General features: G+C 63.4%; 92 protein-coding genes (2 of these 92 running past the window's edge). 52 read left to right on the top strand and 40 right to left on the bottom strand.

Annotated features, from left to right (window positions below):
- From AWB74_RS06230 to AWB74_RS06200, 7 genes are all read left to right on the top strand, one after another.
- A protein-coding gene (locus AWB74_RS06230) for an RNA polymerase factor sigma-70 (protein ID WP_061145881.1) crosses the window boundary here: on the top strand, nt 1–532 show its 3' portion. It extends 146 nt beyond the left edge of the window; only the last 532 of its 678 coding nucleotides appear in the window; the start codon falls outside the window, past its left edge; it ends in the stop codon at nt 530–532.
- Between the two features lie 59 nt (nt 533–591).
- Complete coding sequence (locus AWB74_RS06225) at nt 592–837, top strand: MbtH family protein (protein WP_061145880.1); 246 nt, start codon at nt 592–594, stop codon at nt 835–837.
- 25 nt (nt 838–862) lie between these two features.
- Nucleotides 863–1,867 (top strand): TauD/TfdA family dioxygenase, encoded by a 1,005-nt coding sequence (locus tag AWB74_RS06220; RefSeq protein ID WP_061145879.1) that lies wholly within the window; start codon nt 863–865, stop codon nt 1,865–1,867.
- Nucleotides 1,864–2,679 (top strand): ABC transporter ATP-binding protein, encoded by an 816-nt coding sequence (locus AWB74_RS06215; protein ID WP_061145878.1) that lies wholly within the window; start codon nt 1,864–1,866, stop codon nt 2,677–2,679. Before AWB74_RS06220 ends, AWB74_RS06215 begins: the two co-directional genes overlap by 4 nt.
- 94 nt (nt 2,680–2,773) lie before the next feature.
- Nucleotides 2,774–4,684, top strand: a complete 1,911-nt coding sequence (gene fhuB, locus AWB74_RS06210) for a Fe(3+)-hydroxamate ABC transporter permease FhuB (protein ID WP_061145877.1) — start codon at nt 2,774–2,776, stop codon at nt 4,682–4,684.
- Nucleotides 4,681–5,439, top strand: a complete 759-nt coding sequence (gene fhuF, locus AWB74_RS06205; protein WP_061145876.1) for a siderophore-iron reductase FhuF — start codon at nt 4,681–4,683, stop codon at nt 5,437–5,439. The genes fhuB and fhuF overlap by 4 nt, the downstream gene beginning before the upstream one ends.
- Nucleotides 5,367–6,413 carry an ABC transporter substrate-binding protein gene (locus AWB74_RS06200; RefSeq protein ID WP_235024495.1) on the top strand — a complete coding sequence of 349 codons (1,047 nt, stop codon included), beginning with the start codon at nt 5,367–5,369 and terminating at the stop codon, nt 6,411–6,413. Before fhuF ends, AWB74_RS06200 begins: the two co-directional genes overlap by 73 nt.
- 9 nt (nt 6,414–6,422) lie before the next feature.
- On the opposite strand, the gene yiaA is transcribed toward AWB74_RS06200, so the two are convergent.
- Complete coding sequence (gene yiaA, locus AWB74_RS06195) at nt 6,423–6,851, bottom strand: inner membrane protein YiaA (RefSeq protein ID WP_061145875.1); 429 nt, start codon at nt 6,849–6,851, stop codon at nt 6,423–6,425.
- Nucleotides 6,852–6,944: 93 nt separating this feature from the next.
- A complete protein-coding gene (locus tag AWB74_RS06190) occupies nt 6,945–8,690 on the bottom strand; it encodes a cyclic peptide export ABC transporter (protein ID WP_061145874.1) in 1,746 nt (581 codons plus the stop codon).
- 219 nt (nt 8,691–8,909) lie between these two features.
- Between AWB74_RS06190 and AWB74_RS06185 the strand changes: the two genes are divergently transcribed.
- From AWB74_RS06185 to AWB74_RS06130, 11 genes are all read left to right on the top strand, one after another.
- Nucleotides 8,910–18,416 carry a non-ribosomal peptide synthetase gene (locus AWB74_RS06185; protein ID WP_061145924.1) on the top strand — a complete coding sequence of 3,169 codons (9,507 nt, stop codon included), beginning with the start codon at nt 8,910–8,912 and terminating at the stop codon, nt 18,414–18,416.
- The gene (locus tag AWB74_RS06180; RefSeq protein ID WP_061145873.1) at nt 18,413–23,368 is read left to right on the top strand and encodes a non-ribosomal peptide synthetase; all 4,956 of its coding nucleotides are present in this window, start codon (nt 18,413–18,415) and stop codon (nt 23,366–23,368) included. The genes AWB74_RS06185 and AWB74_RS06180 overlap by 4 nt, the downstream gene beginning before the upstream one ends.
- Nucleotides 23,369–23,388: 20 nt before the next feature.
- Entirely contained in the window at nt 23,389–24,750 is a 1,362-nt protein-coding gene (locus AWB74_RS06175) for a lysine N(6)-hydroxylase/L-ornithine N(5)-oxygenase family protein (RefSeq protein ID WP_061145872.1), read from the top strand.
- Nucleotides 24,751–24,798: 48 nt separating this feature from the next.
- Nucleotides 24,799–26,985: a TonB-dependent siderophore receptor gene (locus AWB74_RS06170; RefSeq protein WP_061145871.1), complete on the top strand. Its 2,187-nt coding sequence runs from the start codon at nt 24,799–24,801 to the stop codon at nt 26,983–26,985.
- Between the two features lie 19 nt (nt 26,986–27,004).
- The gene (locus AWB74_RS06165) at nt 27,005–27,841 is read left to right on the top strand and encodes a N(5)-hydroxyornithine transformylase PvdF (protein WP_061145870.1); all 837 of its coding nucleotides are present in this window, start codon (nt 27,005–27,007) and stop codon (nt 27,839–27,841) included.
- Nucleotides 27,842–28,569: 728 nt separating this feature from the next.
- Complete coding sequence (locus AWB74_RS06155; RefSeq protein ID WP_061145869.1) at nt 28,570–29,466, top strand: GNAT family N-acetyltransferase; 897 nt, start codon at nt 28,570–28,572, stop codon at nt 29,464–29,466.
- A 158-nt stretch (nt 29,467–29,624) separates the two neighbouring features.
- The gene (locus tag AWB74_RS06150) at nt 29,625–30,764 is read left to right on the top strand and encodes an iron-containing alcohol dehydrogenase (RefSeq protein ID WP_061145868.1); all 1,140 of its coding nucleotides are present in this window, start codon (nt 29,625–29,627) and stop codon (nt 30,762–30,764) included.
- Nucleotides 30,765–30,878: 114 nt separating this feature from the next.
- Nucleotides 30,879–31,085 (top strand): hypothetical protein, encoded by a 207-nt coding sequence (locus AWB74_RS06145; protein WP_061145867.1) that lies wholly within the window; start codon nt 30,879–30,881, stop codon nt 31,083–31,085.
- Between the two features lie 131 nt (nt 31,086–31,216).
- Nucleotides 31,217–32,128: an urea transporter gene (locus AWB74_RS06140; RefSeq protein ID WP_061145866.1), complete on the top strand. Its 912-nt coding sequence runs from the start codon at nt 31,217–31,219 to the stop codon at nt 32,126–32,128.
- On the top strand, nt 32,106–32,882 hold the full coding sequence (locus AWB74_RS06135) for a class II aldolase/adducin family protein (RefSeq protein ID WP_061145865.1): 777 nt from the start codon (nt 32,106–32,108) through the stop codon (nt 32,880–32,882). Before AWB74_RS06140 ends, AWB74_RS06135 begins: the two co-directional genes overlap by 23 nt.
- A gap of 31 nt (nt 32,883–32,913) precedes the next feature.
- Nucleotides 32,914–33,099 (top strand): 4-oxalocrotonate tautomerase, encoded by a 186-nt coding sequence (locus tag AWB74_RS06130; RefSeq protein ID WP_041733945.1) that lies wholly within the window; start codon nt 32,914–32,916, stop codon nt 33,097–33,099.
- A gap of 19 nt (nt 33,100–33,118) precedes the next feature.
- Here the strand turns inward: AWB74_RS06130 and AWB74_RS06125 are convergent, their stop codons facing one another.
- From AWB74_RS06125 to AWB74_RS06090, 8 genes are all read right to left on the bottom strand, one after another.
- A complete protein-coding gene (locus AWB74_RS06125) occupies nt 33,119–35,296 on the bottom strand; it encodes a malate synthase G (protein WP_061145864.1) in 2,178 nt (725 codons plus the stop codon).
- A gap of 164 nt (nt 35,297–35,460) precedes the next feature.
- Nucleotides 35,461–35,826 (bottom strand): HepT-like ribonuclease domain-containing protein, encoded by a 366-nt coding sequence (locus tag AWB74_RS06120; RefSeq protein WP_061145863.1) that lies wholly within the window; start codon nt 35,824–35,826, stop codon nt 35,461–35,463.
- Nucleotides 35,823–36,113: a nucleotidyltransferase family protein gene (locus AWB74_RS06115; protein WP_061145862.1), complete on the bottom strand. Its 291-nt coding sequence runs from the start codon at nt 36,111–36,113 to the stop codon at nt 35,823–35,825. The genes AWB74_RS06120 and AWB74_RS06115 overlap by 4 nt, the downstream gene beginning before the upstream one ends.
- Before the next feature lie 102 nt (nt 36,114–36,215).
- Entirely contained in the window at nt 36,216–36,929 is a 714-nt protein-coding gene (locus AWB74_RS06110; RefSeq protein WP_061145861.1) for a UPF0149 family protein, read from the bottom strand.
- A 122-nt stretch (nt 36,930–37,051) separates the two neighbouring features.
- Nucleotides 37,052–39,280 (bottom strand): xanthine dehydrogenase family protein molybdopterin-binding subunit, encoded by a 2,229-nt coding sequence (locus AWB74_RS06105; RefSeq protein WP_061145860.1) that lies wholly within the window; start codon nt 39,278–39,280, stop codon nt 37,052–37,054.
- A gap of 21 nt (nt 39,281–39,301) precedes the next feature.
- Nucleotides 39,302–40,306, bottom strand: coding sequence for an FAD binding domain-containing protein (locus AWB74_RS06100; RefSeq protein ID WP_061145859.1), 1,005 nt, complete (start codon nt 40,304–40,306; stop codon nt 39,302–39,304).
- 11 nt (nt 40,307–40,317) lie between these two features.
- A complete protein-coding gene (locus AWB74_RS06095) occupies nt 40,318–40,881 on the bottom strand; it encodes a (2Fe-2S)-binding protein (protein WP_061145858.1) in 564 nt (187 codons plus the stop codon).
- A 528-nt stretch (nt 40,882–41,409) separates the two neighbouring features.
- Nucleotides 41,410–42,726: an MFS transporter gene (locus tag AWB74_RS06090; RefSeq protein ID WP_061145857.1), complete on the bottom strand. Its 1,317-nt coding sequence runs from the start codon at nt 42,724–42,726 to the stop codon at nt 41,410–41,412.
- A gap of 181 nt (nt 42,727–42,907) precedes the next feature.
- Between AWB74_RS06090 and AWB74_RS06085 the strand changes: the two genes are divergently transcribed.
- A complete protein-coding gene (locus tag AWB74_RS06085) occupies nt 42,908–43,804 on the top strand; it encodes a LysR substrate-binding domain-containing protein (protein WP_061145856.1) in 897 nt (298 codons plus the stop codon).
- A 56-nt stretch (nt 43,805–43,860) separates the two neighbouring features.
- On the opposite strand, the gene AWB74_RS45535 is transcribed toward AWB74_RS06085, so the two are convergent.
- Both AWB74_RS45535 and AWB74_RS06080 read right to left on the bottom strand, forming a co-directional pair.
- Nucleotides 43,861–44,463, bottom strand: a complete 603-nt coding sequence (locus tag AWB74_RS45535; RefSeq protein WP_143749147.1) for a hypothetical protein — start codon at nt 44,461–44,463, stop codon at nt 43,861–43,863.
- A 2-nt stretch (nt 44,464–44,465) separates the two neighbouring features.
- On the bottom strand, nt 44,466–45,476 hold the full coding sequence (locus AWB74_RS06080; protein ID WP_235024494.1) for a DUF2515 family protein: 1,011 nt from the start codon (nt 45,474–45,476) through the stop codon (nt 44,466–44,468).
- Between the two features lie 300 nt (nt 45,477–45,776).
- Between AWB74_RS06080 and AWB74_RS06075 the strand changes: the two genes are divergently transcribed.
- Together AWB74_RS06075 and AWB74_RS06070 are read left to right on the top strand one after the other, a co-directional pair.
- Nucleotides 45,777–46,970, top strand: coding sequence for a M20 aminoacylase family protein (locus AWB74_RS06075; protein ID WP_061145855.1), 1,194 nt, complete (start codon nt 45,777–45,779; stop codon nt 46,968–46,970).
- Between the two features lie 9 nt (nt 46,971–46,979).
- Entirely contained in the window at nt 46,980–48,044 is a 1,065-nt protein-coding gene (locus AWB74_RS06070; RefSeq protein ID WP_061145854.1) for a M14 family metallopeptidase, read from the top strand.
- Here the strand turns inward: AWB74_RS06070 and AWB74_RS06065 are convergent.
- Nucleotides 48,041–48,913, bottom strand: coding sequence for an endonuclease/exonuclease/phosphatase family protein (locus tag AWB74_RS06065; protein WP_061145853.1), 873 nt, complete (start codon nt 48,911–48,913; stop codon nt 48,041–48,043). The two genes, AWB74_RS06070 and AWB74_RS06065, sit on opposite strands and share 4 nt — an antisense overlap.
- Nucleotides 48,914–49,341: 428 nt before the next feature.
- Between AWB74_RS06065 and AWB74_RS06060 the strand changes: the two genes are divergently transcribed.
- The gene (locus AWB74_RS06060; protein ID WP_061145852.1) at nt 49,342–49,848 is read left to right on the top strand and encodes a DUF4019 domain-containing protein; all 507 of its coding nucleotides are present in this window, start codon (nt 49,342–49,344) and stop codon (nt 49,846–49,848) included.
- An 18-nt stretch (nt 49,849–49,866) separates the two neighbouring features.
- On the opposite strand, the gene AWB74_RS06055 is transcribed toward AWB74_RS06060, so the two are convergent.
- The 3 genes from AWB74_RS06055 to AWB74_RS06045 form a co-directional block, all read right to left on the bottom strand.
- On the bottom strand, nt 49,867–50,172 hold the full coding sequence (locus AWB74_RS06055; RefSeq protein ID WP_061145851.1) for a high-potential iron-sulfur protein: 306 nt from the start codon (nt 50,170–50,172) through the stop codon (nt 49,867–49,869).
- Between the two features lie 534 nt (nt 50,173–50,706).
- A complete protein-coding gene (locus AWB74_RS06050; RefSeq protein WP_061145850.1) occupies nt 50,707–50,835 on the bottom strand; it encodes an MFS transporter small subunit in 129 nt (42 codons plus the stop codon).
- Between the two features lie 16 nt (nt 50,836–50,851).
- Nucleotides 50,852–52,249, bottom strand: a complete 1,398-nt coding sequence (locus AWB74_RS06045) for an L-lactate MFS transporter (RefSeq protein WP_061145849.1) — start codon at nt 52,247–52,249, stop codon at nt 50,852–50,854.
- A 538-nt stretch (nt 52,250–52,787) separates the two neighbouring features.
- Here AWB74_RS06045 and adh point away from each other — a divergent pair.
- Nucleotides 52,788–54,308: an aldehyde dehydrogenase gene (adh, locus tag AWB74_RS06040; RefSeq protein WP_061145848.1), complete on the top strand. Its 1,521-nt coding sequence runs from the start codon at nt 52,788–52,790 to the stop codon at nt 54,306–54,308.
- A gap of 59 nt (nt 54,309–54,367) precedes the next feature.
- Nucleotides 54,368–54,760 (top strand): DUF779 domain-containing protein, encoded by a 393-nt coding sequence (locus tag AWB74_RS06035; protein WP_061145847.1) that lies wholly within the window; start codon nt 54,368–54,370, stop codon nt 54,758–54,760.
- A 19-nt stretch (nt 54,761–54,779) separates the two neighbouring features.
- Here AWB74_RS06035 and AWB74_RS06030 read toward each other — a convergent pair whose 3' ends face one another.
- Nucleotides 54,780–55,556 (bottom strand): NAD(P)H-dependent oxidoreductase, encoded by a 777-nt coding sequence (locus AWB74_RS06030; RefSeq protein WP_061145846.1) that lies wholly within the window; start codon nt 55,554–55,556, stop codon nt 54,780–54,782.
- A gap of 91 nt (nt 55,557–55,647) precedes the next feature.
- Between AWB74_RS06030 and AWB74_RS06025 the strand changes: the two genes are divergently transcribed.
- Entirely contained in the window at nt 55,648–56,553 is a 906-nt protein-coding gene (locus AWB74_RS06025) for a LysR family transcriptional regulator (protein WP_061145845.1), read from the top strand.
- A 4-nt stretch (nt 56,554–56,557) separates the two neighbouring features.
- Here the strand turns inward: AWB74_RS06025 and AWB74_RS06020 are convergent, their stop codons facing one another.
- From AWB74_RS06020 to AWB74_RS06000, 5 genes are all read right to left on the bottom strand, one after another.
- Nucleotides 56,558–57,337 (bottom strand): enoyl-CoA hydratase, encoded by a 780-nt coding sequence (locus tag AWB74_RS06020; RefSeq protein ID WP_061145844.1) that lies wholly within the window; start codon nt 57,335–57,337, stop codon nt 56,558–56,560.
- A 13-nt stretch (nt 57,338–57,350) separates the two neighbouring features.
- The gene (locus AWB74_RS06015; protein ID WP_061145922.1) at nt 57,351–58,994 is read right to left on the bottom strand and encodes an acyl-CoA synthetase; all 1,644 of its coding nucleotides are present in this window, start codon (nt 58,992–58,994) and stop codon (nt 57,351–57,353) included.
- Nucleotides 58,995–59,114: 120 nt separating this feature from the next.
- Nucleotides 59,115–59,750 (bottom strand): glutathione S-transferase family protein, encoded by a 636-nt coding sequence (locus tag AWB74_RS06010; protein ID WP_061145843.1) that lies wholly within the window; start codon nt 59,748–59,750, stop codon nt 59,115–59,117.
- Between the two features lie 15 nt (nt 59,751–59,765).
- Nucleotides 59,766–60,392, bottom strand: a complete 627-nt coding sequence (locus tag AWB74_RS06005; RefSeq protein ID WP_061145842.1) for a glutathione S-transferase family protein — start codon at nt 60,390–60,392, stop codon at nt 59,766–59,768.
- An 89-nt stretch (nt 60,393–60,481) separates the two neighbouring features.
- Entirely contained in the window at nt 60,482–61,438 is a 957-nt protein-coding gene (locus AWB74_RS06000) for a GlxA family transcriptional regulator (RefSeq protein WP_061145841.1), read from the bottom strand.
- Nucleotides 61,439–61,579: 141 nt separating this feature from the next.
- Here AWB74_RS06000 and AWB74_RS05995 point away from each other — a divergent pair, with 141 nt between their 5' ends.
- Nucleotides 61,580–62,566 (top strand): nitrilase-related carbon-nitrogen hydrolase, encoded by a 987-nt coding sequence (locus AWB74_RS05995; protein WP_061145840.1) that lies wholly within the window; start codon nt 61,580–61,582, stop codon nt 62,564–62,566.
- Between the two features lie 54 nt (nt 62,567–62,620).
- On the top strand, nt 62,621–63,163 hold the full coding sequence (locus AWB74_RS05990) for a carbonic anhydrase (RefSeq protein ID WP_061145839.1): 543 nt from the start codon (nt 62,621–62,623) through the stop codon (nt 63,161–63,163).
- A 21-nt stretch (nt 63,164–63,184) separates the two neighbouring features.
- Here the strand turns inward: AWB74_RS05990 and AWB74_RS05985 are convergent, their stop codons facing one another.
- Genes AWB74_RS05985 through AWB74_RS05965 form a run of 5 tightly spaced genes read right to left on the bottom strand, consistent with a single transcriptional unit; the run spans nt 63,185 to nt 69,020 of the window.
- Nucleotides 63,185–63,892: a hypothetical protein gene (locus AWB74_RS05985; RefSeq protein WP_061145838.1), complete on the bottom strand. Its 708-nt coding sequence runs from the start codon at nt 63,890–63,892 to the stop codon at nt 63,185–63,187.
- 51 nt (nt 63,893–63,943) lie between these two features.
- Nucleotides 63,944–65,254, bottom strand: a complete 1,311-nt coding sequence (locus tag AWB74_RS05980) for an MFS transporter (protein ID WP_061145837.1) — start codon at nt 65,252–65,254, stop codon at nt 63,944–63,946.
- A complete protein-coding gene (locus AWB74_RS05975; protein ID WP_061145836.1) occupies nt 65,251–65,784 on the bottom strand; it encodes a GAF domain-containing protein in 534 nt (177 codons plus the stop codon). The genes AWB74_RS05980 and AWB74_RS05975 overlap by 4 nt, the downstream gene beginning before the upstream one ends.
- 14 nt (nt 65,785–65,798) lie before the next feature.
- On the bottom strand, nt 65,799–67,208 hold the full coding sequence (locus AWB74_RS05970) for an MFS transporter (RefSeq protein ID WP_061145835.1): 1,410 nt from the start codon (nt 67,206–67,208) through the stop codon (nt 65,799–65,801).
- Nucleotides 67,209–67,235: 27 nt separating this feature from the next.
- A complete protein-coding gene (locus AWB74_RS05965; RefSeq protein ID WP_061145834.1) occupies nt 67,236–69,020 on the bottom strand; it encodes a gamma-glutamyltransferase family protein in 1,785 nt (594 codons plus the stop codon).
- Nucleotides 69,021–69,178: 158 nt separating this feature from the next.
- Here AWB74_RS05965 and AWB74_RS05960 point away from each other — a divergent pair, with 158 nt between their 5' ends.
- From AWB74_RS05960 to AWB74_RS05935, 7 genes are all read left to right on the top strand, one after another.
- Nucleotides 69,179–69,835: a FadR/GntR family transcriptional regulator gene (locus tag AWB74_RS05960; RefSeq protein WP_061145833.1), complete on the top strand. Its 657-nt coding sequence runs from the start codon at nt 69,179–69,181 to the stop codon at nt 69,833–69,835.
- A gap of 64 nt (nt 69,836–69,899) precedes the next feature.
- Entirely contained in the window at nt 69,900–70,064 is a 165-nt protein-coding gene (locus tag AWB74_RS46850; RefSeq protein WP_200821928.1) for a hypothetical protein, read from the top strand.
- A gap of 279 nt (nt 70,065–70,343) precedes the next feature.
- A complete protein-coding gene (locus AWB74_RS05955) occupies nt 70,344–71,609 on the top strand; it encodes an ABC transporter substrate-binding protein (RefSeq protein ID WP_061145921.1) in 1,266 nt (421 codons plus the stop codon).
- Nucleotides 71,610–71,682: 73 nt separating this feature from the next.
- Nucleotides 71,683–72,558: a branched-chain amino acid ABC transporter permease gene (locus AWB74_RS05950; protein WP_061145832.1), complete on the top strand. Its 876-nt coding sequence runs from the start codon at nt 71,683–71,685 to the stop codon at nt 72,556–72,558.
- Between the two features lie 2 nt (nt 72,559–72,560).
- Nucleotides 72,561–73,487, top strand: a complete 927-nt coding sequence (locus AWB74_RS05945; RefSeq protein WP_061145831.1) for a branched-chain amino acid ABC transporter permease — start codon at nt 72,561–72,563, stop codon at nt 73,485–73,487.
- Nucleotides 73,484–74,989, top strand: coding sequence for an ATP-binding cassette domain-containing protein (locus AWB74_RS05940; RefSeq protein ID WP_061145830.1), 1,506 nt, complete (start codon nt 73,484–73,486; stop codon nt 74,987–74,989). The genes AWB74_RS05945 and AWB74_RS05940 overlap by 4 nt, the downstream gene beginning before the upstream one ends.
- A 217-nt stretch (nt 74,990–75,206) precedes the next feature.
- Nucleotides 75,207–76,343, top strand: coding sequence for a porin (locus AWB74_RS05935; RefSeq protein WP_061145829.1), 1,137 nt, complete (start codon nt 75,207–75,209; stop codon nt 76,341–76,343).
- 7 nt (nt 76,344–76,350) lie between these two features.
- Here AWB74_RS05935 and AWB74_RS05930 read toward each other — a convergent pair whose 3' ends face one another.
- Together AWB74_RS05930 and AWB74_RS05925 are read right to left on the bottom strand one after the other, a co-directional pair.
- Complete coding sequence (locus AWB74_RS05930; protein WP_061145920.1) at nt 76,351–77,373, bottom strand: aldose epimerase family protein; 1,023 nt, start codon at nt 77,371–77,373, stop codon at nt 76,351–76,353.
- Nucleotides 77,374–77,396: 23 nt separating this feature from the next.
- Nucleotides 77,397–78,071 carry an HAD family hydrolase gene (locus AWB74_RS05925; RefSeq protein ID WP_061123059.1) on the bottom strand — a complete coding sequence of 225 codons (675 nt, stop codon included), beginning with the start codon at nt 78,069–78,071 and terminating at the stop codon, nt 77,397–77,399.
- Nucleotides 78,072–78,237: 166 nt separating this feature from the next.
- Between AWB74_RS05925 and AWB74_RS05920 the strand changes: the two genes are divergently transcribed.
- Nucleotides 78,238–79,377, top strand: a complete 1,140-nt coding sequence (locus tag AWB74_RS05920; RefSeq protein WP_061145919.1) for a 3-deoxy-7-phosphoheptulonate synthase — start codon at nt 78,238–78,240, stop codon at nt 79,375–79,377.
- Nucleotides 79,378–79,996: 619 nt separating this feature from the next.
- Here the strand turns inward: AWB74_RS05920 and AWB74_RS05910 are convergent.
- A complete protein-coding gene (locus AWB74_RS05910) occupies nt 79,997–84,856 on the bottom strand; it encodes a response regulator (protein ID WP_061145828.1) in 4,860 nt (1,619 codons plus the stop codon).
- A 379-nt stretch (nt 84,857–85,235) separates the two neighbouring features.
- Between AWB74_RS05910 and AWB74_RS05905 the strand changes: the two genes are divergently transcribed.
- Both AWB74_RS05905 and AWB74_RS05900 read left to right on the top strand, forming a co-directional pair.
- Entirely contained in the window at nt 85,236–85,490 is a 255-nt protein-coding gene (locus tag AWB74_RS05905) for a DUF6723 family protein (protein ID WP_087038863.1), read from the top strand.
- A 215-nt stretch (nt 85,491–85,705) separates the two neighbouring features.
- Entirely contained in the window at nt 85,706–87,109 is a 1,404-nt protein-coding gene (locus AWB74_RS05900; RefSeq protein ID WP_061145826.1) for an MFS transporter, read from the top strand.
- Between the two features lie 450 nt (nt 87,110–87,559).
- Here AWB74_RS05900 and AWB74_RS05895 read toward each other — a convergent pair whose 3' ends face one another.
- The 3 genes from AWB74_RS05895 to AWB74_RS05885 form a co-directional block, all read right to left on the bottom strand.
- Entirely contained in the window at nt 87,560–87,880 is a 321-nt protein-coding gene (locus AWB74_RS05895) for a hypothetical protein (protein ID WP_235024493.1), read from the bottom strand.
- A gap of 306 nt (nt 87,881–88,186) precedes the next feature.
- Nucleotides 88,187–88,507 (bottom strand): hypothetical protein, encoded by a 321-nt coding sequence (locus AWB74_RS05890; protein WP_235024492.1) that lies wholly within the window; start codon nt 88,505–88,507, stop codon nt 88,187–88,189.
- A gap of 120 nt (nt 88,508–88,627) precedes the next feature.
- Complete coding sequence (locus AWB74_RS05885) at nt 88,628–88,849, bottom strand: hypothetical protein (RefSeq protein ID WP_061145825.1); 222 nt, start codon at nt 88,847–88,849, stop codon at nt 88,628–88,630.
- A gap of 109 nt (nt 88,850–88,958) precedes the next feature.
- On the opposite strand from AWB74_RS05885, the gene AWB74_RS05880 reads away from it, so the two are divergent.
- On the top strand, nt 88,959–90,170 hold the full coding sequence (locus AWB74_RS05880) for a putative DNA modification/repair radical SAM protein (protein ID WP_061145824.1): 1,212 nt from the start codon (nt 88,959–88,961) through the stop codon (nt 90,168–90,170).
- Entirely contained in the window at nt 90,170–91,585 is a 1,416-nt protein-coding gene (locus AWB74_RS05875; RefSeq protein WP_061145823.1) for a UdgX family uracil-DNA binding protein, read from the top strand. The genes AWB74_RS05880 and AWB74_RS05875 overlap by 1 nt, the downstream gene beginning before the upstream one ends.
- 8 nt (nt 91,586–91,593) lie before the next feature.
- Here AWB74_RS05875 and AWB74_RS05870 read toward each other — a convergent pair whose 3' ends face one another.
- Entirely contained in the window at nt 91,594–92,382 is a 789-nt protein-coding gene (locus AWB74_RS05870) for an SDR family NAD(P)-dependent oxidoreductase (RefSeq protein WP_061145822.1), read from the bottom strand.
- A 309-nt stretch (nt 92,383–92,691) separates the two neighbouring features.
- Between AWB74_RS05870 and AWB74_RS05865 the strand changes: the two genes are divergently transcribed.
- From AWB74_RS05865 to AWB74_RS05855, 3 genes are all read left to right on the top strand, one after another.
- Nucleotides 92,692–93,498: a DUF4410 domain-containing protein gene (locus AWB74_RS05865; protein WP_061145821.1), complete on the top strand. Its 807-nt coding sequence runs from the start codon at nt 92,692–92,694 to the stop codon at nt 93,496–93,498.
- A 78-nt stretch (nt 93,499–93,576) separates the two neighbouring features.
- On the top strand, nt 93,577–94,848 hold the full coding sequence (cls, locus tag AWB74_RS05860; protein WP_061145820.1) for a cardiolipin synthase: 1,272 nt from the start codon (nt 93,577–93,579) through the stop codon (nt 94,846–94,848).
- A 106-nt stretch (nt 94,849–94,954) separates the two neighbouring features.
- Nucleotides 94,955–97,024: a putative bifunctional diguanylate cyclase/phosphodiesterase gene (locus AWB74_RS05855; RefSeq protein ID WP_061145819.1), complete on the top strand. Its 2,070-nt coding sequence runs from the start codon at nt 94,955–94,957 to the stop codon at nt 97,022–97,024.
- Between the two features lie 713 nt (nt 97,025–97,737).
- Here AWB74_RS05855 and AWB74_RS05850 read toward each other — a convergent pair.
- Entirely contained in the window at nt 97,738–99,276 is a 1,539-nt protein-coding gene (locus AWB74_RS05850; RefSeq protein ID WP_061145818.1) for a DHA2 family efflux MFS transporter permease subunit, read from the bottom strand.
- A 144-nt stretch (nt 99,277–99,420) separates the two neighbouring features.
- On the opposite strand from AWB74_RS05850, the gene AWB74_RS05845 reads away from it, so the two are divergent.
- From AWB74_RS05845 to AWB74_RS05835, 3 genes are all read left to right on the top strand, one after another.
- On the top strand, nt 99,421–99,864 hold the full coding sequence (locus AWB74_RS05845) for a MarR family winged helix-turn-helix transcriptional regulator (RefSeq protein ID WP_061122936.1): 444 nt from the start codon (nt 99,421–99,423) through the stop codon (nt 99,862–99,864).
- Nucleotides 99,865–99,995: 131 nt separating this feature from the next.
- On the top strand, nt 99,996–100,301 hold the full coding sequence (locus AWB74_RS05840) for a DUF4148 domain-containing protein (protein WP_061145817.1): 306 nt from the start codon (nt 99,996–99,998) through the stop codon (nt 100,299–100,301).
- 254 nt (nt 100,302–100,555) lie between these two features.
- Nucleotides 100,556–102,463 carry a M60 family metallopeptidase gene (locus tag AWB74_RS05835; RefSeq protein ID WP_061145816.1) on the top strand — a complete coding sequence of 636 codons (1,908 nt, stop codon included), beginning with the start codon at nt 100,556–100,558 and terminating at the stop codon, nt 102,461–102,463.
- 123 nt (nt 102,464–102,586) lie between these two features.
- Here AWB74_RS05835 and AWB74_RS05830 read toward each other — a convergent pair whose 3' ends face one another.
- Together AWB74_RS05830 and AWB74_RS05825 are read right to left on the bottom strand one after the other, a co-directional pair.
- Entirely contained in the window at nt 102,587–103,471 is an 885-nt protein-coding gene (locus AWB74_RS05830) for an EAL domain-containing protein (RefSeq protein WP_061145815.1), read from the bottom strand.
- A gap of 319 nt (nt 103,472–103,790) precedes the next feature.
- Nucleotides 103,791–104,912, bottom strand: coding sequence for an ABC transporter ATP-binding protein (locus AWB74_RS05825; protein WP_061145814.1), 1,122 nt, complete (start codon nt 104,910–104,912; stop codon nt 103,791–103,793).
- A 174-nt stretch (nt 104,913–105,086) separates the two neighbouring features.
- On the opposite strand from AWB74_RS05825, the gene AWB74_RS05820 reads away from it, so the two are divergent.
- Genes AWB74_RS05820 through AWB74_RS05790 form a run of 7 tightly spaced genes read left to right on the top strand, consistent with a single transcriptional unit; the run spans nt 105,087 to nt 112,227 of the window.
- On the top strand, nt 105,087–106,457 hold the full coding sequence (locus AWB74_RS05820; protein WP_061145916.1) for an ABC transporter substrate-binding protein: 1,371 nt from the start codon (nt 105,087–105,089) through the stop codon (nt 106,455–106,457).
- Between the two features lie 34 nt (nt 106,458–106,491).
- Nucleotides 106,492–107,421 (top strand): carbohydrate ABC transporter permease, encoded by a 930-nt coding sequence (locus AWB74_RS05815; RefSeq protein WP_235024491.1) that lies wholly within the window; start codon nt 106,492–106,494, stop codon nt 107,419–107,421.
- 11 nt (nt 107,422–107,432) lie between these two features.
- Nucleotides 107,433–108,284, top strand: a complete 852-nt coding sequence (locus AWB74_RS05810) for a carbohydrate ABC transporter permease (RefSeq protein WP_061145915.1) — start codon at nt 107,433–107,435, stop codon at nt 108,282–108,284.
- Between the two features lie 32 nt (nt 108,285–108,316).
- Nucleotides 108,317–109,297 carry a sugar-binding transcriptional regulator gene (locus AWB74_RS05805; protein ID WP_061145812.1) on the top strand — a complete coding sequence of 327 codons (981 nt, stop codon included), beginning with the start codon at nt 108,317–108,319 and terminating at the stop codon, nt 109,295–109,297.
- A gap of 7 nt (nt 109,298–109,304) precedes the next feature.
- Nucleotides 109,305–110,051, top strand: coding sequence for an SDR family oxidoreductase (locus AWB74_RS05800; RefSeq protein ID WP_061145914.1), 747 nt, complete (start codon nt 109,305–109,307; stop codon nt 110,049–110,051).
- 31 nt (nt 110,052–110,082) lie between these two features.
- Nucleotides 110,083–111,120, top strand: a complete 1,038-nt coding sequence (locus AWB74_RS05795) for an NAD(P)-dependent alcohol dehydrogenase (protein WP_061145811.1) — start codon at nt 110,083–110,085, stop codon at nt 111,118–111,120.
- Between the two features lie 33 nt (nt 111,121–111,153).
- The gene (locus tag AWB74_RS05790) at nt 111,154–112,227 is read left to right on the top strand and encodes an alcohol dehydrogenase catalytic domain-containing protein (protein WP_200821927.1); all 1,074 of its coding nucleotides are present in this window, start codon (nt 111,154–111,156) and stop codon (nt 112,225–112,227) included.
- Between the two features lie 16 nt (nt 112,228–112,243).
- Here the strand turns inward: AWB74_RS05790 and AWB74_RS05785 are convergent, their stop codons facing one another.
- The 3 genes in view from AWB74_RS05785 to AWB74_RS05775 are tightly spaced (at most 55 nt apart) and all read right to left on the bottom strand, a layout consistent with a single transcriptional unit that may run on beyond the window.
- A complete protein-coding gene (locus AWB74_RS05785; protein ID WP_061145809.1) occupies nt 112,244–113,323 on the bottom strand; it encodes an ABC transporter substrate-binding protein in 1,080 nt (359 codons plus the stop codon).
- Between the two features lie 55 nt (nt 113,324–113,378).
- On the bottom strand, nt 113,379–114,401 hold the full coding sequence (locus AWB74_RS05780) for an aldo/keto reductase (RefSeq protein ID WP_061145808.1): 1,023 nt from the start codon (nt 114,399–114,401) through the stop codon (nt 113,379–113,381).
- Between the two features lie 21 nt (nt 114,402–114,422).
- Nucleotides 114,423–115,343, bottom strand: partial view of a Rieske 2Fe-2S domain-containing protein gene (locus AWB74_RS05775; protein WP_061145807.1) — the 3' portion only. 423 nt of this gene lie beyond the right edge of the window; 921 of the gene's 1,344 nt are visible here — the last part of the coding sequence; its start codon lies off the right edge, out of view — the gene reads right to left on this strand; it ends in the stop codon at nt 114,423–114,425.

Below are 115,343 nucleotides of genomic sequence, written 5' to 3'. Positions count from 1 at the left end.
CGATCTCGCCATCGCCAACCGGCAGATGCTGGTGAACATGGCGCGCGGCGTCGTCGGTTGCGCGAGCCGCGCCGAGGACGTGGTGCACGACGTGTTCGTGAATCTCATCGACCTGCCGCAGCAGGATGCGGTGCGTCAGCCGATGGGCTACATCGCGCGCATGGTGCGCAATGCGTCGATCGATGCGTGCAGACGCCAAAGCCTCGAGAACATCTATCGCGCGGACGAGGAAGACGGTCTCGACGTGCCCTCGCAGGAACTCACGCCCGAGGCGCGCGTGCAGGCACGCGACACGTTGCGCCGCGTCTGCGATGCACTCGCGCAGTTGCCCGACCGCAGCCGCACTGCGTTCGAAATGGTGCGTTTGCGCGAGGAGACGCTGCAAAGCACGGCGCGCGCGTTAAACGTTTCACAGACGCTGGTTCACTTCATGGTGCGCGACGCGCAGCAGCATTGCGCCGATTGCCTCGACGCGTGCGAGCGCAATGCCGAATGCCCCGCGTTCGTCGGCGGGCGCGCGCGTCGGCGGTAAAAAAGCGCGCCGCCCGCACGTCTACCGGATATAGGCCCATCTGAGAGAGAGATATCACCATGACGCAACAGCAGAACCACGCAGCGGACGATCTCGTCTACACGGTCGTCGTCAACGACGAAGAGCAGTACTCCATCTGGCCGACTTTCCGCGAAGTGCCGGCAGGCTGGCGCGAAGCCGGCATGCGCGGCGCGAAAGCGGATTGCCTCGCGTATATCGAAAACACGTGGACCGACATGCGTCCCGCGAGCCTGCGCCGTCACATGGATGCGCTGAGCGCGCAGGCGAAATCGCGCCTGAACTGATTCACGCGCTTTCAGGGGACATCGCATGACCGAACCATCCGTCACCGCAGCCGCGCCCGAACTTGCCGATCTGCGCATCGAGCCGGGCTTGCCGGTCGTCGTCTCGCCGCGCGCGGGCGCCGACATCACGCTCGCCGACGCCGCGCCGCTCCTACACACGATCGTCGCCGGATCGCTCGAACGCGCGGGCGGCGTGCGCTTCACCGGCTTTCGCGTCGACTCGATCGAGGCGTTCCAGCGCTTCGCCGCGTCGTTCGGCGATCCGCTGATCGGCTACGAATTCGCATCGACGCCGCGCAGCCAGGTCGAAGGCGCGGTGTACACGTCGACGGAATATCCGCCGCATCGCTCGATCCCGCTGCACAACGAGCAGTCGTACACGCGCGAATGGCCGATGCGCATCTGGTTTCACTGCGCGCTCGCGGCGCGCTCGGGCGGCGCGACGCCGATCGCCGACAGCCGCGCGGTGTATCGCGCGCTCGATCCGGCGCTCGTCGAACGTTTCGCGAAGCGCGAGTTGCTGTACGTGCGCAATTTCGGCCAGGGACTCGATCTGCCGTGGCAAAACGCATTCGGCACGGACGACCCGCGCGAGGTGGAGCGCATCTGCGCGGCGCGCGGCATCGCTTGCGCATGGCGCGACAGCGAAGACGGCGAACTGCTGCTGCGCACCGAAGAACGCTGTCAGGCGGTCGCGCGTCATCCGCGCACGGGCGACAGGGTGTGGTTCAACCAGGCGAATCTCTTCCACCTGTCGACGCTCGACGAGGACATGCAGGACGCGCTCATCGATGCGGTCGGCATCGACCACGTGCCGCGCAATGTCTTTTACGGCGACGGCGCACCGCTCGAAGCCGATGCGCTCGCCGAGATCCGCGCGGTGCTCGATGCGCAGCGCATCACGTTTCCGTGGCTCACCGGCGACGTGCTGATGCTCGACAACATGCTGACCGCGCACGCGCGCGATCCGTTCGACGGTCCGCGCAAGGTCGTCGTCGCGATGGCGCAGAGCTACCGCGAGGCGCGATGACATTGCGCACGGCGCTTCGCGCGCGTTCATTGACGGTGGCGTATCGCGACGACACCGTTCTGGAAAATCTCGACATCGATATCGCAGCCGGACGCATCACCGCGTTATGCGGGCCGAACGGCTGCGGCAAGAGCACGCTGTTGCGCGCGCTCGCCGGCTTGCAGCCCGCGCGCGCGGGCGACGTGCAGGTGAACGGCAAGCCGCTCGTATCGATGCGCCGCCGCGCGCTCGCCCGCACGCTCACGATGCTCGCGCAGTTCAACCAGATTCCCGCGGGTCTGACGGTGCGCGAGCTCGTCGCATACGGCCGCTATGCGCACGGCGGCTGGATGCGCGGCCTTTCACGCGCGGATCATGCTGCCATCGATGCGGCACTTGCCGCGAGCGGTCTCGTCGACGACGCCGCGCGCGATGTCGCCGCGCTCTCGGGCGGTGAGCGTCAGCGCGCGTGGATCGCGATGGCGCTCGCGCAGGAAGCGCCCATCGTCCTGCTCGACGAACCGACGACCTATCTCGACATCCATCATCAGCTCGACATCCTGCACGAGTTGCGGCGCTTGAACCGCGAGCGCGGGCTCACGATCGTGTGGGTGCTGCACGACCTGAATCAGGCGGCGGCGTTCTCCGACGAGATCGTGCTGATGCGCGCGGGACGCATCGTCGCGCAAGGGACGCCCGAGGCGATGATCGATCCGCGCCATTTGCAGGAGACCTTCGGCGTGCGCATGCTGCGCGTTGCGCATCCGCAGACCGGCGCGCCGATGTGCGTGCCCGCCTATGAAGGCGTCCAGGAAGCGACGAGAGCCGCATGACGACGCTTGCCACCCGACGCCGCCTGCGCCGCGCGGCTTCCTTTTGGGAGCGCGTGTCCTTCCTCTTCGAACTAATTGCGGGGCGTGGCCGGACATGACGACGCTCGTTTCGCATCATCGCGTGACGGCGCCGGATCGCGTCGGCGTGATCGCGGTCGCATTGATCGCGTTGATCGTCGTGTTGGCCGCGCTGCGTCTCGGCCCCGATGTGCGCGCGTGGCTCGATGCGCCATCGGGCAGCGATGCCGCGCAGCTCGCGCACGTCTTCCTCTTCGATCTGAACGCGCCGCGCGTGCTGGCGGCGCTCGTCGCGGGCGGCTGTCTCGCGATCGCGGGCGCGCTCTTTCAGGCGTTGACGCGCAATCCGCTCGCCGCGCCCGATCTGCTCGGCATCGTGTGCATGCTGCTCTTTTCCGCGATCACGACGCTGCTGCTGGCGTTTTTCGAGCAGACGGTCGTCGGGGCGTCGCTGTGGGCGAGCGGCAGCCTGTATCAGCCGGGCGCGTCGGGGTTGATGACCGCGCTCGGCTGGCTCGCGTTGCCGCTCGTGGCGTTGCCGTTCGTGATGCGTCCGCTCGATCCGCTCGCACTCGGCGACGATGCCGCCGCTTCCGCCGGCGTGAACGTCGATGCGACGCGTCTTTTCGCGATGACCGTCGCGGTCGGCTTCGCGAGCGTCGCGGTGGCGATCGCCGGGCCGCTGTCGTATGTCGGGCTCATCGCGCCGAATCTGCTGCGGCATATGCGCGGCGCGAAGGCGTCGAAGCTGGCCGCGCTCGTGCCGCTCTCGGCGCTCGCGGGCGGCGCGCTCGTGCTCGCCACCGACAGCGCCGTGCTCGCGCTCGATCTCGATTCGACCTTGTCGACGGGCGTGGCGATCGCGTTCGTCGGCACGCCGCTGATGCTCGCGATGATCCGCAGCGGCGCGGCCTGGTCCGGCGCATTGCACGCGGGGCAAACGCGTGAATCCGTGAAGCGCGGCATGCGTGCGGTGCGCGCGTTGTCTGCGTTGCCGTGGCCGATGCTCGCGGCGCTTTTGCTCGCGACCGGATGCGCGGTGCTCGTGCTCGGCGCATCCATCGGTCCGACGATGCTCGGCCCCGCGCGCTGGATCGATGCGCTCACGCATCGCGACGACATCGCCCGCATGCTGCTCGAACTGCGCGTGCCGCGTCTGCTGTGCGCGCTGCTCGCGGGCGCGATGCTGGCGGCGAGCGGCGTGCTGATGCAAAGCGTCGTGCGCAATCCGCTCGCGGGCCCGGAAGTGCTCGGCGTCACACAAGGCGCGGGATTCGCGACGCTCGCTGCGCTCATGATCTGGCCGCTCGCCGGTCATCTTTTTCTTGCGGCGGCAGCGCTCGTCGGCGGTGGCGCGACGCTCGTCATGACCTTGCTGTTCAATCGACGGCATCAGTACGCGCCGCTCGCGGTGGCGTTGACGGGCATCGTCATCGGCACGCTGTGCACGACGCTCGCGCAATGGCTCATCACGCAGCAAAGCGTGCAGCCGGCGCGCTTCGTGGTGTGGCTCGTCGGCGGCACGTATGGGCGGAGCTGGGGCGAAGTCGCGACGATTCTGCCGTGGTGCGTGCTCGCGCTGCCGGTACTGGCGCTGCTCGCGCGGCCGTTGGATCTGCTCGCGCTCGGTGATGAGCAGGCGTCCGCACTCGGTCTGCCGATCGCGCTGTTGCGACCGCTCGTGCTGACCGTGGCGACCCTGGCCGCGTGCGCGGCGGTGGCGGCGGTGGGGCCGGTCGGCTTCATCGGTTTGATGGCGCCGCATCTCGCGTCGATGCTCGGCGCGCGTACGCACGGCACGAGGCTCTGGCTTGCGGCTTTGCTGGGCGCGCTGGTGCTCGCCGCCGCCGATCTCGCCGCGCGCACCTTGCTCGCGCCGCGCGAGATTCCGGCGGGCGTGCTGACGGCGCTGATCGGTGCGCCGTACATGCTTGCGCTGCTCGTCATCGAAACGCGCCGCGACAAGGGACGAGGCCGCGCGCGATGAGTCCGCAAGCGCGCAGCTTCGCCGAGTTCGCGCCGCTTGAGTTGGCGCCGTATCTGCAAAACGTGTGGCTCGGCACGCCGGACGATGACGCGGCGCGCATTCCTTTGACATCGCTTTCCGATCACCGGGACGCGATGCTCGCCGCGATGACCGCGCTCTACGGCGGCGACGCCGAGCTTCACGCGCGCGCGTTGCTCTCGCAGTGGAGCAAGTACTACTTCGGTCTCGCGGCGCCTGCGGGCGTCGCGGCGGCGCGCTTGCTCGGGCGTCCGCTGGATATGTCGGCGGAACGTACTTTCGTCGTGTTGAAGCAGGGCATGCCAGCCGCGCTTCACTTCGATGCCGATGCTCTGCAAGCCGTCGATGCCGATCCCGCGCGCCGCTACGCGAGCCTCGTCGCGCATCTGGATAGCGTCATCGGCATGATGGCCGGCATGGCGAAGATCGCGCCGCGCGTGCTGTGGAGCAACGCGGGCAATCTGCTCGACTACCTGCTCGCCAATTGCCCGTCGATTTTCGACGATGCCGATATCGACGCCGCTTGGCTCTTCCGTTCCGGCGATGCGAATCCGCTGCGCACGCCGCTGCGCGATGCGACGCCGCGTTCGCCGCTCTTACCCAACCCGTTTCGCGCGCGCCGCGTGTGCTGCGTGCGCTATGAGATTCCCGGAGAGACGCAACTGTGCGCAAGCTGCCCGCTGCTTTTGACGATGCGCGACGACGAGCTCGCGTTGCAGGACGCCGTCGGGCGATAGCGCTTGCCGCGTGCCTGTGCATCGCGCTGGCGGGCGGCAATGCGTTCGCGAGCGATGACAACGCCTGCGCGCCGCTCGCCGGCAATCCGACCGTCTCGCAGTTCAGCAAGACGATGCCGGCGCAACCGAAGCGCATCGTCGTGCTGGAGTTCATGTTCGCGGAAGATGTTGCCGCGCTCGATCTGACGCCTGTCGGCGTGGTCGATCCCGAGTACTACGACGGCTGGATTGGCTACGACAGCGCGCGCTTCAAGGGCGTGCCGACTGTCGGCACGCGTCAGGAGCCGAGCCTGGAGGCGATTGCATCGACGCGGCCAGATCTGATCATCGGCGTGGGCTATCGGCATGCGCCGATCTTCGCGGCGCTCGATCGCATTGCGCCGACGGTGCTGTTTCAGTTCAGCCCCGACGTCGAACACGGCAACGGCGATGGCGCGCGCACGCAGCTCGACTGGACGCGCAGCATCTTTCATACGATCGCCTGCATGACGGGGCGTGAGCAGCAGGCGCGCGACGCCGACGCGAAACTCGATGCGGGCCTCGCCCGCGATGCCGCGCGATTGAAAGAAGCCGGTTTGTCGGGCACGCGCTTCGCGCTTCTGCAGGACCTCGGCTTGCCCGATCGCTACTGGGCTTATACGGGCAACAGCACGGCGGCGGGCGTGGCGCGCGCGCTCGGCGTGAAGCTGTGGCCGGAAAAGCCGACGCGCGAGGGAACGGTGTATCTGACCTCGGCGGATTTTTTGAAGCGGCAGGATATGGCGGTGCTGTTCGTGACGACATCGAATGCGGCGACGTCCGTCGATGCGACGCTGGATTCGCCCGTCTGGCGCTTCGTACCCGCGAAGAGGGAAAAGCGCGTGACCTTGGTCGAGCCGAATATCTGGGGATTCGGCGGGCCGATGTCGGCGTTGAAGCTGGGGGATGTGATTACGGAGAAGTTGTTGGGGTTGCCGCGAACTGCTCCGCAATAGCGACTGGGTTTAGTTGGCGTCGATTTCCTCGAAGCGACGCGGCGCGACCTGAACGTCGCGCGTATTCTTCTGGACCGCGATCGCGCCGAAGAGCGCCAATGCGAATGACATCGCGTAGAAGCCTTTCTCGCTGAGCGCGAGCGTCGCGTTCATCAGGCCGACTGTCAGAAGCAGGATGGCGAGCAAGATCGAAATCCAGCTCAGGCCGAAATAGATCGTTGTCACCGGAATGCCTTCCACACGATCGCGGACGCTCTTCTGCAGCGAGACCGCCGCATAGAGGCCATAGGCGAGCACGGTGAAGTAGTAGCCCTTTTCGTTGAGCTGCATGCCGGCGTTCCAGAGACCCACGAGATAGGCGCAGAATCCGATGAGCAATGCGCCCCACGATGCGGACACGAACGCGAAAGAAGGCTGATGGGAGGTCTTGCTAGCCATTTTGTTTTCCTTATCGATTGAGATATTGAAGCGTTGCCTCGCTCGCCACAGCAAGGCGCTTCGCACTCTACCAAGGAAAAATTTTGGGATACATTACCCCACCGTCCCATTCCCCCGTCCCGCCTCCACCGCCGCAGCCCTCACCCCACCGCCACGCGTCTCATTCACCACCATCCCGTTCTCGAGCTTCAGCACCCGATCCGCGATCGAAAAATACCGGTCATCGTGCGTAACGACGATCACCGTCTTCCCCCGCGCCCGCAACTCCGGCAGCAACTGCTCATAAAACACCGCCTTGAACGCCGGGTCTTGATCCGCGGCCCATTCATCGAAGAGATAAAGCGGCCTGTCCTCCAGATACGCGACCACGAGCGCAAGCCGCTTGCGCTGCCCGGTAGAAAGCGAACGAGTCGAGAACGCGCCATCGATCACCTTGACCTTGTGATCCAGCGCGAGCTTTGCGACGAGCGCATTCGCGCGCGCATCCGCCGCCGCGCGCGATTCATCGTTCGGATCGACGATGCCGAGCAACGCATCGAACAGATGGAAGTCGTTGAACACCGCCGTGAAGCGCTCGCGATACGCCGCGCGCGCGTGCTCTTCCACAGGCTTGCCATCGACTTCGATCACGCCCGACTCCGGCTCGTAAAGCCCCGTGAGCACTTTCGCGAGCGTGGTCTTGCCGCTGCCATTCCCGCCGACGATGAACACCAGCTCGCCCGGCCTGAACGTCAGATCGACGGGACCGATGCGGAACATGCGCTCATCGCGCTCATGAAAATACGAATGCGTGACGCCGCGCATCGCGAGCGTTTCGAAGGCTGCATCGTTCGTCGATGATCCGCGCGACGCATGCACGCGCACGCTGCCGAATTCCGCCATCACGTTCTCGATGCGCCCGAGCGATACACGCGCCGCGTTCAGCGTCGGAATGTTGTTGAGCAGGCCATCGAGCGGCACGAGCATGAAGAGAAACACGACAACATAGCCCGCGGTCGCGGCTGCATCGGCACGCACGCCGAGCGATGGCCAGAACGCCGCCGCGCCGAGAAAGCCATAGAACAGAAAGATGATCCAGCCGACACCGACCGCATACGCACTGAAAGCGCGCCGCCGATGATCGCGCACTTCGCCGATCGCCGCGCCCAGTTGCCCTTCGACGAACTGCTGCGAGCGCGCGCGATGCAGCTTCAGTTCCTTCGCGCCCGCGAACAGCGCGCCGAGATAGCCGAACAGCTTGTCCTGCGACTGCCCCGCGGCTTCGAGCGACGCAATCGCGCGCTTGTCGCCGAGGTGATAGCCGAGCGAGCCCGTGACGATCGCCGCGAGCGCGAGCAGACACACCGGCCACGACAGCCACGCGAGATAGCCGAGGCAGCCGAACACGATCGATCCGTGCATGACGATGTTCGGCAGCGCGAAGAAGAGCATCGATACGTTTGTGGCGTCGTCGGTCAAAACAGACTGCACGGGCGCCGCGCCGATGCGCTCGACATCGCGCAACTCGGCCGCCGCCACGCGCCGCGCAACGTGCTCGCGCAACTGCGCCATCGTGTCCTGCGAGAGCCGCGCGAACAGCACGCCCGAGATCACGCGCGTGATCAACGCGACGACCGCGCACAACGCGAAGCGCCATGCGAGCGCGCCATCGGCGGATGTCGACGTTGAAAGCGCGCGATTGAGCGTCGCGACGAGCATCACGCTCGCGACGCCGTTCAGCACGCATGCGACGAGCGCGACCCCGAATGCGCCGCGCGAGCGCTTGAGCAGCGCGAGGATCAGGCGCGCAGCGGGCTTTTGCGTCGCGGAAGAACTTAAAGGCTCGTTGATGGCAGTCATTGGCAAGGCATCGCTGAAGTAAGGAGGGCGGCGCTATTCGCGCCTCTACATAGAGACGTTTCGGCGCGGCAAATCTTTAGCGCGCCCAGCGCATTAAAAGAGCGCGGTAAAAATTCTTTCGCGCGATTCGTCATCCCGAGTGAAGCCGCATTTTGAGCGGCGCCCCGTTCATGCCGCAGCAATTGCCGATGCGGCCAGAACCCGAAGGAATTCATGCCGATGACGAGTTTCCCGACAGCGCTTCATCTTCGTATTCAAGCGCTCGCACGCGTTCAACCCGATGCGCCCGCGCTCGCGTTCGACGCACATGACGACGCGCGTATTTCGCGCGGCGAACTCGACGCCCGCGCGTCCCGGCTCGCGGCGCGCCTGCGTGCTTCGGGCGTAAGCGCTGAAGTGCGCGTGGGCGTGTGCGTCGAGCGATCGTGCGAGTTGTTCGTCGCGCTGCTTGCCGTGCTGAAGGCGGGCGGCGTGTTCGTGCCGCTCGATCCGCATCATCCCGCCGCGCGCCTCGACTGGATCGCGAGGGATGCGGGTCTCATCCACGGTATCGTCGATGCAACCGCCGACGATGCGATGCGCGCGCGTTTCGCACAATGCTTCGACGTGCAGCACGACAACGACGATGCGCCCGCACTCGATGACGCCACGCCCGTGCATCCGCGCGCGGCCGCATACATGATCTACACGTCGGGATCGACGGGCACGCCCAAGGCCGTCGTCGTCGAGCACGGTCCGCTCGCCGCGCATTGCGATGCGCTCGTGCAGGCACTCGGCATCGGTGAAGGCGATAGTCTTCTGCACTTCGCATCGGTCAATTTCGATGCCGCGCACGAATCCTGGCTCGCGCCGCTCGCGGTGGGCGCGCGCATCGTCATCACCGCGCCGCCGCCGTTCGCGCCCGAAGCGGCGCATGCGCTGATCGAATGCGAGCGCGTGAACGTGGCCGCGTTTCCGCCTGCTTATCTGCGCGAGTTCGCGGCTGTCGCGGAGCGCAAGGGCGTGCCCGCATCGCTGCGCGTGCTCGCGTTCGGCGGCGAGGCGCTCTCGCGCGAAGCGTTCGCACGCGTGCGTCGCGTGTTCATGTCGCAGCGTCTCATCAATGGCTACGGTCCGACTGAAGCCGTCATCTCGCCGATGCTGTGGCCGGTAGAGCCGCATGTCACGCCCGATCTCGCCGATGCCGATGCATACGCGTCGCTGCCCATCGGACGCGTGATCGGTCCGCGTGTCGCGCGTATCGACGAAGGCGAATTGTTGCTCGGAGGCGCGTGCATCGCGCGTGGTTATCACGGACGCGCGGCATTGACCGCCGAACGATTCGTGCCCGATCCATCGGGCGAGCCGGGCGCGCGCATCTATCGCACAGGCGATCTCGCGCGTGAACGTGCCGATGGCGCATACGACTATCTCGGCCGCATCGACGATCAGGTGCAGATTCGCGGCGTGCGCGTAGAGCCCGCGGAAATCGCGGCGTGCCTGCGTGCGCATCGATCGATTCGCGATGCAGCCGTGCTCGCCGATTCGACGGATGGCCGCACGCAACTAACCGCCTGTCTCGTGACCGCCCACGAGAACACGAACGATGCCGCGCTGAAAACTTATCTCGCGGAGCATTTGCCGGCAGCGTGGCAGCCGCATCGTTACGTGCGCCTCGCGCGGCTGCCCTATACGTTGAACGGCAAGCTCGACCGCGATGCGCTGAAAGCGCAAGTAGCTGTCGCATCGGCACAGCGCAACGCGGATTTCATCGAGCCCGCGACCGATACCGAGCGCCGTCTCGCGCAGACCTGGCAGCGCATTCTCGACGATGCTGCACCTGTTGGCCGCGCCGACCGCTTCTTCGCGCGCGGTGGCGATTCGCTCGCGGCGATGCAGTTGCAGGCGGCCATTCGCATCGACTGGCGTGTGAATCTGCGTCTCGATGCGATCTTCGACGATCCATCGCTGGAAGCATTGGCGACGCTGATCGATGCGAGCGATAAGGAAGCAAGCGGCATGTCGATCGTGAGACGCACGGCGTCGACGAACGCGTCCTTCATCGACAGACCCGCATCGTTCGCGCAGCAACGGTTCTGGGTGCTCGCGCAGACGCGCGATGCGGGCTCGGCGTATCACATCGCCGGTCATTGGAATATCACCGGCAAGCTCGACGCAGATGCAATGCAACGCGCGCTCGATCACGTGATCGAGCGTCACGAGGCGTGGCGCACGACGCTCGTCGAGAACGACGATGGCATCGTCATGCAGCGCATTCACGCGTCCTTGCCGGTGACGATCGAGCGTGCGCGTCCCGATGCATCGGCCGAGGCACACGCAAGCGCTGCGTTCGATCTGTCGAACGGTCCGCTATTGCGTGCCGCGCTCATATCGTTCGATGATCAATCGCATCGCCTGATGCTGACGGCGCATCACGCGATCACCGATGGCTACAGCTCGCGCATCGTCTTCGATGAACTCGCGCATGCGTATTCGGCTTATGCGCAAGGCGATGAACCGTCGTTGCCCGCGTTGCCGGTCCAGTATGCGGATTACGCGCAGTGGCAGCGCGATCTCATCGCGGGTGAAGAGGGCGAACGTCAACTCGGCTATTGGCGTGAAGCGCTCGATGCCGCGCCCGAAGCGCTCGCGCTTCCTTGCGACCGCGCGCGTCCTGCCGTGCGCGATCATCGCGGTGGACGCGTATCGCTGCGGCTCTCCGCCGATACATCGAATGCGCTGCGCGAACTCGCGCGTAATACGCACGCGTCCGCGTTCGTCGTGCTGCTCGCTGCGTTCGATGCGTGGCTTCATCGGCTCACCGGCGCAAACGATTTCGTTGTAGCCGCGCCGGCGGCGCATCGGCAGCGGCCCGAAACGGAGCGGCTCATCGGCTTGTGCCTGAACACGCTGGCGTTGCGCGCGCGAGTCGATTCGCGTCGATCGTTTTCCACGTTGATCGATGATGTGCGCAGTCATGCGCTCGACGCATTCGCGCATCAGGACGTGCCTTTCGATCGCGTGCTCGATGCAGTGAAACCGCCCGTCGCGCGCGGCGAAGAATGGCTGCGCGTGAAGTTCGCCCAACAGTTCGATGCCGAACTGAAGGCGACTTTGCCGGGGGCTTCAGCGATTGCGTCGCCCGGTCCCGATCTCGCCGCGCGCTTCGATTTCGCGCTCGATTTCACGGACGATGCGCGCGGCATCGAACTGGTCGCGGCCTATGCGCGCGATTGCATCGACGAAGCCACCGCACATGCCTGGCTCGCGAGCTTCGCGACGCTCGTCGCGGACGCGGTGCGCGATCCTTCACGTGCGATCGCATCGCTCGATTGCACGACGCAAAGTGCATCGAGACAAGGCCGCGCGCTCGCCTTCGATGCTCACGACATCCTAGCGCTGATCGCGCATCATGCCAGCGCGACGCCGCATCGCATCGCGCTTGCGGACGCGCACACGCACATCACGTTCGCCGAACTCGACGATGCGTCGAACCGCATCGCGCTCGCGTTGCGTCAGAAGGGCGCGCAGGCCGAGCATGCGGTCGCGGTATGTATCGAACGCTCGGCGCGTTTCGTCGTCGCATTGATCGGCGCGATGAAGTCGGGCGCGTATGCGGTGCCGCTCGATCCCGCGATGCCTCAAGCACGACTCGACGCGGCAATCAAAGCATGCAGCGCGCGTCTCGCACTCATCGCGACGAAGGACGACAACGCGCCTCGCGCACTCGCCCAGGCGCAACTGCTCGATGCCGATACGCTCGCGCACGATGCATCGCTCGCGAACGCCGCCATGCAGCGCGTGCAGCCCGCGCCGGAACAGACCGCTTATGTCATCTTCACGTCGGGTTCGACCGGCACGCCGAAGGGCGTCGCCGTGCCGCATCGCGCGCTCGCCGACTACGTGCAAGGCATGCTCGATGAACTCGCATTCGCACCCGGCGCATCGATGGCGATGGTGTCGACCGTCGCCGCCGATCTCGGTCACACGACGCTCTTCGGCGCGCTGTGCTCGGGCCGCACGCTGCATTTGTTGCCCGCCCGATGCGCGTTCGATCCGGACCGCTTCGCCGCTGAAATGCGTGCGCGCGAAGTGGGCGTATTGAAGATCGTGCCGAGTCATCTGCATGCGTTGCTCGAAGCGCAGCATCCCGCCGACGTGTTGCCTGCGCATGCGCTCGTGACGGGCGGCGAATCGTTGCCGTGGGCGCTCGTCGATCGCGTGAAGGCGTTGAAACCCGCGTGCCGTGTCATCAATCACTATGGGCCGACGGAAGCGACGGTCGGCGCGATCGCGTGCGAGGCATCCGCGTTCGCCAACGATGAACGCAATGCACGCGGCGCACCGCTCGGACTTCCGTTGCCGAACGCTCAGGCTTACGTGTTCGATGCATTCGGCGCATGCGTGCCGCCGGGCGGCATCGGCGAGCTGCATCTCGGCGGGCCGGGCGTTGCGCGCGGTTATCTCGGACGCGCGGACGCGACGGCGGAACGTTTCGTGCCGCATCCGTTCGCACATGGCGAGCGGCTTTATCGCACGGGAGATCGTGTGCGTCTGCTGGCCAATGGACGTATCGCGTTTCTCGGTCGTCTCGACGATCAGGTGAAGATTCGCGGCTATCGCGTCGAGCCGGGCGAAGTAAGCGCTGCGCTGCGTGCGATGGAAGGCGTCGCGCAAGCCGAGACATTGGCTGTCGATCGTGACGGCCGGTTGCAACTCGCGACCTTCGTGACTGGCTCTGTCAAAGACGAAATCCTGCTGCGCGATGCGCTCGCAGCGCGCTTGCCCGACTACATGGTGCCTGCGTCGATCGTCGTGCTCGATGCGTTTCCCGTGACGGCGAACGGCAAAATCGATCGCGCCGCGTTGCGCGACATCGCGATGAAGCCGGCCGAATCGAGTGCGACGAGCGATGCACCCCGAGGCGAGACCGAAGAAGCGATCGCATCCGTATGGAAGGACGTGTTGAAGGCGAAGTACGTCGGCCGCGACGATAACTTCTTCGAACTCGGCGGCGATTCGATTCTCGTGCTGCAAGTGATCGCGCGTCTGCGAAAACGCGGTCTGCGCGCGACGCCGAAGCAGATTTTCGACAACGCGACGGTCGCGCAACTCGCGCTCGTCGCGAAGGCAATCGATGCGAAAGCGCCGGTCATCGCCACGAAGCAGGCTGACGAAGCCGCGACGCTCACGCCCGCGCAATTGCGCTTCTTCGCGCTCGATATTCCCGAGCGTGGCCACTGGAACCAGTCGATCGAATTCGACGTGGACGCATCGTTCGATCTCGACGCCTTCGCGCGTGCGTTCGATGCGTTGCTCACGCATCACGAGATCTTCCGTCAACGCTTCGAGAGCGGGCGCATGGCGTTGGCATCGAAGGCATTCGAAGCGCTGCCGCTCGCCGTCGTCGCCGCCAGCGACGATGGCGATGCGCTCGCGCAGTTCGACGCGATCCAGCGCACGCTCGACATTGCACGCGGGCCGCTCGCCTGCGCGCTCGCCGCATCGCTGCCGGACGGGCGCACGAAGCTCTATCTCGCGATTCATCACCTGATCGTCGATGGCGTCTCGTGGCGCATTCTCCTCGACGATCTGCAGAACGCGTATCGCGCGGCGCAAACGCGCGGCATCGCGAGTCTGACGCGCACCGGCGCGACCGCCGCGCAATGGGCCGCGCGACTTGCGAAGGCCGCACGCGATCCGCAATCGCCGTTCGCCGGTGAAGCGAAGTACTGGACGTCGACGGTTTCATCGGCCGATGACTTGCGTCTCGATCATCCGCAAGCGAAAGCAACGAACGCCGATGCTGCCGTCATCGAACAGACGATCGATACTGCGCTCACGCGCGCGGCGCTCGCCGAAGCGAACATCGCTTATCGCACGCAGACGGTGGAAGTGCTGATCGCGGCGCTTGCGCATGCGATCGGCGAGACATGCCGAATCGAGCTGGAAGGACATGGCCGTGAACCGCTCTTCGACGATATCGATGTGAGCCGCACGCTCGGCTGGCTCACGAGCCACTATCCGGTGCGCGTGCGTGCCGAAGCGTCGCCCATCGAAACGCTCGCCGCGACGAAAGACACGTTGCGCGCCGTGCCGAACAAAGGTCTGGGCTTCGGCGTGCTGCGTCATTACGGCGACGAAGCAACACGCGCCGCGCTCGAAGCGTTGCCGCGTCCGCGCGTGACCTTCAACTACCTTGGTCAGTTCGATTCGCACGATACGCGCGATGCCGCCTTTACGCCGCGTTTCGGCGGCGCGGGCTGCGAGCGCGATCCTGCGGGACCGCTGGGCAACGCGCTCGCGATTCACGCCTATGTCGACGACAACGGCGAACGCACGCTCAAGCTGCACTGGGTCTACGGCTCGACGCAATTCGAGCGCGCGACCATCGAAGCGCTTGCACAGCGCTTCGAAAATGCGCTCGCCGCTATCGTCGCTGCATGCGCCGAACGTGTCGCGCAAAAGGGTCCGGGCGCAACGCCGGGAGATTTCCCGCTCGCGCGCGACGGCGGCCTGACGCAAGCGGCGCTCGATCGCGTGACGGTCGATCTGCGCAGCGTCGTCGATATCTATCCGCTTTCGCCGATGCAACAGGGCATCCTGTTCCATTCGCTCTTTGCGCCCGAGCAATCGACGTATGTGAACCAGCTCGCGGCGACGCTCATCGCGTCTGATGTGGAACGCTTGCGTGCGGCATTCGAAGCAGCCGTGCCGCGTCACGATATCTTGCGCACGAGCTTCACGCCCGACGAAGCCACGCCGATGCAGATCGTGCATCGCCAGGCGCGCATGCCGTTCGATGTGCTCGACTGGCGCGATCGTCGCGATGCGCTTGCGTCGTTCGAAACGTGGCTCGCGGAAGACCGCGCGCGCGGCTTCGATCTCGCAGCGCCGCCGCTGATGCGTGTCACGCTGATTCGCCTGACCGACGATGAATGGCGCATCGTGTGGACGCGTCATCATCTGCTGCTCGATGGCTGGAGCACCGCGCACATGTTTGCGGACGTGCTGCGCGATTACATCGAACCGCCGCGCACGCAGCCGTTCGCCGCGCCTGCGATGAAAGCGCGTTATCGCGACTTCATCGCATGGCTCGCCGAACGCGACGCGCAAGCAGACGAAGCGTTCTGGCTCGACCGTCTCGCACACATCGACGAACCCACGCGCATCGCGCAACGCGATGCAAGCAGTCAGCCGTCGCTCGGCAATCATCGCGCATGGCGTGGCACATTCGATGCCGCGACGGCTGCGCGCTTCACCGACACCGCGCGCCGTCTTCGCGTGACGCTCAACACGCTCGTTCAAGGCGCGTGGGCGCTCGCATTGCAGCGCATGACGCATCGCACGAGCGTCGCGTTCGGCGCGACGGTCGCAGGCCGCCCCGACGCCCTGACCGATATCGACGGCGTGCTCGGTCTCTTCATCAACACGGTGCCGGTCATTGCTGCGCCGTTGCCGCATCGCGCGGCGTCCGACTGGCTGCGCGAACTGCAGGCCGATAATGCCGCAGCCAACGAACACGCGCATACGCCGCTCGCGGAGATTCAGCGCTGGGCGGGACAGGGCGGCGCATTGTTCGATACGCTCGTCGTGTTCGAAAACTATCCCGTCGATGAAGCGTGGGCCGGCCGCGACGCGCGCGCGCTGAAGATGCGCGAGTTGCGCAATATCGAGGCGACGGACTTCGCGTTGACGCTTGTGGTGGAGGCGGGCGAATCGATCGTCATCGATTATGGATATGACGCCGCGCGTCTCGATGAGTCACGTGTGATCGCATTGCATCGCGCATTGTCTGCGTGTCTCGATGCTCTCGCCGCGAACGCGGACGCGCCGCTCGGCACCATCTCCATCGCCGATGAACACGCGCATTTCAACGCGACGGCGCACGCGTGGAGCGATGTGCAGAGCGCGCCGCTGCATCGGCAATTCGAGCGCATGGCGAAGCACGCGCCGAATGCCATCGCGCTCGAAATGACCGCGAGCGATGGCGCATTGCATCGCATGACATATGCGGAGTTGAACGCGAGTGCGGATCGCGTCGCGGCGGCGCTCGTCGCGTCGGGCGTCGCGCTGGACACGGCGGTCGCATTGTGCGTCGAGCGTTCGTTCGACATGGTCATCGCGCTGATCGGTGTGCTGAAGGCGGGCGCGGCGTATCTGCCTGTCGACCCGGATTATCCGGCGGAGCGGATCGCCTATTTGCTCGACGATGCGAAGCCCACCGTCGTGCTGACGCAAGCGCATCTGCGCGAGCGTGTCGAAGCGGCCGCATCGCGCGCGCGCGTGTTCGATATCGGCACGCTCATGCAGAACGATGCGTCGCTCGAATCTCCGATCGAAGTCACTGATTCGCATCTCGCGTATCTCATCTATACGTCCGGCTCGACTGGAAAGCCCAAGGGCGCGGGCAACGCGCACGGCGCGCTCGCGAACCGCATCGCGTGGATGCAGGACGCTTACCGGCTCACGCATGACGATGTCGTGCTTCACAAGACGCCGTTCGGCTTCGATGTTTCCGTGTGGGAATTCGTGTGGCCGCTCGCGACGGGCGCAAAGCTCGCCATCGCTGCGCCGGGCGATCATCGCGATCCGGCGCGCCTCGTCGGTGCAATCGAAGCGCATCGCGTGAGCACGCTGCATTTCGTGCCGTCGATGCTCGCGGCGTTCGTCGCGCATATCGATGAGTTCGAGGAGACGAAGCGCTGTGCGAGCATCGAGCGGATCATCGCGAGTGGCGAGGCGCTTGCGCCGGAACTCGTCGCGCGCGTCGCGAAGCTCTTGCCGGACGCGCGTCTCTACAACCTATATGGCCCGACCGAAGCGGCCATCGACGTATCGCACTGGACGTGCGGCGCGAACGATATCGAAGCGGGTTCAGTGCCCATCGGTCATCCGATCGCGAACCTGCAACTGCATGTGCTCGATGCAGCGATGCATCCGGTTCCTGTCGGCGCAATCGGCGAGCTGTATCTCGGCGGAGAGGGTCTCGCGCGCGGCTATCTCGGACGCGCGGCGCTGACCGCCGAGCGCTTCGTGCCCGATCCGATCGTCGCGGGCGCGCGGCTGTATCGCACGGGCGATCTCGCACGCCGGCGCGATGACGGCGCGCTCGACTATCTCGGCCGCATCGATACGCAAGTGAAGCTGCGCGGACAGCGCATCGAGCCGGGCGAAATCGAAGCGCTCCTGCGCGCGGAGCAGAACGTGCGCGATGCCGTCGTGATCGTGCGCGACGAGCAGTTGATCGGCTACATCGCATGCGCCGCGCCCGAATCGTTCGATGAAGCCGCCGTGCTGAATTCGCTGCGTTCGCAACTGCCTTCGTACATGCTGCCCGCGCACGTGATCGCACTCGATGCGCTGCCCGTCACGCCGAACGGCAAATGCGACCGCAACGCGTTGCCCGCACCGGCGCGCACGCAGCGAATCGTCGAAGTGCCGCGAACGGAGACCGAACGCGAGCTCGCCGCGATCTGGCAGCGCGTGCTGCATATCGAAGGCATTGGCCGCGATGACGATTTCTTCGCGCTTGGCGGTCATTCGCTGCTCGCGACGCAGGCGAACGCGCAAGCCAACCTGCACTGGTCGCTGACGCTGCCGCTGCGCACGCTCTTCGATGAACGCACGCTCGCGCGTTGTGCCGCGGTCATCGATGCCGCGCTGACGCAGCGCAATGCGGCAGGCGGCGCGCATGACGCGGCGAGCGCCATCGACGCCCTGCTCGATGAACTGGAGACGCAATGAGCACCACTCAACCCGACTTGCTTTCGCTCGCGACGCGCTTTGCGCAGTTGCCCGATGCGCAGCGCAAGGTATTCGTCGCGCGGCTCGCCGAAGCCGGCATCGACTTTCGCATGCTGCCGATCCCGCCGCGCGCACGAGGCGACGCATGCGAGACGAGCGTGCCTGCATCGTTCGCGCAGACGCGCCTGTGGCTGCATGCGCGCATGATCGACGAACCCGCCGCGTATCACATCACGGAGCGGCTGCGGCTCGACGGCGCGCTCGACGCGAACGCGCTGCGTCTTTCATGCGATGCGTTGATCGCGCGTCATGAAGCGTTGCGCACGACGTTCGCGGAAAGCGCGGACGGCGTGCTGCAAACCGTGCATGCACCGATGCGCTGTCCGTGGCAATCGGTCGATCTCACGCATATGCCTTTAGCGGAACGCGAGACGCGTGCCGCCGCGCTCGCACTCGCCGATGAATCGCGTCCGTTCGATCTCGCGCATGCGCCGCTCGTGCGCGCCCATCTCATCAAGCTCGACGCGAGTACGCACTGGCTTTCGCTGACGACGCATCACATCGTCTCCGATGGCTGGTCCGCCGATATCGCGCTGGCGGAACTCGCATCGTTCTATCGTGCGTATGCGAAAGGCGAGGCGGTGTCCGTCGCGCCGTTGCCGATCCAGTACGCGGATTACGCGCTGTGGCAGCGCCGCTGGCTCGATGCGGGCGAGCGCGAACGTCAGCTCGATTTCTGGCGTGCACGGCTCGATCCGTCGCGCGATGTGCTGACGTTGCCTGGCGCAGCAGCGCGTCCCGGCGAACGCAGCGCACGCGGCGCGCGTCACGTCTTCACGCTCGATGGACAACTCGCCGCGCGCCTGCGCACGTTCGCCAACGCACGCCGTGCAACGCCATTCGCCGTGCTGCTCGCGGCGCTCGATGCGCTCTTTGCGCGTGCATCGGGCGAAGCGCATATCCAGATCGGCGTGCCCGCCGCGAATCGCGAGCGCGCGGAGACGGCGGGGCTCATCGGCTTTTTCGTCAACACGCTGACGCTCGCCGCGCGCGTCGACGCAACGCAGCCGTTCACCACACTCGTCGATTCGGCGCAACGCGCGCTCGTCGATGCGCAGTCGCATCAGGACGTGCCCTTCGAACAAGTGGTGGAAGCGCTCGGCGTGGTGCGCAGCGCGAGTCATCATCCGTTGTTTCAGGTAATGGCCGCATACGGCGCGCGCCGTGCATTGCCATCTTTCGCCGATGTGCGCGTGACCGAACTGCCTTCCGGCACGCCCTTCGCCAAGTTCGATCTGACCGCGAACTTCGAAGAACGCGCGGACGGAACGCTCGCCGCCGCGTTCATCTATGCGCTCGATCTCTTCGAAGCCGATGCGATCGAACGGCTCGCGCGCCGCTTCGTCGAACTGTTGCGCAATGCGCTCGATGCGCCGGATACCTTCATCGGCGATCTGCAATGGCTACCGCACGATGAGCGCATGCAGCTCGACGCGTGGAATCGCAACGCGCCGGTCCATGCGCCGGCGTTCGTCTCGGTGCAGGAGCGCATCGCGCGTCATGCGCAAGCGAATCCCGGCGCGCGCGGAATTGCGGATATGGAGCGCGCATTCACGCGCAGTGAAGTCGATGCGCGTGCGACGCGCATCGCGCAACGTCTCATCGATGCCGGCGTGCGCGCGGAAATGCGTGTGGGCGTCGCGCTTGGTCGCTCCGTCGATCTGCTCGTCGGACTGATCGGCGCGCTGAAGTCGGGCGGTGCATTCGTGCCGCTCGATCCGAGTCATCCGCGGGAACGTCTCGCGCAGATTCTCGATGACGCGCAGATTGGGCACATCGTGACGGACCGCGCGAGCCTCGACGCGCTGCCGCTGCCCGCGAATGCGCGCATTCTTCTGCTCGACGATGATGCGATTTATACGGATGACGAAACATCGCGCATCGCATTGCCTGAAGTCGCGGCCGGACAGGCGGCCTATGCGATCTATACATCGGGCTCGACCGGCAAGCCGAAAGGCGTGATCGTCGATCACGGTTCGTTCGCGCGGCATTGCGTGGCCATTGCCGAGCGCTATGGCGCAACCGGGAACGACACGTTCATGCTGTTCCAGTCCGTCAACTTCGACGGCGCGCACGAAGGCTGGTTCTCGCAATACATCTCCGGCGCGGCAGTCGCCATCACGGCTGACACGCTCTGGCCGCCCGCGCTCACGTGCAGGCTGATGAACAAGGAAGGCGTGACGATGACGTACGTACCGCCCGGCTGCGCGACGCAGCTCGCGGAATGGGCGCTCGTGCACGGTGCGCCGCCCACGTTGAAGTCCATCACGGTCGGCGGCGAAGCGACTTCGCGCGAAGCCTTCGCGCTGATGCGCCGCGCGTTTCCGAACGCGCGCATCGTCAATGGCTATGGTCCGACCGAGACCGTCATCACGCCGATGCTGTGGATGTTCAATCCCGGCGACGATCCCGCGAAGCTCGCCGATTGCGCGTATCTGCCGATCGGCACGCTGGTCGGTGCGCGTAGCGCGCATGTCCTCGACGAGCGATTGAATCGGCTGCCCGTCGGCGTGATCGGCGAGTTGTATCTCGGTGGCGAAGGCGTGGGCGTCGCGCGCGGTTATCTCGACCGGCCCGCGCTGACCGCCGAGCGCTTCGTGCCCGATCCATACGGCGAACCGGGCGCGCGGCTGTATCGGACGGGCGATCTCGTACGTCGCCGTGCCGATGGCGTGTTCGACTTCATCGGCCGTGTCGATCATCAGGTGAAGCTGCGCGGCTTGCGTATCGAGCTCGGCGAGATCGAAGCGCAACTCGCCGCGCACGACGATGTGCGCGAAGCATGCGCCGTCGTGCGGGGCAAGGGCGCGCAGGCGGCGCTCGTGGCTTATGTCGAACTGAAAGCCGATGCACGCGAACGCGCCGCGCTCGGCCGCGCCGCGGATGCCTCCGAACTCGACGCGCACTTGCGCCGCACGCTGCCGGACTACATGGTGCCCGCGCATATCGTCGTACTCGATGCGCTGCCGCGCAATGCGAACAGCAAGGTCGATCGCGCGGTGCTGCCGGAGCCGCCGAAGAAGGAGCGGATCTACGAAGTGCCGGCGGCAGGCACCGAAGGCGCGCTCGCGAAGATATGGCGCGAGGTGCTGAACGTCGAGCGCGTCGGCCGTGCGGATCATTTCTTCGAACTCGGCGGACATTCGCTTGCGGCGGTGCGTGTCGTGACGCGCATCGCGGAGACGCTCGCACGCGATGTGCCGGTGCGCGCGTTGTTCGAGACGCCGGTGCTGTCGCAATACGCAAAGCGTGTGTTGCAGGCGAGCGCTTGCGAAGCCACATCGGAGGCGACTCAAAGTGCATTCGCGCCCGATGAAAACAGTGTGTGGCCGTTGTCTGCCGCGCAACTCGGTCTCTGGTTCCTGTGGCGCGCGCAACCGCGCAGCGCCGCGTACAACATTCCCGTCGCGGTGCGTTTGCGCGGTCCGCTCGATGCCGATGCGATGCGTGAAGCGCTCGCGCAAGCCGCCGCGCGTCATCCCGCGTTACGCACGCATCTGATCGAGCGCGAAGGCATGTTGCCCGGTCAGCGCATTTCGCCGATGTGGCGCTTCGATTTATCCGTGATCGATCTGGCGGGCCGTATCGACGAAGCGAAGCGCATCACCGATGATGACGCGCTCACGCCGTTCGATCTCGCCGCCGCGAAGCATCTGTGGCGCGCACGTCTGTTGCGTATCGCCGATGATGATCACGTGTTGTCGCTCGTCGTGCATCACATCGTGTCCGATGGAACGTCGATCGATCTGTGGCTCGACGATATCCGCGCCACTTATGTCGCGTTGCAAAAGGGCGCGTCGGTGTCGGAGCGGTCGTCGCATGCGCTGGTGCTGCCGTCATCGACGACGGGCGCACGCCTCGCGTTCTGGCGCGATGCGCTTCAGGATGTCCCCGCGATCGCATTGCCCGCGCCCGTCACGGGCCGCGTCGACGATCCGCAATGGCACGCGAGCCGCATCGCGTTCGCGCTCGACGATGCGCTCGTCGAACGTGCCCGCGCGCTCGCGATGGAATGCCACGCCACGTTGCCGATGCTGCTGCACGCGGCTTTGAACGCAGCGCTGCATCGATTGACGGGCGTTTGCGATCAGCCTGTCGGCGTGCTTGCATCGACACGTGAATCGACGGGCGATGCCGCGCGCGACGCGCTCGGGCTTTTCATCAATGCGGTCGTCGTGCGCACGCGCATGTCCGGCGACGACACGCCCGCGACCCTGCTTGCCACCGTGCGCGATGCCGCGCTCGCCGCGTATGCACACGCCGACGTGCCCTTCGCCGATGTCGTCGCTGCGTTGAATGTGCAGCGTCCCGGCGCCGGCAATCCGTTGTTTCAGGTGATGTTCAACTACCTTCGCCCCGCTGCGATGGCCTCGCGCGACTGGGCCGGCCTGAGTATCGAAGGCTTCGATGGCGTACGTCATCGCGTGGTGTTCGATCTGGAACTGGACGTCACCGAATATCCGGACGGTCGCGTGAGCTGCGCGTTTTCGTACGCGAGCGAACGTGTCGATGGCGCGTTTGTCGATGCGCTCGCCAAGCGTTATCTCGCGACGGTCGAGCAATTCGCGCACGCGCCGCACGACGCATTCGGCGCATGCGAATCGACGGTCGATTGCGTTGCAGGCGTCACCGCATCGAAGCCAGCGAGCGAGGAGACCGACGAGGCACGCGCGCTCGCGGCGGTCTGGAGCGCGGTCTTCGACGGCCAGGCCATCGCGCCGCACGATGATCTGTTCGAAGCCGGCGCGACTTCGTTCGCCGTCGTGCGTTTCGTCGATGCGGCGCGCAAGGCCGGTTTCGACATCGCGATTCAGGACGTATTCGCCACGCCGCATTGCGCGGGCCTCGCTGCGACGCTCGCGCGCCGCGTGTCGCTAAGCATCGACCAATGACATACGAGAGACACAGTGAAATGAAGAAAGAAACCGTATTCGATCTGATCGGCGTCGGCTTTGGGCCGTCGAATCTGTCGCTGGCCGTGCGGCTTGCCGAAGAGAGCGGCGCGGCGCACATGAAGCATTGCTATATCGAACGGCAGCCCGCATTCGGATGGCATCGCGACATGCTGCTCGACGATTGCCGCATGCAGATTTCCTTTCTGAAGGATCTCGTCACGCAGCGCGATCCGACGAGCCGCTTCACGTTCATCAACTATCTGTTCGAGCGCGGGCGTCTCAACGAGTTTGTGAACCTGAAGAACTTCTATCCGACGCGCGTCGAGTTTCACGACTATCTGAGTTGGGTCGCGCAGGCATTCGATGATCGCGTGCATTACGGGCAGAGTGTCACCGCGATCGAGCCCGTGATCGATTCGAATGGCGATGTGAACGCGCTGCGCGTCGTCTCGCAGGACGAAGTTGGCCGTGAATGGCGCCGCGTGACTACGGCGCTTTCGGTCGGCGTCGGCGGCACGGCGCGCGTGCCGGAACCGTTCGCGTCGCTCGGCCCGCATAACGTGATTCATTCGTCGGCGTATCTGAGTTCGATCGAGCGTGTCGCAGGCGACGACCACAACGGCAAGAAGCGCATTGCCGTGATCGGCGCGGGACAGAGCGCAGCGGAAGTGTTCACCGATATCACGCGCCGCTTTCCGCACGTCGACGCGACACTCGTGATGCGTGCAAGCGCGCTCAAACCCGCGGATGACACGCCTTTCGTCAACGAGATCTTCAGTCCCGAGTTCACGGACGTCGTGTTTGCGCAATCGGAAGATGGACGCCGCGCGCTGATCGAGCGCTTCCGCGACACGAACTATGCGGTCGTCGATCGTCCGTTGATCGAGCAGATCTACGAAATGCTCTATCTACAGAAGGTCGCCGATGAATCGCGGCATCGGCTGATGGCGAATACGGTCATCGAGAACACGGCGCGCCGCGCGAATGGCGAGATCGAGCTGACGATGCGCGACGTCCTCACCGGCCACGCGCACGCCGAACGTTTCGATGCGCTCGTGCTCGCGACGGGTTATCGGCGCGACACGCATCTCGCGTTGCTCGACGGTCTCGCGCCGCATCTCGGCGATGCGCTCGGAGAGCAGAACGTCGGCCGCGATTATCGGCTCGTCACGCCATCGACGTTCAAGGCGCGCATCTATCTGCAAGGCTGCTGCGAAGACAGTCACGGCCTGTCGGACACGTTGTTGTCTGTGCTCGCGGTGCGCTCGGACGAGATCGCCGCATCGCTCGCCGATGCGGGGCAAAAGAATGCCGAGCAGCAAGCGGCGGATACGAAGAAAACCGGGGTGAGCGGCGGCCGCGTGGCCGTGGCTCTTTGACAAATTGCGGCTAACCATAAAGCCGCATTGCGATTGGAGAGAAGAAGAATGACGTGGGGAAGAGGGCCGCGCCGCGCGATAGCCGCGGCCGTGAGCGCGACGTTTTATCTGGCGGCGGCCGATCACGCACTGGCGCAGGAGCAGGCAGCACAATCGCAGGATGCATCGCAGGCGAGCACCTTGCCCGCGGTTCGCGTGAATGCATCGACCGACAACGACGATACGGTCGGTCTCGTCGCGCGCAAGAGCCGCACCGGCACGAAGACCGATACGCCCATCGACGAAATTCCGCAGACGATCAACGTCGTCACGGCAGCGCAAATCGAGGAAACGGGCGCGACGAGCATCAACGAAGCATTGCGCTATGTGCCGGGCTTTTCGTCGTATGGCGCCGATGTGCGTTCCGACTGGTATTCGGCTTTGCGCGGCTTCACGCCTAGCGTTTTCGTCGATGGCTTGCAGGTGCCCAATACGCTGAATCTGTCGAGCTGGCGTGTCGATCCGTACATGATCGACAGCATCACGATCCTGCGCGGACCGACATCGGTGCTGTACGGGCAGGGCGATCCTGGTGCGATCGTCGATGTGCAGAGCAAGCTCGCCGATGGCGGGCGCTATCGCGAAGCGGGCGTGCAGATCGGCAACTATGCGCGCAAGGAGGTGATGTTCGATATCGGCGACAAGATCGACAAGGACGGGACGCTGTCGTATCGCGTGCTGGCGGTGGGACGCGACGGCAATTCGCTGACCGGCCCGCATGCGGAGCAGCGCTTCGCGGTTTCGCCTTCGGTGCGCTGGCAGCCGAGCGCGAATACGTCGCTGACCATTGCGGCAAGTTATCTGCAGGACTGGGGCGATGCATCGAATAACTTTCTGCCCGCGCAAGGCACGGTGCTGCCCAATCCGAACGGCAAGATATCGGAGAACCTTTATACGGGCGATCCGACGTACTCGTACTATCGCAAGAAAGAATGGTCGATCGGCTATCAGTTCGAGCACAAGTTCAACGACATCTGGACGTTCCGGCAGAACACGCGCTGGATGCATCTGTCGCTCGATAACGGCGCGGTGTGGGGCGGGGGACTCGATCCGAGCGATCCGACCGAGCAGACGCTCGCGCGCTATGCGGGCCTCTTCCAGCCCAACTACAGCCGCTTCGACATCGACAATCAGGCGCAGGCGCGCTTCGGCACGGGGCCGCTCGAACATACCGTGCTGCTCGGCTTCGAGTACAACCGTCAGAACTCGACCGATAGCGAATGGCTCGCGCTCGGTCCGAGCCTGAACATGTACAACCCGGTTTATACGCCGGTATCGACGGCAATCTTCAGCGGACCCGATTCCTTCGGCCAGACGAACACGCGCACGACGCTGGATAGCTTCGGTCTCTATGCGCAGGATCAGGTGAAGTGGAACCGCTGGATGCTGACCATCGGCGGCCGTGAGGACTGGAGCCATACGAAGCAGGATGACATCGTCGGCGGCACGCAACTGAAGCAGGACGACAGCGCGTTCACGGGCCGCGTCGGTCTGACGTATCTCGGCGATTACGGCTTGTCCCCGTATATCAGCTATTCGACATCGTTCAATCCGATCATCGGCGTAAAGATGGCCGATGGTGGCTTGCCTGCGCCCACGAGGGGACGGCAGATCGAAGCGGGCTTGCGCTGGCAGCCGCCGGGCAAGAACCTGATGCTCGGCGCGGCGGTGTATCAGATCAACCAGACGAACGTGCTCACGCCGGACCCGACTGACCCGACCGGCACGTTCTCCGTGCAGACGGGTGAAGTGCGCTCGCGCGGCATCGAGCTGTCGGCGGTGGGCAACGTGACGCGCAACTTGTCGGTCATTGCGGCGTATGTCTATCAGGATGTGAAGAACATCCAGGCGAACGACGTCACGCTCGACAAGTGGCCGGTGTCGATTCCGCTGCCTCGTCAGATGGCGTCGCTGTGGGCGGACTGGACGTGGCATTCGGGACCGCTCGATGGCCTCGGCTTCGGCGCGGGCATTCGCTATCAAAGCGGTCTTGCGGGCGCGGCGGATAACTCGCTGTATATCCCGAGCTACACGGTCTACGACGCGGCGATTCATTACGACATGCCGCATTGGCGGTTCGCGGTGAATGCGTCGAATATTTTCGATCGCACGTTCGTGAGTGGATGCCAGTCGGATTCGGCCTGTTTCTATGGCAATCCGCGCACGGTGATCGCGAGCGCCCGTTATAACTGGTGATTCTTTCGAGCAGGATTCGATGACGAAGATAAAGCTGGTCTACATCATGTCCTTGCGCAACGCGGCGGCGGATCGCGCGGGACAGCATATCGAGTACAAAGGCGAGACGCGATACATGAAGTCGCCGCTGGAGTATCTGGTGGAGCAACTCAATGCTTCACCTTTGGGTGATCTGTATTCGCTGGAAGGCGTGATCCATGACGATGACGAAGGTTCGTCGCGAGATCGTGAAAAGCTCGGCGGTTATGGCTTTGGCTATGCGCCGGGTGGGCGATGGATTCATCCGCCGGAACTCGCGGTGCAAGGCGTGCCGGTGACGAGCCTGTTTCATGCGATTCCTTCTTCTTATCGGCGGTTGCCGATGGATGCGGTCGCTGAACGTTCAGCGCAGAAGAGTGCGTTCGAGCGTCGCGTGCTCGACAAGCTTCATGCCCTCGATGCGGATTTCGTCGTGCTCGATGGATTGCTCGTGATTCTCGATGAGCTCGTTCGGCCGGGGGCGGAGTTTTGTCGACGGATAGCGAATATTCATCCGGGGGTGACGCGGCTGGGCTCGCCGTTTGAGAGACGTGGAGCGTATGCGACGCTCGATGCGCTCTATGGCGCGCGCGGGCAGCGCGTGGTCGACTGGGACACGATGCGGGTTCAACCTGCGCAGGTGATCGATCGGACCGGGGCTTCGTTTCACTACGTCGATAACGGGATCGATTCGGGTGAAGTGATTTTCGATGTGCTCGGGACGAGTATTGATCCTGGTGATTCCATTCTGGAATTGCGGTGGAATAACTTTCAGCGGAGCTTGTTTCCTGCGTTGGAAGGGGGGCTTTTGGCTATGGCCGAGAGTCATGTGGTTTGATTTTTTGCTTTCGCTTGCGTTTTTGCCGGATCCCGCATTCGTGTCGGTTTATTAGCTTCGCCCCTATGCGGGGCGGCAGTCACTTTCTTTGCTGCTGCAAAGAAAGTAACCAAAGAAAGCAGCTTCTCCCAGCCTAAGCACTTCATACCGGCCGCGGCACAGGCGATTGGCTGAATGGAACCCGGAGTAGCGAGTGATCCCGTAGGTCTTATCGGGCGTGGACCGCGCACGGTCTGACAAGCCATAACATTGATGGGCGCTGGTTCAGCACGAAAGAGTTCCGGCACAGCGCTACGCGCTGCCGCCGGGTCAGCAAGGGAAACCAATGGTAGACCGGCGTTTGCAGCGAGATGGAAACGTTAGAAAGGAAGCGTGCGCAAACCCGATTGACCGGTCGGCCGCGAAGCGGGCTGGAGCTTGCAAGGGCTGCGCCAGAAAGTCATGCGGTGCGACGAGACGGACCGTGCGCGATCCAAGCCCGGTTAGGTCTTTGAGGGCACTCGCTACTCTGCGGGCCATTCAGCCAATCGCCTGTGCCGCGGCCGGTGTGAAGTGCTTAGGCTGGGAAAAGCTGCTTTCTTTGGTGACTTTCTTTGCAGCAGCAAAGAAAGTTACCCCCGCCCCGGGGAGGGGCAATGCAAATAGACCGACACGAAATCAGGATTCCAAAGAAGCCTAGGCCAACAACAACCTTCCCGCGCGAACAAGCGCCCAACAGGAACCAAACCATGAACATACGTTTCGACCCATCGATAGCCTTGGACCCGGAAGCAATACGTAAAGCCTTCTGCGAGATCTACTGCAACGATCCCGAGCGCCGCACGGCAACTCTGACGCTCCCGTACACAAAAGAAGCCGAACCCTTCATAACACAAGCGCAAAGCGAAAAAATCATCGACAAGGCGGAACGTGACGCCAATCACATCCTGCTGACCACATCGCGACAAACCTTCTGGCAGAGCGCAAAACCGTGGCTAAGAGCGCCCGCATCGAGCGAAACGCTTCTGCGCTATACAGAAAGCAACGGCATCACCCACCCCGTGAGGCCGAATAACACCGAAGGCACCATCTACGAACGCCACTTTCCGCAGATCGACATGACGTTCAGCCTGCGCACCGCCGACCCCGACGCCGACTCGGAAGTCTTCAGCGCATGGATGAACCTCGATCGCGTCGCGCACTTCTGGGACCAGCGCGGCACGCGCGCCGAACACGCAGCGTATCTCAAAGAACGCCGCGACGACCCGCACATGCATCCGATGATCGGCTACTTCGACGACCATCCCTTCGGATACTTCGAGTTCTATTGGGCGAAGGAAGACCGTCTGGGCCCGTTCTACGACGCCGGTGACTTCGACCGCGGCCTGCATCTGCTCATCGGCGATGCGCAGTTTCAAAGCGCGGGCAAGCTCAAGGCATGGTGGAGCGGTGTGCTGCACTACATGTTCATCGACGATCCGCGCACGGAACGGCTCGTCGGCGAACCGCGCGTCGATCACGTAAGGCATATCGCGTACATGCATCGCATGGGCTTTTACACGCTGAAAGAGTTCGACTTCCCCCACAAGCGCGCCGCACTCACCGTGATCGAACGCAAGAAGTTCTTCGACGACTTTCGCTTCTGACGCCGCACTGTCAAGAGGTCTGGGATGAGTAAAAGTCATCACGGTATCGAAACTAGTCAATATCGCGCCGGGGCATCGGCTTTTATACTGACAGGCGCCGTGCCGCTTGCAAGCGGGCTTTGCAAAGCGGCATCGACCATAACTTCCAGTCAGTCACCATGCCCCTCATCAATTACATCACGCAGATTCAGTTCGATTTCGGCGCGGTGCGCCTGCTTGCAAGCGAGTGCGAACGACTCGGCATCAAGCGCCCGCTGGTCGTGACCGATGCCGGCATTCGCGCGGCCGGCCTGCTCGACAAGGTGCTCGACGCGCTGAACTCGTCATCGCCCGTGCCGGTGTTCGACGGCACGCCGCCGAACCCGAACGAAGCGGCCGTGCGCGAAGCCGTCGCGATGTTCAAGGAGAATCAGTGCGATGGCGTCATCGCGGCGGGCGGCGGCTCATCGATCGATCTCGCAAAAGGCGTGGCGGTCTGCGCGACGCACGATGGCCCGCTGCAAAGCTTCGCGGTGATCGAAGGCGGCCTCGCGCGCATCACGGCGAAAACCGCGCCGGTCATCGCCATTCCGACGACCGCGGGCACGGGCAGCGAAGTAGGCCGCGGCGCAATCCTCATTCTCGACGATGGCCGCAAGGTCGGCGTGATCTCGCCGCATGTCGTGCCGAAAGTCGCGATCTGCGACCCGGAACTCACGCTCGGCCTGCCGCCGATGCTCACCGCCGCGACCGGCATGGACGCGATCGCGCATTGCCTCGAAACCTTCATGGCGCCCGCGTTCAACGCGCCCGCCGACGGCATCGCGCTCGACGGCCTGTGGCGCGCATGGCGGCACATCGAACGCGCGACGCGCGACGGCTCGGACCGCATTGCGCGCTGGAACATGATGAGCGCATCGATGCAAGGCGCGCTCGCGTTCCAGAAAGGCCTCGGCTGCGTGCACAGCCTCAGTCACTCGCTCGGCGGCATCAATCCGAAGCTGCATCACGGCACGCTCAACGCGATCTTTCTGCCCGCGGTGATCGCGTTCAACAGCAGCGCGCCGTCGATGCAGGAAGAGGACAAGCTGGATCGCATCGCCCAAGCGATGGGCCTGAAATCCGGCGGCGAAGTCGGCGAAGCGGTGCGCGCCATGACCGCGACGCTCGGCCTGCCGCGCGGCCTCGGGGAACTGGGCGTCACGCGCGAACTGTTTCCGCGCATCGTCGCGGGCGCGCTGAAGGACCACAGTCATAAGACGAATCCACGCGAGGCATCGAGCGCGGATTACGAAGCGATCCTCGAAGCATCGATGTAATCACGCACTGCGGCGCAGCGCGCGTTGGCGCGGGCGATTTGCGGCATTGCAACAAAACCCTTAGGGGAAAACCCTTAAGTCTGTTACAATGCCGCAAAGATTGAGGAACAGATCATGCGCCGCCATTTCCAAGTGCTCGAAAAAGTTGCTTTCGCCCTGCTCGCGCTGTCCGCCGTCATGGACGCGAGCTACATCACATGGGAAAAGCACCCTAATTTCCGCGAAAACGTTACGGAAATGGTGAAGTTGAGCTCGGAGTTGTCGCTGGCTAATCCGGGTGTCGGCGAGCCTACGCCGCTGGTTCCGATGGCGTTCAACTAAGGCTTTACGCTTCTGGCGCGACGTTCGCCGCGCCTTTCGCTTCAAATCACATACAGGTTATTCGGCCCGCCGTCGCACGGCGCGCGCCGGCTGCTTTATGCTGGCGGCTTCGCACGCCATCGCCCGCCAGCATGTCCTCCGCTCTCCATTCGACCGCCGCTTTCGGCGGCCAGCTCCGCAGCTTCGCCCGCGCGATCGGGCAAATCGTGCTTCAGCGCCATGCCGCGACCGGCGCGCTGCTGTTTCTCGCCGTCCTGTGCGCGAGCCCGCGCCTCGCTTGCGGGCTTCTGATCGGCACGCTGACGGGCAATGTCATCAGCGTGATCATCGAAGAGCGCGACGCGCCTGCCTTCCGCGACGATCTCTACGGCTTCAACGGCGCGCTCGCCGCGCTGGCCGCGTTCACGTTCATCGGCGATGCGTCTCAGGCTGCGGCCGTCGCGATCGTCGCGGCGATGTTCGCCACTTTTCTCGCCGCCAGGCTCACGCGCGTGCTATCGCGCTACCGGTTGCCGATCTTCTCCAGCCCGGCGATCATCGTGACCTGGTGCTGGCTGCCGCTCTTCGCGGATCGCGGCGACACGGGCGCGATCCCGCAAGTCGCCGCCGGCTTCATTCCGATGCTGGAAGCCGCGTTCGCGGGTCTCGCGCCGATCACGTTCGCGACCGGCGCGCTCGCCGGCGCATTGATCGCAGCGGGGCTGTTCGCGTCGCGGCCTTCGCAGGCTGCGTGGGCGCTCGCGGGCAGCGCGCTCGGCGCCACTTTGCACGCGCTGGGCGGCGCGAGCGATGCGGTCGTGCTGTCGGGCGCATGCGGCTTCAACGCGGCGCTGGCGGCGCTCGCGGCCGCGCCGCTCGGCAAGCGTTATGCGTTCGTCGCGATCGTCGCCGCGGTGCTGATCGAACGTTTGATCGATTGCGCCGGCATCGCCGCGCTGACCGCGCCGTTCGTGCTGGCGTCGTGGGCCGTGATCGTGCTCGCGCGGCGCTTGTCGGGAACATCGAAACAAGGAGAGTCGCATGTCGTTCACCCACACGCCTGAGCGCAGGATCGCGGAAAGCGGGCCGCGCTCGGACGCCGAACAAGCCGCGCGCATCGATCTCGCCGGCGCGTATCGGCTCGTCGCGCTCAACGGCTGGGACGATGTCGTCTATACGCACATTTCCGCGAGCGTGCCGGGCGAGCCGGGGCGCTTTCTCATCAATCCGTTCGGCCTTTCGTTCGATGAAGTCACGGCGGGCAATCTCGTGAAGATCGATATCGACGGCAACGTGATCGGCGAAAGCGCGCATCCGGTGAACGCGACGGGCTTCGCGCTGCACGGCGCGGTGCATGCCGCGCGCGACGATGCGGTGTGTGTGATGCATCTGCATGTGCGCGAGGCCATCGCGGTGTCGACGCAGCCGCATGGCCTGTTGCCCGCGTCGCAGCACGCGATGCGCTTTCATGGCCATCTCGCGTATCACGATTACGAAGGCCTGGCGTTTTCGCCGGCGGAAGGCGAGCGGCTGGTGAAAAGCCTCGGCGCGCATCGCGCGATGCTGCTGCGCAATCACGGGCCGCTCACGCTCGGGCGCACCGTCGCCGAGGCTTATGTGCTGATGGATATGCTCGTCAAGGCATGCGATATTCAGCTTCGCGCGCTCGCGGGCGTGGGGAAGATGATCGTGCCGACGCCCGAAGTCGTCACGCGCACCGCGGCGCAATTGCACGACGATGACGCCATCGAAGGCGCGCTCGAATGGCCGGCGCTATTGCGCAAGCTCGACCGCATCGATGCGTCTTATCGTGACTGAACTGAATTCAACTCGACGGGAAATCGACACCATGCCGACATTCAACATTCAGCTATTCGAAGGCCGCACGCAGGAAGAGAAGCGCAAGTTCGTCGAGGCGATCACGCGCACGACATGCGAGACGCTCGGCTGCGAGCCGGGTTCGGTCGATATCATCCTGACCGATGTGAAGCGCGAGAACTGGGCGACGGCGGGCAAGCTCTGGTCGGAGCAGTGACCCGCCGCCGCTCGACGGCTTACATCGATTGCTTGACCGCCAAACGGAACTTGTGCAGCAGCGGTTCCGTATAGCCGCTCGGCTGCGTGCGGCCTTCGAACACGAGCGCGCACGCGGCCTTGAACGCGAACGAGCTGTCGAATGAAGGCGCCATCGGGCAATAGGTCGGATCGGCTTCGTTCTGCTTGTCGACCACGGCGGCCATGCGTTCGAGCGTCGCGCGAACCTGTTCTTCCGTGACGATGCCATGCCGCAGCCAGTTCGCGATGTGCTGGCTCGAAATGCGCAGCGTCGCGCGGTCTTCCATCAGGCCGACATCGTGTATGTCCGGCACCTTTGAGCAGCCGACGCCCTGATCGACCCAGCGCACGACATAACCGAGAATGCCCTGCGCGTTGTTCTCGATTTCATTCTTGATGTCCTCTTCCGACCACGACGGCTTATCGACGACGGGAATCGTCAGCAAGCCATCGAGCAGCTCGTTTCTCTGGCCGTCGTAGTCGATGCTTTCGAGTTCCTGCTGAACCTGTTGCACATCGACCATGTGATAGTGCAGCGCGTGCAGCGTAGCCGCCGTGGGCGAGGGCACCCATGCAGTGTTCGCGCCCGCCCGCGGATGCCCGATCTTCTGTTCGAGCATTGCGTGCATGAGATCGGGCATCGCCCACATGCCCTTGCCGATCTGCGCGCGCCCGCGCAGGCCCGTGTTCAGGCCGACGAGCACGTTGCTGCGCTCGTACGCGCTGATCCACTTCGATGACTTCATGTCACCCTTGCGCATCATCGGGCCGGCTTCCATCGACGAATGCATCTCGTCGCCGGTGCGATCCAGAAAGCCCGTGTTGATGAACGCGACGCGCGCGCCCGCCGCCGCGATGCACGCCTTCAGGTTCACGCTGGTGCGGCGCTCCTCGTCCATGATGCCCATCTTGATCGTGTGACGCGGCAGGCCGAGCAGATCTTCGACGCGCGAGAACAGCTCGTCCGCGAACGCGACTTCGGCGGGGCCGTGCATCTTCGGCTTCACGATATAGATGGAACCCGTGCGCGAGTTCATCTTGTTCTTGAGATCGTGCATCGCGCCGAGCGTGGTCATCACGCCGTCGAGGATGCCTTCCGGAATCTCGTTGCCGTCGCGGTCGAGCACGGCGGGATTCGTCATCAGATGGCCGACGTTGCGAACGAACAAGAGCGAACGTCCGTGCAGCTTGATCGTGCCGCCGTTGGGCGCGGTGTATTCGCGGTCCGGGTTCATGCTGCGCGTGAAGCTCTTGCCGTTCTTCGTCACCTGCTCGGCGAGATGGCCTTGCATGAGGCCGAGCCAGTTGCGATAGAGCTGCGTCTTGTCGGCGGCATCGACGGCCGCGACCGAGTCTTCACAGTCGATGATCGTGCTCACCGCCGCTTCCATCAGCACGTCCTTGACGTGCGCGGCATCCGTTTTGCCGATGGAGTGATTCGCGTCGATCTGAATCTCGAAGTGCAGGTCGTTGTGCTTGAGCAGAATCGCGGACGGCTCTTTTGCATCGCCCTGAAAGCCCGCGAACTGTTCGCCGTTCGCGAGGCCGCCCCTGGCGCCATCCTTCAGCGTGACGACGAGCTTGCCTTGCTCGACGCCGTACTTCGTCGCATCGGCGTGCGAGCCGTGGGCGAGGGGCGCGTGGTCGTCGAGGAAGGCGCGCGCGTAGGCGATTACTTTCGCGCCGCGCTTCGGATTGAATTGCGCGGTGCGCTCGGCGCCGTCGGATTCGTCGATGGCGTCGGTGCCGTACAGCGCGTCGTAGAGGCTGCCCCAGCGCGCGTTGGCGGCGTTGAGCGCATAGCGGAGATTCGAGAGCGGCACGACGAGTTGCGGGCCGGCCTGCTCGGCGATTTCGCGATCGACATTGGCGGTGCTCGCCTGCACATGCGCGGGCGCGGACACGATATAGCCGATGTCTTCGAGAAACTTGCGATAGGCGCGCAGATCGCGCACGGGGCCGGGATTGCTGCGATGCCAGTTGTCGAGCTCGGTCTGGAGGCGGTCGCGCTCGGCGAGCAGCGCGCGGTTCTTCGGGGCGAGATCGTGCACGATGGCATCGAAACCTTTCCAGAACGATGCGCTGTCGACGCCCGTGCCGGGGATGGCTTCTTCATCGACGAACCTTGCGAGGCTGGCGTCGACCTGCAGGCCGTGTTGTTTGATCATGTCGTTCATGGGCACTCCGGCTGATTGCTGCTACACAGGGGTTTTGGGATGGGCTGGTCCCTATGTTAGCGCGTCTTGGGGGAGGATCGAAGCGCGGGGGAGCTGCAAGCGGTGTGCCTGAGCAGGGATGTGCGAGACGTGCGCGATCGGGCGTGGCGGCGGGTTACGCGTGGTCAAGCGTTCGCTAGCGATGCTATCAACGCTTGAATCTGTCTTTTGAACGCTGGCAAGCTCTTGATGATGGTTTTCCAGACGATTTCCGGCTCTACCTGGTGATATCCGTGAGCAAGTACGTTCCGCATTTCGTACGCGGAAGAGAAATCGACGTCCGGATGCGCTGCTGCAAACGCAGGATAGTATTTGCCGATGTTCCGGCTTGCTTCTCCGACAATTTCGAAGTTGCGGATCACTGCGTCCTGCACGAGTTCATTAGCCAGAAAGGCCGTCTGATCCATCTCGGCGGTATAACGCTCTATTCGTTCGATCGCTGTACAGATGTGACCCAGGTATTCAACCAGAAGCAACGCGTCGCGACTCATACAGGTAGCGCACTTCCAAGAATGGCATCGCGCTTGCGATCAGGAATCGCACCCGAAGTCAGCACGTCCACCGGAACACCGAGCAAGGCTCGCAGTTTCCTTCGGATGGCGCCGAGATCAAAGAGCGTTGTATCTGGCGTTGGGTCGATGAGCAGGTCGAGATCGCTTTCGTCAGTATCCTCTCCGCGTGCCACGGAACCGAAGACACGCGCATTCGACGCGTGATGCGCTTCGATGATGAGACGAATTTCCTCACGATGAGCTTCTAGTGCGATGGAAGGCTTCATGGCTTTTACGTATATGGGCGTTACGGTAACGCACGACCGAGCGCAGGGGTGTGAGCGCAGTCTAGCATAGCGATTTCGCCCTCATCCGCCCGCCCCCGCCGCTCAATGCACCGTAGAAGTACCCGCCCCGCAGCAATGCTTGTACTTGCGCCCGCTGCCGCACGGACACGGTTCGTTTCTGCCGACCTTATTGCTCGTCAACGGCATCGCTGCTTGCGCATCGCGCCGCGCATTCTCCTGGCGCCGCTCGTCGAAATAGCGATAGATATGGTTCAGGCCCGCGATCATCACCTTTATCACGTCGTCGCGGTTTTTCAGCGCACTGGAATCGATGCGCAGTTCCGGATCCGGATCGTTCTCGTGATAGAGCATCAGAATCGGAGCCAGCGATCCCGCGTGATTCTCGTCGTTGAACAAGCCCAGCCAGCTGTCACGGCGCATGTCTACGCCGGCCATGAAGCCCTTTGCCCATTCGTTGGCATGAGCGATGCCATCTTCATCGTCCAGCGCGAGCACCGGCAGATAAACAGTCTCTTCGGTCAGTGTGAGTTCGAGCGTGTCCGCGATGGTGTTCCAGTGACGAATCAGCAGGAACAGCGTATGCCGGGCGTCGTCGTCATTCGCGCGCGCATAGTCTTTGCCCAGCACCGCGAGCAGCCATTCCTCCGGCTGGACCAGTTCAGGGCCGCATATCAACGCCGCGAAAAAACCATCGACCATTTCGACGGTCATCGCGCCTTCGCCGAAGGAATCGAGCAACTCTTCCAGGCGGTCGAGTTCGCGTTCGGTCAGCGGTTTCGCATTGGAGTCTTTCAATTCGTTTTCCGATGAATGAGCGGCTCGACGATTCGCCGCATGTCTCCATTATACGAATGCGAACAAGCCCGGCTTTCGCGCCGACGTTCGACACGAAAGACCGGGCTTCGTATCGCACACACCTACGTCTTCAGCAAATCCTCGATCATCACCGGCAGCTTCCTCACGCGCACGCCCGTCGCGTGATACACCGCGCCCGTGATCGCCGCCGCGATCCCCGCCAGCCCGATCTCCGCGATCCCGCGCGCGCCGAGCTCGTTGAAGACCGTATCGGGGTAATCGAGGAACGTGACGTCCATCTTCGGCGTATCCGCATTCGTCGCGACGACGTAATCGGCGAGACTGCTGTTGACCGGCGCGCCGCTTCGTTCGTCGTAGACAGTGTGCTCGAAGAGCGCCATGCCGACGCCCATCACGACCGCGCCTTCTATCTGATTGCGGCCCGCACGCGGATTCAGGATCTTGCCCGCATCGATCACGGTCACGACGCGGCTCACGCGCAGACGCGCCGTCGCGGGTTCCCACGTCACTTCGGCGAAATGCGCGCCGTACGAGTGGATCGACCACTTCTTCTTCAGCGGATCGTCGAAGCCGCCTTTCGCGCTGCCGCTGCCCGACGCCGCATGCAGCTTCGCCGCTTCGAGAATGCGCGCAAACGGCACGCCGCTCTCCGGCCGCTCGTTCTTGCGATGCACATGCCCGCCGCTCATCGCGAGCTCTTCGGCTTTGACGCCGGCGAAAGGCAGTTCTTCGATCTTCGATGCACGCGCGAGCAGCGTCTTGATGGCCCCGCGCACCGCATCCGATACCGCCGGAATCACCGATGCCGTCGCCGCCGATCCGCCCGATACCGGACCGAGCGGCAACGCGGTATCGCCGAGGCCGACTTCGATCCTGTCGAGCGGAATGCCCGTATGCTCCGCGACGATCTGCGCGAGGATCGTGTACGTGCCCGTGCCGATATCCTGCGTGCCGCACGCGACGCGCGCCGTGCCGTCCGCGCGCAGATCGACGGTCGCGTCCGCCGAGAAGCGCAGGCCCGGCCAACTGCATGCGCCGACGCCCCAGCCGAGCGTCAGGCCATCGCGCTTCATCGAGCCGACTTCCGGCGTGCGCCTGCTCCAGCCGAATTTCTCCGCGCCGGTCTTCAGGCATTCGACGAAATGCCGCGACGAAAACGGCAGGCCGCTGCTTTCATCGACTTTCGGCTCATTGCGCAAACGCAGCTCGACAGGATCGATCTTCAGCGCGATAGCCAGCTCATCCATCGCCGATTCCAGCGCGTACAAACCGGGCACGGCGCCGGGTCCGCGCATCGACGTGGGCGAGCCGACATTGCGCTTGACCGTGCCGCCCGTCACGCGAAGATTGGGCGTGCTGTACATCGAAGGCGTCGCTTCGCCGCAATCTTCCGCGTAGTCGTCGGCGATGGCCTCGTGATTCACGAAGTCATGCCGCAGCGACACGAGCTTGCCGTCCTGCGTCGCCGCGAGCCGCACGCGCTGCTGCGTCGTCGGACGATGCCCGACGTTCTGGAACATCATCTTGCGCGACAGCACGAGCTTGACGGGCCGTTCGAGCTGCCGCGTCGCGGCGGCGGCGAGCAGCGAATGCGGCCACATCCATAGCTTGCCGCCGAAGCCCGAGCCGAGATAACGCGAGATCACGCGCACTTTCTCTTTCGGCAGGCCCATCATCTGCATCAGCGTGCCCTGATGATTCGCGACGGCCTGACTGGTTTCATAGAACGTGTAGCTCTCGCCGTTCCAGTGCGCGATGGTCGCGTGCAATTCGATCGGGTTATGCGTCTCGACGGGCGTCACATACCTCTCGTCGATCTTCACAGGTGCATCGTCGAAGGCCTTGTCGGGATCGCCGCGTTCGCTGTGCGTATCGAGCTTTTTGTCGATATCGAACGTCGCACTCACGTCATGCGGCGTCTTGTCGTAACCGACCTTGATCGCGGCGGCCGCGGCGCTCGCCTGCTCGAACGTATCCGCGACGACGAGCGCGACGTATTGCCCGTAATAGCGAATGATGTCGTCTTCGAAGGGCGGGCGGTTTTCATCGACGAAACCGGTGTCGATGGAATTGCCCGAGATGCGATAGAAGCGGCCGATATTGCCGCGATGCAGAATCAGCTTCACGCCGGGCATGGCTTGCGCGGCGGCGAATTCGAGCGACGTGATCTTGCCGCTCGCGATGGTGCTGCCGACCGGCACGGCAACCAGCATGCCGGGCAAGTCGACGTCAGATGTGTAAGTCGCGCGGCCGCAGACCTTCAGCGGTCCGTCGATGCGCGACTGGGGCCGTCCGATGAAGGACTGCGTGATGTCAGGCGCGGTGGACATGTCGGGTTCCTCGGTCGAAAGTCAGGACGTTTGCGTGGCCATCTTCAGCGCATGCACGATGCAGCGCGTCGATAGCTCGACCTTGAAGCCGTTCTCGCTTTGCGGCTTCGCATCGGCGAGGGCGGCATCGGCGGCGCGTCTGAACGTGGCCTCGTCGGGCGCCGCGTCCTGTAGCTCCTTTTCCGCTTCGCGCGATCGCCACGGCTTCGTGCCGACGCCGCCGAGCGCCACGCGCGCATGTGCGATGCGTCCATCCTTCACGCCGATCACCACGCCCGCCGACGCCAGCGCGAACTCATACGACGCGCGATCGCGCAGCTTCAGATAGAACGAGCGCGCGCCTTCGACCGGAGGCGGCAACGTGACGTGCGTGACGAGATCGCCGGCATCGAGCACGTTTTCGCGATCGGGCGTCGTGCCTGGCAGCAGGAAGAATTCGTCGATCGGAATCGCGCGCTTGCCGCCCGTGCCTTCGACATGAACCGTCGCTTCGAGCGCCTGTAACGCGACGCACATATCCGACGGATTGCTCGCGATGCACGATTCGCTCGTGCCGAGAATCGCCATCATGCGATTGACGCCCTGAATCGCCGAGCAGCCGCTGCCTGGCTCGCGCTTGTTGCACGGCGAGGTCGTATCACGGAAATACACGCATCGCGTGCGCTGCAGGATATTGCCGCCGGTCGTCGCCATATTGCGCAACTGCACGGACGCGCCGGCGAGCACCGCTTGCGACAGCACCGCATACCGCTCGCGGATCAGCGGATGATGCGCGACGTCCGAGTTGCGCGAGGTCGCGCCGATGCGCAACCCGCCGTCCGGCGTCGCCTCGATCTTGTCGAGCGGCAGACGGCTGATATCTACTACGCGCATCGGCCGTTCGACGTTGAGCTTCATCAGGTCGAGCAGCGTCGTGCCGCCCGCGAGAAAGCGCACTTCCGCGCCTTGCTGCGCGGTATGCGCGAGCGCGCCGGCGTTGATCGCGTCGCGCATGTCGCGCGCGCGGGAGAGCTGAAACATGTCCATGTCGCTCTCCTTTATTTGGCCGACGGCTTGCTGCCGCGCACCGACTGAATCGCTTCGACGATGTTCTGATACGCGCCGCAGCGGCACAGGTTGCCGCTCATCGCTTCGCGCACGTCTTCATCGCTCGGGCCGATGGGCTCGTCGAGCAGCGCCACCGCCGACATCAACTGGCCGGCCGTGCAGTAGCCGCACTGATAGCCGTCGCATTCGACGAACGCGGCCTGCAGCGGATGCAGCGCTTCGACTTCGCCGATGCCTTCGATCGTTGTGATGGTGTCGCCATCGCATGCGGCGGCGAAGCACAGGCACGAGTTCACGCGGCGGCCGTTCACATGAACGGTGCATGCGCCGCATTGGCCATGATCGCAGCCTTTTTTCGTGCCGGTCAGATGAAGATGCTCGCGCAATGCATCTAAAAGCGTCGTGCGCGGATCGAGCGAGAGCTTATGGCTCTCGCCGTTGACGGTCATCGTGAAGGCGATATTCGCGCCGTCGATCTTGGCCGGCGGGGGCGCGAGCTTGTTCGGTGTATCGGTGTGCGTTGTTTTGGCTTGGGGGACGGGACGTTGTGGCATCGAGCAATCTCCTGGAATTGCGCAGCAATCTGCTGCACAGGTGCGGCAAAGGCGGCAGGACGTGAGAGAGGCGAAGATGCGGTGGCGTGTCGGCGCCGAAAAGCGCGGGGGAAGAGCGGCGAAAAAGAGTCTGCGTGCAGGCGCAGGACCTTCACGAGCCGACGACGCGGCAAAAGACGACACTCAGCCAGTATAGGCAGGAAAGCTCACGCGGGCCATGAGGCACCGCGTTCGCATGAAGCATGCCCGCGCCGGGCGAGAAGCGTCAGTGCGTGAGCACGGCGCGCGCGAGCAGCGACAGGAGAAACACACCGACTGTCGTGAACAGGACGAGCACCACGAGGATCAGGATCAGACGAAGGCTCAGTTGCATCGCGTCGGTCCAAAAAAAATGGCCGCTTGCGCGGCCGGAAGGAGGGTGGGTCGGTCAGACTTCAGGTTAAGCGCGCTTTCTTAAATCAGACTTAAGCGCGCCGTTCTTCCGTGCGGGCCGGCTCATTGTCCTTCCTTTGCGGACACCATGCAGCATCAGCGCAAAGCTTCGCTGTAACGGTCGCGCAGCGGGAAGATCGTCAGGAGCGCGACCGCGCTGCCGAAGATCACGTAGTAGCAGATCGAAAGCGGATCGCCGGTGGTCATCGTGAGCCATGACACGATGGCGGGCGCGAAGCCGCCGAAGATCATCACCGCGACGTTGTAGCTCACGGAAATGCCCGTCGAGCGCACGCTCGAAGGCAGCAGCTCCGAGATGAACGCGGGATAGCAGCCCTGAAAGATGCCGAGGTAGGTCATCAGTAGCGCCTGGCAGACGATCAGCATCGGCAGACTGGGATGCGCCGTGAGCACCGCGAAGATCGGATATGCGGTGACGAGCGAAAGTGCGAGCGCGGTGGCCATCAGCTTTTTGCGGCCGATGCGATCGGACAGGCGGCCGAAGAACGGGCAGCAGACGAGATAGATGAGCGCGCCGATCGTCGAGCTGATGAGACCGTCGGTGAGCGCCATGTGCAGCACGCGCGTCGCGTGCGTCGGCAGATACAGCAGGAAGATGTACGTGCCGATGGTGCCGAACACCGTGAGGCCGAAGCCCGCGAGAACGGACGTCCAGTGCTTCGTGGCGGTATCGCGGATCGGGCGCGCGCTCAGTTCGTTTTTCTGGGCCTTCTCGACGAACACGGGCGATTCATCGAGCTTCGAGCGCAGATACAAACCCACCGGCACGATCAGCAAACCGACCACGAACGGAATGCGCCAGCCCCAGCTATTGAGATGCTCGGGGCTGAGCGTGCGCGTGAGCACCGCGCCGAAGAACGAGCCCGCGAGGCTCGCGGCGGCCTGCGCGACCATCTGGAAGCTGCCGAAATAGCCGCGCTTGTCGGCAGGCGCGTATTCGACGAGAAACGCCGTCGCGCAGCCGACTTCACCGCCCGCGGAGAAGCCCTGGATCAGCCGGCCGAGCAGCATCAGCAAGGGCGCGGCGATGCCGATTGCGGCGTACGTCGGCGCGAACGCGATGATCGCGATGCCCACGGCCATCAGCGAAATCGTGAGCGTGAGCGCCGATTTGCGTCCGACGCGATCCGCGACCGCACCCAGCACGATGCCGCCGAGCGGCCGCGTGAGAAAGCCGACGCCGAACGTCGCCCAGGTCGCGAGCAATGAAATCGTGGGGCTGGTGGCGGGAAAGTAGAGCTTCGAGATGATGACGGCGAAGAAGCCATAGACCATGAAGTCGAACCATTCGAGCGCGTTGCCGATGGTCGATACCACGATGGCTCGTCGGCCGGACAGGTTCGATGCGGCGGTTTCTTCGGCCGCGTGGGCTGCAGGTAGTACGGTGCTCATCGAATGCACTCCGTGAGGTTTTCTCGTTGACGACATCCGCTTTTTTCAAGGCTCGTGCGGGGTAGGCGCGAAGCCGCTGCAACACACAAACACTACGCCGAAGTGAAATAAGAAAATATAGAATTTCTGAACTGACACTCAAGGAAACCTGATCGAACGATTCGGGTTGACCCTAAGCCCCATGAGCAACATTCGCTTTTTGCGCACCTTTATCGCGGTTGCGCGCTACGGTTCCTTTGCCGCCGCCGCCGAGAAAGTCGCGCTCACGCAAGCCGCCGTGAGCATGCAGATGCAATCGCTCGAAGACGATCTGAAGCGCCCGCTCTTCGATCGCGTTGGCCGCACCAACCGCTTGACGAGCATCGGCAAACAGGTGTTGCCGCAGGCGGAGCGCATCGTCGCGCTGTACGACAGCATGCGTCTCACCGGTCTCGATGACGAGATCGCCGGTTCAGTCTCCATCGGCGCCGTGGATTCGGCGATGGGCGCGCTCGCGTCCGTGGTCACTGAATTGAAAGGCCAGTATCCGCGACTCGATGTGCGGCTCTTCACGGGTAAGGCGCTCGCGCTCGCGCCGCAAGTGGAAGCGCGAGAAATCGATGCGGCGGTGATCGTCGAAATGGCGGGCAAGACGCCGGCGAGCCTCAACTGGACGCCGCTGTATTCGGAGCCGCTCGTCGTGATCGGCTCGCCGCGAAGCGGATCGTCGAGCGCTGCCGAGATGCTCGCGAGCCGCCCGTTTCTGCGCTTCGATCGGGCGCAGAGAACCGGCGCATTGATCGAGCGCGCGTTGAAACATAACCGGCTTGCCGTGAACGAGTTTCTCGAACTGAACTCGCTCGAAGTGATCGTCGAACTCGTGCGGCAGGATGCGGGCGTGTCCGTCGTGCCGCTGCTCGAATACGGCTCGTGGGCGAGCGATCCTGCATTGCGCGTGATACCGCTTGCGAAGAACACGCCGCGTCGAGTTGTCGGGATGCTGGAGCGCAAGATCCACGATCGGCATGCGGTGATGAGCGTCGTGCAGGAGCGCATACGCATGCGCTCGGGTGGCGTTGCATCGGCGAGTGAAGGCTGACAGCACCCGGCATCGTCTACTGCGCGGTCGCGCACTCGCTGAACCAGAGGTTTATTTCAATCGACGTCCTTCCAGAATGGTCGTCCGAGTTCGAGTGTCACGGCATAACGCTGCTCACCCGATTGTTGAGGAATCGAACGACAGCCAACGTCAATCGTTACCTGAAACTCGTTTGCTGCATTCCAGACAGACATCGGATAGTGGCATTCGTGCAACAACCGCCGAAGCTCGGACGTATCTTCAATAGGACGCCAATCTTTATATTTAAACGGTCTCCAGCCTTGATGTCGCAACTGATCCTGCATCCGCGTCACAACCGCTATCGCGTCATCTATTGGCAGTGGGTTCACTAGTAGCGAAAGCTGCACAGAATCAAATCCACCTGTCTCATTAGTGCCCATCTGAAGAAACACGGCCCGAGGCGTTGTGAAGCCATACACAGGATCGTCAAAGCGAAATCTCGCAATCACCGTTGGAGAGGGGAGCAGACTCGGTTCTAGCGAAGGCAGAATCGAGTCATAACGCTTACGTATTTGCTCATAAGGTTCACCCCACTTCACCGCTATTTCATCGGGCCGGTCAAGCGATGTCCAGACAGCCCAGATCACAGCAGCCAGTAGCACAGCACCCGCCAAAATCCTGATGGTTGGTGGTCGCATGATTACCTCGGATGAGCGAGCAGATAGAGAGAGTTCTCCACGTCATACTTCTGCAATGGGTGACGAAGCAACTCGTCGAACCGATCAGCGGCGCGTCTCACGAAATCCATGCGCTGTCCCGGATCAGCGAGATTCGCACGCGGGTCTTTACTAAAAGACACGCTCTTTCCCGTCACCGTGCATTCGTTAGACAGCGTGAGCTGAACCTCACGAGCCGCGCCCGTCGGAATGTTCAGCGCCCAGGCGAAATGATTCGCCCGCATCAGCGTGACGAACATCGGATCGCCATAAATGGCTGTCTGCAAAATATTGATCTGCTCGTGATACGCCATCAACCGGACACCTTCGCTGATATTGCCGCTATCGATGGCGGAGAACGCAGCCTTCACTTCGGGCCACTCGCGCCCGAACTCTATCTTGCCTCTGAGCGGCCAGTTCACCTCGCCCGCGATTGTCTTGCGAAGCGGATAGCACTTCTTGAACCGTTCCAGCCCGAATGCCTCATAGAACTTATGCAGCGACCAGATTTCGAGAAACAGCGCCGTGTTGCCCGTCGCCAGCATCTGATACACCTTGGTGGCGCCTTCGCCCATGCCCTGATCCTGCATCGGCATACGAGGGCTGCCATAGGGTGACATGTGCTCCAGCGCCGAAGCGCTCCGGTCCCAGCGCTGGTACGCGTCACGCTGACGGTTCGATTTCTGAATCAGTTCGGCAGAGTTCAACAGTCCACAACCGACCTGTTTCGGCGCAAAGGCCGCAAGGCCCGCCCACTGGAAGCGCCGGTCATCCCACCATAGTTGCGCATAGGCAGCATTGATGGCCCTGTTGCGTGCGACCGGGTCACTGGCAGACGCGATCTTTTCGGCCTGCTTCTGCAAGTTGCGCCAGCATCGAATGCAGTCCTCCTTGTCCTCTTCAGCCTTGCGCCTCGCGGCTTCTTCGTATTCTTTCCAGGTGGGATAGCATACGGGGCAGCGCTTGTTGTCGCACTTGGGATACACACTCGACACGATCAATCACTCAATTACGGTTGTTATTGATTTGTTATCCTGATGGATAAGCATGCAACATACCGTGCGGACAATCGTGAAGTGTGAAATTCTATCGTGCCAGAGTCCGCTCAAGCCCGTCGATCAGCATTTCACGCGCGGGGTCGATTACCGCGCCTGCGCGACGGTTGAGCGCCAGCCCCCGGAGAATCAAGACACGCGCTAAAGCTTTGCTTAAGTCACAGACAAGAAATATTCGCTTTCGCTGTTATTTGCGGCCACCGACAATGCTTCGTTCAAACGTTCATCGAAGAGGACAGCATGTCGATCATTCCCGAGATCGCCGAATCGCGCGACGAGATTCAGGCCATTCGCCGCGATATCCACGCGCATCCCGAGCTCTGCTATGAAGAAGCGCGCACCGCCGAGCTGGTCGCGCAAAAGCTGGAGAGCTGGGACATCGAAGTGACGCGCGGGCTCGGCAAGACGGGCGTCGTCGGCGTGTTGAGGAAAGGCGCGGGCACGCGCGCGATCGGCCTGCGCGCCGACATGGATGCGCTGCCGATTCCCGAGCTGAACGCCTTCGCGCATGCGTCGCGTCATGAGAACAAGATGCATGCGTGCGGCCACGACGGTCACACCGCGATGCTGCTGGGCGCCGCGCAATATCTCGCGAAGCATCGCAATTTCGATGGCACTGTCGTCTTCATCTTCCAGCCCGCCGAAGAAGGCGGCGGCGGCGCGAAGGCGATGATCGACGATGGCCTTTTTCAGCGCTTTCCCGTCGATGCCGTGTTCGCACTGCACAACTGGCCGGGCATGGCGGCGGGTGAGTTCGGCGCGCGCGTCGGTTCGACGCAGGCGTCGAGCAACGAGTTCGAGATCCGCATCGAAGGCGTGGGCGCGCATGCGGCGATTCCGCACGATGGCGTCGATCCCGTGTTCACCGCGCTGCAGATCGGCACGGGACTGCAGAGCATCGTGACGCGCAACAAGCGGCCCATCGACGCCGCTGTGCTTTCGATCACGCGCATGCAGGCGGGCCACGCGGTCAACGCCATTCCGACGACCGCGACGCTTGCCGGCACCGTGCGCACGTTTTCCGTCGATGTGCTCGATCTGATCGAGACGCGCATGAAGGAGATCGTCGCGGCGACGGCGGCGGCGTATCGATGCAAGGCCGAAGTCAGTTTCGTGCGCAACTATCCGCCGACCGTGAACACCGAAGCAGAGACGCAGTTCACGCTGGGCGTGATGCAGGATATCGTCGGCGCGCAGCGTGTGAACACGAACGTCGATCCGACGATGGGCGCGGAGGACTTCTCGTTCATGCTGCTAGAGCGCCCAGGATGCTATGCGTACATCGGCAATGGACGCGGTGAACATCGCGATCACGGACACGGCATCGGGCCGTGCATGCTGCACAACAGCAGCTACGATTTCAACGATGACGTGCTCACGCTCGGCTCGACGTATTGGGTGCGGCTCGTCGAGAAGTTTCTTGCGCGCGCCTGAGGAGGGGACATGTTTTCATCGACCTATAAGGAAGCGCGTCGGCGATTTCTCGATACGGCCGCGCAGCACAAGCTCGCCGTCGATACGCGCGTGCTCGAAGGCGTCGCCGGTCTGCAAGGCGAGACGCTCGCGACGGATGTCGTGCGCATCGGTCCCGCCGATGCGAAGCGCCTGCTCGTGCTCACGTCCGCGACGCATGGCGTCGAAGGCTTTTGCGGTTCGGGCGCGCAGATCGCGTTGATGCGTGATGAAGCATTGCCCGCATTGATCGAGAAGCTCGGCGTCGCGATGCTGCTCGTTCATGCGATCAATCCGTATGGCTTTTCGTATCTCAGCCGCACGACCGAAGGTAACGTCGATCTGAATCGAAACAGCGTGGACTTTAGCCAGCCTTTGCCGCAGAACGCGGGCTATGCGGAGCTGCACGACTTGCTGATTCCCGCGCACTGGCCGCCCGATGATGCGAACGTCGCGGCGATTCGCGGTTATATCGAAACACGCGGCCAATGGGCGTATCAGCAAGCGGTGACGACGGGACAGTACACGCATCCGCAAGGGATGTTCTATGGCGGTGAAGCGCCTGCATGGAGCACGCGCACGATGCGTGCACTGCTCGCCGAATATGGCGAGACGTGCGGCGCAATCGCATGGATCGATTTTCATACGGGCCTGGGGCCGAGCGGCTTCGGCGCGAAGATCTGCGTCGGCGATGTGACGCGCGCGCGGCGCTGGTGGGGCGCGGACGTGACGAGCCCGGCGGATGGCACGTCGATCGCGGCGGACGTCGCCGGGCCCTTGCTCGATACCTTGCGGCAGACGTGTCCGCATGCGTCGATCGCGTCGATTGCGATCGAGTACGGCACCGTGCCGCTCACCGACATGCTCGACATGCTGCGCGCGGATGTCTGGGTGCGCCATCATCCGGACGCGCCCGAAGCGTTGAAGGCCGACATTCGGCGGCAGATTCGCGCGGCGTTTTATATCGACGACGATATCTGGCGCGGCATGATCGTAGGCCAGGCGCGAGCGGCCGTGTTGCAGGCGTTATACGGCCTGTCGCGCGAGGACGTTTAGCGCAGTTCGAGCCACATCGGCTGATGATCCGATGACTGGCTCGACTGATCCGCTTCGCACCCAACAATGCGCGGCTGCAGATCTTCCGTCACGAAGATGAAGTCGCAGGCGAACGGTCCATCGGGCCATTGATCGTGATCGTAGAGACCGACCGTCGCCGCCCTCGGATCGTTCGAATGCGCGCAGGTCCATGCATCGACGAAGGCGGGCGCATCGGCGATGGGGTCGAGCATCGCGCGATACGCCGATCCTTCGAACGCGCTGTTGAAGTCACCGCAGACGATCGCGGAATGCGGACGCGCGGTGTCGGCGAACGGGCTCGCCTGACTTTCGGCCTTCGCGGGCTGGCGTTCATGCGCGCAGGCTTCGGCGTGCAGTTCGCGCAGCCGCGCGACTTGCGCGAGACGCTGCTTCTCTGAATAAAACTCCAGATGCGTGCTGACGACGCGCATCGGGCCGACGTCGGTATCGATGACGGCTTCGAGCGCGACGCGCATCATCGACGGCTTCGCGGGATCGGCGGGCCACGGGAGCGAATGGCGCAACACCTGACGCACCGGCAGGAGGCTGACGATCGCGTTGCCGAACTGACGGCGTGCAAGCCCTGCGCCCACGGGCGGCAGATCGGAGCCGATTCCGTCTATGACAGTTGCGCCCGGTATCAGCGCTTCGAGTTCGGCGAACTGATCGGCGCCCGGACGGCCCGCGAGTCCGCCCGCGTGTTCGCTTTCGTGGAAGCCGCGCGTGACTTCCTGGAGACAGAGAATGTCGAAGTCGTGCAGCGCTTTCGCTTCGGCGACGATGCGCGCGAGATCGACGCGGTTGTCTACGCCGCGTCCCCATTGGATGTTCCAGTCGACGAGTTTCATTTTCACCTCGGCGATAGCGCTAAAGGTTGACCTTCCGTCAAGGGCCGCAAGGAATGTGCGCGGTCGGCGCAACCTCCTTAATTTAGAGATAAAAGGGCCGCGTATGCAGCACAGGTCATTAGAATCCCGCGAATTAAAGAAGCGTGCAAACCATGTCCGGCTGTGCGAGGAACAGATGGCGAAAGCAGAAGCAACCGTCGAAGAACTCGTATCGATGATCGAACGCGGCGAATTGCGTCTTCCTGAGATGCAGATGCCGAAGCGGCACGCGTGACCGAGGTAGGCTGAATGAGTCCACGGACCGCAGGCTGAAACGAAGGCCTGAACTACGCCCCCTCCATTCACTTTTCCGAAACTAAGTATTTCTTACAGTCCCACCCGCGGACAGCGCTACAATCTGGGCCTAATAAACCACCGCAGTCCGTCACATGAAAGCTCGCATCACTCTCTCGCTCGGTGCACTATTGCTGCTATGGAGCAGCATCGCGTGCCAGGCGCAGCAAGCCCAGCCCGCCCCGCAGCCGCCTCAAGCCGCCGCGGCTCGCCCCCTCACGAAGGAACAGCAGGCCGCCCTCGACAAGCAAGACCAGGACATCGCGCAGGTCGCGTCGGCCATCGTCAGGCTGATCGACCAGAACAAGTCGGCCGAAGTGTGGGATCAGGGCTCGCCCATCGCGAAACAGATCATTTCACGCGATGACTTCGTCAAGAAGGTCACGCGCGACCGTTCGCCGCTCGGCTCACCGGGCATCCGCATGCCGATGGGCGTCAAGCATTATCGCTATGACGGCACCGGCAACATGCCCGCAGGCGCGTATATCAACGTGCTCTTCGATACCCAGTTCAGCCAGGCCCCTCAGTCATCGCGCGAGATGGTGACGTTCATCCTCGACTCGGACAATATCTGGCGTTTCGTCGGCTACACGGTGCGTTGAGTCGACGTCGAACCGGCATCACATGTTCGTGTATGACGCGCACCATCCCTTGCCGGCGACGAGCTTGTCGTTGAAGAGGGTGCAGCCGCCCCAGGCATCCGTCGATTTGCCCTGATACAACGAGCAGTTCGCACACGTCTGGTCGGCGGCATAGTTCGCGTATTTCGCCTTGTCCACCTTCGCGGCGTCTTCCTTGTATCCGACCGCGACGGCCGCCGGATCGGATTCGCTCAGGTGCGGCGCATCGGCGCGGGCTCGCGTGAGCCACAGCGCCGAGCCCATGCCGATACTGAAAATCATGAAGCTGCGGCGGGTCGGATTCATTGTGATGGACCGTTTTTGTCGTCTGCGGGGAATGTTTTCGTGCGCTCTCGGGCGCTAGTCGAACGATACGCCGACGCGCCGCGCCATGCCCAAAATTCGGCCTCGTCGCCTACGTTTGCGAATCGAACGGGCGGTCGTTTTTTCGCTGACCAGCCGCTTTAGCTTTCTCCTTCAACGTACGGGCAACGTCGTTCATTCCGCGCCGCTAAACCTTTGCGCAAACGTGCCGTAAATCAGGCCAGAACGCAATTGCAATCGCGTGAACCACCCCCGCGGCACCCGGTCGCGGCTCAATTCGAAGGAGAACACCGTGAGTGAAATGGAATGGATGATGGCTGGCGTGTATCTCGCAGCATCCGTATGCGGCACGCTTTTGATGAGCGCCCTCGCGCGCCGCAGCTTGAACCGGGTGGAGGATCGGGGCCACTGAACCTGCACGCGGCTTGCGAGCCACGCGACAAGCCGCAAACAAAACGCGCGCCGTGAACCGATCGACGAATCGGCCCTCCGGCGCGCGTGGCACTTCCTGACGAATCAGTGGAACAGCTTGATCGCCTGCGTGAGCGTGTTCGTGACGCCCCATGCGAGCGGAATCAGCACATACGCCCAGAACAGCAGCAGCAACCCCTTGTTCGACGACTTGCCTTCGTACTGAGTATTCATCGCGGTCTCCTTTCTCTCAGCTCGCGGCCTGCGCCGACAGGTTCATGTGATGCTTCTCATGCACTCGCGTGATGAGCAGATTGCAGAGGAAGCCGACGACGAGCAGCGCCGCCATGATGTGCAGCGTCATCGTGTACGCATCCGCGCCCGCGACGCCGTGTGCCACCTGATACGCGCGGACGTAGTTGACGAGCACCGGTCCCGCGACGCCCGCAGCCGCCCACGCGGTCAAAAGCCGTCCGTGAATGCCGCCGACGAACGCCGTGCCGAACATGTCCGCGAGATACGCGGGGACGGTCGAGAAGCCGCCGCCGTACATCGACAGAATCACGCCGTACGCCAGCACGAAGAGCGCGATGTTGCCGGCGCTCGCGAATTGCGGCACGAGGAAATACAGCACCGCGCCGAGCATGAAGAACACGAAGTAGGTGTTTTTACGGCCGATCCAGTCCGAGGCCGACGCCCACACGAAGCGTCCGCCCATGTTGAAAAGCGACAGCAGCCCGACGAAGCCCGCCGCCGCGCCCGCCGTGATCGACGTCTTGAAGCTTTCCTGAATCATCACCGATGCCTGGCCCAGCACGCCGATGCCCGCCGTCACGTTCAGGAACAGCACGAGCCACAGCAGATAGAACTGCGGCGTCTTCAACGCCTGATCGATATGCACGTGGTTCTTCGTGATCATCTTGTTCGCCGTCGCGGGCGGCGTCCAGCCGGCCGGCTTCCACTCCGCCGGGGGAATGCGGATCGCGAGCGCGCCGATCGTCATCGAGATGAAGTAGAGCACGCCGAGCACGAGGAACGTTTCGGCCACGCCGGCGCTCGTCGCGCTCTTGAAGTGGTTCATCAGCGCGACGGAGCCGGGCGCCGCGATCATCGCGCCGCCGCCAAAGCCCATGATCGCCATGCCGGTCGCCATGCCGCGGCGGTCCGGGAACCAGCGGATCAGCGTCGATACCGGCGACACATAGCCGAGCCCGAGGCCGATGCCGCCGATCACGCCATAGCCGAGATACAGCAGCCAGATCTGATGCAGATAGACGCCGAGCGAGGAAACGAGAAAGCCGCCGCCGAAGCAGCATGCCGCGGTGAACATCGTGCGGCGCGGGCCGACCTTCTCCAGCCATTTGCCGGCGAATGCCGCCGAGAGGCCGAGAAACACGATGGCGAGCGAGAAGATCCAGCCGAGCGTGGTCAGCGACCAGTCATCCGGCGCGGACTTCGTGATGCCGATGACTTTCGTCAGCGGCGCATTGAACACCGAGAACGCATACGCCTGCCCGATGCACAGGTGAACAGCCAGCGCGGCAGGCGGCACCATCCAGCGCGAGAAGCCGGGCCGGGCGATGGTCGCTTCCTTGGAGAAAAAGCTTGTCGGGCCGTGCGCGGCCCCTTGATTGAGTGTGCTGTTCATTGTGGTCTCCGTGGCGCGTCATGTCTCTCACGTGCGCGCGCATCGTTACTTGAGGTGCCGACCGGGGTCGCCGGAAAGCAGCCCGCCGTGGTTCATGCGCCCGGCGACGATGTCCGCGTCGCGTGCGCAAGGCCATTTCGCGCCGCTCAAACATGCGATGGAACGACATATGAGTGCGACGCTTTGCCACGGCTGGCATGACCATAGACAAGTGTGAAAGGCTTTGCAATATGAACAGTCGTGCCATAAGCGTTTGCCCGCAGCGTTGCCGTAATCCGCGCAGCAATCCGCATGCATCGCGGACGCAGACGCTGGCTGTATCGCATCGCTACAGGGCGGGGCAGGTGTCCTGATTCTGAACAGGGCGCATCGGCCCGTATAAACCCTGACGATGCCCCGCGCAACCGCATGCCGATGCGGCTCTCGCCCGACTCGTATGCTCGCGCGCTCGATGGCACGGAACTCGCAAACAACAGCGACCGGCGCCGGACATCGGCAGTGCCGGCCCGTTCACGTCGACATGCGAGGAGCACACACAATGAATCACGCAGAGATGCAGTTCCTGAGCACGGAATATCCCTACAAAAAGCAGTACGGCAACTTCATCGGCGGCAAGTGGGTGCCGCCCGCGGGCGGTGAGTATTTCGACAACATTTCGCCGATCACCGGCGAGCCTTTCACGTCGATTCCGCGCTCGCGCGAAGCTGATATCGAAGCCGCGCTCGACGCCGCGCACGCAGCGAAGGCGTCGTGGGGCCGGACGTCCGTCACCGATCGCGCGAACCTGCTGCTGAAGCTCGCCGATCGCATGGAAGCGAATCTGCAGCGTCTCGCGGTGGCCGAGTCCATCGACAACGGCAAGCCGCTGCGCGAGACGATGGCTGCGGATATTCCGCTCGCCATCGACCACTTCCGTTATTTCGCAAGCGCGGCGCGTTCGCAGGAAGGCGGCATCTCGGAGATCGATCACGATACGGTCGCGTATCACTTCCACGAGCCGCTCGGCGTCGTCGGGCAGATCATTCCGTGGAATTTCCCGATTCTGATGGCCGTATGGAAGCTCGCGCCCGCGCTCGCGGCGGGCAACTGCGTCGTGTTGAAGCCGGCGGAGCAGACGCCCGCATCGATTCTCGTACTGCTTGAAGTGATCGACGGCATTCTGCCGCCGGGCGTCCTCAATGTCGTGAACGGCTTCGGTCTGGAAGCGGGCAAGCCGCTCGCGTCGAACAAGCGCATCGCGAAGATCGCGTTCACAGGCGAGACCACGACGGGCCGTCTCATCATGCAGTACGCGAGCCAGAATCTGATTCCGGTCACGCTGGAGCTGGGCGGCAAGAGCCCGAACATCTTCTTCGAGGACGTGCTGAACGCCGACGACAGTTTCTTCGACAAAGCGCTCGAAGGCTTCACGATGTTCGCGTTGAATCAGGGCGAAGTGTGCACCTGCCCGTCGCGCGCACTGGTGCAGGAATCGATCTATGAGCGCTTCATGGAACGCGCGCTGAAGCGCGTCGCGGCCATCGCGCAGGGCCATCCGCTCGATACGAAGACGATGATCGGCGCACAGGCTTCGCGGGAGCAACTGGAGAAGATCCTGTCGTATATCGATCTCGGCAAGCAGGAAGGCGCGGAATGTTTGAGCGGCGGCGAGCGTGCCGCGTTCGACGGCGAGCTGGCGAACGGCTATTACATCAAGCCGACCGTGTTCAAAGGCCACAACAAGATGCGCATCTTCCAGGAGGAAATCTTCGGGCCCGTGCTGTCGGTGACGACCTTCAAGACCGAAGAAGAAGCGCTCGAAATCGCGAACGATACGCTCTACGGTCTCGGCGCGGGCGTGTGGACGCGCGACGGCACGCGCGCCTATCGATTCGGACGTGCGATTCAGGCGGGCCGCGTGTGGACCAACTGCTATCACGCGTATCCGGCGCACGCGGCGTTCGGCGGCTACAAGCAGTCGGGCATCGGACGCGAGAATCACAAGATGATGCTCGATCACTATCAGCAGACGAAGAACATGCTCGTAAGCTACAGCGACAAGCCGCTCGGCTTCTTCTAAAGCGTAGTGGGCCGCCGCTGTTCCATGCAGCGGCGGCCATTCAGAACAACGAGAACATCATGAGCGAACAGGAAGAAGTGCTGCGCGTGACCGCGACGCCCGCTGCGATCGATCTCATCGACAAAATCAAGGCCGAGCATGGCGACGTGCTGTTCCATCAATCGGGCGGATGCTGCGACGGCAGCGCGCCGATGTGCTTTCCGGCGAAGGAATTCATGGTCGGCGGTTCCGACGTGAAGCTCGGCGCGATCGGCGGCGTGCCGTTCTACATGACCGAATCGCAATACGAGTACTGGCAGCACACGCAGCTCATCATCGATGCGGTGCCGGGCAACGGCGGCATGTTCTCGCTGGAGCGCCCGACGGGCCTGCGCTTTCTCACCCGCTCGCGGCTTTATAGCGACGAAGAGAACGCATGGCTCGAACGACATCCGGTCGAGCACGTGAGTTGAGCTTCGCTTAGCCGGCGCTTTACCCGATGTGCGCGCCGAAACCGGTCCGGCCCGCCGCGAGTTCATCGCGCAACGTGAGTCGGGGAATCTCGTAGTCGCCGTGATTCTGCTTACGGAACGCGATCGGCGTATCGTCCCAAAGGCGGTCGAGCCGCGTGCCGAGCGCATCGCGAGTCGCCTGCATGCGCGCGTCGTCCATGTGGCTCGTCTGATAGACGACGAAAGGCGGCAGTACGTCGAAGCCAGGATAAAAGAGCACGCCATGCTGGATCGGGAAGAGCACGTCGTCGATCGGGCCGTTGATGCCGCGCGAACCATAGTGCGATTCCCAGCCGCCAGTCGTGACGACGATCATCGCGCGCTTGCCCGACATGACGCCTTCGCCATAGCGGTCGCCCCAATGTTTGTCCGAGTGCTCGCCCACGCCGTAGCCGAAGCCGTACGCATACACGCGCTCGACCCAGCCCTTCATGATCGCGGGCATCGAGAACCACCACATCGGGAATTGAAGGATCAGCGCGTCGGCCCAGCGCAGCTTGTCCTGCTCGATTTCGATGTCACGGCTTTGCAGGCCGTTCTCGAATGCGTGCTTCGAGTCGAGCGCCGCGTGAAAGGGCGCATCGGTGCTGCGCTCGCGGACATCGGTCGCGTCGAGCGGCGCTTTCCAGTTCATCGCATAGAGGTCGGAAACCTGCACGTCATGGCCGTTCGCGCGCAGGCGTTCGACGGTGAAATCATTGAGCGCGCCATTGAGCGAGCGGCGCTCCGGATGGGCATAGACGATCAGTACGTTCATGAGGATTCTCCACTGCGGTTCAGGAATGGAGGCCAGCATAAACACGGCTCTGGTATAGTGGAAATGAATATTCGAAATCACAGGTATTACGATGAATAATATCCTGAGACGAGTCGATCTCAATCTGCTCGTCACGCTCGATGTTCTCCTCGCCGAACAGAACGTCACGCGCGCCGCCGAGCGGCTTCATTTTTCGCAGCCTTCCGTGAGCGTGCACCTGGCGAAGCTACGCGACATCTTCGGCGATCCGTTGCTATTGCCCGGTCCGCGCGGCATGCGGACGACGGCGCGTGCAGACAGCCTGCGCGAGCCTTTAAGGGAAGCGCTTGCTTCGCTGGAACGCGCGGTATCGCCCGCAGCGGCGTTCGATCCCGCTACCGCCGACAACACTTGGCGCATCGCCGCCACCGACTACAGCGAATCCACCGTGCTATTGCCCGCGCTCTGCGGCATGCGCGCCGCCGCGCCGCACACGCGTATCGCGGTGCTGGAGATAAACCCGCCGCGCCTTGCGAAACAGGCGGAGAGGGGCGAGATCGATCTCGCGTTTCACATCACGTCGCCGGACACGGACAACTTTCACCAGCAGCCGCTTTTCACGGAAAGCTATGTGCTCGTCGGGCGCAAGGATCATCCGCGCCTGAAGCGGCGGCCCACGCTCACGCAGTTTTGCGCGCTCGAGCATGTGATCGTGTCGCCGGATGGCGGCGGCTTTTTCGGGCCGACGGATGAACGGCTTGCCGCGCTCGGCATGAAGCGGCGCGTCGCCCTTTCGGTGCCGCACTTTCTATTCGTGCGCTCCGTGCTCGCGACGACCGATCTAGTTTCGATCCAGCCGTGGGGTCTCGCGAAGCATTGGCCCGAGCTTCGCACGGTTGCGCCGCCTGTCGACATTCCCGGCTACGAGATGTCGATGTACTGGCACGAGCGCGTGCATCGCGACCCGGCACATCGATGGCTGCGCGAATCGATCGCCCAGGCCATTTCGGCAAGCTGAGCGCTTACGTCCAGCGCGGCGCGCGCTTTTCGACGAACGCCTGCGTGCCTTCGAGCGTGGCGTCGTCCATCATGTTGCAGGCCATCGTTTCCGATGCGAGCGCGTACGCGGCCTCGATGCCGGTTTCGAGCTGACGATAGAACAAACCCTTGCCCGCCGCGACCGCTTCGCGCGGCTTGGCGGCGATGGTCGCGGCCAGTGTGCGCACGGTATCGTCGAGTTCGCCCGGCGATGCGACGCGGTTCACGAGGCCGCGTTCGCGCGCCGTCGCTGCATCGATGAACTCGCCGGTCACGAGCATCTCAAACGCCGCCTTGCGCGATACATTGCGCGAAAGCGCCACGCTCGGCGTCGAGCAGAAGAGCCCGAGATTCACGCCCGATACGGCGAAGCGCGCATCGCTCGATGACACCGCGAGATCGCACATCGCGACGAGCTGACAGCCCGCCGCCGTCGCGATGCCGTGCACGCGCGCGATCACGGGCTGCGGCATGCGCTGGATCGTGAGCATCAGGCGCGAGCAGCGTGCGAAGAGCTCGCGATAGTAGTCGAGCGCAGGGTCGGCGCGCATTTCCTTCAGGTCGTGACCCGCGCAAAACGCGCGCCCCGCGCCCGCCAGCACGACCACGCGCGTATCCGACGCGGCGATGTTCTTCAGTGCCTGTTCGAGCGCTTCGAGCATCGCCTCCGACAAGGCGTTGAACGCATCGGGACGATTCAACGTCAGCACGACGGCGCCATCGATGCCGTATGCATTGTGTTCGATGAGAACGAGTTCGCTCATGTGGCTGCGCTCCTCAGACGTCGATCGCCGCGACCGAGCCCGCGATCTTGCGCAGCGCGAACTTCTGGATCTTGCCCGTCGATGTCTTCGGCAACTCGCAGAACTCGATTGCGCGCGGCACCTTGAAGCCTGCGAGCTGTTCTTTGCAATGCGCGATCAGTTCTTCGACGCTCGCATGCGCCCCGGGTTTCAGCTCGACGAAAGCGCAAGGCGTTTCGCCCCAGCGCGCATCGGGTTTTGCGACGACGGCCACCGCGAGCACCGCGGGATGCCGGTACAACACGTCTTCGACTTCGATGCTCGATATGTTCTCGCCGCCCGAGATGATGATGTCCTTGCTGCGATCCTTGATGCGCACGTAACCGTCCGGATAGGCGACGGCCAGATCGCCCGTATGGAACCAGCCGCCGCGAAACGCTTCCTCGGTGGCGGCTGCGTTCTTCAGATAGCCCTTCATCGCGATGTTGCCGCGGAACATGATCTCGCCGATCCTCTCGCCATCGGATCGCACACATTCCATCGTCGACGGATCGCGCACGCTCACGGCATCCTGCAAGTGATAGCGCACGCCTTGCCGTGCGTTTAGGCGCGCGCGCTCGTGAACATCGAGCTCGCTCCATTCTTCCTGATGCGCGCAGACGGTGGCGGGTCCATACACCTCGGTCAGTCCGTACACGTGCGTCAGTTGAAAGCCCATGCGCTCCATGCCTTCGATCATCGTGGCGGGCGGCGCGGCGCCCGCGACCATCGCATGAACTTTCTGCTGTATGCCGGCCTTCATTTCATCGGGTGCATTGACGAGCAGGTTCTGCACGATCGGCGCGCCGCAATAATGCGTGACGCCTTCCTTGCGGATCAGATCGAAGACGGTCTTTGCCTCGATCTTTCGCAGGCACACGTTCACGCCCGCGCGCGCCGCGACGGTCCACGGAAAGCACCAGCCGTTGCAATGGAACATCGGCAGCGTCCACAGATACACGGCGTGCGTCGGCATATCCCATTCGAGGATATTGCTGATCGCATTCGTATAAGCGCCGCGATGGTGATACACGACGCCCTTCGGATTGCCCGTCGTGCCCGACGTGTAGTTCAGGCAGATCGCGTTCCATTCGTCCGACGGCGGCGACCATTCGTATGCGGGATCGCCGCTCGCGAGCAGCGCTTCATAGTCGATTTCGCCGATGCGTTCGCCCGCGCCCGTGTACTGCGGATCGTCCACGTCGATGACGAGCACGTTCTGCGGCACGTTTTCGAGCGCACGGCGCATCACGTCCGAGAATTCACGGTCGACGAGCACCGCCTTCGCTTCGCCGTGCGTGAGCATGAAAGCGAGGGTGTTGGCGTCGAGCCGCGTGTTGAGCGCGTTGAGCACGGCGCCCGTCATCGGCACGCCGAAGTGCGCTTCGACCATTTCCGGCGTGTTCGGCAGCATCGCGGCCACGGTATCGCCGACGCCGATGCCACGCGCGGCGAGTGCGGACGCAAGCCGCCGCGTGCGCGCATAGGTCTCGGCCCAGTTGCGCCGCACGTCGCCATGCACGACGGCGGTGCGCGTCGGATAAACCGAGGCCGCGCGCTCGATGAAATTGAGCGGCGTCAGCGCCGCAAAGTTGGCGGTCGTTTTGGGAAGGCCTTCGTCGTACATGCTGGCGCTCATGGTCATCTCCTCAGGCGCGGATCTGTCAGATCGAGTCAGTGTCGCTCATGTTTCTTAGAAGAGCGTTATCACGCGCGCAACTTACGTTACCCTGACGTTCCGTCTCATGGTTTGCCCTGATCAGGCGAGATCGTCGAGCTTGATCTCGAAGCCGCGCTTGACGCCCGGACGCGCGAAAAGCGCTTCATACCAGCGTTTGACGTTGGGATAGTCGTCGAGCGAAACCTGATGACGTTCGTGCCGCCACGCCCAGCCGAGAATCGCGAAATCGGCGACGGACATCTCGCCCGCGACGTATTCCACTTCGGCAAGACGCTTGTCGAGCACGCGATAGAGGCGGCGCGTTTCGTCGGAGTAACGCTTGAGTCCGTAACGCCGGTCGCTTTCCGGCTCGACCGCGCGAAAGTGATGCACCTGTCCGGGCATCGGGCCGAAGCCGCCCATCTGCCACATCAGCCATTCGAGCACGGGCACGCGGTCGCGCAAACTGGCGGGCAGGAACTTGCCGGTCTTCTCGCCAAGATAGAGCAGGATGGCGCCGGATTCGAACACGCTGATCGGCTTGCCGTCGGGACCGTCCGGATCGACGATCGCCGGAATGCGGTTATTCGGGCTGATACGCAGAAAGCCGGGCGCGTGCTGCTCGCCCTTCGTGATGTTCACCGTCTTCACGATGTAGGGCAGTTGCATTTCTTCCAGCGCGACGCTGATCTTGCGTCCGTTGGGCGTGTTCCAGGTATGCAGTTCGATGGTCATCGCGTGCGTCCCCGTTCAGGTCAATGCGGGCGACACATGGCGCTGAAATCCCACGCGCTGTGTGATGCCGATATACCAGCGTTCGAGCTCGGGCAATGCGGGCCGCGCGAGTTCGGCGATGCCGAACCAGCGGCGCGCATAAGCGGCGATGACGAGATCGGCGAGCGTGAACGTGCCGCCTTCGAGATAGTCGCGGCCTTGCAGATGCGCATCGATGACGCGCCAAAGCTTCTCCACTTCGCTCGCTGCGGCGGCGAGTTGCGCCATATCGCGCTCGGCGGCGCTCGTGCGGATATAGCCCCAGAAGACAGGGCGTTCGGCGGGTTGCAGCGTGGAAAGCGACCAGTCGAGCCAGCGGTCGGCACTCGCGCGAACCTTCGGCGCGGCGGGGTAGAGCGTGCTGTCGGAGCCGTACTGCATCGCGAGATAACGGATGATCGCATTCGATTCCCACAGCACGAAATCGCCGTCGACCAGCGTGGGCACGCGGCCCATCGGGTTCATCGCGAGATAGTCGGGTTCGGTGTTGCGCCCGAATTGCAGGCCCGCGTCGATGCGTTCGTATGCGAGGCCAAGCTCCTCGCAGCACCACAGCACTTTCTGCACATTGACCGAGTTGGCTCTGCCCCAGATCGTCAGCATTCGATGTCGCCCCTCATGTTTGTCGAGGGCTTCATCTTAGCTGTGTTTTGTCTGTTCGCGTCGGCCATCGGGCAGGGCGGACGTCGCGATCAGGTCTCTGCAACCGTCTCCCGACGGGCATTTCTGCGCAGCACATCGGCAGGCACGCCGTACGTCCGGACGAACGCGCGGCGCATGCGCTCCCTGTCCGCGAAGCCCGTCTCCTGGGCGACCACGTTGATCGTGTGCCGGCCTTGCTCGATCATGAATCTCGCTGCTTCCAGTCGAAGCTGTTCCACGGCCTTCGCCGGAGACTGACCGGTTTCCGCCAGAAAGGCGCGGCTGAACTGACGGGGGCTGAGGTTGGCCACGTCCGCCAGTTCCTCGATGGTGAGCGGATTTCGCAGGTTGCGTCGTATGTGCCCGAGTACCGATTCGATCCGGTCCGACTTCGGTGTCATGTCGAGCAAGGCCGAGTGCTGCTTCTGTCCGCCCAGCCGACGCTGGTTCATGACGAGCAGCCTGGCGACGAACTTGGCCGCATCGGCGCCGAGGTCGTTGTCGAGCAAGGCCAGGGCGAGATCGATACCGGCCGTCATTCCCGCCGATGTCCATATCGGACCGTCGTTGATGTAGATGCGGTCTTCCTCCGCGATGACATGCGGAAAGCGTGCCCGGAATTCGGACGCATGTACCCAATGCATCGTCGCGCGCCGGCCATCCAGAAGTCCGGCTTCGGCAAGAACGAATGCGCCGCTGCAGATGGAAGCCACACGTCGCGATGCCTTCGCAGCCTCCTTCACGAACGCGATCAACGCCGGGTCGAACGGGGGAATCTTGACGTCCGTGATCGAACCCACGATGACCGTATCGAATGCGGGTTCGCCGAAAGCCTTCGTTTGCAGCGTCATGCCGCTGGAAGATTCCAGCAGGCCGCCATGCGGCGACAGCAGATGAATTTCGTAGCGCGGGCCTCCCGGCGGCATGTTTGCGAGCTCGAATGCCGTAAGCGCCGCGAGGCTCATCAACTGGAATCTTTGCGGCACGATGAAGCCGATCTGATGCATACCTGCTCCTGCCTGGCGAGCGAAGATTCATTCGCGAACACGCCAGCGACCGATGGCATAAATGGTGGCAACAACGACATACATGCTAGTGGCATGCGGCGCTAAGGTACAAGCACTTCTTACACCGCAGGGAACGACGACATGTCGAAAATCATTCGCGCCGCAGCCGTTCAGATCTCGCCGGTTCTTTATAGCCGGGAAGGCACCGTCGAAAAAGTTGTCCGCAAGATTCTGGAACTCGGTCAGCAGGGCGTGCAGTTCGCAACCTTCCCCGAAACTGTCGTGCCGTACTACCCGTATTTTTCTTTTCTCGAAGCACCGTTCGCGATGGGCGCCGAACATTACAAGCTCCTCGAACAAGCCGTGACGGTGCCCTCGGACACGACCCGCGCAATCGGCGAAGCGGCGCGTCAGGCCGGCATGGTGGTGTCGATCGGCGTCAACGAACGCGACGGCCGCACACTCTACAACACGCAATTGCTTTTCGATGCCGATGGCACGCTGGTGCAGCGCCGTCGAAAACTCTCGCCGACCTATCACGAGAGAATGGTCTGGGGAATGGGCGATGGCTCAGGTTTGCGCGCGGTCGATACGGCCGTTGGCCGGGTCGGCCAGCTCGCCTGCTGGGAGCACTACAACCCGCTCGCACGCTACGCGCTGATGGCTGACGGCGAGGAAATCCACTCGGCGATGTATCCCGGCTCGTTTGCCGGCGATCGCTTCTCGGAACAGATTTCCGTGAACATTCGCCAGCACGCGCTCGAAGCCGGCGCCTTCGTCGTGAATGCGACGGCGTGGCTCACCTCCGAGCAGCAACAGCAGATTTTGCGCGATACCAATACCACGCAGATCGGCCCGATCTCGAGTGGCTGTTTCACCGCGATCGTGTCGCCGGAAGGCGAGTTCATCGGCGGCGCGCCGCTGCGTGAAGGAGAGGGCGAAGTGATCGCGGATCTCGATTTCTGGCAGATCGACAAGCGCAAACGGATGATGGACTCCCGCGGTCATTACAGCCGCCCCGATGTGCTCGGGCTCGTGATCGATCGCGCGCCGAAGACACATGTCATCGAACGTTCGCTGCATGCGCCGGCAGAAGTGCCGGCCGTGAGTCTGGAAGTCTCCGCCTGAATTCGTGCGGAATCGTGCGATGCCGTCGCATCGAATCAACCGGGATTGAACACCATGAACTTCACCAATGTCATGCTCGAACGCAACGCAGAATTCGCAAACACTGCGTTTTCACCCGAACTCAAGATGATGCCGTCGACGGGAACCGTGGTTGTCGGCTGCGTCGATCCTCGCGTCGACCCGTCGAGCGTGCTGGGCCTGAAGCAAGGCGAAGCGGCCGTAATTCGCAATGTCGGCGGCCGGATCAACAAGCCCTTGCTCGACACGCTCGCGATACTGGCCGTGGTCGCGAAGGCGGCCGGACGTCCTGACGGCGCGCGCAACCTCGTTCTGCTTCAGCATACGGACTGCGGGATCATCGGCTGCCATAAGCATGCGCCGGCCTTGCTGGCGAACCATCTAGGCGTGGAAACGGACGCACTCGCCGACCTTGCAATCACGAACCCGTATGAGGCAGTGGCTATCGACGTTGCGGCGCTCCGGGCGAACCAGGCTTTCCCGGACGATCTGATCGTTTCCGGACTGGTGTATGACGTGAAGACCGGCCTCATCGAGACAGTCGTTCCCGCCGCGCCCTTGCGCAAGGCCGCAGGGTAAGTGTTCGCGGGATTGCTCCCGTCAATGAGTGTCCGACTGCCAGCGACCGGATTCCGGACACACGGCGGCGGGCGAGCCGTTCAACCAGACTTGCTCTTCATCCGGTTGCAGCGACGTCGAAGGGGCGACGTCGAATTTCACGTCGAGTACCCGCGCAACATGGGCGTCTTCGATGGGCAGCTCCCACGTGAGGAATATCTGCACGCAATCCTGATCCGGCGCGAAGTCGGCGACACTGAAATTGCCGCTGCGGCGCTGAATGACGCCATGAGGCTGGCCCGTATCGAATATCACGGCCGTTCCGCGAGTCAGTGGAATGCGATGGCCCGTCGAGGGGAAATGCAGGTCCAGACCTTTGTCTTCGCTCAGAAAGAGATTGCAGAAAGCCGCGCCGCCATATTGCGCACCGTCATGGTGGTACCGCGCGCCGCGACAGGCCATGAGCGCGACGTCACTCGCGGCAAGCACGCCGGGAAGTCCGAGCGCGGAGGTCCAGTCGGACATGGCCTGCACGCAGCGCCTGTAGTCCGGCCAGCGCATTTGCGTCCGCGCCAAAGGCATTGCTTCGACATCGCCGGGTTCCAGATCGAGCCGCGTCGATGTCTCCCTTTGCCAATCGGCGAGCACCCGCGCAGAGGGCGCAGGCACGTCGAGCGTGGCTGATAGAACGATGTCGCTTACGCGTCGACTGCGGATGGCGTCGCCGCTCCAGAAATAAGAAGTCAGCATGTCTCGGATTCGATGGTCCGCGCCATTGTAACGATTCGGACAGATCGCTCATCAACGCGGATTGAGCACTTTGGCCACGACGGCATCCGCATCGCATGCGGGCGTCGACGGGCCGAGCGCTTTCGGCTCCTGCGCACTGGTGTCATAAAGGCGGTCCGGAATGAAGAACGCGAAGATGCCGCTCAGGAAGAACACCGCGCCGACCAGCAGAAAGCTCACACCGAACGAGAACTGCGTGGCGATGAACCCGATCGCGACAGGCGCGGCGCCCGAGCAGAAGCGCCCCACGTTATACGAACCGCCGACGGCCGTGCCGCGAATGCGCGTGGCGAAGCTCTCGGACATGAACGCGCCCATCGTCCCAAGCGGCACGCCATAGAGAAAGCCGAAGAACAGCATCAGCCAGACGATGTTCTCGCGCGTGTGAAGGAAGACGATGACCGGCAGAAACAAGGCCGCGCCGATGCAGCCGAGCACGTACACGCCGCGCCGGCTCCACAAATCGCCGACCCAGCCCGCGACGATCTTGCCCACGAACGCGACGACGTATGTGCCGATCATGTAGCCCGCCATCGAGCCGAAGCGCACGTGCAGCTCTTTCTCCAGATAGGTCGGCAGCCAGTTGTTCAGCCCGTAGAAGCCCGACAGCGCGAACACGGACGCCAGCGCCCACAGGATGAACATCTTGCGCGCCTCGCGATCCGAGAAGATCAAATAATAGCGATTCTCGCGCCATCTGCGGCGCACACGCGGCGCGCCTTGCCGCAGCGCCGCGCTCGCACGCCAGCCGGGCGGCTCGGGCACGAACCAGTGAATTGCCAGCGCCAGCACGACGGGAATCGTCGCCACATAGAAGAGCATGCGCCAGCCGTAGTGCGGCAAGATCCAGTTGGCGAGCGAGATCACGACGATATAGCCCGCCGATACGCCCGTCTGCAAGATGCCGAGGATCAGCGAGCGCCGCTCCGTCGGTACATATTCGGCGACGAGCGTGCTTACGAGCACCATGCAGCCGATACCGAGCGAGCTGATGAAGCGCACGAGCGCGAACTGCGCGAAGGTATGCGTGAGCCCGAGCAGGCCTGCGCCGAGCGAGAACAGCGCGAGTGCCCACACGACGACGCGCACGCGTCCGAGCGCGTCGCTCGCCCAGCCGCCGAGGATGCCGCCCACCGCCATCCCGACGAGCGTCAGACTGCCGAGCGCGCCCGCCTCGACATTGGTGAGCCCGAATTCGCTCTTGATGCGCGTGAGGGTGAGGCCGTACATCATGACGTCGGCGCCGTCGACGAGCAGCGCGAGATAGCCCAGCGCGAAAACGATCAGCCAGCGCCCGGTTTCGGGAGAAGATGCGCGGATCATGGACGCGGCTCCGCATCGGCGTAAAGCGGCATGCGTGCAACCAGCGCGGGCGCGAGAAACGAGCCGAGCAGTACGCCCGCGTCTTCGTGCTCGCGCGTGTACCAGTGCTCGACATGCGTGAGATTCATCGTGCCGATGCATTCGCCGTCGTAAGCGATCGGAATGTTGAGGATCGAGCCCAGGCCCATGTTCGCCATCGTCACGTGATCGTCGAAGGCGTTGCGGATGTCGTGCGCGGTCTCGCCGCGAAACGGCCGCAATTCCTGGAGGATTTGCGTCGCCCACGCGGTGCCGCGCTTCTTCTTGCGGCCGCCTGTCGGATAGACGTCAGGCATGTTGGTGAAGACGCGCTCCACTTCGTGATTGCGCGCGTCGTACGCCATGATCGTGAAAAGCCGGAAGCCGATGGTCTCGGCCGCGACAGCCGCTACCGCTTCGAACAGCGTCGCTGGCTGAGATGGCTCGCGCATCGCGCGCGCGAGCCGTTGCAGGTCGGTCAGTTGCAGTGAGCGCGTCTCTGTGTCTCGCATGATGATGAAATTCTCTAGCCGCGCAGGTTGGTGGGAGCGAGACGGTCGTGTGCATCGCCTTCGACCGCGCCGTTGATTTCGATGTCTTCGAGCGAGCGGTTGCGCGTCTCGATGCCGAGGAAGAACACGACGCACGCGCCCGCGAGCAGCACGGCGGTGGTCATCGCGAACACGCCGAAGAAGCCGAACATCGGATACACGATGCCGACGAGAATCGGCGCGCTCACCGACCCGATGCGCCCGAACGATGAAGACGAGCCGGTGCCCGTGGTACGCACGGAGGTCGGGAAAATTTCCGGCGTGTACGCATAGACGCCCGCGAACGCGCCGTTCATGAAGAACGACAGGCAGATGCCCGCCGCCATGATCTGCACGCCGGTATGCGAGAGCGACAGCATGATCGCTGCGATGCCGCCGAGCGTCATGTACGACGCCACCACGCCCTTGCGGCCGATCTTCTCGTTGAGCCACGCCGCCGAGAAATAGCCCGGAATCTGCGCGCCGTAGATGGCGATGGAGAAACCGAAGCTCTTCGTGATCGTGAGCCCTTCCTTGACGAGCAGGCTCGGAATCCACGAGAAGAACGAGTAGTACGCGAACGCCACGGCGAACCACATCAGCCAGCTCACCGCCGTGGTGCCCGCGAGCCGCTTGCCCCACAGCGTCTTGACGTTGTGCCACGCGCTGCCGCTGCTCTTCGCCGCAGAGGGAATCGCGCCCACGCTCGACAGCGGCGCAAGCTCGATGCCGCGTCGGACATACCACGCCTCGATGTCGTCGACGACGCTGCCGGCTTCGGCGACGCGGCCCTGGCTTTCCATCCAGCGCGGCGATTCGGGCAGCGTGCGGCGCCACCACAGCAGCATCACGACGGGCAGCGAGGTAATGACCGCGAGATAGCGCCAGCCGTCCGGAAAATTGCGCACGACGGTATAGCCGAGAATCGATGAGCTCAGATAGCCGAATGACATGAAGCCGACGAGCGCGCCGCAGAACATGCCGCGATAGCGTCTCGGCACGAACTCCGCGAGAAACGGCGCGATCACGACGGTTTCCGCGCCCGAGCCGAAGCCCGCGACGATACGCAGCGCGAAGAACGTGTGCCAGTCCTGCGCGGTGGCGCTCGCAAGCGAGGCGACGCAATAGATCGCGAGCGCGCTCATCATGATGCGTCGGCGGCCGATGATGTCCGCGAGCACGCCCGACAAAAACGCACCGAAGAAATAGCCGATATACGTGCTGCTCGCGACGAGCCCGGTCTGCGCGCTCGTCAGGCCCCACAGCTTGCTGACGACCGGAAGCAGGAACGCGAGCGACGACGAATCGAGGCCGTCGAACAGATAGCCGCATCCGCCGATGATGAGCAGTTTGCGATGAAAGCCGGATAGCGGCAGCCGTTCGAGACGGGCGGCGACAGCGGACATGATCGATGTTCTCCGGTGGATTCGGTGTCAGCGCCCGATCGCGTAAGCCTGCATCTGGCGCGGCGTAGCGGCGCCGCGCATCAGGCCGTTGCGGATGCCCACGGCGCACACGCGTCCGAGCGACCACGATTCGGCGACCGTGAGTTCGTGGCCGCGCGCGCGCAGTGCATCGAGCGTCGCTTGCGGAAAGTTGCCCTCTGCCGACATCTTCCCGAGTTGAATGTCGCGCGGATAAAACGAGCCGGGGAAATGCGCGGTCTGAAACGATGGCGCATCGACGGCGGCTTGCAGGTTCATGCCGAAGTGCACGTGGCGCAGCAGCAGTTGCAGCGACCATTGATCCTGCTGATCGCCGCCCGGCGTGCCGAGCGCGGCATACGGCTTGCCGTCGCGCGTGACGAGCGTCGGCGAAAGCGTGGTACGCGGGCGGCGTCCCGGCCCGAGCGACGAGGGCAGGCCTTCTTCCATCCAGAACATCTGGCCGCGCGTGGTCACGTTGAAGCCCAGCCCCGGCACTGCGGGCGATGCCTGCAGCCAGCCGCCGGACGGCGTCGCCGACACCATGTTGCCCCAGCGGTCGACGACATCGAGATGCACCGTGTCGCCGCGCAACTCCGGCAACGGCGCGAAGGTCGGTTCGCCCTGGCCGAAGCCGCCCGGCTGCTGGCGGCCCGCATTGGCAAGAATCTTCGCGGCGCGCGCTTCGCTGTCGAGCAGATTGCCCGGACGGAATTCGAACGATGCGCGATGCGGATCGATCTGCTGGCGGCGCGCGTCGTTGTAGGCGTCGCTGAGCAGCGTGTCCATCGGCACGTCGGAGAAATTCGGGTCGCCATAGAAGACATCGCGGTCGGCGAATGCGAGCTTTGAACATTCGATGACCGTGTGCACGAAGTCCGGGCCCAGCGGGTCCATGCTCGCGAGATCGAAACCTTTCAGCAACGCGAGTTGTTGCAGGAACATCGGGCCTTGTCCCCACGGTCCCGTTTTGTGGACCATGAAGCCTTCGTACTCGTACGAGACAGCGTCTTCGTAAGTCGGCTCCCAGCGCGCGAGATCCGCTGCATCGAGCAGGCCGCGATTACGCTGGCCCGATGTATCCAGCACATCGGTCGAGCGGAAGTATTGATCGATCGCATCGGCAACGAAGCCGCGATAGAACGCGATGCGCGCGCGTTCGCACTGCTCCGCGCGATCGGCGCGGGTTTTCGCCTCGCGCAGAATGCGCTTGTACGTCTCTGCGATGGCCGGATTCGCGAAGAGATGATTGGGACGCGGCGCCTCGCCGTCGCGCAGCCATTGCTCGGCGGAAGTGCGCCATTCGCGCTTGAAGAAATCCTGAATCGCCAGAATCGACGACGCCATGCGCGGCAGCACCGGATAACCGTGTTCCGCATAGCCGATGGCGTAGCTCAGCACGTCTTCCAGCGGCAACTGCCCGTAGTCGCGCAACATCGCCATCCAGCCGCCGAACGCGCCGGGCACGACCGCAGGCAACAGGCCGGTGCCGGGCATCACGGTGAGGCCCAGTTCCTTCATGCGTGCGATCGTCATGGCGGCAGGCGTCACGCCCTGGCCGCACAGCACACGCACGCGGTCTTCCTTCGCGCTGTAGAACACGGCTGGCAACTCGCCGCCCGGCCCGTTCAGATGCGGCTCGACGATCTGCAAAACGAAACCGGCCGCCGCCGCCGCGTCGAACGCATTGCCGCCTTTTTCGAGCACCGCCATCGCGGACGCGCTCGCAAGCCAGTGCGTCGATGCCACCATGCCGAAGGTGCCGATCAGTTCGGGTCGTGTCGTGAAGCTCATCGCTGTCGTCCGTTGGGTGAACCAATATTTATTGGTTCCAATGTGAAATACAAAATATTTATGCAGCGTACGTCATCATAAAAAGGAAATCAATGCGTCGCCGTCCCGCCGGCTTTCTGTTACATTGAACCAATACTCATTGGTTCAGAATCCCGCTCATGGAAAAGCCCGCGCTCGACAAGCTGCTCGACTACGTCTCACAGCACAACCTGAAAGATGGCGACGCGTTGCCATCGGAACGCAGCCTCGCCGAAGCACTCGGCGTGAGCCGGCGCGATCTGCGCGCCGCGCTGGCGTCGATGGAAGCGGCAGGGCGCGTGTGGCGCGGCGTCGGACGCGGCACGTATCTGGGCGCGCGACCGCTCAAGTTCTCGGCTTCGCTGCGCAGTCTGCGCGCGGGGTCCAGCCCGGCCGATATCGCGGAGATGCGGCTGGTGCTCGAACCGGCGTTCGTCGAACTGGCGACGCGCAAGGCGAGCCCCGACGATCTCGCGGAACTGGAGAAATGCGCGAGGCGCAACGCCACGGCGAAAGACGACGACGAGTGGCAGCAGTGGGATCATCGCTTTCATCTGCTCATCGCGCAGGCCACGCGCAACCCTGCGATCATCGCGCTGATGGAAGTGGTCAACGGCATGCGCATGAAGCCGAACGCGCGCGAAAAAACCGCTGATCAGGACACGCGGCGGCATTTCGCGGAGCAGCATCAGGACGTCGTGAAGGCGATGATCGAGCGCGACGGCGCAACGGCGGCCGCGTGCATGCGCGACCATCTGCTGAACGTGCAATGGCGGATACCGTCGCAACGCGAATGAGCGCCATCCTGCAGCCGGAGTAGACTGAAATTTCGCGGCGCGTTCGCTGCGAAAGGAGGTTGCAATGAGATTCGCTGAATTGTTCAGGCACGCGAGGCGGGGCGGCACCGTCACTCATGCCGGTGAGGCGGAGCACCACGAAGAAAGCGGGAAGTCGGCCCAGAAGCAGGCCAAAAAGCTGTGGGACGTCATCGGCCGCAATCGCCATAAGAAAGCGAAATGGCAGTAGCCGCAGTGACGATGAATGACGAGACCCAGGAAGCGAAATTCCTGGGTCTTTTTTATGGTCGTTGAAATAGTAAGGAGTACGAGAATAATCGGATGTCGAAAGCTAATCGAAAGAATATCGCTTTATTCATGACGTTTTCGCATGATCGTCTTTTATCGCGTTATTACCGATTCAGCGGCGGAAACGCGAGTGCTACTGTTTGTCGGCAAATCCTTAATTGCTGCATGTGCTTGGCTTGCGTCACTCCACGATTCACTACAAAGCAAGGGGAGACTGATGATGTCAAAGGGCAAATCGTGGCGGGGAATGAACACCGTCATCGCAACGGGTGCGGTGATGGCGGGGCTTGGCCTCTCGGCCACGGCACATGCAGCAGGCGAGCCGATCAAGATCGGCGTCATCAGCGAAGAGTCCGCGGTGGCGGGCGCTTCCATCAGCAAGGCCGCGCAGCTCGCGGCAGAAGAGATCAACGCGAAGGGCGGCGTCGACGGCAGGCAAATCCAGATCATCGCGTATGACGACCATTCGTCGGCGTCGGACGGGGTGCGCGCGTTTCAACGCGCGGCGAGTCAGGACAAAGTGGTCGCGATCATCGGCAGCTATATCAGTGAAGTCGCGCTCGCGATGGAGCCGTGGTCCGCGCGCCTGAAGATGCCGTTCATCACGCCGGGCGCGGCGAGCAACGAAATCTCGAAGCGCGTGCACGACGACTACGATCACTACAAGTACACGTTTCACGGCTGGATGACATCGGCGTTTATTGCGCAATCCATCTGCGATTTCTCGCATGACGTGCTCGTCGGCGAGCTCAAGATGAAGACGACCGTCGTGATGAGCGAAGACGCCGCGTGGACGAAGCCGCTCGACGAACGCTACCTCGAATGCCTGCCGAAAGCGGGCCTGACGGTGCTGGACCATATCCGCTTCAATCCGGACACGTCCGACTTCACGCCGATCTTCAATCAGATCGAAGCGAAGCATCCGGACACGATCACCACGGGCATCAGTCACGTGGGCGTGCAGCCCACCGTGCAATGGCACGATCAGCAAGTGCCGATTCCCATGTCGGGCCAAAGCTCGCAAGCCACGACGACGAGCTTCTGGAAGGACACCAACGGCGCGACGGAAGGCGTGATCACCGCATCGGCTGCAGCGCCCGGCGTCGCGATGACGCCGAAGACGGTGCCCTTCGTCGCCGCGTATCAGAAGCACTTCAACGGCGTATCGCCTGCGTATGACGGCTTCACGAGCTATGACCTCGTGTACATCATCGCGGATGCGATTCATCGCAACAAGGGCTCGACCGATCCCGACAAAATGGTCGATGCGCTCGAGAAGACCGATTATGTCGGCACGATCGGACGCTGGCAGTTCTACGGCAAGAACGATCAGTTCACGCACGCGCTGAAGTACGGTGAAGGCTATATCACCGGCATCAATCTGCAGTGGCAGAACGGCAAGCAAGTGGCGATCTGGCCGAAATCGGTGGCGAACGCGAAGGTCAAGTTCCCCGCTTTCGTGAAGGTGCAGGCGGCTTCGAACTGAGCGCATTCTCGCGAATGCGTTCAGCGGTTCTCGCATGTCGCGGGAACCGATCCCACGTTAACAGGGGTCGCCTATGTTGCCACTGCAGATTCTCATCGACGGCTTCGCGATCAGTTCGCTCTATGCGCTCGGCGCGATAGGCTTCACGTTGATCTTCGGCGTATCCGGCGTGCTCAATCTCGCGCACGGCGGCGTGATGCTGATCGCCGCGCTGCTCGGCTGGGCGCTCGCCGGCGAAGCGGGATTGGGCACGTATCTCGGCACGCCGCTCGGCGTGATCTGCGGAATGGTCGCCGCCTTCATCACGTATTTCATGGTGGTGCGGCCCATTCAGCGTTCCACCGCGATCCCGCGTGAAGAGAAAGAGATCTTCGTGCTCACGGGCACGCTGCTCTGGGGCATCATGATCCAGCAGGGCATGGCTTATCTCTTCTCCGATAACCCCATCACGATGCGTCCGCTCATTCCCGGCGTCGCGAGCATCGCGGGCGTGCGCGTGCCGTACAACGAGATCATGATCGCGGTGGTGTGCTGGGTCGTGATCGGCTTGCTGTGGCTCTTCGTGAACCGCACGAAGGCGGGCAAGGCGCTGCTCGCGGCATCGATGAATCCGCGCGGCCTGACGCTGCTCGGCTTCGAGCTCTCGCGCATCTATCTGCTCGCCTGGACGATATACGGCGTGCTCGCGGGCATCGCGGGCGTGCTGCTTGCATCGTTCCTCGGCGTGAGCACGAACAACACGGGGCAACTGACCGCGAGCGCGTTTTCCATCGTCGTGCTGGGCGGTCTCGGCAGCGTCTCGGGTTCGTTGATGGCCGCGTATGTGGTCGGCTATCTTGAGACCGTCACCGCGTATCTCATCTCGCCGACGCTGCGGCCGCTGCCCGCGCTGCTGCTGCTCGTGCTCGTGGTCTATGTCCGGCCGCAAGGCTTTCTCGGACGGCGCTGATCATGAAAGACATCGTTGGTTCGCGCCTGATCTGGTCGGCGGTCCTGCTCGCGATCGTCGCGGCGACGCTGCCGTGGTGGCTCACGGGCTATATCCTCGGCGTGCTCACCGTCGCGTATTACTTCGGCGTTTTCGCGATGTCATGGGATCTGCTCTTCGGCTTCGCGGGTGAAGTCAACTTCGGTCCGACATTCCTGATCGGCCTGGGCGCGTACTCTGCGGCGATACTCAACGCGCACGCCGCCGCGCCGATACCCATCTGCGTGATCGCGGGCGGTCTCGTCGCGCTCGTGGGCGGCCTGCTGCTCGCGGTGCCCGCGTTACGCCTGCGCGGACCTTACTTCGGCCTCGTCACGCTCGTTGCCGTGCTGTTGTTGCAGAACGCGATCGTGATCTTCGCGGGGATCACGGGCGGCGAGATCGGCATGATGGTGCCCGATGTCATGTCCGTCGATGCAAGCAACAACTACTGGATCGCGCTCGCGTTCCTGATCGTCTGCGCGATCATCCTGTTCGGGCTGTCGCGCTCGGCGATCGGTCTCATTCTGCAGGCGAGCGGTCAGGACACCGTCGGCGCACAGGCGCTCGGCTTCAACGTCGTGAAGCACAAGCTCGCGGCGTTCTGCATCAGCGCGGTGTTTTCAGGCGTCGCGGGCGCGATGCTCGTGTTCTATCAAGGCACGGCATCGGTGAGCACGGTGGTCGATATCGGCATCGGCGTGCAGATCATCATCGCGGCCGTGCTCGGCGGCCGGCGCACGATTCTCGGCGCGGTGCTCGGGTCCATCTTTCTCATCGTCGCGGGCGAATTCCTGCGTCCGCTCGGGCAGATCAATACGTTCGTGGTGGCGGCCGTCGCGCTCGCGGTCATCCTGTTCTTTCCCGATGGATTGCTCGGCAACATCCTGCGCGTGAGGGAGCGCGAATGACTGATTCCCCTTTGCTGTCCGTGCGCGGTTTGACGAAACGCTTCGGCGGTCTCGTCGCGGTGAAGGACATCGGCTTCGATATACGGCCCGGCGAGATACTCGGGCTGATCGGTCCGAACGGCTCGGGCAAGTCGACGGTGATGAAGCTCATCATGGGCATCGAGCGTCCGAATGCCGGATCGATCAAGGTCGATGGCGTCGAGATGGCCGGCTGGCTGCCGCATCGCATTGCGCGCGCAGGCGTCGGCATCGTGTTTCAGCATTCGCGGCCGCTGCATCGACAGACGGTGCTCGAACATATCAAGCTCGCGCTGTTGCCGGATTCGCTCTTGAAGCTCGCCGCCGATCCGCACGTGAACCGCCGCGCGCGCGAGATTGCGGAGCGCGTGGGCTTGAGCAAGGTCATGCATCGTCATCCGGCGACGCTGCCCTTCGCCGATCTGCGCCGCATGGAGATGGCGAAAGCGATCGCGCGTGATCCGCGCGTCGTGCTCGTCGACGAGCCTTTCGCGGGTCTGACTGCCGCCGAATCCGAAGCGTTCTCCGAACTGATTCGCGGCTTTCGCGCGGAAGGGCGCGCGGTGCTGCTCGTCGATCACAACGTGAAGAGCCTCGCGGCGCTCGCGGATCGCGTGCTTGCGATGTATCTCGGCGAGTACGTCGCCGAGGGCACCGCCGATGAAGTGATGAAGAACGAGACCGTGCGGCGCGTGTATCTCGGCGGCAAGATCGAGGCGCGCGAGCGAGGCGCGGAAGTCGCGAACAACAGGCCGTTGATACTTCAGGTCGAGAACGTCGGCGTGCTCTACGGCAAGGCACGCGCGCTCGACAGCGTGAGCATGCATGTGCGCGAGGGCGAGTTCGTATCGGTCGTCGGATTGAACGGCGCGGGCAAGACGACGCTATTCAATGCGATCTCGGGACTCGTGCCTTACGAAGGAATCATTCGATACGGCGCGCAGGATCTGAAGGGCATGACGGGCGCGGCGATTGCGCGCGCGGGCATCGTGCAATGTCCGGAAACGCGCGAGCTCTTCGGCGATATGAGCGTGCGCGAGAATCTCGATCTCGGCGGCTACCATCTCTCCGACAAGATGCGCGCCGATCAGCTCAAGTGGCTTTTCGAGCTCTTTCCGATTCTCGAATCGCGTCAGACGCAGACCGCGCGCACGCTATCCGGCGGCGAGCAGCAGATGCTCGCGATCGCGCGTGCGCTGATGATGCAGCCGAAGCTCCTCATCCTCGATGAACCGACGCTCGGGCTTGCGCCGGTGATTCTGGAGCAACTGTCGAAAGCGATGGAGCTGATGCAGAAGACCACGCCGATCACCGTGCTCCTGGGCGAACAGAACGTGACGTTCGCGCTGCCGCATGCGGATCGCGTCTATGTGCTCGAACATGCGCGCATCGTATGGGAAGGCAGCCCGGCGCGATTCGAGAAGGAGATGGGGCGGGGATTTCTCGAAGCGGTGCCTTCGGAGCCGGTGCAGGCGAGAGTGTGAACCGGGAATGTTAAACGCATTCGTCGTTGCTAAACACTCGACGCTGTTGCGTAAAACACGACACGTATTGCACCGAACCACGCGTTGCGAAATTTGATGTGTTAAAACCGCGTGCATTCATGCGTAAAACGCCTTGTTCACTCGGACAGTGAAGCGAAAGGCGACGCATGGAAACCCATAAAAATAATCGCCAATACTTAGACGCGTCCAACACATCATGAAAACAATCGCATCGCGCGCCGTTGCAGGCATCGGCGCATCGGTCATCGCGCTCGTCTGTCAGTCCGCATTCGCGCAAAGCTCGGTCACGCTCTATGGCGTCGCCGACGTGAGCGTGCGCTATCTGACGAATGCCAACGCCAATAACGACGGCAAGCTGTACATGACCAACGGCGCGATCACCAATAGCCGTTGGGGCCTGAAGGGCACCGAAGATCTCGGCGGCGGCCTGCAGGCGATTTTCCGATTGGAAAGCGGCGTGGAACTGGAGAACGGCCAGTTCTCCGACCCTTCGCGCGCGTTCAACCGCGCGGCCTACGTCGGACTCGCGAGTCGCTACGGCACGCTGACGCTCGGCCGCCAGAAGACGCCGCTCTTCGACATGCTCGGCGATACGTACGATCCGCTCACCGTCGGCAATTACTTCGAGAACGCATGGCTGCCGGTTGCACTCGGCGCGGGCCTGTATGCGGATAACGCCGTGAAGTACAACGGCACGTTCGCGGGCCTGACCATCGGCGCGATGTACTCGTTCGGCACGAACTATACGTCGACGGGGGCGGGCGGCTTTTCGGGTCAAGTGCCGGGTCACTTGGGCGCGGGCAACATGTATGGCTTCACGGCGTCGTATGCGATGGGCCCGCTGTCCATCGGCGGCGGCTATCAGCAGAACAGCGACAACTCGTCGAACAAGCAGAAGATCTGGAACGCGAACCTGGTCTATACGCTCGGCGCGGCGAAGCTGTATGCGGGCTATCTGCATTCGACGGACGATACCGGCTTCGTCGACAGCATCCTGCAGCAGCGCGGCCTCGTTGCGGGAACGGATATCCAGAAGGGCTCGGGCCGCCGCGACGATGGTCCTTTCGCGGGCATCACGTATCAGGTCACGCCCGCGCTCTTGCTCACCGGCGCGTTCTATTACGATCACATGAAGAACGCGGCCATCGGCGGCGGCGCGACGGGCAGCGGCAATCGCTACACGGGCGTCGCGCTTGCGGAATATGCGCTGTCGAAGCGCACCGAAGTCTACGGCACCGTCGACTTCAACAAGGTGACGGGCGCGGCCGATGTCGAATTGCCGGGCCGCTCGAATCAGACCGGCGTTTCGATCGGCTTGCGCAACATCTTCTGATCGCGCGTCAGCGCACGCGCAGCGTATAGCGCGTGCGCTGACGATACACGTCGCCGGGACGCAGGACGGCGCGCTCGCCGTCCATGTTGATCTCGTTCGGAAAGCCGCCCGCTTCGAGACACAGCCCCGCCTGCTTGCGATAGTGCGAGCCATCGCGCGCGGGCACGCCTTCCAGATAATTCCCCGAGTAGAACTGCAGGCCGCGTGCATCGGTTGCGACGCTCAGTTCGCGTCTGCTCGATGGATCGAACAGCACGGCGACGCGGCGGGGTTCGCTGGCGTGGTCGTCGAAGGCATAGCAATGATCGAAGCCGCCCGCGATGGCGAATTGCGCATGCGGGGCGTCGAGCCGCGCTCCGATCGATGCGGGCGCGCGCAAATCGAACACGCTGTCCTTCACGTTTTCGCGCGCGACGGGAATCGATGTTTCATCGATCGCCCAATACGTATCCGCCGCGATCGATATTTCATGTGCGCGAATGGTCGCTTCGCCGCTCAGGTTGAAGTACGCATGATTCGTCAGGTTGACGGGCGTTGGCGCGTCGGTGCGCGCTTCGTAGTCGATGGATAACGTGCCGTCGTCAGCGAGTGCATAGCGCACGCTCACGCTCAGATTGCCCGGAAAACCCGCCGCGCCCGCAGGCGAATCGAGCCTCATGACGAGTGCGCCATCTGTCGTTTGCGCCCGCCACATCTGCCGATGAAAACCCTCCGCGCCGCCATGCAGATGATTCGCGCCTTCGTTGCGCTCGACCTGATGCGCGACGCCATCGAGCACGAAGCGCGCATCGCGGATGCGATTGGCCCAGCGCCCGATGATCGCGCCCATGAACGCTTTGCCGCTTCGATATTGTTCGGGTGTGTCGTGGCCGAGCAGCACATCGGCGAAACGGCCTTCGCGATCCGGCGCGAACCATGACACGAGCGTCGCGCCGAGATCGCTGATATCGACGCGCATGCCGCACGCATTGCGCAACGTATAGAGATGCGCGTCGCCCCACGGGCGAACTTCGATGAGAGAAGAGGTCATGTACGCGATCATCTCACGGCTGGTTATGGCCGTGCAGCGACTTCATCGAGATGCAGCAGCAGGTCGGCGGGATCTTCATAGACGCGCAGCGCGCCCGAGCGTTCGAGTTCATCGCTGCCGTAACCGCCCGACAGCAGGCCGACGCCGAGCGAGCGGCAACGCCGAGCGGCAAGCATGTCCCAGATGCTGTCGCCGACGACGACCGTATGTTCGATCGGCACGTTCAGCCTCTCGGCCGCGGCGAGGAACAGATCGGGATCGGGCTTCGCGTACTTCACCATGTCGCGCGTAATGACCACTTGTTTGGCCGGATCGACGCCCAGCGCTTCGAGATTCACCTGCGCGGTTTCCATGCGTCCGCTCGTCGCGATGGCCCAGCGTGTGCCGGCGTTCGTCAGCGCGTCGAGCAGTTCGCGGGCGCCCGGCAGCGGACACACCTGCGCGCGCAGACGCTTATACGCTTGCGCATGCAGTTGACGCAGATGCTCGACGCGATCCGCGCTGATTTCGCCGTGCGTCTCGCGCAGCAGTTGATTGGTGAAGAGGCCTCCGCTCATGCCGATCTTGCGATGAATGCGCCACACGGACAACTCGATCCCTTCCGCGTCGAGCGCTTCCTTCCACGCGAGCACATGTTGATAGACGCTATCGACGAGCGTGCCGTCGAGGTCGAACAGAAATGACGTTTCGATGCGCATGGTCCGCTCCACTTGAGGATGTCGTATGGGCTTCATCATACGCACGATCCCGCGCTTGCGGCGTCGAGATGCGATAATGAATGTTTGCGCCGAAAGGCGGAAAGCGCGCGGAAAGCACGCACAAAGTCCCTGAATTCTGCATCAATCACGCATGACGGAGCCTATCTTGACCCGCATCGACAATCCCTCCCGCGATCAGGAGGCAGGCGTGGCCGACTCCACGCAAGACACGACCCGCATCGACGACACGCGTATCGGCGCGGTGCGTCCGCTGATTTCGCCCGCGCTCTTGCTCGATGAATTGCCGGTGACGCCGGGCGTGCAGACGCTCGTCGAAGAGAGCCGCGCGCACATCGCGAATATTCTTCACGGGCGCGACGACAGGCTCGTCGTCGTGGTCGGCCCGTGCTCCATTCACGATCACGATCAGGCGATGGAATATGCGCAGCGCCTGAAAGCCGTCGCGGACCGGCTGCGCGACGATCTGTTCATCGTGATGCGCGTGTACTTCGAGAAGCCGCGCACGACGGTCGGCTGGAAAGGCTATATCAACGATCCGCGTCTCGACGGGAGCTTTCGTATCAACGAAGGCCTGCGCCGTGCGCGTGAACTTCTGCTCGATATCAGCGGCCTCGGCTTGCCGACTGCGACGGAGTTTCTCGATCTGCTGAGCCCGCAATACATCGCCGATCTGATCGCGTGGGGCGCGATCGGCGCGCGTACGACGGAGAGCCAGAGTCATCGGCAACTGGCATCGGGTCTGAGCTGTCCGATCGGCTTCAAGAATGGCACCGATGGCGGCGTGCAAGTCGCGGCGGACGCGATCGTCGCGGCGGGCGCGAGCCACGCATTCATGGGCATGACGAAGATGGGCATGGCTGCGATCTTCGAGACGCGCGGCAACGACGACTGCCACGTCATTCTGCGCGGCGGCAAGAAGGGGCCGAACTACGATGCCGAAAACGTCGCGGCTGCGTGCGGCGCGCTGGCGGCGCTCGGACAGCGCGAGCAGGTGATGATCGATTGCTCGCATGCCAACTCTAACAAGTCGCATCTTAGGCAGGTGGATGTCGCGGAGGACATCGCGCGGCAACTGGAAGCGGGGGAGCGGCGCATCACGGGCGTGATGATCGAGAGTCATCTGGAGGAGGGGCGGCAGGATTTGAAGCCGGGGGTGCCGCTTCGGCATGGTGTGTCGGTTACCGATGCTTGCCTTGGGTGGACTCAGAGCGAGCCGGTGCTTGATTTGCTTGCTGAGGGTGTGAGGAAGCGGCGCGCGCTTGCATGCGCCTCTAGTGAATCCTGATTTCGCGTTGGTTTATTAGCGATGCCCCTCCCCGGGGCGGGGGTAACTTTCTTTGCTGCTGCAAAGAAAGTCACCAAAGAAAGCAGCTATCCCCATCCAAAGTACTTCACGCCGGCCGCGGCACAGGCGATCGATTTGTGGTCCGGCAGTAGCGAGTGCCCTCAAAGGTCTTGTCGGGCGTGGACCGCGCACGGTCTGACAAACCATAACTTTGAAGATACTGGTTCAGCACGAAATAGCTTCGGCACAGCGCTACGCGCTGCCGTCGGGTATGCAAGGGAAACCACGCACCCGCACCCGCACCCGCCTGACCCATCGGCCGCGAAGCGGGCTGGAGCTATTTTGTGCTGAACCAGTCAGTAGTGCGGTGCGATGTGTCGGACCGTGCGCGATCCAAGCCCGGTTAGGCCTATGAGGGCACTCGCTACTGCCGGACCACGAGATTAGTTCTGTGCCGCGGCCGGTATGAAGTGCTTAGGCTGGGGATAGCTGTTTCTTTGGTTACTTTCTTTGCAGCAGCAAAGAAAGTGACTGCCGCCCCGCACAGGGGCGAAGCTAATAAACCGACACGAAAACAGGCTTCCACGACAGAAAAAGCAAAGCAAGGCAAGCAAAAAACCTACCTAACCGCAGCACTCAAAGCATCGATCAAAGCAAGCGGATCAAACGGCTTACGCAACTGCACTGCACGAGGCAGAACCCTCCGCTCATCCTCGCTGAGCGCGAGCTCATACCCAGTAACGAACACCACACCCAACCCCGGCGTCTCGCGACAAGCGGCAATCGCCAACTCCACCCCCGACCGTCCCGCAAGATCCACATCCGTCAGCAGCAGTTCGAACCGATGCTCCCGCAACAAAGCCATCGCCTCATCGAAGCTGCCGGCATCGGCCAGATCGACCCCAAAGGTACGCAACAGCTCCGCAGTACTCGCACGCACGAGTTCATTGTCTTCGACGAACAGCACGCGCATGTGAGAAAGCACATCCTCCTGCGCAAGGCCAGGCACGATCCTGTCGATGACCGCCGGCGCCGGCACCCGCTGCGCCAACATCTGCCGCACCTTGCGCGCGAGCGCTTCATGCGTATAAGGCTTACTCAACAAATCGATGCCTTCGTCGAGCCGTCCCGCATGCACGATCGCGTTATCCGTATAACCCGAGGTGAACAGCACCGCAATACCCGGCACACGCTCACGCGCCTTCCTCGCAAGCTCCGTGCTGCGCAACGGCCCCGGCATGACGACATCGGTGAACAGCAGATCGATCGGCACGCCGCTCTCGACGATCGCCAACGCGCTCTGCGCATCCTTCGCCCGCAGCACGCGATAACCCAGATCGGCGAGCAGTTCGACAACCGTCGCGCGTACTTCCTCATCGTCCTCGGCGACGAGAATGGTCTCCCTGCCGCCCTTCGCCGGACCGGAATCGACGTTCGTCTCCAGATCCTCTTCCTTGCGCGCGCGCGGCAGATAGATACGCACCGTCGTCCCGTGTCCCTGCTCGCTATACACCTTCACGTGCCCGCCGGATTGCTTGACGAAGCCATAGACCATCGAAAGGCCGAGGCCCGTGCCCTGTCCCTCGCGCTTGGTCGTGAAGAACGGCTCGAACGCGCGCTCCTGCACTTCGGGCGACATGCCCGAGCCCGTGTCCGTCACCGCGACCATCACGTACTGGCCCGGCGAGACATCGGCGTTGCGCATGGCGTAGGTTTCGTCCAGCGAGGCATTGCCCGCTTCGATCGTCAGCTTGCCGTGACCGGCCATTGCGTCGCGCGCATTGATCGCGAGATTGAGCAGCGCGTTCTCGACCTGAAACGGATCGACGAGCGTATTCCACAAGCCGCCCGACACGATGGTCTCGATCTCGATGCCGTCGCCGAGCGCGCGGCGGAACATGTCGTCGAGGCCGCGCACGAAGCGGCCCAGATTGACGACCTTCGGCGCGAGCGGCTGGCGTCTGCCGAACGCAAGCAGTTGCGAGGCAAGATTCGCGCCGCGCGCGACGCCCGCGAGCGCATTCTTCACGCGCTGCTCGGGCTTGTCCTGTCCCGCGACGTCCTTCGCGAGCAACTGCAGATTGCCGCCGATGACCTGCAGCAGATTATTGAAGTCATGCGCGACGCCGCCCGTCAGCTTGCCGATCGCTTCCATCTTCTGCGCCATGCGCAGCGCTTCTTCCGCGTGACGCAGCGCTTCGGCGGTCTCGCGGTCCGCGGTGACGTCGCGGCCCACGCCGTGGATGCGCCGCGTGCGCGGATCGAGCGACACGGTCCACGCGATCCAGCGCCAGCCGCCCTCGGCGCGGGAAAGCCGGCACTCGTAGCGCACGGGCAGGCCGCTGGCGCGCAGGCTGTCGAGCTCCGCGGCCGCGGCGCGCGCATCGTCCGGATGCACGAGATCCATCACCGTGTGCGAATGCAGGCGCTGGGAATCGAAGCCGAGCACGCTCGTCCACGAAGGGCTCACGCGCAGGAGCGCGCCCTCGAAGCTCGCGACGTAGAAGAGATCCTCGCTCAGTTCCCACAGACGGTCGCGATCGGCGACGGCGTCGGCCACGCGCCGTTCCAGCGTCTCGTTCAGATCGCGCAGCGCGTCCTGCGCCTTCGTCCGTTCAGCGATCTCGGTCTGCGCGGCCTGAAAAAGCCGCGCATTGTCGATCGCGATCGCCGCCTGCGATGCGATGCCCGTGACGATGCGCTCCGCGCGCTCGTTGAACACGCCCGGTTCCGGATGCCCGAAGAACAGTCCGCCGAGCACTTCGCCCGTGCGCGAAAGCACCGGCGCGGCGAGATAGCTGCGCACGGCGAGATGGCCTTGCGGCATGCCGTGATGCGGCGCGTTGTGACCGTAGCGCGGATCCTTCGTGATGTCGTCCGAGCGCACGATGCCAACGCCCGCGAACGTCGGGCCGAACACGGCGGTGTTGCGCGGCATCGGGAATTTCGCGAACGTATCCTTCGGCACGCCCGACAGTGTGTAGAGCGTGTAGCTGCCACCTTTGTCGTCGAGCACGTTGTAGAAGAACGAGCCGAAGGCGGCGCCGGTCAGCTCCGTCGCGGCATCGACGACGACCTGCACCGCGCGGCTCAGTTCGAGCTCGCCCGCGACCGTCGTGCCGACGCGATTGAGAATCTCGAGCGTGCGCGATTCGTCGCGCAGCTTCTGCTCGGTCGCGTGACGCAGCCGCGCGAGCCGCAGGTTGCTGGCCACGCGCGCAAGCAGTTCGCGCGCGGAAAATGGCTTGGTCAGATAGTCGTCCGCGCCCGCTTCAAGGCCGCCCACGCGCGCTTCCTCGCCCGCGCGCGCGGACAGCAGCACGACCGGCGTCTCGCGCAGCGCCTCGTCCTCGCGCAGCGCGGCGAGCAGCGCGAAGCCGTCGAGGCGCGGCATCATCACGTCGGAGACGATGACCTCCGGACGCACTTCGCGGGCCATCGCGAGCGCGGCTTCGCCATCGGCGGCGACGCTCACGTCGTGGCCCGCCGCGGCGAGCATGCGGCGCATGTAGTCGCGCAGATCGGCGTTGTCGTCGACGATCAGCACGCGGCCCGGCATCGCGTCGGGCGGCGTGGGCTCGTCGGCCGCGCTCACGCCGAGCGGCGCGTCTTCGTCGCTTTCGAGTTCGGGCGGCGCGCCCGCGTCCGGCATCCAGCGCATGGCGGCATCGACATACGAGCGCGCGCGGATGCTCGCTTCGGCATGCGGCGCGCCATTTTCCGCGCTGACACGCTCGCGCGGCGCGGGCAGCGTGACCGTGAAGCACGCGCCATCGCCGAGCGTGCTTTGCGCGCGGATCGAGCCGGCGTGCAGTTTCACGAGCTCCTGGACCATCGCGAGGCCGATGCCGCTGCCTTCCACCGAGCGGCCGGCCGCGCCCGCGACACGATGGAAGCGCTCGAACACGCGCGCCAGTTCGTGCTCGGGAATGCCGATGCCGGTATCGCGCACGCATAGTTCGATGCCTTGATCGGTGTTCGCATGCAGGGCGATGTGGATGACGCCATCGAACGTGAACTTGAACGCGTTCGACAGCAGGTTCATCACGATCTTTTCCCACATGTCGCGGTCGATGTCCGCGATCACGGGCGCCGGCGGCATATCGATTTCGAGGCGCAGCCCGGCCGATTCGATGGCCGAGCGAAACAGCGATGCGAGCTCGGCGGTGAACACGGCGAGATCAGTCGGCTGCCGATGAATCTCGATGCGTCCCGCCTCGATGCGCGAAAAGTCGAGCAGCGCATTCACGAGCTTGAGCAGCCGCAAGCCGTTGCGATGCATGATCTCGACGATGCGCAAATCCTCGCGGCTGACGCGCTCCGGGCTCGCGAGCAGTTCTTCGAGCGGACCGAGCATCAGCGTGAGCGGCGTCCTGAACTCGTGACTGATGTTGGAGAAGAACGTGGTTTTCGCGCGGTCGATTTCGGCGAGCGCTTCGGCGCGGCGGCGCTCTTCGTCGTACGCGTGCGCGTAGCCGATCGCCGCGCCGATCTGGCCCGCGACCAGATTCATGAACGCGCGATAGCTTTCGTCGAAGAGCCGGTACGGATTGAGCGCCGCGATCAGCACGCCCGCGCGGCCAGTCTCACCCGATGGCGCGATGGGCAGCAGCACCGCGCTTTGCGGCGGCGTGCCCCATGCGCCCGTCGGCAGCGGCGCGGCGAAGCGCTCGTCGAGACCGGTCACGACGCGCGCCTGGTTGTCGCGCAGCACGTCGGCGAAAGGCCACGGATGTGCGTGCGCCGCATGCAATATCGCCGGCGCGGCAGGATGTCCCGCTGCGATGCCGCACGGGCCGACGAGCGTCGCCGTGTCGCCCCCGGGCTCGGCTGCGTAGAGCAGGGCGAAGGGCATGTCGCGCGATGCGCCTTCGAGCGCGCGCATCGACAGTTCGCACGCGTCGCGCCAGTTGCGCGCATCCGCCGCCGATGCCGCCAGTTCGCGCAGCACGTTCAGCTGACGCTCGCCGAGCACGCGCTGGGTGTCGTCGCTGTTCGCGCAGATGATGCCGCCCGCGCCGCCGCGGTCATCGGGAATCGGGCTGTAGGAGAACGTGTAATACGTTTCCTCCGGAAAGCCGTTGCGCTCCATGATGAGGAGCTTCTGTTCGACGTAAGTGCCTTCGACGCCTGTGAGCGCGGTGTCGAGCAGCGGGCCGATCTCGTTCCAGATTTCGCGCCACACGGCGGAGGTCGGCTGGCCGAGCGCTTGCGGATGCTTGCCGCCGATGATCGACTTGTACGCGTCGTTGTAGAAGAACAGCAGGTCGGTGCCCCAGCCGACCCAGATCGGCTGGCGCGACGTCAGCATGATGCGGATGGCCGTCTTCAGACTTTGCGGCCAATGCGCGGGCGCGCCGAGCGACGTTTGCGTCCAGTCGAAACCGCGGATGAGCGCGCCCATTTCGCCGCCGCCCAGCAGGAAGGTCGGGTCGAGCCCGCTCATCCTCGTATCCGCGATCAGATTGTCAGCTTTCATCGACGCTTGGTCTCCTCGCCCGGTTTCTCGATGTGGCGACGTCCTGGCACGGAAAGGTGCCGGTATTGGGTTCGAATCGGTCGCGCGGCGCCTGAGAGGGCGGGCGAAAACGATTCTCGGATTCTCGCACGGAAAACGCTTCTCTCGCGGCCGCCGTGCGCGCGACAGGCCCGTATTTAAAGGCGCTCGGGGTGCCCGGTGCGGCGCGGCCTGAGCCGTTGCACGATAGCAATTTGCTTACCTGCTCGAGGCGCTCTGCGTTCATTCTCGCCGTGCCGTCCATAGCGCGGAACGCAGTTTGCTAAGCGTTTCGCTGAAGCGAGAAGAGTCGCCTCCCATCCTTGCCAGCGCGTCCTTAAGCAAAACCATGTCCAGACCGATGCCCAGAACCACACCGATATCCGATGCAGGGACATACGAGGGCTTCGACATCTACGCATCGTACGTAGTGAACGCGACGGGCATGCACATCGGCACCTTGAAGGTCGTGAGAAAGCGCGACAGGCGCGTGCTCTATCCGTTCGATGGCTGCGAGACCATCGGCCCATTCGAATCCAGCGACGATGCGCGACGCGCCGCCGAGGCGCTCGGGCGGCGCATCGTCACGGCTGACATCGCCAGTCCGGAGCCGTGAACGTCGTCTTTCGTCGCGCCAGAATGTCCTATGACATCCCGCTAAGCCGCCGTCGACGATCGAGAACCGCCTGTGCTTCGGGGAAAACCCCAGCGTGCTTATCGTCCTAGGACATGCGAGGCGGGCGGCATGCGTCTGTATCTTGACCTCAAGGCGGTGCGATGCGCGCGGATTCGGGCGCGGCACCGGGTCACTGACGCATCCGGAAAACGACTATGAGTTACGTGCAACCCACCACGAGGCAAGACGCGCAGACGGCGTCCGATGATGCTCACGCGCGCGGCCCGATCAGGCGCGCGATGGCGGCATCGGCCATCGGCAATGCGACCGAGTGGTTCGACTACGGCATCTACAGCTACGGCCTCACCTACATCTCGGCCGCGCTCTTTCCCGGCAGCACCGCGCAGGCGACGCTCTTCGCGCTCGCGACCTTCGCGATTTCCTTCCTCGTGCGGCCGCTCGGCGGGCTCTTCTGGGGGCCGCTCGGCGACCGGCTCGGCCGCAAGCATGTGCTGGCGCTGACCATCATCATCATGTCGATGGCGACGCTCGTCGTCGGCCTCTTGCCTTCGTACGCGAGCATCGGCATATGGGCGCCGGTGGCGCTCATCGCGCTGCGCATGATCCAGGGCTTTTCGACGGGCGGCGAGTACGGCGGCGCGGCGACCTTCATGGCCGAGTACGCGCCCGATCACAAGCGCGGCTTTTGCGGCAGCTTCCTCGAATTCGGCACGCTCGCGGGCTTCTCGCTCGGCGCGTTCCTGATGCTCGGCTGCTCGGTTCTCCTCGGCAACGACGCGATGCACGCATGGGGCTGGCGCTTGCCGTTCCTCGTTGCAGCGCCGCTCGGTCTGATCGGCCTGTATCTGCGCTCGAAGATGGAAGATACGCCGGTGTTCCGCGAGTGCGCCGAGGCTGCGGAGCGTGAGCAACACAAGGGCGTGCCGCTGCGCGAGCTGTTCTCGCAATACTGGAAGCCGTTGCTGCAGCTCGGCGGCCTGGTCGTCGCGCTCAACGTCGTGAATTACGTGCTGCTCGCTTATATGCCGACCTTCATGAAGAAGGAGCTCGGCATGAGCGACAACCTTTCGCTGCTGCTTCCCTTGATCGGCATGCTGTCGATGATGGTGCTGCTGCCATTCGCGGGTGCGCTGTCGGATCGCATCGGGCGCAAGAAGGTGTGGTGGCTGTCGCTCGTGGGGTTGTTCGTCGCCGCCGTGCCGATGTTCTCGCTGATGTCGCATGGCATCGCGGGCGCGTTGATCGGACTTGCGGTGCTGGGTCTGCTCTATGTGCCGCAACTTGCGAGCATCTCGGCGATGTTTCCTGCGATGTTCCCGACGCAAGCGCGTTATGCGGGTATGGCGATCGCCTATAACTTGTCGACTTCGGTTTTTGGCGGCACTGCGCCGATGGTGACTGATTGGCTTATCGGTCGCACGGGTAATACGCTGGTGCCGGCTTATTACATGATGGCCGCTTGTGCGGTCGGAGCCGTTGCGTTGGTGTTCGTTACCGAGACGGTCGGGTGCTCGCTGCGTGGGCGTGAGATTCCGGGCGCGGGGCTGCGGGTGGAGGACTCGGGGCGTGAGAGGATGCCGGAGCATCGGCATGCTTGATGGTTGCTTTCGGTTTTGCTTTTTTGCTTTCGCCGGATCCCACTTTCGCGTTGGTTTATTAGCGTTGCCCCTGTGCGGGGCGGCAGTCACTTTCTTTGCTGCTGCAAAGAAAGTAACCAAAGAAACAGCTATCCCCAGCCTAAGCACTTCATGCCGGCCGCGGCACAGGCGATTGGGTGAATGGCCCCCGGAGTAGCGAGTGTTCTCGTGGGTCTGTTGCGACGTGGACCGCGCACGGTCTGCCGCCCGATAGCTTTAAGCGCGCCGGTTCAGCACGAAATAGCTCCGGCACTGCGCTACGCGCTGCCGCGGGGTATGCAAGGGACACCACGCGCAATCCTCTGGCTATGCGAGCCGTGACACGCGCTTTTCTTCGACGGCGCGATCGGCGTCGGATAATACGTTGCGGGCGGCGATCACTCGCGCCCGCAACGTGAAGTCATCGGTCGATCATTGACCGAAGAAGACGTCGCAACGCGGCTTGTCGCCGCAACTGCCCTGACTGCGACCGCTCGCGGATGCGCTCATGCCGGCCGGCATGCCGCCGTATGCCGATTCGTCTGCCTGCGCCGCGGGCATGGCGGGCATCGCGGTGGTCTGCTGCTGATCAGGCATGGCCTGCGACATGTACATCGGGCGCATCGTCTGAACGAGTTGCTGTTGGTCCGCGGACATGCCCTGAGCGTGCGCCGCGCCGATGCTGGCGACGCTGGTCGTGAGCGCGCAAGCGGCCATCATCGCGAAAAGTTTCGGGGTAAGTTTCGCCTTCATGTTCCAGCTCCTTGAAACGAATGCACAAGCAGCCGGGAACACGATTCTCGGACTCCTTGCAGCTTTGTCGATGGATAGGATCGAGCGCGGCGGCAAGGGCCGAATGGGTTCGTCCGACGCGGCAATAGAACCGTCGCAGAACGACGAATAGCGCTCAGGAGCTAAGTTACGGCGATGCCCATGCGCAAGAAATCCCTATTTGGCAGGGATACTTTGGCAGGGGTGAGTTGACCGTGCGGCCGATAAAAAACGCTCGGGCTTGCGCGAAGCACGAGCGCGCTGCACAAACTGAATGCTTCGTTGCGCTTAGTACGACTTCGAGGCGCCGCCGCTCGACGTTCCCGAGCCGGAACTGCTCGAACCGCTCTTGCTGTTCTTGTGCATCTTGTTGCTATGGGACGAGTCCATCGTGTTGGCACCCGATGCGCCCGAAGTCGAACCCGTCACGCCGCCGCTATTCGGCGTGCTCATGCCGGTGCCGCCCTGACCGGCGCCGTTGCCACCCGCCGTGCCGCCGCCTGCACCCGCTCCGCCGCCGCCCCCGCCACCCGCGCCCTGCGCGAACGCCGCACCCGACAGACCCAGAATCAAGGCCGAAACAAGCAAGCTTCTCTTTGCGTTCTTCATGGTGTCCTCTCGTTGATCGATGGTATTGATGCGCACCGCATCGCAAGAACGTTGCGGCGCCGCCCGACCATTAGCGCAATCGCCGTGCCGCTCGCGATGGCAGGACACGACGCGCAAGCGCTAGGCCAGCGCCTCATCGCACCATTCGATTGCCCACGCGCGCGCGCAATGCACGGCGTCCCACTCGCTCGTGAAGGCGTCGAGATCGCCGGATTCGAAGACCTCCACGTGTGCGGTGTGATCGTCAGGCGAACGCGTGATTCTCGCGTGAGCGTAGTAATTGCCGTCCTCGTCGTGACGTGCGGTGCAGTCGATATGGAACGTCTTGTAGTCGAAACGCATGAGGGGCTACCAGGAGTAAGTTGGCGAAGGCAGGTCCGAAGTGTGCGCTATATGTTTGACTCAATGACTCCTGTGAGATACTGTATATACATACAGTATTGCCATCAAGATGGATCTCTCCGAAAAGCTCGAAATCCTCGCCGACGCCGCCAAGTACGACGCATCGTGCGCAAGCGGCGGCGCCCCCAAGCGCGAGTCTCGCGGCATCGACGGCCTGGGCGCCAGCACCGGCTCGGGCATCTGTCACAGCTTTACGCCCGACGGCCGCTGCGTTTCGCTGCTCAAGATTTTGCTGACGAACTTTTGTCTGTATGACTGCCGCTACTGCATCAATCGCCGCTCGAGCAATGTGCCGCGCGCGCGATTTACGCCGGAAGAAGTGGTCAGCCTTACACTCGATTTCTACCGCCGCAATTACATCGACGGCCTGTTTCTGAGTTCGGGCGTGATTCGTTCGTCGAACTACACGATGGAGCAGCTCGTGCTCGTCGCGAAAACGCTGCGCGAGAAACATCAGTTTCGCGGCTATATTCATCTGAAGACGATTCCCGATGCCGACCCCGAAATCATCGCGCAGGCGGGACGTTATGCCGACCGTCTGAGCGTGAATATCGAGTTGCCGACCGAAATCAGCCTCGAGCGTCTCGCGCCGGAAAAAAGCGGCCGCACGATCAAGCTGGCGATGGGCAATATCCGCGTCGCGCGCGAGGAATCGGAAGCAGAGCCGCGGGCGCCGCGTTTCGCGCCGGCGGGACAGAGCACGCAAATGATCGTCGGCGCCGATGAAACCGACGACCGCACCATCCTCGGCACCGCCGAAACGCTCTACGGCTCGTATCAGTTGAAGCGCGTCTATTACTCGGCGTTCAGCCCGATTCCCGACAGCCCGTCGGGGGTGCCGTCGAAAGCGCCGCCGCTGTTGCGTGAACATCGTCTGTATCAGGCCGATTTTCTGATGCGCGGCTACGGATTCGGCGCCGCCGAACTGCTCGGCGATGCCGGCAACCTGCCGCTCGACGTCGATCCGAAGCTCGCATGGGCGCTCGCGCATCGCGAACGCTTTCCCGTCGATCTGAACGCCGCGCCCGCGCGCATGATCGCGCGTGTGCCGGGCATCGGCATGCGCAACGCGAAGCGCATCGTCGAGTTGCGGCGCACGCGCCGTGTGCGCTATCACGATCTCGTGCGGCTGCGCTGCGGCATGGACAAGGTGAAGCCGTTCGTCGTCACGGCGGATTATCGGCCGCCGCTTTCCGAGGCGTCGTCGGACGCTCTGCGACGCGCGCTCGCCACCGGTCCGGTGCAACTCTCGCTGATCTGATGCACGTCATCGCCATCGACGACGATTTTGACGCCTGGCGCGCCGCCGCGCTCGATGCGCTCGCGCAAGGGCTCGCGCCCGAAGCGACCGACTGGCGCACGTCGCAGGCGGAGCCCGCGCTGTTCAACGAATCCGCGCCGCCTGTCGACTCGGGCAACGCGCCGCAGATACGCGTCTCGCGCGAACTTGCGGCGCTGTTGAAGGACGCCGCGCATTTCCGCGACGCGCGGCGATGGAGCTTTCTCTATCGCGTGCTGTGGCGCTGGGCGCAGGGAGACCGCTCGGTCGCATCGCCCGCGGATGAAGACGGCGCGCGGCTCTACAAGATGGCGAAGGCGGTACGCCGCGCGCAGCACGACATGATCGCCTATGTGCGCTTTCGTCAGCGCGACGCGTCGCTCGGCGCGCCCGAATACGTCGCGTGGTACGAGCCCGATCACGATGTGCTCGCGTGGGGCGCGGAACATTTCGCGGCGCGCATGGGGCGCTCGACATGGCTCATCGCGACGCCCGACGGCGCCGCCATGTTCGACGGCGAGCGGCTGCAACTGGAGCGCCGCCGCGCGCTCGCATCGGAACATACGAGCGACACGCCCGACGCCGCCGAAGCGCTGTGGATGACCTATTACCGCAGCATTTTCAATCCCGCGCGCCTCAACGAATCCGCGCTCGAGCAGCACATGCCCGTGCGCTTCTGGAAAGGTCTGCCCGAAGGCGCGCTGATTCCGAAGCTCGTCAGCGATGCGCGCGGCGGCGCGCGGCGCGTCGCGCAGGCGCAGCGCGTGGGCGCGCTCGGCGGCAAGGCGGTTCAGGTCGAAGCGAACGAAGCGCAGCCCGAACGCGACGCACCCACCTCGCTCGATACATGCCGGCGCTGCGATCTGTGGCGCAATGCGACGCAGGCGGTGGGCGGCGCGGGTCCGTCGGATGCGCGCATCATGCTGCTCGGCGAACAGCCCGGCGATCAGGAAGACCTGAAGGGCGAACCGTTCGTCGGCCCGGCGGGACAATTGCTCGACGACGCGATGCAGCGTGCCGGCGTGCCGCGCGAGCAGGTCTATCTGACGAATGCGGTCAAGCATTTCAAGTGGGAACCGCGCGGCAAGCGTCGCCTGCACAAGACGCCCGCGCAGCAGGAAGTCGAGGCGTGTTCGTACTGGCTCGACCAGGAAATGCAGAGCGTGGGCGCGCGCGTGATCGTCACGCTCGGCGCGACCGCGCTCGCTGCGCTGTTCGGCCGGCGCGCGACGCTGTCTGCGCATGTCGGGCGCGTCGTGCCGTACGGGGACAAGCTCGTCGTCGCGACCTATCACCCGTCGTATGCGCTGCGCCAGAACGACGAAGCCGCGCGCGAGCGCACCGTCGCGGCCATCGTGGCGGCGCTCGATCAGGCGCGCGAACTCGCGTCCAAATAAGCCAGCGCTCAGAATGCCGCGCGCACGACGCCGCCGTCCGCGCGCAACGCCGCGCCGTTCGTCGCCGACGACAGTTCCGAGCACACGTAAGCCACCGTATTCGCGATTTCCTCGGGCGTGATGAAGCGCTTGAGAATCGAAGTCGGGCGCGCTTCTTCGAAGAACTGCTTCTCGAAGTCTTCGAAGCTCTTTCCACCGGAGAGCTTTTCGACGAAATCGGTGACGCCTTCGGAACTCGTCGGCCCCGGCAGCACCGAGTTGACTGTGACGCCCGTGCCCGCGCATGTCTCCGCGAGTCCGCGCGAAAGCGCGAGCTGCGCGGTTTTCGTGAGGCCGTAATGAATCATCTCGACGGGAATCTGGATGCCGCTTTCGCTGCTGATGAACACGACGCGGCCCCAGTTCTTCTCCTTCATCTTCGGCAGATATGCGCGCGAGAGCCGCACGCCCGACATCACGTTCACGTTGAAGAACCGCAGCCATTCGTCGTCGGAGATTTCTTCGAAAGGTTTCGGATCGAAGATGCCCATGTTGTTCACGAGGATATCGACGTGCGGAAAGCGCTTCACGAGCGCGTCCGCCTGCGCGGCTTCCGATATGTCGCCGGCGAAGCCCTCGGCCTGCGCGTTTGGCACGAGTTCGCGCAGCTTCGCGAGCGCCGCATCGACGGACGGCTGCGAGCGGCCGTTGACGATCACGCGCGCGCCCTCGCGAGCAAGCGCTACAGCGATGGCGTGACCGATGCCCTTCGTCGATCCGGTTACGAGTGCGAGCTTGCTGGCGATCTTGAGATCCATGTTTGCTCCTTTTGAACGGTTTTTTTGCGGATTGCGTCGATGCGCCTGCGCGACGCGTTCCGACGATGTTAACCAGAAGCCGCGTGCTCTGCAGAGCCGACGCAAAACGTCGCTGAAGGCCGCTGAGCGCCGCGCCACGCGCCTGTGCGCCCGCTGAAACGCAGCGACATAAATGCTCGATGGCCTCGCGGGCGGTCATCGTCCATAGTCTGGCCTGCGTGATCGAGAAACAAAGCAGCAGCGAGAACCGAGAGCCCCATCACGCATCCATCCACATCATTCCCGGCGCGGCCGGTACGGAGATGCACCATGTCGAACTCGATCAAATTCTCGTCGCTCAACGCAATCTTCAAGAAAGCGCGCGGCGCGGCGCTCGCCGGACTCGTCGTCGGCACGGCAGTGCTGGCGGGATTCGGCAGCAATCCGGCGCAGGCGGCGAGCCAGTACAACCAGTACGGCGCGCAGTACGCGCAGACCGCCGCCGCGCCCGCGACGCGCCCCGACACCATCTACGTCTACGCATTCGCCAGCGATGCGAACGAGGTCAAGCTCGACAATCACGGCATGATCTCGAAGATCGGCTCGGCCTTCTCGGGCGATTCGCAAGCGCAGAAGCAGGCGCAGGACGCCATCGCGGCGCGCGAGGAAGTGGCGAACGAGATCGTCGCCAAGCTTCAGTCGATGGGCCTGCGCGCCGTCCGCGCCGACGTGCAGCCGCCGCAAGACCAGAACGTGCTCGTCGTCGAAGGCAGCTTCAATACGATCGATGCCGGTAATCGCCGCCGCCGCGTGCTGATCGGCCTCGGCGCGGGTGAGAGCAAGGTCGGCGCGACCGTGCAGCTCGTCTACAAGCCGGCGCACGGCGTACCGCAACTCCTCGAACAATTCGACGCGAACGCGGACAGCGGCCATATGCCGGGCGTGGCGGAAATGGCGGGCGTCGGCGCGGTTGCCGGACATGTCGCGACCTCGCTCGCGGTGTCGGGCGGGCTGCATGGCGTGTCGGAGAAGAAGCACGCGGATGTATCGTCGGATGAGAAGCGCCTCGGCGACAGCATCGCCAAGCAGATCGCGAAGCTCGGCCAGGATCAGGGCTGGATGCCGGCGAAGAGCTGATCGGGCACGCGCGCGATGCGCGGTCCGGAACCTGCTTAAACTAGGGTTCCGGACGAATGTTCGCTTCGCGAGACGCGCATGCCGACGATTGCCTTGATTGCCCTGACGATTGTCGCGACGCTCGTCGTCGTGCTCGTGATCGCGAACCTGACGAGCGGCGAAAAGAAGATCGAGCACAAGATCGAACGCCTGTACGCCAGCGACGATCCGCAGTTCCTCCGCTCGATGGGCCTGCTGCTCGGGCCGCCCGTCGTCGGGGAAAACCGCTTCGAGGTGCTCCTGAACGGCGACGAGATCTTTCCGTCGATGCTCGAAGGCATCCGCTCGGCGCAGGCGTCGATTACGTTCGAGACGTTCATCTACTGGTCGGGCGCGATCGGCGAGCAGATCGCCAGCGCATTGTCCGACAAGGCGCGCGCGGGCGTGCCGGTGCATGTGCTGCTCGACTGGGTCGGCTCGTCGAAGATGGACAAGCGCTACCTGCGCATGCTGCGCGACGCGGGCGCAGAGGTGATCCAGTATCACAAGCCGCACTGGACCGGCCTCGGGCGCATGAACGACCGCACGCACCGCAAATTGCTCGTGATCGACGGGCGCATCGGCTTCACGGGCGGCGTGGGCATCGCCGAGGAATGGACCGGGCACGCGCAGGACGAGAAGCACTGGCGCGACACGCATTTTCGCGTCGAAGGCCCGGCGGTCGGCCAGATGCAGGCGGTCTTCATGGACAACTGGGTCAAGGCGACCGGCAACGTGCTGCACGGCGCGCAATATTTTCCGGAGATCGACGCCGCGGGCGACGGTCTCGCGCACATGTTCAGCAGCTCGCCTTCAGGCGGCAGCGACGACATGCAGTTGATGTATCTGATGGCGATCACCGCCGCGACGCACTCCATCCATCTGTCGAGCGCGTACTTCGTGCCCGACAAGCTGACGATCAACGCGATCGTCGAGGCGGCGCGGCGCGGCGTGGAAGTGCGCATCATCACGCCGGGCAAGCGCATCGACACGCATACCGTGCGCGAGGCGTCGCGCGCGTGCTGGGGCGATCTGCTCGCGGCGGGCGTCGAGATATTCGAGTATCAGCCGACGATGTTCCACTGCAAGCTCATCATCGTCGATGACTATCTGGTGTCGGTCGGCTCGACCAATTTCGACAGCCGCTCGTTCAAGCTCAACGACGAAGCCAACCTGAATATCTACGACCGCGATTTCGCGCGTCAGCAGACCGCGATTTTCGACGACGACGTCGCCCACGCGAAGCGCATCACGCTCGATGACTGGCGCCGCCGTCCGATCGTCGAAAAGCTCGTCGAACGCGTTGTCGCGCTGCTCGATCCGCAGCTTTGACGTTTGCGCGCAACGTATCGCGAATATTTCTCGTCTGGAGACTAAGGAACCGCGCACGGAAGCCGATAAGACGCTCACGCAAACAAGTCCCTGGCTAATGGCAGCTATGCACGGCACCTACAACTTCTGGCTGGTTGCGGCATCGCTGGTCGTGGCGACGCTCGCTTCCTTCACCGCGCTCGATATATCGGGCCGCATCGCGATGCTATCGCAGTCGCGCATGCGACATGTCTGGCTCGCGGGCGGGGCGGCGTCGATGGGCATCGGCATCTGGTCGATGCATTTCATCGGCGTGCTCGCGTTCGAGCTGCCGATTCCGCTCGGCTACGATCTGAAGATCACCGCTGCGTCGCTCGGCATCGCGGTGCTCGTGTCGTTTTTCGCGCTCCACGTCATCACGAGCAGGCGGCTGACGGCGAGACGCCTCGTCGCGAGCAGCGTGCTGATGGGCGCGGGCATCGCGACGATGCACTACACGGGCGATGCCGCGATGCGCATGCAGCCGGCGATCGAATACGATCCGTGGCTTTTCGCGGCGTCGATCGTGATTGCGGTGGTGGCGTCGGGCGCGGCGCTGTGGATCGCCCACACGCTGTCCGACGCGAGCCAGAAGAACGTGCTGGCGAAGCGCATCGCGTCGGCTTTCGTGATGGGCATAGCGATCACCGGCATGCACTACACGGGCAACGCGGCGGCGGAGTTCCTGCCGGGCTCGATTTGCGGCGCGGCCAACGACGTCGACGCGCGCTGGCTCGCGACGACGATCGCGATGTTCACGCTTGCCATTCTGATCATCACGCTCGTCCTGTCGCGCTTCGACGCGCGCACGGCGCTGCTCGCCGGGTCCGTGTCGCGCCTGAACGGGCAGATCGTGCGCATGGCGACCTTCGACACGCTGACCGATTTGCCGAACCGTCGCACGCTGAACGAGTGCATCGATCGCGCGATCAGGAATGCGCGGCATAACCGCAGCCGCTTCGCGATTCTCTTCATGGATCTCGACGGCTTCAAGACCATCAACGATTCGCTCGGCCATACGGTCGGCGATGAAGTGCTGAAGGCGTTCGCGCGACGCCTGCAGGAGTGTGTGCGCGGCGGCGACACCGTCGCGCGTCTGGGCGGCGACGAGTTCGTCGTGATGCTGGAAAACCTGCACGCACCGGCCGACGCCGAGAAAATGGCCGAGCGCATTCTCGACACGATGAAAAAGGGCCTGCTCGCGGCGAACCATCCGTTGCAGGTGATGCCGAGCATCGGCATTGCGCTGTATCCGCAAGACGGCGAGACCGTCGAGGCGATGCTCAAGCACGCCGATGTCGCGATGTACGAGGCGAAGCGCGGCGGGCGCAGCACGTATCGCTTCTTCGAGGCGAGCATGAACGAAGCGGCCGTGCGGACCTTGCAGATCCAGCAGGCGCTGCACGAGGCGTTGAGCGCCGGGCATTTCTATCTGCTATTCCAGCCGAAGTTTCGCGGCAAGAGTGGCGAACTGGCGGGCGCGGAGGCGTTGATCCGGCTGGACCATCCGGAGATCGGCACGCTGACGCCGCTCGAATTCATTCCGATCGCGGAGCGGTCCGGGCAGATCGTGGAGATCGGCTACTGGGTCGTGCGCGAGACGTGCCGGCATCTCGTCGGATGGCGCCGCGAGGGAAGTCCGCCGGTGAAGGTGGCGATCAACCTGTCGCCGCGGCAGATGTGCGAGGCGGATCTCGTTGCGAACATGCTACGGATCGTACGCGAGGAGGGCGTGGAGAGCGAGCAGATCATGTTCGAGATCACCGAGACGGTGGCGATGCAGGATGCGCCGCGCACCATCGAGATGATTCACGCGTTTCAGGAGAATGGCTTCGAGATCGCGATCGACGATTTCGGCACGGGGTATTCGAGTCTCGCGTATTTGCAGCGCTTTCGCGCGAAGCAGCTGAAGATCGATCGGTTCTTCACCAATGGTCTCGATGAGAACGGGCAGGAAGGGCGTGCGATCGTGTCGGCGATCATCGCGCTTGCGCATTCGCTCGATATGGATGTCGTTGCGGAAGGCGTGGAGACGGGGTCGCAGCTCGACAGGCTGCAGGACATGATGTGTGATGAGATGCAGGGGTTCTTGCTGGCGATGCCTTTGTCGGCGGATGCGTTTGGGGTGATGCTGGAGCGGGGGGAGGTGAGTGTATAGGGGGCGGTTTGGGTTTGGTTTTTTGGGTTTTCGCCGGATCCCGTATTCGTGGTGGCTTATTAGCGTTGCCCCTCCCCGGGGCGGGGGTAACTTTCTTTGCTGCTGCAAAGAAAGTCACCAAAGAAAGCAGCTTCTCCCAGCCTGAGCACTTCACGCCGGCCGCGGCACAGGCGATTGGCTGAATGGAACCCAGAGTAGCGAGTGTTCTCGTAGGTCCAGTCGGACGTGGATCGCGCACGGTCTGATACATCGCGCCGCTTAACGAATTGGCGCAGCCCTTGCAAGCTCCGGCCCGCTTCGCGGCCGACGGGTCAAGCGGGTCTGCCCGTGCTTCCTTGCTGATCTCTCTATCTCAATGCAGTCGCGCTAAGCTGGTTTCCCTCGCATACCTTTCGGCAGCGCGTAGCGCTGTGCCGGCGCTATTTTGTGCTGAACCAGCGCGCTAAAAGTTATAGCTTGTCAGACCGTGCGCGGTCCACGTTGCCCGAGTTTTGTGGGGGCACTCGCTACTCCGGGTTCCATTCAGCCAATTGCCTGTGCCGGGGCCGGTGTGAAGCACTTTGGATCGAAAAGCTGCTTTCTTTGGTGACTTTCTTTGCAGCAGCAAAGAAAGTTACCCCCGCCCCGGGGAGGGGCAGTGCTAATAAACCAACGCGAAATCAGGATTTCCCGCATAGAGGCGCCCGCAGAGAGGCGCAAGCCCAATCCCGATGTCAATCCATCGCCGCATGCGCCACCGACTCCTCGGCACCCGCCTTCGCCGGCCGAATCAGCAACAACAACGGCACCACCAGCAACGTCGCGACGAACATCAGCTTGAAGTCGTTGAGATACGCGATCATCGATGCCTGCTGCGTGATGGTCTGATTCAGCATCGCGATGTCCTGCATCGAGCCGCCCGCCAGCATCGACTGCATCGCCGGATTGAACGGCGTCACCTGCGCGGCGAGGTCCGCGTGCGCGACCTGCGTGTTGCGCGTCATCAACGTCTGCACGATCGAAATGCCGATGCTGCTGCCGATATTACGCATCAGGCTATACGTGGCGGTGCCGTCGGCGCGCAGTTCGGGCGTGAGCGTCGAAAACGTCAGCGCCGACAAAGGCACGAACACGAGCCCGAGCCCGAAGCCTTGAATCACACCCGGCCACACGATGTCCGACTCCGACAGCACAATCGTGTAATGCATCATCTGCCAGAGCGCCAACGCCGATATCAGAAACCCCGACAGCAGTAACAACCGCGCGTCGATGTGCTTCAGCAACCGCCCCGCGACGAGCATCGCGACCATCGTGCCCGCGCCGCTCGGCGCCGTGACGAGGCCCGTCGTCGCGACGGGATAGTTCATCAGGTTTTGCAGCATCGGCGGCAGAAGCGCGCGCGTCGCATACATCACCGCGCCGATCACGAAGATGAAGCACGTGCCGGTCGCGAAGTTGCGGTCCTTCAGCAACTGATATTTGAAGAACGAGCGCGCGCCGGCCGTCGCCGTATGCGCGATGAAGAAGACAAAGCTCGCCGCCGCGAGCAGCGCCTCGATGCGGATTTCCATCGAACCGAACCAGTCGAGTTGCTCCCCGCGATCGAGCATCGCCTGAAACGCGCCGATCGCAAGGCCGAGCGTCGCGAAGCCGAACGCGTCGAACTTCACCGCGCGCCGCGCGGCCTGCGTCGGCAAAAAGGTCCACACGCCGAAGAGCGCGAACGCCCCGATCGGCACGTTGATGAAAAACACCCAGCGCCAGTTGTAACTGTCGGTGAGCCAGCCGCCGAGCGTCGGACCGAGAATCGGCCCGACCATCACGCCCATGCCCCACACGGCCATCGCCTGACCCTGTTTCTCGCGCGGATTGATGTCGAGCAGGATCGACTGCGACAGCGGCACGAGCGACGCCCCGAATATGCCCTGCAGAAGCCGCGAGCCGACGATCTGCGCAAGCGTCTCCGACAAGCCGCAAAACGCCGATGCCACCGTGAAACCCGCAATCGACAGGCACAGCAGCTTCTTCACGCTCAGCCGGTCCGACAGCCAGCCGGTAAGCGGCGTCGCGATTGCCGCCGCGACGATATACGACGTGAGCACCCACGTGATTTCGTCCTGCGACGCCGACAGGCTGCCCTGCATATGCGGCAGCGCCACGTTCGCGATGGTGCTGTCGAGCGTCTGGATCAGCGTCGCGAGCATGATCGAAACGGTCAGCATGCCGCGGTTCAGAGGCGCCGCGGCGCGTTCCGTGGAAACTTCGGAGGACATGGATGCAGCCGCCCGCTAGCGGCTTTTGTAAGTAGGGTGATGATAAGCACGCTTATTATAGGCCATGCACGGAGCGGCGCAATGCGGTCAACTACGGGGTCCGCGCGGGTGCACGCATCGAAAGCTCTTACCTATAATCGCGCGATGGAAACCCAACTCGACAAACGCTTCGGCTTTCTGGTCGCGGACGTGGACCGCCTGTGCGGCAATCGTTTCGACGTCTTGGCGAAGTCGTCGCTCAATCTCACGCGCGCGCAGTGCCGCGTGCTCGCGTATCTCTCGCACTATGGCGAGGTCAATCAGGCGCGGCTCGCGGGTCTGCTCGAAGTCGCGCCGATCTCCGCCGGACGGCTGCTCGACCGCATGGAAGAGGGCGGCTGGATCGAGCGGCGCCTCAATCCCGACGACCGCCGCGAGCGACAAGTCCGCATGACCGCGAAGGCGGAAAAGGCGCTGGATCGCGCGCGGCGCGTTGGCGACGAGATCACGTCGGAGGCGCTCGCCGGTTTCAGCCGCCAGGAAAGCGAACAGTTGATCGCGCTGCTGCAACGCGTGCGCGGCAATCTGAGCCGCATCGTCGATCGCTGAAGCGGGCGGAAATCGTTCGCTGACGGATCGCGCGGGCCGTGCTAACGTGCCGCGCGTGGATCGCAGATTGCTCACGCGATTCGCGCAAGCGTCGTTGTCAACCGTCGCCATCCATCCGGAGAAGATCGATCATGAACAAACGCACCGCACCGTTGGCCATCATCGCCATGTCAGTCGCCGCGCTCGTCGGCGTGCCCGTCGCGCAGGCGCAGGACACGGCCGCTCCGGCCGCCGCAGCCGCCTCCACGCCGAAGCAGGTCAAGAAAGCCGAGCGCAAGGCGGCGCGCGCGAAGAAGAACGCCGAGCTGAAGGAACTGGAAAAGAACGGCTACAACCCGGCCGGCGATCAGACCAACTATCCTCAGAATCTGCAGAACGCGCAGTCGAAGATCAATGCGCAAAAGGCAGGGAAGCCGGCACCCGCGTCGGCGCCCTGACGTGCGGCGCGGACGCGGTGTCCGCGCGCCTCGATCTAGTTGATATGACGACGTCGCGTCGTTTTGCGGACCGCGCGGCGTGTCCCTGACCGCATCGCCCACGGGAGACCGATGCCGGTGGTGCTTCCGGCACCAAAGCCCTCCCCACCCAGCCCAAGACTCGACGCGCCGCGCGAGTTGCCGTACTGTCGTCATAAAGGCCGCGGCGCTCGACCCGAACCGCTGGCGACGACAAGAGCAACGGGAGGGCGGGCATGCGCTGGCTTTCATGGCTGTTGATGTTCGTGTTGTGCGGCGCGCACGCCGCACCTCATTACTACGCGCCCATGTCGTTCTATCCGCACGATGCGGCGCGCATCTCGCGCTTCGCGTCGACGCCCGGCGCGATACAGGTTCCCTACGGCGCCGGCGCGAAAGTCGAGGAAGGCGAGTTCTATATCGTCTCGAATGCATCGTTCAAGGCCCTGACCGCGCAAGTCCAAAGCGACGGCACGATCGCGCTCGTGCAGTCCGGATGGACGCCCGAGCGCGCCTCGAGCCAGATCTGGACCGTGGTCAAAGAGGGCAGCGGCTTTCGCCTTTTTTCGAAGCGCTATGGCCGATACGTGACGCTCGGCACGCGCGTGGATCTCGAAGAGGAATCGGGCGAAGCACGGCAGAACTGGAGCATCGAAACCGATGCGAACGCGGTGACCATCGCGGCGACCGGCACGAACACGGGTCTCGCGATCGAGCATCATGCATTGCGCGATGGCGCGTTCGTCGAAGTGAACGCGCAGGCAGGGCAGTGGCGTCTGTACGAGGTCCGGAATGCAAGCGCCGATCACGCGTACCGCCCGCTCGATGCGGCCGCGCGCTCGACCTACGACAACATGAACAGGCGCTATCACCTGAGCGCGTTCGCACCGGATGCGATCGAGGCCGACCGGCTGCGCGGCTTTCGCTGGACCGACTATCATCCGTCGGGGCTCTATGTGTCGAAGGGCGAGTCCGTGGTGATCGACGTAAGCGGTCTCGCCGATGACGGCCCGGATGGTCTCATCATCATGGTCGGCAACAAGAACGGCTTTTTCAAACGTCAGCCAGCGGGCGATCCGCAGATGATTCTCGCGACGGAAGGGCGCAACGAGTTCGTCGCGTCGCGCGATGGCCTGCTCTACTTCGAATATATCGATAGCGGATTCAACGAGCGGCCGCGCAGGTCGATCGATGTTTCCGTGCGCGAAGGCGGGCGGCCGGCGCCGTTCTATATCGAAGGCACGACGACGCCCGGCGAATGGCGCGCGATGCTGCAACGTTACGCCGATGCGCCGCTCATCGAGATGGTCGGCAGACGGACGATGTTCACCGTCGCGCGCACGATGTACGACAAGTCGGGCGCCGCGGACCCGGCCGCGCTGCTCGGGTATGTGCAGCGGATCATGGGCTATCACGACGAAGTGTCCGGGCTGGACGGATCGAGCGCGCTCGACACGCCGTCGCCGTTGCGCGTGCACTTCGTACAGGACGCCATTTCGACGCACGCGGACTTGCAGGACGCGTATCTGTACGCGACCTACTACATGATCGGCCTGCCGTTGAACAGCGCGGCCGAGACTTTGCTCAAGCCCGCCAAGGCCGATGCATGGGGGGTGTGGCACGAGCTCGGCCACATGTATCAGCAATGGGACTGGACCTGGCCGGGCCTGACGGAGACGACGGTCAACATCTATTCGCTGCATGCGCTGCAACGCCTCGGCACGCCGATGGTCTCGCCGCTGCTGCAGGTTGCCGATACGCGCGGCAGGAAGAACCGCCTCGACCTCGCGACGCTCTATCTCGCGCAGCCGTCACGCAATTTTCTCGATGATGCGTCGTTTCCCGTGCCGTCTGAAGCGCTCTGGATCAGGCTCGTGATGTACGAGCAGTTGCGCCGCGCGCTCGGCGACGGCTTTTATGCACGGTTGCACAAGTCGTATCGGCTGCATCCGCTGACGCAGGCGGAGGACGGCGACCGGAACGAGGTGCAGATCTTCGTGCTGCGCGCGTGCATCGCCGCGAATCTCGACCTCACCGAATTCTTCTCGCGATGGGGCTTGCCGGTCGATACGGCGACGCGCGCGGCGATCGCAGAGCTGAAGCTGAAGACGCCGGCGACGGATTTGTCGCGGATGCGGATTTGAGGCGCGCGACGGCGGCGATGGATGGAAGTTGGTGCTGGTTCACACAGACCAAAAAAACGCCGGCGCACAACAGGCGCCGGCTAAATCCTGGCTTACGAGGGCTGCCAGAATCCTATCGATCCTTCATGCAGCATCGGCGAGCCGGATGCTGCGCGGTCCTTCGCGGCGCGCTGGTCTGCGTTGCGCTATCGCCGATGCAAGATGCGCGCCGGGCACGTTGTCGATGCCGAATGCAGGCCGCGCGAGAAAGAAGCCCTGGGCGAGCACGTGCGGCCATTGCGCGATCCACCGCGCCTGCGCGGCCGTCTCCACGCCTTCGATGACGATCGCCACCTCCAGGCGCGTCAGCAGCGTGAGCACCGACGAGAAAACCAGGCACGCGGTCGGGCAGCGCGGCGCGGCGGAAAGCAGTTCCTTCGCGATCTTCACAGTGCCGAAGTCGATCGGCCCGAGCGCGGCGAGACACGAGTAGCCGGTGCCGAAGTCGTCCATCGCGACGCTCACGCCTTTGCTCTTCAGGCGCCGCACGACCTTCGGCATGGACGGCATGCGCGCCAGGTCCTCGCTCTCCAGCAATTCGAGCTCGATGCACTCCGGCGTGACGCCATGCGCGCGGCAGATCGCGTCCATGCGCTCGGCGAAGCCTGGCAGCGCCGCCACGGATGGCGGGACGTTCACCGCAACAGAATAATGCGCGCCGCCGCGCGCGCGCCACGCCGCCATTTCCGACGCGACCGCGTCCAGCACGAACCATGTGAATTCGCGCATGATTTCGGCGTCCTTGAACGCATTGCTGAACGCGCCCGGCAACATGACGCCATGTTCCGGATGACGCCAGCGAATGAGCGCTTCCATCTGCGCGAGCTCGCCGCTTCCGACTCGGTAGATTCCCTGATAGGCGATGCAGAATTCTCCGGCCTTGAGGCCTTCGAGCACGCGATGCCTGAATGCATGATTCGAGTTCGGCGCGGCCTTCGCGATGTGCGAGCCGTGTGTCGTTCTTTTCATGCTCTGACCATCCCTCCCAGTGGATCGTGCAAGCGGTCGCACATCTCGTGCCAGAGGCGACGCGGACCGGCGCATCGGCATAAGAAACGGCTATGGAGGGGGAAAGAGAACGTTTGCGCCGTCACGATTGTGCGGCGGGAGCACTCGTGTTGCCTGATCGTTGCGCGATGCGTCGTGAGTTATGTGGGGTGGCACACACAAGCCAATGCGTGCATCAGCCGGCCGTTTTGCAGTTTTGGCCGATGCTTTCTGGAACTTTTGTAATCCCGACTCGTGCGGCGTATGCGGCTTGGGATAACAAGTACGACCGCTACGTGATTCAGACGGTCGCGGTTTCGGCGACGGGCCGCATGCGTTCGAGCGCGCTGCCGTCCTCGCGGAACAGATGCACGTGACGGATGCTGAAGCCCGCGTTGAGGCGCTGGCCTTCGACCGCCGTCGATTCGCCCGACCCCTTCACCTGAATCACGAGCTCATTCGGCAGACGCACATGCAATAGCGTTTCGCCGCCGAGATGCTCGATCACCATGACTTCGCCGGTGAGACCACTGTCGATATCGCCGCCGCACGCCTCGACGAAATGCTCGGGCCGGATGCCGAGCGTGAGCATCTCCCCCGCTTTCACCGACGATGCCGCGAACGGCAGCGTGAGCGAGTCGCCGCCGGGCAGCTCGATGGTGACGCCCGCGGCATCGACGCGCATCACGCGCACATCCATGAAGTTCATCTTCGGCGAGCCGATGAAGCCCGCAACGAAACGATTGTGCGGCGTGCGATACAGCTCGAGCGGCGAGCCGATCTGCTCGACACGCCCATGATTCAGCACGACGATGCGGTCGGCCATCGTCATCGCTTCGGTCTGGTCGTGCGTGACGTAGATCATCGTCGCGTTGAGTTGCTTGTGCAGCTTGATGAGCTCGAGACGCATCTGCACGCGCAATGCGGCATCGAGATTGGAGAGCGGCTCGTCGAAGAGAAAGACCTTCGGCTCGCGCACGATCGAACGGCCTATTGCGACGCGCTGACGTTGCCCGCCGGAGAGCGCACGCGGTCGCCGTTCGAGCAACTGACCGATCTGCAATATCTCCGCCGCGCGATGCACGCGCTCCTTGATCTGCGCCTCCGGCAGCTTCAGCATGCGCAGCCCGAACGCGATGTTCTCGTACACCGACATGTGCGGATAGAGCGCATACGACTGAAACACCATTGCGACGCCGCGTTGCGACGGCTCGAGATCGGTGACGTCTTCGCCGCCGATCAGCACTTGGCCCGAGTCACTTTCTTCGAGTCCGGCGATGGTGCGCAGCAAGGTAGATTTTCCGCATCCCGAAGGACCGACGAACACCATGAACTCGCGATCGGTCACTTCGATGTCGACGCCCTTCAGCACATCGACGCCTGCAAAGGCCTTGCGGATCTGCTGCAAGTGAACTGCGCTCATTACGTTGTCTCCTTGTGCTGCTGCGCAGCATCGGATGCATCCGTCGAATTTGTTCTTGACAACCTGTTCGCGCCAAAATATACAATTGTAAAACCGAAATTACAAGTGAAACGAGGCAAGGCGCAGGACGAATCCGCAAGTCACACCCGCTCGAAAAAAACCAAGGAGACAGGCATGAAGAAGCGCTTCATCCCGGCCCGGCAACTCGGCCCGATCAAACACGTCGCGGCAGTCGCGCTATTGGCGGCAAGCGCGGCGTTCGCCGCATCGAACGCGCAGGCCTGGACTCTGAAGGAAGCGGCGCAGCCGTATTCGGGCACCACGATCAAGGCCGTGTTTCTCGATCGTCCCGGCTACAAGGCTGCGCAGCAACTCATTCCGCAGTTCGAGAAAGAGACGGGCATCAAGGTGCGCTGGGAAGTGATTCCGTACGAGAACACGCGCGAGAAGGAAGTGCTGAACTTCGTCGGTGGCGGCGATCAGGACATCGTGCTCGTCGATGTCGTGTGGATCGGTGAATTCGCGAGCAACAAGTGGCTCGTGCCGATCAAGAAGTTCACCGACGATCCCAAGCTCGCGGACCCGAATCTCAATCTGAAGGGCTTTTTCCCGATTCTGCTCGATTCGTTCGGGACATGGGACAAGGTTACCTATGGCCTGCCGTTCGATAACTACTCGGGCCTCATGTTCTACAACAAGTGCATGTTGAAGGACGCGGGCTTCGACGAGCCGCCGAAAACCTGGGACGACCTGCTCAACACCTACGCGCCGAAGCTCACGAAGGGCGACAAGTTCGCGTTTGCGCTGCAATCGCGGCGCGGCGAAACGCAATCGGCGGATAGCTTCATGCGCGTGCTATGGCCCAACGGCGGCTCGCTGCTCGATGCGAAGTTCAAGTCGAACCTGATGTCGCCGCAGTCGCAGGCAGGCCTCGAATACCGGCAGAAGCTGATGAAGTACATGCCGCCGGGCATCGTCGATTTCGACCATGCGGAAGCGGTGAATGCGCTCGCGCAGGGCCAGGTCGCGATGATCACCGAATGGTCCGCGTTCTATCCGACGCTCACCGATCCGAGCAAATCGAAGCTCGGCAACTGTCTCGCGATCACCACTGAACCGAAGGGCCCCGCAGGTCTGAAGCCCGCGCTCGGCGGCTTCTCGCTTGCGGTGAATGCGAAGTCGAACGCAAAGAAGCAGGCTGCATCGTGGCTCTTCATTCAATGGATCACATCCGAAGCAATGGCGAAGCCGTACCTCGAAGCGGGCGGCGTGCCGGCGCGCACGGCGGTGTACCAGGACAAGGCCGTGCAGGACAAGTATCCGTTCGTGAAGCCGATGGTCGAATCGTGGCAGGGCGGCGTGCCGGATTATCGTCCGCGCTTCCCGGAATGGCCGGCGGTGTCGGAAGTCATCGGCGAATGGGGCAGCAAGATGATGCTCGGCCAGGTGACGGTGAAGGAGGGCGCGCAGACCATCGGTCAGAAGACCGAGGACATCCTGAAGAAAGCGGGCTATTACGACGGCAAGAAGCCTTTGCTGAAATAACACGTCCGTCATAAAGGAAACAGGAGGCGATCGAATGGCATCACCCGCAATGCACGCGCGAGGACCGCGCAAGCCCGCGCGCTACTTCGGCATCCTGCCGCGTTCGCCCGCCTTCTGGTTCCTGATTCCGGCGATCGCGGCGCTCGCGATCATCGGCATCTATCCGTTGCTGCTCGCGCTCTATAACTCGTTTCATCAATACAAGCTCGCGGATCTGGGCTCGGGCACGCCGTTCATTGGCGTCGACAACTACATCGCGACGCTCACCGATCCGACCTTCTGGGAAGCGCTCGGACGCACCGCGCTGTTCCTGTGCCTCACGTTGCCGATCGAAGTGGCGCTCGGCCTCTTTGCCGCGCTGCTGCTTCATCGGACGGAATTGCCGTGGATGCGTGCAGCGGCGCGCGTGAGTCTCGTCATTCCAATGGCGACGACCTACGCGGTCGTGGGTCTCATCGGTCGTCTGATTTTCAACCGGCAGTTCGGCGTGGCCAACTATCTGACGGGCTTGCTTGGCATTCCGCCGCAAGACTGGCTCGCAGACCCGACGCTCGCGTTCGTGTCCGTGATGATCATGGATATCTGGCAGTGGACGCCGTTTTGCGCGCTGATTCTGCTCGCGGGACTTTCGATGGTGCCGAAGGAAGCCGAGGAAGCCGCGCGCCTCGAAACGCCCAAGTGGAGCATGATCCTCTGGCACTTGCAGCGGCCTTATCTGTTGCCCGGCCTCACTGCGATCCTCATCTTGCGTTCCGCCGACATGCTCAAGATGTTCGACGCCGTGTTCACGATGACGCGCGGCGGCCCCGGCGCAGCGACGGAATTCATCAGCGTCTATATCCAGCGCGTGGGCTTCCGTCTCTTCGATCAGGGCATGGCGTCCGCGCAGGCGATCATCCTGCTCATCCTGACGATCGTGCTGTCGCGTCTATATATCCGCTTCGTCTATCGGGAGGCCGCGTGAGTTCGACCAACATGCAGATCACGCAGCGTGCAAAGCGCGCGCGCGCCGCAAGAAAACGCGTCACCGTATGGCATTTTCTCGGTCTCGTCGTTGTGTTCATGTCGTCGGTGTTTCCGTTCTACTGGATGGTTACGACGAGCCTCAAGAGCCAGGCCGATGCGCTCGCGTATCCGCCGAAGTGGCTCTTCTCGCCGACGTTTCATCACTACTCGGCAGCGCTCTTCGAGCATGACGTAGCGGGCAGCCTGCTGAACTCGCTCATCATCGCGAGCAGTACGACGGTGCTCGCGATCCTGCTCGGCGCGCCCGCCGCATATGCGCTTGCTCGCTATGAATTCCGCGGCAAGGAAGACCTGTGGTTCTGGTTCATCTCGAACCGCATGGTGAGCCCCGTCGTGCTCGCGGTGCCGTTCTTCCTGATCGCGACGAAGCTCGATCTCGTCGATACGCATATCGTGCTGATCCTGCTGTACCTGACTTTCTCGCTGCCCATCGTCGTGTGGATCTGCACGGACCAGTTCCGCAATATTCCCGTCGAGCTGGACGAGGCCGCGCGTCTCGATGGCGCATCGCCGTGGCGCGTGTTCTGGCGCATCAATCTGCCGCTCGCGATGCCGGGCATCGTCGTGTCGGCGATCTTCGCGTTCATCTTCTCGTGGAACGATCTGCTCTACGCGCTCGTGCTGACGCGCAGCGACGCGATCACATCGCCGGTCGCCGCGACGAGCTACATGAGTGGCTATGAATTGCCGTGGGGCGAAATCATGGCGACGGGCACGCTGATCGTGCTGCCGATGGTCGTGTTCGCGCTGGCTGTTTCGGGCCGGCTGGTGCAAGGCCTCACGATGGGTGCAGTGAAATAAAATCGCCGCTTTTGACTGAACACCGGGACACCATGAGCAAGAGCGCACCGCCCATCGCCATCGCCGAAGCGGACGATTCCATCGACTCGGAGGAAGAACTGCAGGCGCGCGTCGCGTGGCATTACTACGTCGGCAATCTGACGCAGCAGGAGATCGCGCAGCGTATCGGCAGCAACCGCGTGCGCGTGAATCGCCTGCTTGCCGCGAGCCGCGAGTCCGGGCTCGTACAGATCACGATCAACAGCAAGATCGCGCCGTGCGTTGCGCTGGAAGAAGCGCTCGCGAAGCGCTTCGGGCTCGAATGCGCGGTCGTCGTGCCGAGCGGCGCGAACAACGAAGCAAACAACGCGGCGCTTGGCATAGGCGCGGCGACCTACTTCGCGAAGCAGATCGTCGCGGGACAAACCATCGGCCTCGGCTGGGGCCGCACGATCCGCGCCGTGCTACGCGCGATGCCGCAGCGCACGTACGGACCGGTGTCGGCGGTATCGCTGCAAGGGGGGTTGTCGCATTGCCCGAGCATCAATACGTTCGATATCGTGTCCGACTTCGCGAACATCTGCCGCGCCGATGGTTATCTCTTTGCAGCACCCATCTACGTGAGCAGCCAGAAGGCGCGCGACGTTATCCTTCAGGAGGAGACCGTGCGCGAAACTTACGAGCTTGCACGCAATGCCGATCTCGCGTTGCTCACCTGCGGCGATCTCACGGAATCGCTCGTCGTGACTTACGGCATCGACAATCCCGAGCAGTTGCGCACGCTCGAAAAGGCAGGCGCGGTCGGCGACATGCTCGGTCATTTCATGGATGAAGACGGCGAACTGATCGATCATCCGCTGAATCGCCGCACGGTGGCGATCGCGCTGGAAGACCTGCGCAAGATCAGGCGCGTGGTTCTCGTGAGCGGCGGCAAGAAGAAGTTTCATGTGACGCGCGCGGCGTTGCGCGGGCGCTATCCGTCGGTGCTCGTGACCGATGAAGACACCGCGCGGCGTCTGTGCGATCAGCCTTGATAACATCATGACGATCATCGACAGAAATCGCGAATTCGCGGGCAAGACCGTGCTCGTCACGGGCGCGGGCAAGGGCATCGGCCATGCGACGGTGCATCTGCTGATCGAGCGCGGCGCGCGCGTGATCGCGTTGAGCCGCAGCGCCGCCGATCTCGATGCGTTGAAAGCAGAGACGGGCTGCGAAACCATCGCCGTCGATCTCGCCGATGCGAACGCCGCGCGTGACGCTGCGCGTTCGATCCAACCGGTCGATATGCTCGTGAACAACGCGGGCATCGCCGTGCTCGAGCCTTTTCTCGAGACGACCGTCGAAGCATTCGACCTGACGATGAATGTGAACCTGCGCGCCGCGATGATTGTCGCGCAGGAGTGCGCGAAAAGCATGATCGCGCGTGGCGCGGGCGGGTCGATCGTCAATGTGTCGAGCCTGTCGGCGAACGTGGGCTTTGCTTTGCACGCGGCGTATTGCGCGTCGAAGGGCGGACTCGATGCGATGACGCGCGTAATGGCCAATGAACTCGGGCCGCACGGCATTCGCGTGAACGCCGTGCTCCCGACCGTCACGATGACGCCGATGGGCGAGCGCGCCTGGAGCGATCCCGTCAAATCTGCACCGATGCTCGCGCGCATTCCGATGAACCGCTTCGTCGAGCCGGTGGAAGTGGCCCGCACGATCGCCTATCTGCTCGGCGAGGATTCGAGCATGGTGAGCGGCGTCAGCCTGCTGGTCGATGGCGGATTCCAGTCCTGCTGAACCCACACATTTCTCTATCAAAGGAACGACGATGGAAGCACTGGTTCTCGAGGAAGCGAAACGCATCAGCTTGCGTCCGTTCAGCTTGCCGCAGGTCGTCGGCGCGCGTGACGTACGCATCAAGATTCATACGGTGGGCATTTGCGGCAGCGACATTCACTACTATCAGCACGGCCGCATCGGGCCATTCGTCGTCAACGAGCCGATGGTGCTGGGGCATGAAGCGTCGGGCACGGTCGTCGAAGTGGGCGAGGACGTGAAGCATCTGAAGACGGGCGACCGCGTCTGCATGGAGCCGGGTGTGCCGGACATGGAATCGCGTGCATCGCGCGAGGGCCTGTATAACCTCGATCCCAAAGTGCGCTTCTGGGCGACGCCGCCCGTGCATGGCTGTCTCGCGCCTTATGTCGTGCATCCGGCGGCGTTCACGTACAAGCTGCCCGATAACGTGAGCTTCGCGGAAGGCGCGATCGTCGAGCCGTTGTCGATCGGCTTGCAGGCCGCGAAGAAAGCCGCGATCAAGCCGGGCGATGTGGCGGTCATTCTAGGCGCGGGCACCATCGGCATGATGTGCGCGCTTGCCGCGCTCGCGGGCGGATGCAGCCGCGCGATCGTCTGCGATCTCGTGCCGGAAAAGCTCGAACTCATCGGCGGCGTGCAGGGCGTAACGGCCGTGAATATTCGAGAACGGCGCGTGCTCGATGTCGTGCATGAACTGACCGACGGCTGGGGCGCGAACATCGTGTTCGAAGCGAGCGGCAACGAAAAAGCGTTCGAGGGCATAGTCGATTTGCTGTGTCCGGGAGGCTGTCTCGTGCTCGTCGGCATGCCGCAGCATGCGATTCCGCTCGATGTCGTCGCGGTGCAGATCAAGGAAGCGCGTATCGAATCCGTGTTCCGTTATGCGAACATCTTTCCGCGCGCGATTCAACTGATTGCATCGGGCAAGCTGGATGTGAAGCCGTTCATCTCGCGCACGTTCCCGTTCGCGGAAGGCATCAAGGCTTTCGAGGAAGCGGCGAGCGGCGTGCCAACCGACGTGAAGGTGCAGATCGTACTGGAAGAGTGAAGCGTCATTCATATAACGACACGGAGACACGTCATGGCCGATGAACAAATGACGGCGATCGTATGCCGCGCGCCGAAAGATTATCGTGTGGAGCGCGTGCAGCGTCCGCGTGCCGCGCGCAACGAAGTCGTGATTCGCATCGCCGCGTGCGGCATCTGCGCGAGCGACTGCAAATGCTGGTCGGGCGCAAAGATGTTCTGGGGCGGGCCGAATCCTTGGGTGAAAGCGCCGGTGATTCCGGGCCATGAATTCTTCGGTTATGTGGAAGAGCTAGGCGAGGGCGCCGAAGAACATTTCGGCGTGAAGAAGGGCGATCGGGTCATCGCCGAACAAATCGTGCCGTGCGCGAAATGCCGCTATTGCAAGTCGGGCGAATACTGGATGTGCGAGGTCCATAACATTTTCGGTTTTCAGCGCGAAGTGGCCGATGGCGGCATGGCCGAATACATGCGCTTTCCGCCGACTGCGATCGTCCACAAGATTCCCGACGGCATCTCGCTGGAAGATGCGGCGATCATCGAGCCGCTTGCGTGCGCGATTCATACGGTGAATCGCGGCGATATTCAATTGAGCGATGTCGTCGTGATCGCGGGTGCGGGACCACTCGGCCTGATGATGGCGCAGGTCGCGCATTTGAAGACGCCGAAGAAGCTCGTCGTGATCGATCTCGTCGATGAACGTCTCGCGTTGGCGCGCGAATATGGCGCGGATATCACGATCAACCCGAAGACCGACGACGCACTGGAAACGATCCGCTCGATCACGGATCGCTACGGCTGCGACGTGTATATCGAAACGACGGGCGTGCCGGCGGGCGTGTCGCAAGGGCTCGAATTGATCCGCAAGCTCGGCCGTTTCGTCGAGTTCTCGGTATTCGGCGCCGATACGACCGTCGACTGGTCGATCATCGGCGACCGCAAGGAACTCGATGTGCGCGGCGCGCATCTCGGACCGTATTGCTATCCAATCGCAATCGATCTGCTCGCGCGCGGCCTCGTTACGTCGAAAGGCATCGTCACGCACGGCTTCACGCTCGATGAATGGGACCAGGCTATCGCGATCGCGAATTCACTCGACTCGATCAAGGTGCTGCTGAAGCCGAAATGAGCGCAGATGTATCCGCTCACGTTCCCGACGAATGCAGGAAGATCTGGTTGAACGTCTTGTTCCACTGACTGCGTTCCCGCATCGTCATGGCCGGATCGACGAGCGCGACATTGACGCCCTGCATCGGCGATGCAACGTTGCGATTCGTCGGCACATAGTCGCGCGAAACGAGGATGCGCTGTGCATCGACGGATAGCAGATAGTCGTAGAGCAGCAGCGCGGCGGCCGGATGCGGCGCATGCGTGAGCAGCGCGACACCGTTCGCGCGCGCCGCCGCCGGCTGCAACACGAACCAGTCGATGGGCGCGCCGCGGCGCTTCGCCTGTGCGGGCATGTAGTTATAGACTTCGAGCGCGAGCGGCACTTCTCCCGCGACCACGAGATTGTTCAGAAGCGAATTGCCCGTGCGCGCGGCGACGCCATTCGTATCGACGAGCGTGCGAAAGAATTCGATGCCCTTGTCGCGGCCCATTTGCGTCGCGACCGTCGCAAACCAGTCGCTGCTTTTTGCTTCGATGCCGAGCTTGCCTTTCCAATGCGAAGCAAGCAGGTCGTCATAACTTTTCGGCAGATCGGCGGGTTTGATCAGATGCGTGTTATACGCCTGAACCCAGACCGATAACATCGTCGATGCCCATTGCCGATGCGCGGGCACCACGTTCGGCGCGAGTTCCGCGAGCACGGGCGATGAAACCGGTGCGAGTAGCTTTTCGCGCCGCAGTGCATCGAGATACGACGAGCCCGTGTGAACCGCATCGACGATATAGCGATGCCCCTGCGATTCCGCGACGATACGCTGAACCACTTGCTCGTCGCCCGCGCGCCACACGTTGACCTTGATGCCGTAGCGCGCTTCGAACGGATCGATGAGCGGCGCGACGTCCGGTTGCGCGATCGACGTATAGAAGTTCAGCTCGCCTTCTTCCTTCGCTGCGGCGAGGATTTTCGCGGCGCGGTCCTGGCCTTCATAGGATGCGAGCGCGAGGTTCGGCCGCGGCTGCGATTCCTTCGCGCTCGCCGCGAGCGGCAGGCCCGCGGCGCCGAGCGCGAGCGTCGCGCCGGCAAGACGCATCACGTCTCTTCTCGTCATTGTCATGGGGACGCTGATCTCCTTTACGTCGGGATACTTGCATGCGCGCTTGCAATTGCCATCATGACTCCGCTTCGGCGAAATTGCTCTGCCATACGCGTTCGAGACGCGCGTTGAGATCGTCGGCGAACGGGCCCATGCCGGACACTGCGCACAGCTCTTTCAGTTGTTCCATCGAAGAGAATCCGCCGAGTGCGGTCGTCACGCCGGGATGCGCGAGCACGAAGCGGAACGCGGCTTGTGCGAGCGTTATGCCGGATTCGCGTGCGAGAAAACTGACTCGCGCGGCCCGCTCGCGCATGTTCCTGGCATCGGAAGCGTTGCCGGAAACATCTCGCGCAAGCGGATGATGCGCTTCGCCCGCGATACTTTGATCCGACAGAAAGCCGCGCGCCAGCACGCTGTAGATCGCGGCGCCCGCGCAGGCTTCGCGCGCATCGTCGAGCACGGCGCCGCCGTCTTTATCGACGGCAAGGTTGGCCGGCAATACCATGCCCGCGCTCGGATTGAGCAGCGTGTAGGGCACATTGAGCACGCTGAACATGCCGGTTGCGAGCAGCTCGCGCACATACGGCGCATCGTTGCCGCGACAGACGAAGCCGACATGTTTCACCTTGCCCGCATCGACGAGACGCGTCAGACCTTCGAGCGCGCCGCGTGGTCCGAGAAAATGCTGCACGCCCAGCGTGTGATAGTCGCGGTCCACGGGCGCGCGCGTTCCTGCCACGGGCGCATTGTGAATCTGCAATACGTCGAGATGATCGACGCCCAGTTCTTCCAGGGTCGATTCCGCGGAACGCACGACATGCCCCGCGATATCGTCGAGATTCTCGGCGCGTATCTCGACCTTCGAGTTGATGAGCGGCCGTGCCTTCAAGGTACGCAGCACGCGGCCCAGATTCGCTTCGGCGCCGATATAGTCGGGCGCGACATCGAAGTAATTGATGCCTGCTTCGAGCGCAGCCTCGACGATGCGCAACTGCTCGTCGAAGCTGCCGCGCACCATCAAGCCTGCATTGCCGCCGCAGCCAAAGCCGATCTCGGACACTTTCAAATCCGTTTGGCCGATGCCTCTGTATTTCATCGCGAGCCTCTTCGCACGTGATCAGGTCGCGCTCGCGCTGGCTTCGCGCGCGGCGATCTCCGCTTCCTCGATGCGGCGATGCAAGTCCTTCACGTCTTCGATGATCGGGCCATACCGGTCAGCATCGTCATTGAAGAAGCCGCGATGATAAAGCTTGCGAAAGTTATGCTTGAGCAGCGGCTTGCTGTAATCGGGCGCTTCGCCCGAACCGTAAATGATGTCCGGCGATTCGTCGCGCCAGAAGTTGATCGGCTCCAGCCCCTCTTCGACGCGGCGAATCTGCTCGTCGAGTTGCCTGCGCAGCAGCACGATGGGAATATCGGTGCGGCCGAGCAGTTCCTGCGAGCGATCGGTGATCGCGCCTTGTGCATCCCATACGAGCGCGTCCTGCGCGAGCACGTAGTCGAGAATGGGCTTGCCGTTCTCGTCGTGACGCGGCGGTTCGTACCACGGCACGCTGTCTTGCTTGGGCGCATCGACGCCCGGCGGCGCTGCGTAGACCTGATAGCAGATGTGATACGTGTGCTCATCGTCGATCGGCACGCGAATCTGATACTCGCTGCGCGGTGCGCCGGTCTTGCCCGTCTGCGTGAAGAACGGAAAGATCACGGTCGAATGCTCGCGCGTGTAGTCCTCTTCCGCGCCGAGGTCCTTCGAATAGCGCACGCCCTTCGAGATGCCGTGCTGGCTCGGGTTCGCATACAACTCCTTGATGCCGATGCCCGTCTTCAGCCGCGTATGCAAGGTATGCTCGGCACGCGCGGCGGCTTCTTCATAACGTCCCTGCTTTTCCAGCACGTATTGAAACATGTGCCCGTGAGCCCATGCGCTGTGCGTCGGATCGCCGGTGTTCTCGTGACATTGCAGCCAGTTGCAGTCGATCTTCATGATGGCGATCTGGCGAATCGCATTCGGCCATACGAAGAGATCCCAACGCGGCAG

It is taken from the genome of Caballeronia arvi (genome assembly GCF_001544695.2).
In the GTDB taxonomy this organism is placed as follows: domain Bacteria; phylum Pseudomonadota; class Gammaproteobacteria; order Burkholderiales; family Burkholderiaceae; genus Caballeronia; species Caballeronia arvi.
This window is presented reverse-complemented; position numbering and strand designations above follow the sequence as displayed.

Excerpts from the sequence above, each read along its gene's own strand:
- AWB74_RS06225 (WP_061145880.1), top strand. The coding sequence starts at position 592 with ATGACGCAACAGCAGAACCACGCAGCGGACGATCTCGTCTACACGGTC.
- AWB74_RS06220 (WP_061145879.1), top strand. The coding sequence starts at position 863 with ATGACCGAACCATCCGTCACCGCAGCCGCGCCCGAACTTGCCGATCTG.
- AWB74_RS06215 (WP_061145878.1), top strand. The coding sequence starts at position 1,864 with ATGACATTGCGCACGGCGCTTCGCGCGCGTTCATTGACGGTGGCGTAT.
- fhuB (WP_061145877.1), top strand. The coding sequence starts at position 2,774 with ATGACGACGCTCGTTTCGCATCATCGCGTGACGGCGCCGGATCGCGTC.
- fhuF (WP_061145876.1), top strand. The coding sequence starts at position 4,681 with ATGAGTCCGCAAGCGCGCAGCTTCGCCGAGTTCGCGCCGCTTGAGTTG.
- yiaA (WP_061145875.1), bottom strand. The coding sequence starts at position 6,851 with ATGGCTAGCAAGACCTCCCATCAGCCTTCTTTCGCGTTCGTGTCCGCA.
- AWB74_RS06190 (WP_061145874.1), bottom strand. The coding sequence starts at position 8,690 with ATGACTGCCATCAACGAGCCTTTAAGTTCTTCCGCGACGCAAAAGCCC.
- AWB74_RS06185 (WP_061145924.1), top strand. The coding sequence starts at position 8,910 with ATGACGAGTTTCCCGACAGCGCTTCATCTTCGTATTCAAGCGCTCGCA.
- AWB74_RS06180 (WP_061145873.1), top strand. The coding sequence starts at position 18,413 with ATGAGCACCACTCAACCCGACTTGCTTTCGCTCGCGACGCGCTTTGCG.
- AWB74_RS06175 (WP_061145872.1), top strand. The coding sequence starts at position 23,389 with ATGAAGAAAGAAACCGTATTCGATCTGATCGGCGTCGGCTTTGGGCCG.
- AWB74_RS06170 (WP_061145871.1), top strand. The coding sequence starts at position 24,799 with ATGACGTGGGGAAGAGGGCCGCGCCGCGCGATAGCCGCGGCCGTGAGC.
- AWB74_RS06165 (WP_061145870.1), top strand. The coding sequence starts at position 27,005 with ATGACGAAGATAAAGCTGGTCTACATCATGTCCTTGCGCAACGCGGCG.
- AWB74_RS06155 (WP_061145869.1), top strand. The coding sequence starts at position 28,570 with ATGAACATACGTTTCGACCCATCGATAGCCTTGGACCCGGAAGCAATA.
- AWB74_RS06150 (WP_061145868.1), top strand. The coding sequence starts at position 29,625 with ATGCCCCTCATCAATTACATCACGCAGATTCAGTTCGATTTCGGCGCG.
- AWB74_RS06145 (WP_061145867.1), top strand. The coding sequence starts at position 30,879 with ATGCGCCGCCATTTCCAAGTGCTCGAAAAAGTTGCTTTCGCCCTGCTC.
- AWB74_RS06140 (WP_061145866.1), top strand. The coding sequence starts at position 31,217 with ATGTCCTCCGCTCTCCATTCGACCGCCGCTTTCGGCGGCCAGCTCCGC.
- AWB74_RS06135 (WP_061145865.1), top strand. The coding sequence starts at position 32,106 with ATGTCGTTCACCCACACGCCTGAGCGCAGGATCGCGGAAAGCGGGCCG.
- AWB74_RS06130 (WP_041733945.1), top strand. The coding sequence starts at position 32,914 with ATGCCGACATTCAACATTCAGCTATTCGAAGGCCGCACGCAGGAAGAG.
- AWB74_RS06125 (WP_061145864.1), bottom strand. The coding sequence starts at position 35,296 with ATGAACGACATGATCAAACAACACGGCCTGCAGGTCGACGCCAGCCTC.
- AWB74_RS06120 (WP_061145863.1), bottom strand. The coding sequence starts at position 35,826 with ATGAGTCGCGACGCGTTGCTTCTGGTTGAATACCTGGGTCACATCTGT.
- AWB74_RS06115 (WP_061145862.1), bottom strand. The coding sequence starts at position 36,113 with ATGAAGCCTTCCATCGCACTAGAAGCTCATCGTGAGGAAATTCGTCTC.
- AWB74_RS06105 (WP_061145860.1), bottom strand. The coding sequence starts at position 39,280 with ATGTCCACCGCGCCTGACATCACGCAGTCCTTCATCGGACGGCCCCAG.
- AWB74_RS06100 (WP_061145859.1), bottom strand. The coding sequence starts at position 40,306 with ATGGACATGTTTCAGCTCTCCCGCGCGCGCGACATGCGCGACGCGATC.
- AWB74_RS06095 (WP_061145858.1), bottom strand. The coding sequence starts at position 40,881 with ATGCCACAACGTCCCGTCCCCCAAGCCAAAACAACGCACACCGATACA.
- AWB74_RS06090 (WP_061145857.1), bottom strand. The coding sequence starts at position 42,726 with ATGAGCACCGTACTACCTGCAGCCCACGCGGCCGAAGAAACCGCCGCA.
- AWB74_RS06085 (WP_061145856.1), top strand. The coding sequence starts at position 42,908 with ATGAGCAACATTCGCTTTTTGCGCACCTTTATCGCGGTTGCGCGCTAC.
- AWB74_RS45535 (WP_143749147.1), bottom strand. The coding sequence starts at position 44,463 with ATGCGACCACCAACCATCAGGATTTTGGCGGGTGCTGTGCTACTGGCT.
- AWB74_RS06075 (WP_061145855.1), top strand. The coding sequence starts at position 45,777 with ATGTCGATCATTCCCGAGATCGCCGAATCGCGCGACGAGATTCAGGCC.
- AWB74_RS06070 (WP_061145854.1), top strand. The coding sequence starts at position 46,980 with ATGTTTTCATCGACCTATAAGGAAGCGCGTCGGCGATTTCTCGATACG.
- AWB74_RS06065 (WP_061145853.1), bottom strand. The coding sequence starts at position 48,913 with ATGAAACTCGTCGACTGGAACATCCAATGGGGACGCGGCGTAGACAAC.
- AWB74_RS06060 (WP_061145852.1), top strand. The coding sequence starts at position 49,342 with ATGAAAGCTCGCATCACTCTCTCGCTCGGTGCACTATTGCTGCTATGG.
- AWB74_RS06055 (WP_061145851.1), bottom strand. The coding sequence starts at position 50,172 with ATGAATCCGACCCGCCGCAGCTTCATGATTTTCAGTATCGGCATGGGC.
- AWB74_RS06050 (WP_061145850.1), bottom strand. The coding sequence starts at position 50,835 with ATGAATACTCAGTACGAAGGCAAGTCGTCGAACAAGGGGTTGCTGCTG.
- AWB74_RS06045 (WP_061145849.1), bottom strand. The coding sequence starts at position 52,249 with ATGAACAGCACACTCAATCAAGGGGCCGCGCACGGCCCGACAAGCTTT.
- adh (WP_061145848.1), top strand. The coding sequence starts at position 52,788 with ATGAATCACGCAGAGATGCAGTTCCTGAGCACGGAATATCCCTACAAA.
- AWB74_RS06035 (WP_061145847.1), top strand. The coding sequence starts at position 54,368 with ATGAGCGAACAGGAAGAAGTGCTGCGCGTGACCGCGACGCCCGCTGCG.
- AWB74_RS06030 (WP_061145846.1), bottom strand. The coding sequence starts at position 55,556 with ATGAACGTACTGATCGTCTATGCCCATCCGGAGCGCCGCTCGCTCAAT.
- AWB74_RS06025 (WP_061145845.1), top strand. The coding sequence starts at position 55,648 with ATGAATAATATCCTGAGACGAGTCGATCTCAATCTGCTCGTCACGCTC.
- AWB74_RS06020 (WP_061145844.1), bottom strand. The coding sequence starts at position 57,337 with ATGAGCGAACTCGTTCTCATCGAACACAATGCATACGGCATCGATGGC.
- AWB74_RS06015 (WP_061145922.1), bottom strand. The coding sequence starts at position 58,994 with ATGAGCGCCAGCATGTACGACGAAGGCCTTCCCAAAACGACCGCCAAC.
- AWB74_RS06010 (WP_061145843.1), bottom strand. The coding sequence starts at position 59,750 with ATGACCATCGAACTGCATACCTGGAACACGCCCAACGGACGCAAGATC.
- AWB74_RS06005 (WP_061145842.1), bottom strand. The coding sequence starts at position 60,392 with ATGCTGACGATCTGGGGCAGAGCCAACTCGGTCAATGTGCAGAAAGTG.
- AWB74_RS06000 (WP_061145841.1), bottom strand. The coding sequence starts at position 61,438 with ATGCATCAGATCGGCTTCATCGTGCCGCAAAGATTCCAGTTGATGAGC.
- AWB74_RS05995 (WP_061145840.1), top strand. The coding sequence starts at position 61,580 with ATGTCGAAAATCATTCGCGCCGCAGCCGTTCAGATCTCGCCGGTTCTT.
- AWB74_RS05990 (WP_061145839.1), top strand. The coding sequence starts at position 62,621 with ATGAACTTCACCAATGTCATGCTCGAACGCAACGCAGAATTCGCAAAC.
- AWB74_RS05985 (WP_061145838.1), bottom strand. The coding sequence starts at position 63,892 with ATGCTGACTTCTTATTTCTGGAGCGGCGACGCCATCCGCAGTCGACGC.
- AWB74_RS05980 (WP_061145837.1), bottom strand. The coding sequence starts at position 65,254 with ATGATCCGCGCATCTTCTCCCGAAACCGGGCGCTGGCTGATCGTTTTC.
- AWB74_RS05975 (WP_061145836.1), bottom strand. The coding sequence starts at position 65,784 with ATGCGAGACACAGAGACGCGCTCACTGCAACTGACCGACCTGCAACGG.
- AWB74_RS05970 (WP_061145835.1), bottom strand. The coding sequence starts at position 67,208 with ATGTCCGCTGTCGCCGCCCGTCTCGAACGGCTGCCGCTATCCGGCTTT.
- AWB74_RS05965 (WP_061145834.1), bottom strand. The coding sequence starts at position 69,020 with ATGAGCTTCACGACACGACCCGAACTGATCGGCACCTTCGGCATGGTG.
- AWB74_RS05960 (WP_061145833.1), top strand. The coding sequence starts at position 69,179 with ATGGAAAAGCCCGCGCTCGACAAGCTGCTCGACTACGTCTCACAGCAC.
- AWB74_RS46850 (WP_200821928.1), top strand. The coding sequence starts at position 69,900 with ATGAGATTCGCTGAATTGTTCAGGCACGCGAGGCGGGGCGGCACCGTC.
- AWB74_RS05955 (WP_061145921.1), top strand. The coding sequence starts at position 70,344 with ATGTCAAAGGGCAAATCGTGGCGGGGAATGAACACCGTCATCGCAACG.
- AWB74_RS05950 (WP_061145832.1), top strand. The coding sequence starts at position 71,683 with ATGTTGCCACTGCAGATTCTCATCGACGGCTTCGCGATCAGTTCGCTC.
- AWB74_RS05945 (WP_061145831.1), top strand. The coding sequence starts at position 72,561 with ATGAAAGACATCGTTGGTTCGCGCCTGATCTGGTCGGCGGTCCTGCTC.
- AWB74_RS05940 (WP_061145830.1), top strand. The coding sequence starts at position 73,484 with ATGACTGATTCCCCTTTGCTGTCCGTGCGCGGTTTGACGAAACGCTTC.
- AWB74_RS05935 (WP_061145829.1), top strand. The coding sequence starts at position 75,207 with ATGAAAACAATCGCATCGCGCGCCGTTGCAGGCATCGGCGCATCGGTC.
- AWB74_RS05930 (WP_061145920.1), bottom strand. The coding sequence starts at position 77,373 with ATGACCTCTTCTCTCATCGAAGTTCGCCCGTGGGGCGACGCGCATCTC.
- AWB74_RS05925 (WP_061123059.1), bottom strand. The coding sequence starts at position 78,071 with ATGCGCATCGAAACGTCATTTCTGTTCGACCTCGACGGCACGCTCGTC.
- AWB74_RS05910 (WP_061145828.1), bottom strand. The coding sequence starts at position 84,856 with ATGAAAGCTGACAATCTGATCGCGGATACGAGGATGAGCGGGCTCGAC.
- AWB74_RS05905 (WP_087038863.1), top strand. The coding sequence starts at position 85,236 with ATGCCCAGAACCACACCGATATCCGATGCAGGGACATACGAGGGCTTC.
- AWB74_RS05900 (WP_061145826.1), top strand. The coding sequence starts at position 85,706 with ATGAGTTACGTGCAACCCACCACGAGGCAAGACGCGCAGACGGCGTCC.
- AWB74_RS05895 (WP_235024493.1), bottom strand. The coding sequence starts at position 87,880 with ATGAAGGCGAAACTTACCCCGAAACTTTTCGCGATGATGGCCGCTTGC.
- AWB74_RS05890 (WP_235024492.1), bottom strand. The coding sequence starts at position 88,507 with ATGAAGAACGCAAAGAGAAGCTTGCTTGTTTCGGCCTTGATTCTGGGT.
- AWB74_RS05885 (WP_061145825.1), bottom strand. The coding sequence starts at position 88,849 with ATGCGTTTCGACTACAAGACGTTCCATATCGACTGCACCGCACGTCAC.
- AWB74_RS05880 (WP_061145824.1), top strand. The coding sequence starts at position 88,959 with ATGGATCTCTCCGAAAAGCTCGAAATCCTCGCCGACGCCGCCAAGTAC.
- AWB74_RS05875 (WP_061145823.1), top strand. The coding sequence starts at position 90,170 with ATGCACGTCATCGCCATCGACGACGATTTTGACGCCTGGCGCGCCGCC.
- AWB74_RS05870 (WP_061145822.1), bottom strand. The coding sequence starts at position 92,382 with ATGGATCTCAAGATCGCCAGCAAGCTCGCACTCGTAACCGGATCGACG.
- AWB74_RS05865 (WP_061145821.1), top strand. The coding sequence starts at position 92,692 with ATGTCGAACTCGATCAAATTCTCGTCGCTCAACGCAATCTTCAAGAAA.
- cls (WP_061145820.1), top strand. The coding sequence starts at position 93,577 with ATGCCGACGATTGCCTTGATTGCCCTGACGATTGTCGCGACGCTCGTC.
- AWB74_RS05855 (WP_061145819.1), top strand. The coding sequence starts at position 94,955 with ATGCACGGCACCTACAACTTCTGGCTGGTTGCGGCATCGCTGGTCGTG.
- AWB74_RS05850 (WP_061145818.1), bottom strand. The coding sequence starts at position 99,276 with ATGTCCTCCGAAGTTTCCACGGAACGCGCCGCGGCGCCTCTGAACCGC.
- AWB74_RS05845 (WP_061122936.1), top strand. The coding sequence starts at position 99,421 with ATGGAAACCCAACTCGACAAACGCTTCGGCTTTCTGGTCGCGGACGTG.
- AWB74_RS05840 (WP_061145817.1), top strand. The coding sequence starts at position 99,996 with ATGAACAAACGCACCGCACCGTTGGCCATCATCGCCATGTCAGTCGCC.
- AWB74_RS05835 (WP_061145816.1), top strand. The coding sequence starts at position 100,556 with ATGCGCTGGCTTTCATGGCTGTTGATGTTCGTGTTGTGCGGCGCGCAC.
- AWB74_RS05830 (WP_061145815.1), bottom strand. The coding sequence starts at position 103,471 with ATGAAAAGAACGACACACGGCTCGCACATCGCGAAGGCCGCGCCGAAC.
- AWB74_RS05825 (WP_061145814.1), bottom strand. The coding sequence starts at position 104,912 with ATGAGCGCAGTTCACTTGCAGCAGATCCGCAAGGCCTTTGCAGGCGTC.
- AWB74_RS05820 (WP_061145916.1), top strand. The coding sequence starts at position 105,087 with ATGAAGAAGCGCTTCATCCCGGCCCGGCAACTCGGCCCGATCAAACAC.
- AWB74_RS05815 (WP_235024491.1), top strand. The coding sequence starts at position 106,492 with ATGGCATCACCCGCAATGCACGCGCGAGGACCGCGCAAGCCCGCGCGC.
- AWB74_RS05810 (WP_061145915.1), top strand. The coding sequence starts at position 107,433 with ATGCAGATCACGCAGCGTGCAAAGCGCGCGCGCGCCGCAAGAAAACGC.
- AWB74_RS05805 (WP_061145812.1), top strand. The coding sequence starts at position 108,317 with ATGAGCAAGAGCGCACCGCCCATCGCCATCGCCGAAGCGGACGATTCC.
- AWB74_RS05800 (WP_061145914.1), top strand. The coding sequence starts at position 109,305 with ATGACGATCATCGACAGAAATCGCGAATTCGCGGGCAAGACCGTGCTC.
- AWB74_RS05795 (WP_061145811.1), top strand. The coding sequence starts at position 110,083 with ATGGAAGCACTGGTTCTCGAGGAAGCGAAACGCATCAGCTTGCGTCCG.
- AWB74_RS05790 (WP_200821927.1), top strand. The coding sequence starts at position 111,154 with ATGGCCGATGAACAAATGACGGCGATCGTATGCCGCGCGCCGAAAGAT.
- AWB74_RS05785 (WP_061145809.1), bottom strand. The coding sequence starts at position 113,323 with ATGACAATGACGAGAAGAGACGTGATGCGTCTTGCCGGCGCGACGCTC.
- AWB74_RS05780 (WP_061145808.1), bottom strand. The coding sequence starts at position 114,401 with ATGAAATACAGAGGCATCGGCCAAACGGATTTGAAAGTGTCCGAGATC.